Raw genomic sequence first — 115343 nt, 5'->3', positions numbered from 1 at the left:
TTCCAACGGATGGTTCCACTCTCAGAGGTGACTCTCACGCGTTTCGCGGACCATTCCGAGGAGGACTCCGATGCACAATCAGAAGGTGAACGGACTCGAGCTCCCGTTTTCGAGCCGATCGGCCGGTCAATTGCGCCGGTTGAGTGGTGGTGTCGACGGTGGTGGTGTGGTCGTGTCCGACTCGCGACGCCGACCGATCGGCTGGTCGCCGGGGCTCGAGCGCCGAGCCCCAGTTACTCCCCGTCGTCGTCAGCCCCGTGGACGCTCTCCCTGTGGATCAGTCCGGGCGCGATCGAGCAGCCGCAGGGCTCGACGGCACCGGTATGGGGACCGGTCGACGTGAGCCCCGTAATCGGCTGGCCGCAGCAGGGACACGAGAGGGGTGGCACCGCCGTCCCGTCTCCGTCGCTCCCTCCGGCGTCGTCACGACACATCGCGATTACACCTCGCGGTCCGAAGCAGCGTCGAGACTCGTTCAGTCGTGCGATTCTGTCGGTGTGCGGGATGTTTATATCCCGGTAGAATGTACGGAATCATGGCGTCCGAATCCTTACGCGGGTTTGGAAGCCACGTCTCGGGTGTTGGTTCCACCCGGGGCATTTCGATACAGCCCCCGTCGGAGACCGGCTTCCGATTTTCAGTTCGACGTAAACTCACTTATATCTACTTCTAATAGTCTGCAACGAGAATGGTTCGATCACCCGCTCGAGTCAGATCGCGAGCGATCGCCTTCACGCCACCGCTCGAAAGGTAACTGATTCCGGTTACAAACTCGTAGCCGAACGGTATCCGGTTGACGAAAACATATCACTGATTCCGTCGTATCCCGCGTGTAGGATGAGCGTCCAAGAACTCGAGCCTGAGGCCGACTGGAACCGATTGTATATCGACGGCGAGTGGCGCGACGCCGCGAGCGGTGACACGATTTCAGTGGCAAACCCGGCGAAACAGGAAGTGTTTACAGAGGTCCCGGCCGCGACCGAAGACGACGTCGACGCCGCCTACGAGGCGGCCGAGGCCGCACAACCGGCGTGGGAGGCGACTCCCCGCGAGGAGCGCAACGAGATCGTCCAGAACCTGCTCGCGGAACTCAACGACAGCTTCGAGGAGATCGCCGGCCTGCTCGCGACCGAAGCCGGCGCGCCGGCCTACCGCGCGATGGGCGAGTTCGCGACCGCGACCGGCGACGTGGAGATGGCGCTGGAGCTCGAAGCCCCCGAAGAGGAGGTCCGACCCTCGTCCTCGATCGAAGACAAGGACAACCACGTCGTCTACGAGCCGGTGGGCGTCGTCGGCGTCATCTCGCCGTGGAACTTCCCGCTGCACCTCTCCCTGCGAGCGGTCGCCCCCGCCATCGCGCTGGGCAACACCGTCGTCCTGAAGCCCGCGACGGACACCCCGATTACGGGCGGGCTACTCATCGCGAAGCTCTGCGAGGCCGCCGGCGTCCCCGACGGCGTCGTCAACGTCGTCACCGGCCGCGGCTCGGACATCGGCGACCGGATGTCGACCCATCCGATCCCGCGCGTAGTCTCCTTTACCGGCTCGACGGCCGTCGGCAAGCGCGTCGCCGAAAACGCCGCCGGAAGCCTCGCGCTGCCGGCCCTCGAGCTCGGCGGCAACGCCCCGTTCGTCGTCACCGACGAGGCCGACGTCGAGAAAGCGGCTCGCGCCGGTGCGTTCGGCTCCTTCTTCCATCAGGGGCAGGTCTGCATCTCGATCAACCGCCATCTGGTCCACGAAGACCGCTACGACGAGTACGTCGACCTGCTGGTCGACCACGCCGAGTCGCTCGTCGTCGGGGACCCCTCCGAGAACGAGGACGTGACGTTCGGCCCGGTACAGAACGAGACCCAGCGCGACGACCTGCTCGAGTTCATCGAGGGGACCCGCGAGGCGGGCGCGACGGTCGAAACGGGCGGCGAGGCCGACGGCCTGTTCGTCGAACCGACCGTCATCTCGGAGTGCACCAACGACATGCCGACGGCGTGTAACGAACACTTCGGCCCCGTCGCGCCGGTCATTCCGTTCTCCGACGACGAAGAAGCCATCGAGCTGGCCAACGACACCGAGTACGGCCTCTCGGCGTCGGTCTTCTGCGAGGACGCCGAACGCGCCCGCGACCTCGCAGACCGGATCGACGCGGGGATGGTTCACATCAACGACCAGCCGATCAACGAGGACCACAACGCGCCCTTCGGCGGCGTCAAGCAGTCAGGCCTCGGCCGGTACCACGGTGAGTGGATCGTTCGGGAGCTCACCGAGCCCAAGTGGATCTCCGTTCAGGGCGAGGAACGGGACTACTTCGTCTTCGAGTAACACGGACGATCGCGAACGGGGCTACGATGGGCGGATTCACGCCCGTTGTGCTCGACTCGGATCCGTTATCGGCCCCGCTCTTCGAGACGCAACGTGTACTCCCCGCTCCCGCTGTTTGCGTGTACCTGCAGGCCGAATTCCTCGTCGCCCTCGAGCGAGAGCGTGATCGATTCGCTCGTGCTGGCTCCCGTCGACGACTCGTCGTGGCTCCACCTGTCGGGCGAACTGCCGTCCGTGGTCGCGTAGAGGTCGAAGTCGCCGCCGTCCGGCCCCTCGAGCGAGAGCGTGATCGAACAGGGGTCGTCGGTGTTCAGGGAGTAGCTGTATCTGTCGCTCTCGCCCCACCAGCCGCTGCCGTCGAGGGTCCCGCTCGCGCTCGCGGTAACGGTTTCGTCGCCGCACTCGCCGTTCGAGTCCTCCTCGCCGGTTCCGCCGTCAGTATCATCGGGCGACCCGGTCGTGACCGCTCGAGCCGCGTCGACCCGCCCGTAGCCCTGTTCGTCGCTCGACAGACCGACGTCGACCGCCGTTTCTCGGAGGCGATCCCGGAGCGCCGTCCGCGAGAGGTCGGGATCGGCCGAGAGTGCGAGCCCGGCCACGCCGGACACCACCGGCGCCGCCATCGAGGTCCCCGACATGCGGGCGTAGTCGTCGCCGGTGACGCTCGAGACGAGCCGGGTACCCGGGGCGGCCAGTTCGATCTCCGGACCGGTGTTGGAGAAGGAGGCGATCGAGTCATCGCCCTCGACGGCCGAGACGGCGACGACGCTGTCCTCGGCCGCCGGCGAGTAGACGCGGTCGTTCCCGTCGTTGCCGGCTGCACCGACGAGCAACGCTCCTCGGTCGGCCGCGTACTCGCAGGCGGCGGTCAGCGTCTCGTACGAGCCGTCGACGCCCAGAGAGAGGTTGATGATATCCGCGCCGGCGTCGGCCGACCACTGAATCCCGTCGGCGATATCCGAGAGCGAGCCCACGCCGTTTTCGTCGAGCGCACGGACCGAGAGGAGCGAGCAGTCGCTGATACCCGCGTGACCCGTGCCGTCGTTCGTCCCGCCGGCGGCGATGCCACCGACGTGGGTGCCGTGATCCGCGCCGGCGGCCGGATACGGGTCGCCGTCGCGGTCGACGAAATCCTCGCCGACTCGATCGTCCACGATTCCCTCGAGCGCGGGATGGTCGTACTGGATTCCCTGATCGACGACGGAGATGACGACGTCCCCGCTCCCGTGCGTGGTCTCCCAGGCGGTCTCGCAGTCGATCTGCTGGGGGGCGTGCTGATACTCGTAGTAAGGGTCGTCGGGCTCGAGGAACGACTGAACGGAGACGTTCGGTTCCGCGTACTCGACGGCGGGCGAACTGGTGATGGCGTCGATGAACTCGTCGCGAGCGGCGGCGGGCGCATCCGACGGGAACGAAACGACTGCGTAGCGAATCGTGTCGTTCGTGTGAACCACGTCGGCGTTTCCGGGAACGGCGGCGCGCGCCTCGCCGGCCACGTCCGAGGCCGACGAAGAGATACCGACGATGATCTCGTCGTCTTTCGGACCCGGCTCGCGATCGGGCGTTGCGGTCGTGACACCGGACGCGCCGATCACCCCGCCGAGGGCGATCGACCCGACACCGGAAAGGATCGATCGGCGGTCGTGCGTGCGGCCGGCGGCGTCCTCCGGCGGACTGTTCTGTGTCATAGGACGACAGTCATCACTGTCTGAAATTAGTAAACTCTTATCGAACTAGCGGTGATTTATTTTCGAATATGCCGACGATATAGTAACAGAACGAAAAAATGTATCCGAATAGTGTGTGAATATGTGAAGCCGGCCGGTTACGGCATCCGGCCGACCCTCGAGAAACCCGAAACTGGTTTCCCGAGCTGAGACGACGGGATGTCGAATGATCCCCGTCGGTGACCTCGAGCAGCGATGCGATCAGCGTGTCCGAGGTGATTGACCTATCGGCCTCGCTCCTCGACGCTCACCGTGTAGGAGCCGCTGCCGCTGTATCGGTCGACGAGGATGCCGAACTCCTCGTCGCCGTCGAGCTCGACCTCGATCGATTCGCTCGAGTCGCTGTCGACCGAGCGCTCGTCGTAGTCCCACGTCGTCGGCGTCCGGCCGTCGAGGGTCAGGTAGAGGTCGAAGTCCGCGTTGCTCGGGCCCTCGAGGCTGAGGGTAGCGCTGCAGGGATCCGCCGTTTTGAGCGTGTAGGTGTAGCTGTCACTCGGGTTGCCGAACCAGCCGCCGCTGAGCTGGCCGTCGCCGCTGGCCGTGTTCACTTCGTCACCGCACTCGCCGGGGTCGGGATCCGGATCTGGGTCGGGATCCGGATCGGGGTCGGGATCCGGATCGGGGTCGGGGTCCGTACCGGGATCGGTGGTGACGGCGTTGGCGGCGTCGACGCGACCGTTCCCTTGCTCGGTGTCGTCCAGACCGATGTCGACGGCCGTCTCGTTGAGGTGGGTTCGCAGCTCTGCGTTCGAGAGCTCGGGCCAGGCCGACAGCGTGAGTCCGGCCACGCCGGCGACGACCGGCGATGCCATCGAGGTGCCGGAGAAGGTGTCGTATTCGTCCCAGGGGATCGACGAGAGGACGTTGCTACCGGGTGCGGCCAGTTCGATCTCCGGACCGACGTTCGAGTAGCTCGCCAGCGACTCGTTTTCGTCGAGCGCGGAGACGGCCAGGACGGTTTCGTAGGCTGCCGGGTACGAGACTGGTGCGCCCCTGTTGTTGCCGGCGGCCGCGACGAGCAGCGATCCCTGGTTTTGCGCGTACTCGCAGGCCTGTTGCATCGTGTCGGTCGCACCGCCGCCACCGAGAGACATGTTGATGATGTCGGCTCCCTGATCGGCCGCCCACTGCACTGCATCGGCGATGTCGGTGAGCGAACCGCCCCCGCCGCTGCTCAGCGCCCGGGCCGAGATCAGCGAACAGTTCGAGATGCCGGCGTGTCCCGTGCCGTTATCGGTACCGCCGGCCGCGATACCGCCGACGTGGGTGCCGTGGTTCTCGCTCCCGTCTACCGGGTACGGATCGTCGTCATCGTCGACGAAGTCCCGCCCGCCGTTCGAGATGTCGTCGACCATGTTCCCCTCGAGATTGGGGTGATCGTACTGGATCCCCTGGTCGACGACCGCGATCGTCACGCTCGGATCGCCGAGCGTCTCGTCCCAGGCTGCCTCGCAGTTGACCTGCTGTGGCGCGTACTGCTCACCGTATCGCGGGTCGTCGGGCGCGTACAGCGGCGACGCGCTCCCTTGCGTGTCAACCGTCTGGCCGTCGTCCCCCGATCCGAGCGGTTCGGCCTCGAGGGCGTGGTAGGTAACGTTGTCCTCCGTGTACTGTACCTCGTTGACGTCCATGAGGTTCCGCTTGACGTTCTCTTTGGCCTGTATAGAGGCTTCGTCGGCCAACTTTACCGACGCGTAGCCGAGCGTTTCGTTCGTGTGGACGATAGTCGCGTTGCTCGGGAGTTTCGCCTCGACTGCTGCTTCGATGTTCGAAACGTCGGAATCGACACCGACGATCATTTCGTCTTTCTTCGGTCCCGGCTCACGCCCCGGCGTTGCGGACGTAACGCCGCCGAAACCGACCAGCGCACCGAACGCGCCGGCCGCTTCGAGGAGGGACCGTCGGTTCAGTTGCGTGCGTTTATTATCGGACATGATGCAGGTGAATGGTACCGGTTCGCATATTAAAATATTTCCAAACGGAATCAAATTTGAAATAAGCTAGATACATCATCTAAAAAATAACGATCAGGCGCTATTACTGATAGCAGATACCATGATCTAGTCTCGCACACAATAATAGATAATAAACGCAATAAGTATTTATTTGTTCCCTGTTATAACAGTGATTTTTTAATCTTCAGCCCTGATGCGGCTCGATATCGATCGATACTCGGATCGGTTCGATGGCGACTCCCGGCGACGCTGGCGTTTCGTCACACCTATCTCCGGGCGCGGGAAAGAGCGGGCATCTGACTATGTTCGACCGCGTTCGTTCCCGTCTCGCTCCGGATACCGCACGCGAGCCGGCAGTGGGTCTGTTCGTCGACGGACCGAACGTCTTCCGCGACGAGTTCGACGTCGACCTCGACGACCTCCGCGACGTAACTCGCGAGCACGGGCGCGTCGGGGTCATCCGACTCTATCTCGACGAACACGCCACGCCGGGGCTCATTCAGGCCGCCGAGGCCCGCGGCTTCGAAGTGATCGTCACCAGCGGCGACGTCGACGTCAAACTCGCCGTCGACGCGACAGCGCTCGCCGGCGACGGAACCATCGACCGCCTCGCGATCGCGTCACGAGACACCGACTTCAAACCCGTTCTCGAGTACGCGGGCACCGTCGGCGTCGAAACGGTCGCGATCGCACCGGGTTCGCACGGCCGTTCCGACGCGCTCCAGAACGCGGCCGACGACGCGGTGACCCTCGAGCCCTGAGGAAGTCCGGGGAACTCAACCGCTGTAGGAACTTTCGCCGACCACTTCGAGGAGCTCGCCGCGACCGCTCGCGGTGGTCTCGTCGAACTCGGTCACGCGGACTCGAACCTGCTTTTCGACGGTCTCTGCGCCGGCACCGTCGACGACGAGCTCCGTATCGCCGATGTATACCGTCCCGCTGGTACCGTTCGATTCGGCCACGAAGACGTCGATCTCGCTTCCGACTTCGAGGGACGGTCTATTCGCCCGGAACTGCCAGCCTTTGAGATAGGTTTCGAAGAAACTCATACGCGTGCCACCTCTTCGCTCTCGCGATCGATAACGTACTCGCGGCCGAAGCCGGTGAGCGCCGCGAGGACGAACACTGCCACTAACAACCAGCCCTGGAAGACGAACGGCACGACGTCGATGGGCGTCACGACCATCGACTGCTCGAACCAGTCGTACTCGCCGGGGAGGTTCTGCATCGCGCTGAAGCCGGCGAGCACGCCGCCCGACCACGGGAAGATGTATCCCAGTGCGGCGGTCTGGCCGTCCAGAATGTTCGCGCGTCGGTACCCGTTCAGATTGAACCGCTCGCCGATCTTCGAGATGTAGGGGCCGATCGCGACCTCGGCGGCCGTGTTGATCGTGATGATCGCGTTGATCAGTGCCGCCGACCCGACCATCGTCAACTCGGCGTTGCGAACGTTCGTCGCGAGGTTCTCGATAGACCACTCGAGTAGCACCTGGAACGCACCGCCCCGAATCATGATCTGGGCGGCGCCGATGATCAGGAGGACGAGAATCGAGAGTTCCAGGAAGCCGGAGACGCCGGTCATGAGGCTCCCGGTGACGCCGACCGAGTCCGGGTTATCGACGACGGTGAGGATCGGGAGGGACTCGAGCGGTTCCGCGAGCGGCGCGTCGCTGGGCGCGTTGAACATGACCATATCGCCGAGACTCGCGAGGCCGAAGACGAGGTTGAACGCGATGGCGATGACGATCCCCCACGAGATCGCTTCGACGATGTGACGGCCGGCGATCGCCGCGCCGATCACGGCCAGCATCGAGACGATGTGAATCAGGCCGATCGCCTCGCTGCCCTCGAGGAAGATCGCCTGCGCTTCGGCGGAGACGTCGAGGCCGGTCATCGCTCCGCCGGCGGCGACGTAGCCGAGGAAGGCGACGATCGCGGCGACGATGACGTACTTGAACCGCGAGGCGACGACGCCGCCGATGTCGGCGTCCTGGGTGACGGCGCTGACGATCGTCGTGTCGCTGACGGGCGCGAGGTTGTCGCCGAAGATCGCCCCCGAGAGGATCGCACCGAACAGCAAGACCGGGTTCGCACCGAGCAACACGCCGGCCGGGAAGAACAGGCCGACGAAGGCGACGGTCGCGCCGTATCCGGTTCCGATCCCCGTGGTGAACACCGCCGCGAGGACGAACGTAATCGCGGGGAACAGCGCCGCGCCGACGCCGACGGTGTCGGCCAGCCAGACGAGCCCGCCCACGAAACCGCCGTCCTGTAACAGCTGGGCGAACATACCGGCCCAGAGCCACGCGACGATCGCCGTCACCGCGACGGGCTGGGTCATCCCTTCGAAGATCGTGTTGGCGTAGGACTGCCAGTTCCCCCGGACGAAGAACATCCCGGCGATGAGTCCGATGAGAATGCCGACGATGAGCCCGCCGGTATCCCCGATCCGCCAGAGAGCGGTCTGAACGATGGCCCAGACGATGAAGATCCCGATCGGAAGCGCGCTCATCCCGCGGCCGCCGTAGAACTCGACTCTCGGCCCGTCGTCGTCCGGTTGTTCGAACTGATCGGTCGGATCCGTCCCGGTATCACTCATACTCGATCACTCGTGTGGTACACGACTGTGCTAACTATATTCGCCATGATAACTATTTCTGACAGTACCGGATTTCTGGATATCGTCGATTGCTATCTATCCTTCGTCCAGTACGGACGGCCCCTATCATTTACCCGTCGGTTTCGACCGACTGCGGGCCGGTCAGTGGATGCCACCCCTCGAGCCGAACCCGACGGCCGACGCTCGAGGGATCCGCCGGCGCACGGCCGGAAGTCGGTGACTTTTCGGACGCGGCCCGCCCAGTCCCACGCATGATCGACGATCGGCCGGTGCTCGACGACCACCTCCACCTCGATCCGGACAACAATCGGGGTATCGACGCCGTCCGCGACTTCGCCCGCGTCGGCGGCACCCACTTGCTCGTGGTGAACAAGCCCTCCTGGCACCTCGGCGTCGAGGCCGAGACCGGCGAGGACTTCCGAGCGGTCTTCGACCGAACCATCGAAATCGTCGACGAGGCCTCGAGCGAACTCGAGGGCCGAGCGTGGCCCGTCCTCGGCGTCCACCCGGGATTGATCTCGCGGCTGGTAGACGACCGCGGCTTCGCGCCCGAGGACGCCCGCGATCTCATGCAGGCGGGGATCGACGTCGCCGCGGAGTACGTCGATGCGGGCGAGGCGCTGGCGCTGAAGTCCGGTCGCCCCCACTACGAGGTCGACGAGGACGTCTGGGCGGCCTCGAACGCGGTCATGCGCCGCGCGTTCGAACACGGGGCCGACCTCGAGTGCGCCGTCCAGCTCCACGCCGAGGCCAGCGAGGACATGACCGACGTGGCCGAGTGGGCCGAGGACGCCGGGATGCAACCTCACCGCGTCGTCAAACACTACGCGAGCGGCCGCCTCGAGGGACCGACCCCGAGCGTGATGGCCGATAAAGAGCGCCTCGAGACGGCCGCCGAGCGGGGCGAGCCGTTCCTGATGGAGACCGACTACATCGACGATCCAGACCGGCCGGGCGCGGTGCTGGGCCCCAAGACGGTCCCCCGGCGGGTCCGGTGGTTGCTCGAGAACGGTCACGACGAGGCGGTCCGGATCGCACACGTCGAGACGCCGATGGCGGTCTACGGCATCGATACGGAAGCGACGCTCGCGGGAAGCGAGTAAGCAGCGATTACGTTCGACCGAATCGGACGGAACCGGAGAGACACGGACGGACCTGCGCCGAACATGGCTGTAGGCGGCGTTGTGGAGTTCGTCCGTCCGGGCGATACAGTCACGTGAAGCAGTCAATGTAGAGAAAGGCATTTCAAGCGGCCGGTGTAGGTGTCTGTATGAGCAATCCCCCGACCGAGTTCTACTCGGAGGAACGCTGGCAGAACTGGATCGATCGCATCAAAGACGAAGACATCGATCCGGAAGACGAATCGTCGGCGCGACTCCTGTTGAACCTGCAGGACGACACGGCGATCGCGATCGCGAAGATCGTCGCCGCCTACGACGACGGGGAACTCGACCAGGAGGACGCACTCGAGGAGATCAACGACGTCCGCGAGATCGTTCTCAGCGAGATCGACATCGAGGACGAGGAGAAGCTGATTCTCGTCGACGGCGTGCAGACGAGCCTCGTCTGCGTCTTCTTCGCGGCGGAGGAGTACGTCGCGAACGGCCCGGCCGAGGAGGGCAGCGTCGGCGACTACCTCAGCGCCGCGGCCGACGCCGAAGCCGAGGAAGATCTCGACGCCGCCCTCGGCTACGCGGCGCAGGCCGGGACACTGGTTATCGACGGACAGGAACTCGATATGAGCGTCGCCGAGGACCTCGAGTACGGACTTGTCACCGAGTGGATCAACGGGCTCGATAGCCTCCAGAGCGCGATGAGCGACCCCGAAGTCGTCGAAGAAGACGAGTAGTCGGTCGACGCCGTCGAGTAGCGGTCGGACGTTCGATAGCCACCAAACGTTTAACCGACGGTGACTATCCTCGCGTATGTCACGGTGGGCAGACGAGCGTGCGGTGACCGTCCAGATCGGGGCGGTGCTCCTGCTCGCCATCGTGTTTTCCGCGCTCGCGCTCTACCAGGTCAACGCCGTTCCCGCCGAGAATCAGGCGATCGAGAGCGAGCACAATCAGCAGGTCCACGACGAGCTGCAGGAGCTGCGAAACGCGATCCGAAACGTCGGCACGAGCGGCGGTTCGGAGTCGGTCTCGGTCACGCTCGGTACCAGCTACCCGACCCGGACCTTTCTGACGAACCCGACGGATCCGAGGGGGACGCTTCGGACGAGTGAGACCGGAACCGTCCGTATCGACAATGCTGCTGTCGACGACACCGACGGATCGTACACGGGGAATCCGGACGGCCTTCTGGGGACGGCCCACGAAACGCGGACGGTCCAGTACGAACCGTCCTACAACGAGTACCGCACTGCTCCGACGACTCGACTCGAGCACGGCTTCGCGTTCAACGATTTCAGCGACGCCACGGTCGCGCTCACCGAGCAGCCGCTGATCGACGGTGATCGGATCACGATCGTCCTCGTCGAGGGCAACCTGTCGACGTCCTCGAGCGGCGCGACGACCGTCGATACCAGGGTACTGAGCGGCCCGACTGATCCGATCGATCTCGAGCCCGACGGCGACAATATCACGATCACGGTTCCGACGGCGTCGCCGACCGCGTGGAACGAGACGATCGGGACCGAACTCGGATCGGGTTCAGGTCAGGCGAAGGCGAAAGTCACGGACTACTCCGGCGGAGCGTTGACCATCGAACTCGCGGCCGACTCGGACTACGAACTCCAGATGGCTCGAGTCGGCGTCGGCGATGCAAGTGCCTCCGAGAGCGATCCCTTCGACGTTCAAGACGCAAGCAGCGATTCGACGAGCGGCCCGGCCTATACCGTCAACTGGCAGGACCCATCGTCGGAGCCGGGTGCTGACGGCGATAACTGTGATTCTGAGTCCTGTGTCGTTACGGACGATACAACGTTGACGATGGAAACAAGCGGAACTGCTGCCGGCGCTAGCGTCGATTATGCAGTCAGTGATCGTACTGTCGGCACCCTCTCGAGATACACCGGAACGACTGCGAACGACGGGACGGATACGACGAGGTTCGAAATCGATCCGAATGCCGATAACGGCGAAAGAGTCACCGTGTACACCTCGAGCGGGACGGACGACGATTCGATCGAGTTGGAGGTAAACCGGGAACCGTTCTTCGACGTCTCGGTTACCGGGACGAACGAGCCGGTCGTGGAAGAGAACGATCTCGAGGTCACGGCGACCGTCGACAACACCGGTGGGGAAAGCGGCGACCAAACCGTCGAGTTCGAACTCGAGGACGAAAGCGGGGCGACCGTTTTCACCGACACTGCATCTGTCCAGCTCGACTCCGGTGAAAGCGATACGCGGACGTTCCAGTGGGGAACCGCGTCGGGTGATGCTGGCGAATACACGGCAGTCGTCACCAGTGAGAACGATACCGCGACACGGGACGGACTACGAGTCGTCACTGAGATTGCCGATATCGATATCACGGACGTGACTGGTCTCGAGGACGGAACGGACGCAGACGCGTACGAAGCGGATATCACCGTCGAAGAAACGAACACCGTCGAGACCGAGAACCTCAGCGTCGACCTCGTTATCAGAAATGCAGACAACGACGTGGTATACGATGAGACAATCTCGAGTGCGGAGATATCCGATGAAACGACGACTGTCAGCTTCGGGGATATCGGAACGCTCGAAGCCGGCGAGTACACCTATACGGCGACGGCTGACGCGGACAACGCAAACGCGGTACAGTTTGAAGATAGCTTTTCGGTGACGGAAGTTGTTGGACCGACGATTGATCAGTTTGACGCTGAAACGAGATCCGGTTCAGGAAACACTGGAATTCGAGTTAGTTGGGAAGCCTCAGCAGGTGATGCTCCACTCGAAACCGTCGAACTCCGGGTTGAAGATGATAGCGGTGTGGTCGACACTCGAACATACGACGTCAGTGGCGATCAAACTGCGCGTGAAAACAATGTGGATTTCGAAGGTCTCAACGGCGGTGAGCAGTACGATGTGGTTTTGACCGTTACTGATCAGAACGACAAGACAGTATCTCAAACGGAACAGCAAACAGCCGGCTAACCTGCCATCGAACCGTCGAGAGGCCCTATCACGTTCCATCACGCTGATTACGACGATCGTCGAAACTCCGAACGACAATATGATGTATGATCACCTATATTGACGATACATGACTGCAGTCGGTATTGACGCCATCGAAATCTGGACCGGGAACCTCAAACTCGATCTGCCCGGCACGTTCGCTCCCGAGAAGGGCGAAGACCCCGAAAAGTACACGAAAGGACTCGGCCTCAACGCCAGTTCCTTCCCCGACAGTTACGAGGACATCGTCACGATGGGGGCGAACGCCGCCCACCGGCTGATGGAACGCAAAGGCCTCGAGCCCGACGATATCGGCCGCATCGACGTCGCGACCGAGAGCGCGTTCGATAACTCCAAGCCGGTTTCGACGTACGTCGCTGGCTGCCTCGAGCAGGTCTACGAGGGGGACTTCCACCACGCGAACAAGGGCGAGCGGAAGTTCGCCTGCATCGCGGGAACCCAGAGCCTGGACGACGCCTACAACTGGATCCGCGCGGGACGTAACCGCGGTCGCTCCGCACTGGTTATCGCGACCGACACGGCCCTGTACACACGCGGCGACGACGGCGAGGCGACACAGGGAGCCGGTGCCGTCGCGATGCTCATCAGCGAGGATCCGAACCTCGTCGAACTCTCCGCCGAGCAGGGGTACGGCTCGGCCGACGAGACGGACTTCCTCAAACCCAACCAGCAGTTCCCGTCCGTCGACGGCAAACGCTCCGTGCAGGTCTATCTCGCGCGGATGCGCGAGGCCCTCGAGGACTACGAGAGCGTCGCGGGCGAGGTCCACGAGGAGGACTTCGTCTACGCACCGTTCCACACGCCGTTCCCCGGCATGGTCCGGAAGGCGGCCCTGCTGGCCTACCGTCACGTCATCCGCGACACGGAAATCGAGGACGAGCTCGCCGACGAAATCGGTCGCCAGCCCCGTCCCGAGGCGTTCGACTCCGACGAGGACTACCACGAGGCGCTCCGCGAATACATGGACCTGCTCAAGGAGACCGACCGCTACGCCGAGTGGTACGACACGACGATCGACCCGACGCTGACGATCGCCCGCGAGGTCGGCAACTGGTACACCGGCTCCGTCCACGTCGCCCGCGCGAGCGCGCTCAAACACGCTCTCGAGAACGATCGCGAGATGATCGGGAAGAAGCTGCTTATCGGCTCCTACGGCAGCGGTGCGCAGGCGGAGATCCACTTCGAGACGGTGCAGGACGATTGGGAGGCGGAAATCGAGGCCCTGAACGTCGACGAGCAACTCGCCGATCGCTACGAGATGGCCTGGGAGGACTACGAGGAGATTCACGACGCCCACAACCACGAGATGGACGTCGACGTTGAGGAGTTCACGACCCCCAGCGAGGAGTTCGTCTTCGACGGCTGGGGCCGCATGGGTGAGCGGAAGTACCGATACGTCGAGTAGTGGGGTCGCGGCGGTTTTTTGGTGGAGATTTTTGCGAGCGAGCGCGGAGCGCGAGCGAGGAAAAAGGTCCGTCGGTGTGGGTGAGCGGAAGTACCGATACGTCGAGTAGCGGGGCCGCGGCGGTTTTTTGGTGTCTTCGCGAGTAGAACGAGCGAAGGACTGGCGAGAGTGAAGCTCTCGCAAGGGAGATTGTTGCGAGCGAGCGCCGAGCGCGAGCGAGGAAAACGGCTCGTCGGTATCGGACGTACCGATGCGTCGACTAAGTCACAGACCGGGGCCCGTAGTCGCTCGCGTTTTTCGGGTCGTTCCGCGGGCGTGTCAGACCCCGATTCTCACCAGCGTTCAGAGGACTAATCCGTCGGGACGTTGGAGCCAGACGTATGGCAGACCGTCCGGAGCCGCCCGCGTGGGTCGTCGAGCAGCCCGTCCTGACCGGCCTCGCACTGATCAGCATCGTTCTCGGGCTCCTCATCGTCCTGCCGTACCTGCAGTACGTCCTCTTCGGAATCGTCCTCGCGTACATTCTCCTGCCGGTCCAACACCGACTCGAGGCGTACGTCAGGCCGATGATCGCCGCGTTCGTCACCGTTATCATCGCGGTTATCGTCATCGTGCTACCGCTTCTGTATATTCTCTACGTCGCGTTCGAGCAGTCGTCCCTGCTTGTGACCGCGGTCCGGAACGGTGACGTCGATCTCGAATCGATCGAACGGGCTCTCGCCGAGAGCGGCTATTCGGTCGATCTCACGAGCCTCTACGGATCGTATCAGGACGGGATCACGAGGGGGCTTCGCGGGTTCGCGACCAGTGCGTTCGACGTCGTCGGCGGGCTGCCGGGGATCATGATCGGCTTGACGATCACGCTGTTCGTCTGCTTCGCGCTGTTGCGCGACGGGGATCGGCTGATGGCGTGGTTGTATCGGGTCGTCCCGATCGACGACGGGATCCAGCGCGAGCTCTTCGCCGAACTGGATCAGCTCATGCAAGCGTCGGTCATCAGCAACGTCCTCGTCGCGGCGATTCAGGCGGTGTTGCTCGGCGCGGGGCTCGCAGTGCTCGGAATCCCCGCCGTCGTCTTGCTTACCGTGCTGACGTTCGTCCTCACGCTCCTCCCGCTGGTGGGCGCGTTCGGCGTCTGGCTCCCCGTTTCGATCTATCTCGTCGCGATCGGGCGTCCAATCGGGGCCGCAGCGCTCGCGGTCTATGGCTTCCTCGTCACGATTTCGGACACCTATCTGCGGCCCGCGCTCATCGGCCGAACGAGCGCGCTCAACTCCGCGATCATCGTCGTCGGCATCTTCGGGGGACTCCTCACCTTCGGCGCTGTCGGCCTGTTCATCGGCCCGGTCGTCCTCGGCGGTGCGAAAGTCGTGCTCGATATCTTCGCTCGAGAACGGGTCGGTGACGTAGAGACCGGGGCCACGACCGAGGCGACGGCGGCCAGCGCCGCGGACGCGGGCGAGAAGTCGGAGCCGACCGGTGACGTAACGGCGTCCGGCGAGAGCACTACGGACGTCGACTCCGGCTCCTGATCGGACGCTATCGATCGTTTTTCCAATCGCCCGGTTCCGTGCCGTGAATCTCCCCTTTCGCTTTCCGACGGCCCGGCCACAGTGCGATGACGATCACGCAGGCGAAGAAGAGTCCGAAGAGTACGGCCACGATGCCACCGTGGATCCCCGGCAGTTCGGCGGCTTCGGTCCACTGTTGCTCCGGCGTGAACAGCGTGACTTTGAACGCCCAGCCGATCCCGGCCACTCCGAACAACAGTCCGTACACTCGTCGTATTCGTCTGGACAGCGCCTCTCGAGTGGATACCTTGAACGTCGGATTGCGGAGGTCGTCGCTCAGTTCCTCGCGCCACGCCGGATGTTCGACGCCGGTGGGTTCCAGCGCGTTCGCGAACACGTTTTCCTGGACGAAGCGGACGCGTGCGCGCCAGTGGTCGTAGAACCGGTAACGGCGCACTTCGTAGAAGAGGAAGATCGAGAGGACGAATATTCCGATGAGGAGCAGGAACGCCGGCATGTTGCGACTCGAGAAGACGAGCGAGAGCAGCGCGGCCAGCAGCGTGATCGCCCAGTCGGTCGTCCGGTCGATCCGATTCTGGGCGCTGTTGGCCTGACTGACCTCGCCGCGGTAAAAGTGTGGGAGGACGCCGAGCAGGGAGTCAGTGTCTGTTGCGACCGTTGCCCCGATTTCTTGATCCTCACGATCGAGCGGACCGTCTCGCCCGTCGCGTTCGTCGGCCATGTGGCCGTTCGACACCACCGGTCCGCATAGTGCTCCGTGTGGCGACTGCAGGGGCCGTCCCGATTTCGTCCGCGAGCGAACACCGGCCAACCACTCCGAAACGAGTGCGTTCATTACCCCCTGCCCATTAGACGTCAGTATCGTGTCTCGGATCGATCGCGGTAGCCGGCGCGGGTGGGGAGCGAACGGATGGATCGATCGAGACCACTGCTAATCATGCACGGATCACACGCAACGGGGAGTCCGTACGCTCCTCATACGGCGGAAGATCGCACGGCGATGCTCGATGCCGTCGGCGCGGCGACGGTCGACGATCTCTTCGACATCCCGTCGGACGTCCAGTTCGAGGGGAGTTTCGACATCGACGCGCGAACGGAACGAGAGACTCGACGACTGGTACGCTCGATTCTGGGTCGCAACGACGACCAGACCGAGCTACTCGGCCGCGGCCACTACGGATACTATATCCCGTCGCTGGTCGATCACCTCGCGGACCGCTCGGAGTTCCTCACGTCCTACACCCAGTACCAACCCGAGATCTCCCAGGGATTTCTGCAGGCCCTCTTCGAGTACCAGTCGCTGCTGGTCGAGCTGACCGGCCTCGAGGTCGCGAACTGTTCGATGTACGACGCCGCGACGGCGCTGGGCGAGGCCGCGACGCTGGCGGATCGGGTCCGCGACACCACGGGCCACCGCGTGCTCGTCCCCGACCTCCTGCGCGAGGAACGGCGGAGTACGCTGGCAAACTACGTTGCCGGAACCGATCTCGCAGTCGAGACCTATCCGGTCGACGACGGGAACGTGGATCTCGCAGGGCTCGAGGCGGCCGTCGACGAGGAGGTCGTCATGATCTACGCCGAGAACCCCACGGTTCGCGGGACGATCGAGGAGCACCTCGGCGCTGTCGGCGACATCGCCGACGATACCGACGCCCTCTTTGCGCTCGGCTCGGACCCGGTCGCCCTGTCGTTGCTCGAGCGGCCCGCGGACGTCGGTGTCGACGTCGTCGTCGGCGACGCGAGCGTCCTCGGTCTGCCGACGAGCTACGGGATGGGACTCGGCCTCTTCGCGACGCGCGAGGACTACCTCCGGCAGGTCCCCGGCCGACTGGTCGGGGCGAGCGAGGACGCGACCGATCGCCGGGCGTTCACGCTCACCCTCCAGACGCGCGAACAGCACATCAGACGGGAGCGCGCGACGAGTAACATCTGTACGAATCAGGCCTGGGTCGCGCTTCGAACCGCGATGCACGCCGCCGTTCTCGGCCCGAGCGGAATGGTCGACTTGGCGGAACGGGACGTCCGGCGAGCGCGGGATCTCGCGGAACGTCTCGACGACATCGTCGGCGTCAGCGCGCCGGTTCACGACCGATACCACCTCCGAGAGTTCGTCGCGCGCGTCGATCAACCGGCACGGGCCGTCGCCGACGACCTCGAGGACCTCGGCTTCGCGGTTCACGTCGTCGGCGATCACGAGATTCAGGTCTGCGTCGCCGGCGTGTCCGGCGATCGGCTCGATCGGTTCGCCGAGGCGCTCGAGGAGGTGGCGCGATGACCGACGACCCCGACGCCGCACAGTCGCGCTACGATCAGGCCCGATACGTCGAGGACGGCGAGTACGAGCCGCTGCTCTCGGAGAAGGATCAGACGCGGGTCGAGATCGGCGCTGCCAGTGATGCGGGAGACGACGACGGCACCTCGCCGCTCCCCGACGATCTGACGCGTGACGCGCTGGAGTTACCCGAACTCTCCGAACCGGAAGTCGCTCGTCACTACACGCGGCTCTCCCAGATGATCTACGGGATCGACAGCGGCCCGTACCCGCTGGGGTCGTGTACGATGAAGTACAACCCCAAGTTCACCGAGGACGTGGCCGCGCTCCCGTCGGCTGCCGTCCACCCCGACCGGTCGGAGGGGTCCGTTCAGGGCACCCTCGAGCTCCTGTATCGATTACAGGACTACCTCGCCCGAATCGGCGGGATGGACGCGGTGACACTGCAGCCGCCCGCGGGAGCAGCGGGCGAGTTCGTGGGTATTCGCGTCGCCGCGGCCTACCACGAGCACAACGGCGAGGGCCACCGCGACGAGGTCATCGTCCCCGAGAGCGCCCACGGGACCAACTTCGCGACTGCGGCGCTGGGCGGCTACGACGTCGTCTCCCTTCCGAGCGACGACGAGGGGCGGGTCGATCTCGACGCGCTCGAGGCCGCGCTGGGGGAGCAGACGGCAGCGCTCATGCTGACCAACCCGAACACGCTCGGGTTGTTCGAACGCGACATCGCGGAGATCGCCGAGATGGTCCACGACGTGGGCGGATTACTCTATTACGACGGGGCGAACCTGAACGCCCTGCTCGGCCGTGCCCGGCCGGGCGACATGGGCTTCGACGTGATGCACTACAACGTCCACAAGACGTTCGCGACGCCCCACGGCGGTGGCGGGCCCGGTGCGGGGCCGGTCGGCGTGGTCGAGAAGCTGGCACCGTTCCTGCCCGCACCTCGCGTTCGCGAACGCGAGGGGACGTCGAAGGCGGACGAACCCGTTTACGAACGCTTCGACCCCGAGCACACCATCGGCAAGGTCCACGGATTCGACGGTAACTGGCTGGTGTTGGTCAAAGCGTTCGCCTACATCGCACGCCTCGGCGACGCCGGCCTGTCGGACGCGAGCGCCTCCGCGGTGCTCAACGCGAACTACCTCGCGGAGCAGATCGAGTACGACGTGCCGTACGGTCCCTTCCACCACGAGTTCGTCGCCAGCGCCGGCGAGCAGGACGCGGCCGACGTGGCCAAGCGGATGCTCGACTACGGCGTCCACCCGCCGACGACCAAGTGGCCCGAGATCGTCCCAGAAGCCCTGATGACCGAACCGACCGAAGTCGAGAGCAAGGACACGCTCGACAGACTCGCCGCCGCGTTCAACGCCGTCGCCGCCGAGGACGACGATACACTCGCAGACGCACCCGAACGCACTACCGCACGCCGGATCGATCAGACGAGCGCCGCGCGGACGCCGCGGCTGTCGTGGCAGGCGCTCGAGGACGAGTCCTGACGGGAGTCTCCGACCCATGGTGTTTCGAGCCGGCGGGGAGAGACCGACGGACTATCGCTGCTCGATGCACTCGCTGGCCACTTCGACGCTTTCGGGCGTCACCCTGACCGTCCCATCGAAAAGCGCACAGGTATCGGCGTGCCAGGCGAGCTGGCCGCGCCAATCCTCACCTGAGACGGTTACTTCGTGACGCCCCTCCGTGCCTGCGATCACCTCGAACGCTCGGGCGACACCGCTATCGATTCGATCGGACGCGTCTTCGTACATCGTTCCCTCCTCGTCGCTGACCGTAATCCGAACCGTGATCTGGTCGGCGCGATCGTTTTGTACGGTGAGGTCGAGCCGACTACGCTTCGTGGTACCGAACGCTCCCGCACAGCCGGCCAGCGCGGTAGTCGCTGTCCCCGCGAGGAAGTAACGACGATTCATACCGCCTAGCGAGTAACACGCTACTTGAAACCCGTTCCTTCACCGCTACGGACGGCTCTCTCGTTCCGCACTCGTTCGAGGGAGATCGTCGGGACGTCGATGCAGATTCCGAATCGCCATTCCGTGAAAAGGGTCGATATCGGGGCTGGACGCCGGGTTTACGCGGTACTCGAGTCGACGGCGGTTCCGTTGTCGCCGATGCGGACGAATCCGTAATCGCAGTCCGGGCAGTGCCACTTGATCTTCTCGCCGAGGTGGAGCGTCGTGCTGGCGGCGCGGTAGAACGTCTTTTCGCCCCCGCAGTTGGGACACTCGTGGACGAGTTCCATAGCCATGCGCGGCCGTAGAGTGCGAAGCGATTTTAACATATTGGTTTCTGCGGCAGGCGGATCCGCGACCGAATCGCTGGCAACGGTCTGCGTTCCGGGTGACAGGGAAGTTAAGTATGCTCCCGCCGTCCCCCCATCCATGTCGATCTATACCGGCCGCGGCGACGACGGAGACACGGACCTCCGGGACATGACTCGCGTTTCGAAGGCGAGCCCACGGATCGAGGCTTACGGAACGGTCGACGAACTCAACGCCCTGATCGGAACCGTCCGACCGACTGACCACGACGACATTAACGAGCGGCTCTCGGCGATTCAGAACCACCTCCACGTCGTGCAAGCGGACTTCGCGAACCCCGATCCCGACGAGGACGACCCGGCGATCCGTCCCGAACACGTCGACGCCGTCGAGGACTGGATCGACGAGTACGACGAGGAACTCGAGCCCCTGACCTCGTTTATTCTCCCGACGGGCAGTGAACACGGAGCGGCGCTCCACCACTGCCGGACGGTCTGCCGGCGGGCGGAACGCCGAGCGGTCGCACTGGCCGCAGAGGAGCAGATCAACGAGGACGCAGTCCAGTACCTCAATCGGCTCTCGGACGGGCTATTTACGTTTGCCCGCGTCGTCAACGCTCGAGACGGCGAACCGGAGGAAGCACCCGATTACTAGGCCCGGACAGCCACCGACCCCAGTTCGTTCAAGTAGTTCGCCGGGAGCGGAGACTCCGCAGTGACCGTATCGAACCGGATATAACCCCATCCTCGTCGCGTATCGTCCCCGAGACTGCGAGGGGACTTACGCGTTCTCTGTTGGGGGCGGGAGTTCGACGGCGACGGGTTCGTGGCCCGTCTCCAGTCGGTGGTCGGTTCCGATTCGCATCGCTTCGTCACGACCCTCAGCCGATCGCTCGTACGAACAGCCGTCGCACTCCACGAGGAACCGCTTCGTTTCTCCGCGAACGGGGGCCGTCTCTTTCGTTGCCATAGCCCCCTTTCACTGACCGACCGCTTGAATCACACCCCAAACAAAATTGGATCGACGCTCGGTTCCGACCGACGTGACGGGGAACTGGTGGCTTCGAGCGTGGAAAACGAGGGTTTCACGACGATTCGATAGAAGCGACGCACAGCGGTAGCCAGTTTACAGTCCGATATTCAGCGCGTAACCCCAGGTCTCGCCCGCGAGAACCAACACGAGCAAGGAGGCGCCCAGCAGTTCGACGTTCTTGAGGAAGTGAGTCATCTCGTTTTGCTGTTGCTCCTCCGGGACTGCCCAGAAGTCGTGCATGAACGGCGTGACGGCGAGGAAGAACACCGCCAGCATCCCCGCGGCGATCACGGGGTAGACGCCGAGGACGATGCCGAGGCCGCCGAGGACGAGCATGACTCCCGACGCCACGACGCCGAACCGCGCCGCTGGGATGCCCTTCGATTCCGCGTAGCCGGCCAGCATGTCCGTCTGCATGAAGTGGTTCACTCCCTGAAAGACGAGGAGTCCGCCGAAGAGCAACCGACCGACGAGCAGCAGTACCGCACCGACTCCGCTCTCGAACGCCATCAGTTGCCCACCTCCGTTCTCGAGGCCGTTGTATGTCGTCCGTGAATCTCCTGGAATCGATCCGTCACCGCGAACCGCTTCTGTGGTTGCATTACGTTATCTGGTTCGTTCCCGTACCGGTTATATTCTCGCTAACGGGAGTGTTACCGGGTGAAACGCCGGTTATTTGCGGAATTCGGATGTCGCGTGTGATCACGAAGCACGGGAATATTCGATCGATGGGCCGCCATAGCGACCGGTCTTCGCTCGCTCTTGTTGTGGGGAGGCGGCATCCGGTGGTCGGACCCCGACGGAAGCCGCCCGTTTCGCGGACCGTCCGATTCTGTCGTCTACGAAAGGACTATATTCGCTGGATGCCTCTCTACGGAAGAGAATCAGATGAACAAACACTTCACAGACAGCCGCTACTACCTCGCCCGCGCCGCGGAACACGCCCGCCTCGGCGTTACTGACGCACTCGAGGCACCGACGACTCGCGTTCGAGCACTCTTCGGACGCGACGACCCGGATCCGGAACCCAGCCGGCTCGAGGGCGCGGTGGCAGACGCGACCGCACTCGAGCGCCGGGCGGTGGCGCACACCCGCGGAGCCGTCGATTCGGTGCAGAAGCGGCTCGTGGCTGGCCGCTCGAGCGAGTCCGACGGCGATCGGTGAAAGGAAGTCTTAAGTCGAACGCACAGGTAGCACCTCGTGCGGGTTGGTGATCTAGTCCGGTTATGATACCTCCTTCACACGGAGGAAGTCGGCAGTTCAAATCTGCCCCAACCCACTACTTCTGTCGCGAGCAAACCCGCGAGCAACAGGATCGTCACGTTGGGCAGATTTGAATCAGGGAGTGGAGCGGAGCGGAACGACCGTGGTTCAAATCTGCCCCAACCCACTTTTGCCGACACAACGACGAGGAGCCTAGCGACGAGTCCGTGTCGGCAAAAATAGTCAGTAGTTTGAACTAGACGAGTTGCAGCGGCCGAACGAAGTGAGAGCGACCGTCTCGACGTGGTTCAAATCTGCCCCAACCCACTACTGTTGTCACGAGGGGCGGGTTCGTAACGGGGAACAGATTTGAACTGGACGAGACGCGCGTAGTGGAGTGAAGAAGTCCGGCGAGACAACGATGCCGTATCACCACCTCCTGTGGTCATAGCAATCAAACGGCCTTGGGATGAATCGATAGGGAAACCGTACGCAATCATCACCGACCGGAGATCGCTCTGCCGTCACTCTCAACTTTTATCCGAGTAGGGACTGTACCGTGACCTGACAGAGAACGATTTCGGACGATCGGATTCCACCGCAGGCGACTGTGATTCGAATTCGAAGTGATCGTTCGAACGGCAACGCGCTGGAACGGCCCTCAAGGCGAGGCACTACCATATGTTCGGTAGAGAGTTAGGTTCAATTCCTAATTCCAGCTTGGACCGGATCGTCGCTCCGAGAGTGTGGATTGCCTGTATCTTATAGCAACCACGGTCCCTCCTATCACCTGAGTAGTGGTTCGAAATCGATTGCTCTTCGCTCGAGGACTCGAATACCTATCAGGCGAGGGCCTCAGCTATCGGCCCCTCGAAACCGGCATCGAAACCGACGTGCAGATACTACCCACAGGAGATCGGAGCGGGGAGGTTTAAGCCGACTGGGGTGGTAGCACCCAACATGGCATACCAGCTGCAGTGTGACAGCTGCGATTTCGACCGCAGGCACACGGACTGGGCCGACGCGAACAGGGATGCCAGCGACCACGAGGCCGAGTACGGCGATCACTGGGTGAGCATCGTCGATCTGCAGGAGGCCTGAGTACGACCGTTCGTGTCGAGCGGGACGTCTCGAGGCCGTCCTCAGCGCGCGAACAGCCTCGTGATCCCGAGCGGCGACCGCTTACGGCGACTCGAGATCGGTCCGGTCGCCGAGATGTGCCGCCACGATAGCGGTGTGAACCGTTCGGCTGTCCGCGTCCTGAATCGTCGCGGCAGCCTGAAATCGCTCGCGGGCACGCGTCACCGTCCGCGGATCGGCGGCGAGATGTGCGAGAACGAACGCGTCGTCGTCGACTCGCCGAGCGGCGTCGAAATCCGCCTCGTCGTAGCGGTCTGCGAACGCCGTGACGAGGTCCGAAACGAGTTGATCGGTCGCCTCGGCGCCGGGATCGCCCGCTGGAACCCCGGAGTCGGACGTCTCGAAGTAAGTGTCGTACTCGACGACGCCGGCCTCTTCGTAGAGGAAGTCCGCGAGCGAGTCGTAGACGTCCTCCGAGAGGTAGACGCCGAACAGTTTGTATCGATCAGGGCTGGTCATTGCGGGAGGGTTCGTGGTACTACGCTCCTACGGAGCCTCTCGAATATAATAAATCTGGGCGCATCGGTACCGATAGTCACTCCACAGCGGCCGGACACCGATCGAATCCGATTTCGGATCGCGGGTTCCACTGACGGCATGACCGGTCTTCCGTCTCGACCCGTTCGATCCAGCTCTTCGCGCGCTTCTCGGTGACGCCGGCGGCCTCGGCGACGGTATCGCTGTTCGCCCGGGCGAGGTCGTCGAGCGACGTAATATCCGCATCCGTGAGGCGCTTGCGAGACATCCTATCGAGCCCGTCGACGAACTCGAGCGGGAGGGACGTCGGGTCGGCGTCGGACACCAGTTGTTCGCGCCCTTGCTCGAGTTCGTCGCGTCGGTCACCGAGTCCGGGGTCAGTCTCCCCGCGCCCCGAGCCGGATATCGCGGTGACGAGTTCGAACGGCGCGCTGGTCGCTCTCTCGACCAGCTTCAGCTGCTGGCGCTGCAGTGCCAACCCCCCGGACAGTGCGCCGACGGCAATCCGCCGCTGGGCTTCGACCCCGTGCTGGACGGTTCGGGTTCCGGATTCGAGCGCCGCTCGCTGGCCGGCGAACAGTGCCGAAACCGGTGTGGGTCGATGACGTCCGTCCATCGCTGTGAGTTCGTCCGGTGCTGTCTCTTCGGCCGCGACACGGTCGGACTCGATCTCACGGTTACAGACCGTCGTTCTCTCGTGCTCACTGCCCGTGTCGGCGGACCGACGATCGATATCGCGGTCATCGGTGGCGATTCGGCGATCGGCCGTTTCGACGCCGTTCCCGACGTCGGTGCGTTGACCCTCGATGGTGTCGGGATCGATGTCGGGACCCAGCGCCCGATCGATCGTCGTCGCTGATTCGTGATCCACGCTCGAGTCTCCTTCGTCGGGTGCGACGCTCGCTTCGCCGCCCGTCCTCGCGTCGACAGTGACCGTCTCGGATTCGCCCGGTTCCTCGAGTGGCTCGATATCGGTCCCCGTGTGTAGTTCGTCCGCCAGATTAGCGTCCTCAGACGAACGCCGTTCGTCGGCGTCCACTCCGTCGCTGACGTCCTCGAGTGACGTGCTGTCGATGCGTCCGATCGACTCGTCGCTCGAGGTCGATGACCCGTTCTCAGTCGTCTTCCGCTCGTCTCCGGTCTCTTCGGGCGATGTGGCTTCATCGGGTGTGTTCCCTTCGGGAGTCCGGGTGTGGTCCATCGAGTCGGTCAGTTCCCCCGCCGTCTCTTCGGGCCGCGGTCCCATCTCGAGAGTAACGTCGTCACCCATCTCGAGGTCATCACTCGTGCTGGTTCCGTCGAGCGCGGAGGACCCTTCGGGGTGTTCCAGCGCCCCGGAACCGACGGTTTCGTCGGTTTACTCGCAGCCTGATCGGCCTCTCGGTTTTCGGGTTCGGGTGAATCGTCGCCGACTTTCGCGCGAATAGAGTCGGTTTCCGTACCGCCTTCGTCGGCTTCCGCTGCCGGGTGGCGCTTTTCGGACGGCTCCGGTTCGTCGGCACTGTCCGTCTCTCTATCCGCGTCCACTGCTGTGAACGGCTCCGTCTCGTCGCGGCTTCGCCTCGCATCGAACCCTACATCGAACGTCTCGGGACTGGGGTCTCGTTCGCCGATTGCGGCCCGCATGGCCGCGACGTCGAGGTCAGACTCGAGCCGGACCGTATCGTCGGACACCGTTTCGATCGCGTCCTCGTGAATCACCAGCGTCTCGTCGTGTGTTCGTTTCCAGCCGAGAGCCGCCTTGACCGACGCGATCACTCCGGGGTTCGGTTCGACGCTGACGGTATCACCCCGCGTTTCAATGATCCGACCGAATACCTCTCCGGTCTCGTTCTCGACCGGTTTTCCGACGTCCGCGTTCGAAAATCGTCCACTCACACCGGAGGGTGCGCCGGTACGGGCCAAGCCAGTGGTGCCTGCACCCGCGCCACCGGTTCGTAGCAAACGGCCGAGATTTCGACTGCTCTCGCTCGGGCGCCCGGTAGCCCGGCGACGGGCTCGTCTCCTGTCGAGCTGTCGTAATATCTGAATCGATCGTTCCCTATCGCCCGTGAGACGGCCTATCGAACTACATCGATAATGATAAAACGGTGATGTATAAAGCGTTTTAGCGCTGAATCCTGTACGGGAGATCGTGGCTTCTCGAGTGCCGAATCCGTTCCGCTGGCTCCTGCTGTCGATCGGGTATCTGCTCGCGCGGGTCGGTCTCATCGACTCGGACCGCGCCGAGCGGACCACCGACCTCGCCTGGCCGCGGATCGTGACCGGCATCGCCCGGATGTCCAAGTCCGCGGCGGACGTGGCGATGGTCGGGATCGCCCTCGGTCCGGCAGCGATCGCTGGGGTGGGCTTCGCGACGCCCTTCTGGGCGATCGCGTTCGGTATCGGCGGCGGGATCGCCGGGGCGACGATCAGTCTGGTCTCCCAGCGATACAGCGTCCGGGCGACCGAGGAGCTGTCGCGTGCGGTGACGACCAGTGCGCTCGTCGTCGTCGCGGTCACCGTTCCGCTCGCGGTCCTCTACTGGACCGTTCCCGAACGACTGATCTCGCTCGTCGGGAACGACGGAACGTCGCTCGCGTACGGCGGGGACTACCTTCGAGTCGTCGCCCTCGGCGTTCCCTTCGCCGCGCTGAACCTGATCGGAAGCCGAACCCTCGTCGGTGCCGACGACGCGTGGACACCCATGGTACTCCGAGCGGGGGGCGCCGTCGTCAATATCGCCGTCAACGCCGTCTTGCTGTTCGTCCTCGAGTGGGGCGTGGTCGGTGCGGCGATCGGAACGGTACTGGCGAACGTCCTGGTACTGACGGCGTTCGTCACCGGGTTCGCGTTCGGGCGGTTACCCCTGATCGGCGAGTTTCCGGTTCGCGTCCGCTTCGCTCGGCCGTACACGACCCTCGAGGACGTCCGGAACGTGATCGATATCGGGACGCCGCTGGTGTTTACGAACGTCGCTCGGCGGGCCGCCCAGTTTCCGATGCTCGCCATCGTCGCGCTGTTCGGTCCGAACGTAGTGGCCGCATACGTCATCGCGCGGCGCGTTCGGGATCTGATGGATACGCCCGGCTGGGGGTTTTCGCTCGCGTCCAGTAGTCTGGTGGGACAGGAACTCGGAACCGGCGACGAAGGGGACGCTGACACGTACGGCTACGAAGTGCTCTGGTTCGGGACCGCCGTGTATCTCTTCGCTGCGACCGTCGTGCTCGTCTTCGCCGGACAGGTCGGAAGCCTCTTCGTCGACGATCCGTCTGTCCGGCCGCTCGTGACGACGTTCATTGTCGTCGCCTGCGCGAGCGTCGTCTTCCGCGGCGTGAGCGGCGGCGCGACCGGACCGCTCCGCGCGAGCGGCGACACGCGCTGGCCGTTCTACGGCCAGCTACTCGGGCTATACGTGTTCGCACTCCCCGTCGCTGCGCTCGGTGCGATCGCGGTCCCGGTACCGTTCCTCGAGGCGGTCACGCCCCTCGGAATCGGTGCGCTCTACGCGGCACTGATCCTCGAGACGCTCGTTCCTGCCGCCGTCACGTACTACCGGTTCGCCGCCGGCCACTGGAAGGTCATCAGTCGCGGCTATCGACCCGACCCCGCACCCGGCGATTAAACCGTCGTCTCACAACGATCGGTAGGGAAATCGTCACGGGTAGACTCCGAACCGAATCCGCTAGCCGTCGATATCCGAGAGCGAAAACACAGCACACATATCCAAATATTACAGTACTCTCTGAGCAGACATGTCCTGATAACTAGCGAATTACTATCGATCAGTTCCAGAGAGACGCTCGTCGCTTGCTGGCGGTATTTCTCACAGCGGATGTGAGGAAGCGGGCCGATATTCGCTTCGAAAGATCGAACCCGACAAAATCACTGTCTCGCTTGAACCCGTCCGTGACCGATCCGCTCGACGAACGCTATTAGCCCGATTAATGCGGCGAGCAGTCGCATGTCACCGAATTCGATTTCGGACACGGACGAGATGTCCTTCGAACGGTCGCCGCTCTGTATTACTATCACTTCCCAAATACGAGGCGATTTACGTACTATTGTGGATAGGAAATGGGAGACGGTGGGTGGCGAGAACGACCTTCGTCGACCCGGTCGCCCTCCGGGCCGGAACCGACCGGTCGAACAGGGGGACGAGTCACAATCGCGCCGGCTAGATCTGCTCGACGTACGTGTACGAATCGGCGAGCGCTTCGGCGTCCTCCCGAAGCAGGGCGACGACGAGACAGTCGACGTACTCTTCGAAGTACTCCACGAGGTCGGCGATCCGGTTCGAGTCGATCGCCTCGAGCGAATCCAGCAGCATGAACGGGACGACCTTGTAGACGTCGTGGACCAGATACCCGGCAAGCGCGAAGACCAGTCCCGTGACCTCCCGTTCGCTCTCCGAGAGGTGGTCGACGGTGTCCTCGTAGGTTCGCCCGTCCTCGGTCGTCCGAACGATGTGCAGGTCGAACGCGGTCCGCGAAACCTTTCGACGCCCCTCGCGGACCGTCGTCTCGCGACGTTCGATCCAGATCCGATCGATGTTCCGGTACTCGAGGATCGAGAGGATCGAGTCCATGTGTTCGTTGAAGGCATCGACGGCATTCTCCTCGATCCGGTCGACGCGGGTTCTGAGATCGGTCAGCTCGTCCTCGACGGTTTCACGCCGCCCGGCGAGTTCGTCCCGTTCCTCGATCTGCCCCTCGATTTCGTCGATCCGGGCCTGTACCTCGTCGCGTTCCGCCTCGAGGTTCTCCCGTTCGAGTTCGAGTCGGTTCTGCTCGCGGTGGGTCTCGATGACATCGCCGTATTCCGCGTTTTCGAACGTTTCGGCGTCCGATTCGAGGTCGTCGACGCGAGCCTGCTGGTCTTCGAGGTCAGCCTCGAGGTCCTCGATCCGCTGGGCCCGTCGCTCGAGTTCGTCGTCGATCGCCTCGAGTCGCGTCTCGATCTCCCCGCGTTTCTGGGACCGCTCGCGGAGCTCCTTCCGCCGAGTCGCGAGCTCGTCGATCCGTTCCTGTAGCTCGCTTCGTTCGTCGAGTTTCCGTTGCCGGAGCGATCGCAATCGATCGATCGTCGTCTCGACCCGTTCGCGATCGACCTGGGAGCCACACGTCCAGCAAATCACGTCGTCGGAGTCCGCGAGGAGTTGCTCGGTGATGTCGTCGTCGGTCTCGCCGTCGGACTCGACCGTCTCCTCGAGATCGAGTTCGAACCCGTCCTCGGCGAGTCGCTCCTCGTTGAACCGGATCACGCTCTGGAGCTCGCTGACGGTCGTATCGAGCGACCGCTTCCGGGCGCGAAGCTCCTGTACTCGGCCTTCGAGCCGGTCCGGCGACTCCTGCTCGTCGCCGAACGCCTCGAGCTCTTGCTCGAGCTCGTCGCGTTCCCCCTCCAGTTCGGTGTAGCTCTCCCGCTCGGTCTCGAGGTCGTACTCGATGGATTCGAGCTCGGTGCGGGCTTCCTGGAGGTCGGCGAACGCCGATTCGATCTCGTCTTTGCGGGCGCGACTCGCCTCGACGTCGAGATCGAACGCCTCGAGTTCGGTTTCAAGGGCGTCGATCCGCTCGGTTTTCGTCTCGATCTCGTCTTCGAGCGCGACGCGATCCTCCTCGAGATCGGGGAGTTCGGTATCGAGCCGTGCGAGCTCCTCGAGGCGGTCGTCTAACTCCCGCTTTTCGGCCTCGAGGCTGCTGATTTCGGCCTCGATCTCGTCCGTATCGATGGGGCGCATGATGAGTTCGCGGAGATCGTCGCCGGCCCTGACGGCCCGGCGCGCCTCGTTCGACTCGAGCAGGAACGCGAAGAGATCCGCGAGCTCCGGGTTCTCGAGGTACGGATCGCCGTCGAAGACGACCTCACCGTTGCGTCGCTCGAGGGATCGCGTATACCGTTCGTCGTCGAACGTCAATTCGACGGAACCGGTGTCCGCGTCGCCTTTCAGCGACGACCGTCGGCTTCCCAGCGCCGCCATGATGGTCTGGAGAAACGACGTCCGGTTCGTCGCGTTTCGGCCAGTCAGGACGTTCACGCCGGGCTCGAGCCGAACCTCGGTGCTGTCGATGCCCCCGATATTCTCCGCCTGAACGGTGATCGACGAGGTGACTGACTCTTGAGATGACACGACGGTCCCTTCATGCCGCTCAAATAAATGTTGTTTGGTTACAGCCGGCTTCCGCGACTGAATCACGTTGCGTCGCTCTCGTCACAATCGCAGCCCCGCTGTTCGAGCAGGTCGGCGACCGGATAGTCGGCCCCACAGTTCCCACAGATCGCGCGGACGTCGACGAACACGTCGTACTCTCGGTCCGCGATCTCGCCTGCGTTGCTCAGCTCTTCGAGTGTAGACTCTGTGATGACTTGGGTGCGTCCGCCGAGTCGCTGGACGGTCTCTTTCTTTCGGTCGATGCGGTCTCCGGTGTCTTCCTCGGGGAGGGAGGCATCGCGAACGTTCGTGAGATACGTGTAAATAGTCTGGTGGGTAACGAAGTCCGAACGGACGTCGTCGATGTCGACCCCGGAGCGCTCGAGCTCGCGACGTTTCCGGACTGCATCGGACCGCGACACGTCGTCGTCCGTCAATATTCGGTAGAGGGATTCGATATCGGTTTCGAGGACGGACGTTCCCGCGTCGCGAACGGCCGCGCGAAGGACGGCCTGATTGAACGCGGTCGCGAGGTCGCGAAGGCTCGTTCGCTCCGTCTCGTCACCGATCCACTCCGCTTCCAGTCGAGGACCCCACTCCTCGAGTCCGTACTGGTCCATCACGCGCTCGACCTTGGTTCGTCGCCCGCCACTCGAATCGTCTGTCATACTGGTTGTCACTGATGCCCGTCGTACAAATGTTGTGGTTGACGCCACTTTCGGCGGGGGGATCGGAACGCAGACACCGTGACGACCGGATTACTCGGAACCGGTTCTCTACAGGTCCGGTTGTCTGTTCTCGACCACTGACGTCCGTCTCGAGACGTAGTCGGGAGGAATCGGGTCCGTTATTTCGACGAATCATCTCCGTTTCGCAGTGATGAACCGAGGCAGCTCGTCACAGCGGCCCGACCGATTTCGAATACTAGTCCGGCAGCAATACATTCACACAGATGCTATAATATTTATCCTTCGACGTCACGGATGTCCTCCGCTGGCTCGGCTGTCGTTGTCCCCGGTGGAGAGCACGAGCGAATACCGTCGGGAGGGCTCGGCGCTCGACAGTTTCTATGACATAACTATGCTTGTAAACCATCAGGAGCCCCATTGCGGTTGGCGGGTCGCGGTCGGCCCGCGGGGAGTGGCCCGTCGGCGGAGCGAGGGCGGAGCAGGGACCGATGTGAGAAAGCGGTCACGCACGAACGGATTCTACAGAACACGCAGTGAAAGGCCGGTCAGAAGTTCCCGGCGATCCGCTGTCGGAAGCACCTCGCCACCGGCTATCAGTGCCTTTCTCGAGCAGACCGGCGCACGTTCTCGTACCAATAGGTCGGTGAACGGCGGAAAAGGGATACGTTCCGACGACGGCGACTCGTCCGATCGCGCTTGACAGACAAGCCGATCAAAACCCGTCGATTGCGCGGTTCGGTCACGTACGGTCGAACGTCGCTCAGTCGCTGCGGGAGAGCCGTCCGACCGGTGACCACGTCCGCGAGACCGCACACTCACTCGAGGGCGACCGGCTCACCCCGCTCGGCGGACTCGTGGAGCGCTTCGATGATCCGCATGTCCTGCAGGCCGTGTCGCCCGTCGGGATATATCTCCTCGTCGCCCAGCACTCGGTCGGCGAAGTAGTCGAACTCCTCTTCCATCTCGCGTTCGGCGTCGAAACTGTCGTGCTCGACCGTGACGGAGACGTCTCCCCGCGAGCAGTGCAGCGAGCACTCCCCGTGGAAGGCGGGCCGAAGTTCGATCTGCCCCTCCGTCCCCGTAATCTTCAGGTGGGTGTCCTCGTGGGCGTTCTGACTCGCGGTCGAAATCATCTGAACGTCGTCCTCGAAGACGAACAGCGACGAAGCGCGTTCGTCGGCCACGTCGGCGAAGGCCTCGTGGGTCGAGGCCATTTCGGACTGGACGCTCACGGGCTCGCGCCGGAGCAGGTACCGGGCCGTGTTGATCGAGTAAATGCCCAGATCCATGACCGAAGTCCCGTACCCGCTCAGGTCGGGGTCGAGCCGCCACTGGTCCGGATCGGGGATCATCTCGAGGAGGGGCTGACTGTTGTGCCCGTAGACGGACACCGGGTCGCCGACGAAGCCGTCCGCGATCAGTTCGCGCGCTCGCTGAACGGCCGGATCGGTCTGCATGCGATAGGCGATCATCAGGGGCACGTCCGCCGCCTCGCAGCGCTCGACCATCGTCTCGGCGCGGTCGACGGTCGCCTCCATCGGTTTCTCGCAGAGAACCGCCTTGTCCAGCTCGGCGGCGCTCTCGACGTACTCGAGGTGATAGGCGTTGGGCGTCCCGACGTAGACGGCGTCGTACTCGTCGCTGGCCGCGCCGTCGTGGAACTCGTCGTAACCGATTCCGCGTGCGACGTCGTTCTCGTCGGCGAGTCGCGCCGCCTTCTCGGTCGAGCTACTGACGAGAACGGACACCTCGCCCAGGTCCGACGACTCGATAGCCGGCAGTGCGACGTCGATCGTCCACCAGCCCAGGCCGATCAGGGCGTATCGTACGGTCCCGCTTTCGGTCGTCTGCCACGTCCGTTCCTCGTAGCCGTCGAGCCACTCTCGCATGGCCTGGGTTACCTCCCGATTTGATAAAAAACGACCGATGGCCGCGGAGACCACAGCTAGCACACGGAACGTCCGGCGGACGGGACTCGCTACCACCGGCTCTACATCGATGGGGAACCGGTCACACGGTCCGCACCGGAACGGGAACGGACCGGGCACGGGCCGGTACTCGCCGCCGCCCCGTCGAACGGCCGTCGGATCGGGAGAGTAACCCTAATGTGTCGGGCCGGGGTCGACTGTCGCATGGTCGAGTACCAGCACAGCCCGGTGACCGTGGCCGACAAACGAGCCGTCGTCGTGGGCGGGACGAGCGGGATCGGACAGGCGATCGCCCTCGGCTTCGCCGAAGAGGGGGCCGACGTCATCGCGACGAGCCGGGACGAAACGAAGGTCGACGAGACGGCATCGGAGATCGAAGCCCGAGGCGTCGAAACGACGCGAATCACCTGCGACGTGACCGAGCCCGATTCGCTCGAGCGCGTCCGCGAAACGGCCGTCGAGGAACTCGGCGGCATCGATACCGTCGTCGCGTCGCAAGGGGCGGTTTCCCGGGCGTCGGTCCGGAATATCTCCGACGACGAGTGGGACTTCGTCACCGACGTCGCGCTCGATGGGGTCCGTCGCGTGACACAGACGTTCGCTCCGGCGATGGAGGCCGGCGGCTCGATCGTCAACATCTCGTCCATCGCGGCCCGACTCGCGATGGCTGACCTCCCGGCATATACCGCTGCCAAGGGAGGCGTCGACGCCTTCACTCGCGCATCGTCGACGGAACTCGCTCCGGATATCAGGGTCAACGCGATCGCGCCCGGATTCGTTATCACGCCTCAGAACGCGGAGACGTACGCCGAGGGAACCGAGAAGCGCGACCGCATCGATCACAGAACCCCGCTCGGTCGCGTCGCGGAACGCGAGGAGATCGTCGGCGCGGCGATCTTCCTCGCCAGTGACGCCGCCTCCTTCGTAACCGGCGAAGTCGTCACTGTCGACGGCGGCTTCGCCGACAGTGCGTTCTGAGCGGATCAGCGCTCGTGAAGGGGCTCGGCGGCGGTAACCGGACGGCTCGACTCGTGATCGCGGTACCTGCGGTCTCCCGTCTCGAAATACGGGCATCATATTATAACTCAAAATTATATATTCTGCGTTCCTTGCTCGGTAGTCTCAGTTCGTAGCGGTGTCCGTTGGCGAAGGTCTCCAGGCGCGACTTCATCGAATAGCATTTAAGACATATGTGGAATCAGAGAGATACCTATTTCTATCTCTCTGAAGACAGATATTGTAGCGACCTGACTCCCTCAGTTAGCGGCTCGAAGTTGCTCCTCTGCAGACGGCTGTTGATCGCGTGTAGCTTGCCCCTCTGCTGAAATGGATTTCATACTATAGTTCCGATTGCCTCTCGGAAACGGATCGCTACGAATATCGAATTCGTCGAAAGAGTCCGCGTATGCCTCGATTTCGTTCCGACTGGCTCGGTAGTATCGGCCAGTGGTACCGGAGTCGTCGACCGTGATTTCGATTTCAGAACGAATGCGGGATTCGGAGAGCCACCGGCGAACGGCCGTGAATCGAACTCGCGTCCCAACTCCGGGAAGTCCTTCTCGAGCGATTGCGACTATTGGTGTCGAGATCTCTATTTATACTTGAAACTGATACTTTGGCGTTCAATGCGGCCAAATCCAGTTAGGCTAACTGATTAGTCTAACCGAAAAGTCCAGTACAGAACGGATCGATAGACGATGCATTCCATCCGCCCGGGATGGGAGCAGTGCTGCTGCCACTCCGTCGCTGACACGGAGTACCGTATGCTTCGTAATCAGGCACACCGACCGCTAAAGCCCTCTTCGGGTCCGTGATTGCCTTTCCGTGACCGCGATCTTCGTTCGCCGTCGCCTATCGAAGCCAGTCGCGTCCGATTGCAGTATCGTTCCGGCTCAATCGAGTTCAGTTGCCGGAATCTCCTGGTATTCGTCCGCGATTCCGGACGCGTCTTCGGGAAGCAAGGCGACGACGAGGTACGGGACGTAGTCCGCAAAGTACTCGATGAGCTCGGCGATGCGCTCCGAGTCGATCGCTTCCAGCGAATCCAGCAACATAAACGGCACCTCTTCGTACACCTCGTGGACTAGATAGCCGGCGAGCCCGACGACCAACCCGATCACTTCGCGCTCGCTTTCGCTCAGGTTGTCCACGGAATCCTCGTAAACCGTTCCGGTCTCCGACTCACGAACGATGTGGAGATCGAAGGTCGAACCCTCGTTGCGGTCGTTCCGGCGCTCTCCTTTCCGCTCGATCCAGACCCGCGATATGTTCCGATAATCGAGCAGCTCTAGCACTTCCGCCATGTGCTCGTTGAACTGCGACACCGATTGCGACTCGAGGTCGTCCACTCGACCGCGCTCCTCGCGTAACTCCCGGCGGATCTCGTCCAGTCGGTCTCGAAGCCGCGATTTATCCGGTAGCGACTCTATCTCCTCGATTTCGTCAGTGACCGTCTCCAGCTGTTCCTGCTTTTGTCCCCGTTCGTACTGGAGGTCGCTGATTTCCTCGTAGGTCTCGAGGAGATCGTTGTTCCGGAGGTCTTCCGTGATCGCGACCTCCTGTTCGAGTTCGGTGATCGTCTCACGCAGCTCGGAAATCCGTTCCTCGAGCGTTTCGCGTCGCGCTCGCTTCGACTCGAGTTTCGCTTCGACGTTTTCGAGCTCTCGTGTGAGACGGTCTCGCGTGTCGATCGCTTCCCGAACGGCGTCCTCCTCTGCGGTCAATTCGTCGATTCGATCCGTCAGATCACCGAGTTCGGTCTGCTTTTCGGAAACGACACCCCGGAGGTTGTCCAACTGCTCTTCTATCGTTCCGCGTTTGGCAGTACTGCCACAGGTCCAGCAGGTGATCTCCTGCTCGTCCGACGGGGCGAGTTCCGCGACCGGATCCGCGGTGTCGGTCGTCGAGGCGGGACCGTCCGACCCGCTGTCCGAGAGCACGGTCTCGTTGAAATCGACGATCGACGAGAGATCCGCGATCGTATTTTCGAGGTCTCGTTTTCGAGACCGCAGCGTTCGTACTTCGTCTTGCACTCGTTCGAGGTCCGCCTGAGTATGCTCCGGAACTTCCTCTCGCTCGGCGCGGAGTTCGGCCGGTCGGTCGCGGAGGGCGTCGAGTTCGGCTTCCACCAGTTCGAGCTCGTCTTCCACCTCGCTTACGTCCTGGCGACGGTCGTCGAGTCGATCGACCAGGGCTTCGGCTTCTTCGGCCATTTCGGCGTTCGCCTCGAACTCGGCCGCGGCTTCTCGAGCCGCGTCGATTCGCTCGTCGATCGCCTCGAGTTCGGTCTCGAGGGTCTGTCGTCGTTCCTCGAGCGTCGGTAATCGCTTCGACTGCGCCTCGACGGTTTCGAGTTCGTCGGCTATCTCCTCGCGTTCCGTTTGGAGGGTTCGGATTCGTCGTTCGATGGTCTCCGTATCGACCGGTCGCATGATAATATCGCGGAGGTCGTCCCCTCGTTCGACCGCCAGTCGTGCGGGATTGTTCTGGAGTAAGGAAACGAACGGATCGACGAGGTCGCTGTCAGTCTCGTACGGATCGCCGCTCACTTCGATCCCGGTGTCCGTTCGTTCGAACCGTCGAGTATAGGTGGTGTCGTCCAGTTTCAAGACGACCTCGCCTTCCGCAGTGTCGCTCTTTAACGTCGCAGCGGTCCCGCCGAGGACACCGTTGATCGCTTGCAATAGACTGGTCCGGTTCGTCGCGTTTCGTCCAGTGAGAAGCGTTTCCCCCTTTCGAATGGTGAGCGAACAGGTTCCGATACCGCCGATATTTGTCACTGTGATCCGAGTCGCATCGGTAACTGTCGTCTCATCCGTTCCCGCACCCGTCGTTGACATCATTGCTCATAATGGCGACGGACTATTTAAAATCGATGGCTACAATCCGTCGTTTTAGTATGATGTATCATGATATCAACCGGTCCCGGACCGTATTAGATGTATCTAATACGACAAACGCCAACTAACTCAGGACTCGTTTACGTCTCTGACGGCCGTTTAACGGCTCCTGTGGGATTACTGGGTCGAACTCGTTTCATCCGCTATCGTATTATGTATCCGAGTGACAGGAACACGAACCTTCAGTTAGCAGCTCCGATAGCCGGTACGTTTGGCCGCAATCCGAACAGGTTATTCGTATTAATACGGATATGTCCGGGTCGGATACTGTGACGTGGCCGGAACTGATGAGTCGTGACACGGTCTGGTCGACGACTCGGGCACATCGCGTTCGTGCCCATTCGATCGTGTCCCTCGAGTCATCGGGAGTGATTCGACTCGATCGACTCGTTTCGATCTCGAGACACTCGTTGAGATGAGCCCGGATCGTCGGATGCGTGACCCAATCCGATTCGATCACCTCGATGTCGACCCCGCGTTGCTCGAGACGGGTTCGGACGCGAACTTCGCGGTCGGCAGGAACTCCATCGCCCGTGAGGGTCTCGTATACGACTGCCAGTGCATCGTCGGGGCTGACGGCACCGTACGCGACGTCCGTGAAGTCGAGTCCGGCCCGCTCGATCGCCGTTTCGAGCATTCGTCGGTTGACGTACTCTGCGAGATCGCGGAGACTCGCGCCGTGATCGAACCGTCGCTCTCGGAGTTCCCCGTTCAATCCGTCGAGATCGTACTTCCGGCGCTTTCGCCCGACCTTACACGAGCAGCGGTGATCCATCGATTCAGTCATCGCGATGCACCTCGCCCCGGGACCGGTCTACCGGTTCTGCCATGTCTGTGAGAGCGATCGGCCGCCGACGTCAAATACATTGCTTTCCGACCGTACGGTTGGAAAGTAGCGTCCGACTCCCGGTTCGTCTCGCTCGCCGTCTTCGTTCGACCTGGAATCCTCTCGTACCGGCTGCACGCCTCACAGTGAACACGAGCGAACGATATTGGCCAGAGAGACGGAGTTCGGTAGACAGTCACTTCTCGTTTTCCGTCCGGAGTTCGATGAGTTCGCTGACAGTGAACGGTGGCCTCCCGCGACGCGGAACGGAGGACTCGGGGGAGGCTTCGAGAGCGGTCACTCGAGTGCGTACCGCATGCGGAGTTCGAGTTCGTTCGTGGCTTCCATCACCATTTCGGCGTATCCGGTGTGAACGTGCTCTTGCGTGAAGTGTTCGGCCGGCCCGGTGATACTGATCGCGCCGATCTGGTCCGTATCCGGACTTTCGATGGCGGCGGCGATCGACTGAATCCCCTCGAGTCGTTCCCCGGTACTCGTCGCGTATCCCTGGTCGCGGATCAGTTCGATATCGGATCGGAGTTCGTCGGCCTCCGTGATCGTATTCTCCGTTTCACCCGGCAATCCGGTCTCCGCGATGATCCGGTCGATCGTCTCGTCGGGGAGGTTCGCTAGAATGGCCTTCCCCGCCGCGTTCTGGTGGATCGGGTATCGATTGCCGAGCGGTACCGGTTTCCGCAGTCCGTACCGATCGTTTTCGATGAAGACGAAGACGCCGTGGACGTCGTCGCGGAGAATGAACGAAACCATCTGATCGCTCTCGTCGGCCAACTCGTCGATCACCGACCGGACAGCCCGACAGAACTTGTCCTGATCGCGGAGGTGACCGCCGAGCGTGAGCAGTTTGAGCCCCAGCCGATACCGTCCGTCTTTGTTGACGACGTATCCGTGTTTCTCGAGCGTTTTGAGATGCTTGTGAACGGCACTCTTCGACATGTCGAGCGTCGTTGCGAGCTCCGTTACGCCGATCTCCTCCGCTCGATGGATCGCTTCGATGATGGCGAACACCGTTTGATCGGATTTCACGTACCCGTCCGATCTCGTTTCCGTAGACATACGGTGTGATAACACCACCCTCGGTGATTAATCATTCGTATCGTCGAACGACGGTTCCCGGTGACGGCTGCTCCGAGTCCCGATTCATCACTGTTCGCTCTGAGAGAACGATTCGCGTTTCGTTCTCTGAGGGCGAACGGGATGTCGAGAGCGAACTGGACACCGCAGGTAGGGACGGGAGTACGAGACGACATCCCAGTCACCGAGCGACGACGGTGTCGATCCGGTTCGTGATCGACGCCGTTTGACAGACGCAGAGCACCCCTTCATCGGGGACTCTGATAGCTGGCGACTCCCCCAGAAATCTCCACTAGACGTCGACTCGCTTAGAAATTCGAGAACTTATCGCGCCGGTACAGGTCCATTTCCGACACGACGTTCGGCGGTTCTTGCTGGGCAGCGAAGGCGACTGCATCGCCGATCGCGTCCGGCTCGGTTACTTCGTTCGGTTCGTATCGATCTTCGGAAACCTGGTCCCGGTATTCCTTTCCGAACTCCGTTCGGACTTCGGAGGGGTTGATGACAGTCACCCCGATCTCGTCCGCGCCGAGCGATCCCGCCAGACTGTGTGCGAAGCCTCGCGTCCACCACTTCGTCGCCGCATAGATCGGCGCTCCCGGCCGAGGGTATTGACCGGCGAAACTCGCGACGAACACCGCGATGCCGGACGTCTCGCGGAGGTGGGGAATCGCCGCTTGCGTGACGAAAAACATCCCGTCCACGTTCACTCCCATGACGGTCCGATACTGCTCGGCGGGCATCGTTTCGACCGTCACGTCGCTTCCGGTGGCGATCCCCGCGTTATTGACCAGCACGTCCAGTTGGCCGAACGTGTCGACGGTCCGTTCGACCGCGTCCCGGACCGCGTCGCTGTCAGTGACGTCGGTGGGGAGGACGAGCGCGGTTTGCTCGGTTTCCGCTTCGATCCGCTCCGCGATTGACTCGAGTTTCGACTCCCGTCGGGCGACCAACGCGACGTCTGCGCCCTGTACCGCGAGGGCCTCCGCCGTCGCCTCTCCGATTCCGGAACTCGCGCCCGTGATAAACGCCGTTTTTTCGGCTAGGGGTCGTTTTGTGCTCATAGATCACAATGAACACAGACTGGTATAAGTATTACTCGAGCCGGAGGGCGGTCACCGGTCGGGTTCGGTTACCTGACCGGAGTCGCCGGGTGACCGGTGGGAACGATCGAGAGCGTTCGGATGGATCGAGACGGTGAATGTCGGTGTCGAGGCCGACGGCGTCGCGACTGTCGTCGACCTGGTCAATCCCCGGACTTCGTACTCGTGGGGCTGGTCTCCCACCACCCGGCTCGATTGAGGGTGAACAGGAGGCCGGCCGAGAGCGCCATGCCGGTCAGAGCGAACGTCGCGAGGACGACGAAGAACGTCGCCGTCGAGAACCCGCCGAGGACGAACCCGCCGATCGCGATGCTCGCCGCGCCGAGTCCGAACTCGCCGAGGTAGGTGTAGCCGTAGGAGAGGCCGCGCGTGTTGGCGGGCGTGTGGACTGCGACCGCCTCCTGATAGAACGGCTGAATCGCGAAGAGGAAGAAGCCGAGGACGGCACAGAGTGCGATAACGGGGAGAAGACCCATCGAGGTAACCGGAATGAACGTGAGCGCGAGGACGCAGAGGACGGCGAAGATCGCCATCAGTCCCCGTTCGGCGGACACGCGATTCGTGAGTTTGCCACCGGCGTACTGGCCACCCATTCCGATGACGAGCAGGCCGACGTAGATGTAATCGCCGGGTTCGATCCCCTCGAGTCCGGCCGAGAGCGTCACGTCGTCCATGGCGGGGAGGCCGTGGAGAATTTCCGGGAGGTACGTGAGCATTCCTCGGTAGAAGAGCCCTTCGAAGGTGACGATGACGAAGACGGCGGCGAACGCGCTCGCGAACAGCACTCGCGAGTTGGAGATGAACTCGGAAAGCGAGAGAGCGTCGTCCGTGCTAACGTCGGCGTCGGCTTCGGCTGCGACCGGGTCGAAGTCGGCCTGGAGACCGTAGACGGCCGCAATGAGACCCGGAATCGCGAGGAGTGCGGCGACGAGCTGCCACTGGTCGAGGACGAACAGGAGCGTCGCTGCGGCGAACGGGCCGAGGGCGATGCCGGCGTTGCCGGCGATGCCGTGCCACGCGAAGACGGTACCTCGCTCCTCGACGCCGGTGCTGATCAGTGCGAGCCCTGCCGGGTGGTAGACGCTCGCTGCGATCCCCCAGCAGACCAGCCCGACCGCGACGGTGTAAATCGACGTCGAGAGCGCGAGCAGGAGGAACGCACCGCTCATCCCGGCGAGACAGAGCAAGATGAGGCGCTTCGGACCGAACCTGTCGGCGAGGATCCCGCCGGGGAGCGCGCCGAGCCCGAACGGGGCGTATCCCAGCGCGACGATGACGCCGATCAGTGCGACGGACACGTCGAATTCCGCGAGCCAGACGACCAGAAAGATCGGAATCGACGTTTCGAACCAGTGGACGAGCGAGTGGCCTGCCATCGTGAAGCTGGCGATCGCCCGATCGTTTGTGTCAAGTCCCATGATGTGTAGAGTGTCTTTCGTCGAATACCACTCCACCCGGTTACTTATCGATTGTGAACTCGACGACGCTCATCGGAGCGAATAGCGCCCGTAAATTCAAAACAGTTGTTTCTCTGTCGGAAAATATACGAAGCTTTGGTGAATAGTTGAACAAAATCCATACCCTTCCCTCTTCCCGACCGGTTCTGCAGGGGAGCTCCGATCGCTTCCGCGGCGTCATGCAAATGTATATAATCCGTTCTGGTCTGTTATATCATATCGTGCCAGACACTACCACTCCAGCCGTTGCAGGTATCGGTACCGTTCCGAACGGGACGCATTCGGTCCCGGAGCGAGATCTCGCGTTGCGTGTCGTTCGAGACGCCCTCGAGGACGCGTCGCTCGAGCTCTCGACCGTCGACGGGCTCTACATGCCCGCGCCGCGCCCGTGGACGCCACAGGGGTTCTTTTCGACCTATCTGTTGCACGTGCTCGGACTCGAGGTCGATCGCTCGCTCGAGGTCTCGACTGGCGGGACGAGCGGCGGGAACGCGTTTCACTCCGCGGTGTCGGATATCCGCGACGGGACGGTCGAGACCGCGCTCGTGCTGGCGGTGGAACGGAACTCGATCGTCGAGACGACGGGGCCGTACTTCGACTACATCCTGAAGTCGTTCGACGCGGAGTTCGAATCGCCGATCGGCATGACCGTTCCGGCGGCGTACGCACAGAGCATGCAGCGGTACGCGTACGAGTACGGGATCGATCGCGGCGATCTCGCCGATATCGTCGTCAAAAACCGCGAAAACGGGGCCGCCAATCCGAACGGACTCTTCGACGAGAGTCCGTCGCGGGACGACGTACTCGACGCACGGTTGATCGCGGACCCGATCCGACTGTTCGACTGTCCGGCCCCCTGTGACGGTGCGGCCGCGATACTACTCACGGCGGACGACGTCGACGAATCGTCATCGCCGCAGATAGCCGTGGACGGAACCGGCTACCACCACACGGCGAGTCACTTCCTGATGAGTCGGGAGACGTCGATCACGGAACTGCCGGCCGTCAGACGCGCCGCGAACACGGCGACCGATCGCGCCGGCGTTTCGATCGCCGATATCGACGTTTTCGAACCGTACGCGCCGTTTCCGCACATCGAAGCGATCGTGACGGAAGAGCTCGGCCTCGCCGAACGCGGCCGCGGTGTCGACGCCTGTCTCGAGGACCACACTGCACCGGACGGGCCGTTTCCGATAAGCCCGTCGGGCGGCTGTCTCGGGCGGGGCCATCCGCCGATGGTGACGCCGCTGCTGAATTACGTCGAGGCCGTGAAACAGCTCCGCGGGACGGCGTCGACACAGGTTCCCGACGCGGGGCGCGTCCTCACGACGGCGGAACACGGCCACGTCAACGGCGTCACCGCGACCGTGTTCGCGACGGAGGTGTGATCGATGGAGCCCTACACGCGACCGTTCTGGGAGTCCCTTCGGGACGGCACGGTCCTGATTCACGCCTGCGAGAGCTGCGACGAGCGGTTCTTTCCCCCGAGTCCGATCTGTCCGCACTGTCACTCGACGGACGTCGACTGGGCGGAGACGACGGGGCGAGGGACGCTCTACTCGTTCACGCGAACCCACGCGACCGCGACGGCGTTCGACGACGAGCTCGTGATCGGCCTCGTCGAACTCGCGGACGGGCCCAAACTACTCGCGCCGATCGACGCGTCGTACGACGCCCTCGAGATCGGCGACGACGTCCGTATCGAGGCCGCGGAGTACGACGTCGAGCACGATCGCGGCTGGCTCGAGGGGTATCCGTTCTTCGCGGCGCGCCCGCTCGACTGAGACCGCGCTGGCCTCGGTCGGTCGAATCCGATGAGAAGGTGGTAGTCGCTAGTCTTCGACGGCGTTGATGGTTTCCGTCGTCGATCGCTGGCTCAGCCGCCCGCGGATCGGTTTCTGGAGTTGGATGCCCATCAGAACGAAGATGACAGCGACGCAGCCGAGACGGATCGTGGTGCCCGGGTAGACCATCGCGAGGACCCCGAGGACGAAGAAGACGCCTCTGAGCGGGTACTCGACGAACAGACTCTCGCGCAAGAACGTCCCGTAGTAGTTGAGGCCGTGAGAGATTCCCAGTGCGCCGGCCAGTGCGATCATGCCGGAGAAGAACGTCTCGACGCCGAAGCCGCCGACGACGATCTCCGGATTGTAGATGAACGCGAACGGCAGGACGTAGATCGGTGCGGAGATCTTCAGGGCCTCGGCGGCCGTCCGCCAGAAGTTACTCTCGGCGATCCCCGTCGCAACGACGACGGCGATCGCGATCGGGGGCGTCAGCCCGGAGAGAATCGCGGCGTACAGCACGAAGAAGTGCGCCGCGAGGTCGGGGACGAAGAACTGCTGGATCAGTGCCGGCGCGATCAGGGCCGCGACGATGACGTACGCGGCGACCGTCGGCATCCCCATTCCGAGGACGATCGAGATGACCATCGCGAGGACGACCGCAGTCAACATGACGCCGCCGGAGAGGTCGAGCAGCGCCAGCGAGAGGATTCCCGGAATGCCCGACGCGGTGAAGACGTCGACGACACCGTTGATGGCGGCGATGATGATCGCGATCGGTGCGAGGATCATCGCTCCCTCTCTGAAGCCGTTCGCCGCGTCGCCGAGTAGACTGACGAACTCGGCCACGAGGTCACCGCCACCCACGGCCGTCTGGATCAGCGGGAACCCGAATCCGGTGACGAACATCGCGATGATGGTGTACAGCGCGGCCGTGAGCACCGTGTACTGGAGGACGCCGAGGATGTAAATCAGGAGGGCGAACGGAATTCCGAACCGGAGACACTGGATAACGAACTCCTTCTGGGACATCTGCTCCTCGAACTGGCTCTCGACGTCGATCTTGGTCGCCTGACCTCGGAGCTGTCCGATGCCCTTGTAGTGGACGGCGAAGGTGACGGACCCGTAGAATATCATCGCGGGAATGATACCTGCGATGATCACCTCGACGTACGTGATACCGAGCAACGACGCCATGACGAACGCCGCGGCGCCCATGATCGGCGGCATGATTTGCCCCCCCGTCGAGGCGACGGATTCGATCCCGCCTGCCGTCTCCCCCTTCATTCCCGTCTCCTTCATGAGCGGAATCGTGAATGATCCGGTGATCGCCGTGTTCGCCGCCTGGCTACCGGTGATCGACCCGATGATGATGCTCGAGGTCACGGCGGAGAGGGCGACGCCCGATCTGACGTAGTTGGCCGATCGGAGTCCGATCCGCATGATGAGGTCGAACGCCCCGAAGCCGCGCATCAGCCCTGCGTATAGCAGGAATAGGGCGACCCACGTCGCGATAATCCGAGAGATCGAGCCGTAGACCCCCTGAAAGTCGAGCACCATGATGCTCATCATGCGGCTAACGCTGAATCCGGCGTGGCCCAGGATTCCCGGAACGTAGTTACCGAAGAGCCCGTACAGTATCACGCCCACGATCACGGCCAGAAACGTGATTCCGTAGGCTCGGTACGACAGGTACAGGATGACGAGGAAGAACGCGATCGCGATCGCGTACTCGTAGCCGAACGCCGTACCGACGCGAACACGCAGCAACTCCCTGTAGTTCAGGATCAAGTACACCGTCGTTCCGGCGGTGATGATCGCGGAGAGAGTCAGGCCGGCTAACGCCAGTTTGTCATCGTCTTCGTACGCTTCGATGAGTTCGTTTCCGAGATAGACGAGCATGACCGACCCGATAAACGTGACCGTGAATAGAATCCGCTGGATTCCCTGTGTGAACGCGAAGTACAGGATCCACAACCAGGTCAAGATAGCGAGTCCGGTAACGACGTCGTTGGCGATCTCTATTCGGTCCTTGTCTGCTGTTGAATAAACCATATATGGCGGTGACGGATTCTGCAGGTGTTATTCGTCGCCGCGAGTCCAGCTGTCGTCCCAGACGTCGTTCTCTTCGTACCAGTCAGCGGCACCTGGGTGAATCGGGATCTCGTCCGTGTGAGTCAGTGCGAACGTGAAGTTCGACGGGTCAGACCAGTCGAGGATCGTCGGGTTCGCCTCCTGCATCGACTCGTAGTTGTTGTGGCAGATCTCCATCAGGTCGTAGACGGCGTCCGCGGAGATGTCCGGACTGAAGTAGTACGGGTAGGTCTCCGTCCACGTGTGCTTCGGGAAGTCGCCCTCTACGTCCTGCTCCCAGCCGCCGATCTCGTCGACTTCCTCGTAGCCCGCGCCGGCGAAGTCCTGGGCCGCTTGCACGTACTCGTCGGTCATTTCGATGGGTCTGACGTCGACGCGCGAGTCGATCTCCGACGCCCACGAGGGCAGTTGGGTGTAGTTCGAGGTGTACACGATGAACGCCTCGGCTCGGCCCTCGGAGAGTGCGCTGGCCGCTTGACTCGTCTCCACGTTGACGACGTTCTCGGAGAGGCCCTCCCAGAGACCGGCCTCGCCGTACATCTCTTCCGTCATCGCGCGCAGTCCCCAGCTGGCGGGGAGACAGTAGACGTTCCTCCCGGCGAGGTCGTCGGTCGTCTGGATGTCGCTGTCTTCCAGGGCCATCCAGTAGAGGTTGAGCGAGAGGTGACCGAACCCGAGCTGCGGGAATTCGGAGACCGGATCTTCCGAGAACGGGCCCGTCTCGGTGAGGGCCTGATTCATGATGTAGTTCCCGGCGGAGTAGGAGTTGAGCTCCCCGTCAGCGTACAGTCGGATGGACTGCGGGTCGCCGCCCGCGTCCTGCGTAATGAAGTTCAGGTAGTCCGATTGCTGACTCACTACCCGCTGAATCGCCTGTGAGTTACCGTACGTTGATGACCCGGACGACGACGAGCCGACCGTCAGATCGACCTGTTCTTGACCGTCGCCCCCACCACCGAGGCACCCCGCAAGCGAAAGCGTCCCGAATCCAGCCGTTGCTTTCAAGACGCTTCTGCGTGTTTGCCTATCGTTATCAAACATCGTTATACATGATATAGCCACCTATATTTAAACTTTTCCCAGAGCGCTCCCTCGTGTTCCGGTTGCACTTAAATAGTCCGTGGAAAATAGTGCATAGATACTATTCGATACTGAATAATATTCTCCAATATAGATACCCGGACGAACGTCATAGTACTCGGTTCGTAACTCGTCCGCATTCGGTATCGCGCCCGAAAGTGAAATTAAAACGATATTTCCGCAGTAGAGCTTTGTACCCCGAAGGGTACGAATGAGTATCGCCATGAACTGGAGCCAGCGAACGGCAGTGAGAACGGACCATCCGCGGACGGTGCCGAACCGATGACGACTGCAGAATCGCACGCGTTCCTCGAGCGTCACGACGCGGCGTTTCTCGACGATCTCCGATCGCTGCTCTCCCAGCCGTCGATCAGCGCGACCGGAGAGGGGATCGACGACTGCGCGGCGATGGTCCGCCAGTCGTGTCTCGAGTACGGCTTTGACGACGCGGAGATCGTCGAAACGCCCGGTCGGCCGGCCGTTATCGCTCACGCGGCCGCCGATATCGAACCGGCGGAGTCGGGACGGACGGTATTGCTCTACGGCCACTACGACGTCCAGCCGGCGACCGCCTCCGAATGGCGGTCGCCCCCGTTCGAACCGACCGTTCGCGAGGGACCGGACGGAACCGATCGCCTCTACGCTCGCGGCGCCGGCGACAACAAGGGACAGTGGTTCGCGCACCTCTGTGCCGTTCGCGCGCTCCGCGAGACGTCGGGGCTCCCGACCGACGTGACCCTCGTGATCGAGGGCGAGGAAGAGAGCGGTAGCGAACACCTCGAGTGGCTGGTTCGGGAGCATCGCGACGAACTCGGCGCGGACGTCGCGATCGTTGCCGACGGCCCCATCGACGAATCGGGCCGACCGCACGTGCTGCTCGGCTCGCGAGGGTTGCTCTACGTCGACATCGAGGCGACGGGAGCGAATCGCGACCTTCATTCGGGGAACTTCGGCGGGCCGATTCCCAACCCGGCGACGGCCGTCGTCGACCTGCTCTCGTCGCTCCGGACCGACGACGGTCGGATCGCACTCGAGGGGTTTCACGACGACGTGCGGGCCCTCACCGATCGCGATCGCGAGGTACTCGAGGCGATTCCCGTCGACGAGGAGGCGGTGAAAGCGGACCTCGGGCTCTCGGCGCTCGCGACCGACCCGGGCGAGAGCTACACCGAACGACTGCTCTGTCGCCCCAATTTGAACGTCGCCGGCCTCGACGCCGGCTACGACGGAGAGGGGATGAAGACCGTGTTACCGTCGCGCGCTCGAGCGAAGATCGACTTCCGCCTGGTCGCCGACCAGGATCCGGACGAGGTTTTCGAATCCCTTTCGCGTCACGCCGAGGAGCAGGTACCGCCGGGAATCGACGTGACGCTTTCTCGCGTGGCCGCGATGGCTCCCCAGCGGACGCCGGCGGACAGTCCGGTCGTCGAGCCGATGATGCGGGCCGTCCGCGAAGCGTGGCACGAGGAGCCGATTCTCAAACCCTCGCTGGGCGGCTCCGTGCCGACGTACGTCTTCGCCGACGAGCTCGACGTCCCGTGTCTGGTCGTTCCCTACGCCAACGCCGACGAGAACAACCACGCGCCGGACGAAAACATCGAACTCTCCTGTTTCCGCGCCGGCGCGCGGACCACCGTCGAACTGCTCGCGGCGTACGCCGACGCGTCCCTCGAGTGAGTTCGGACGCGGACGATCAGAGGTTCGACCGGCCGAGACCGCCGTCGATGGGGACGGTGATGCCGTTTATGTACGCCGTTTCGGGCGAGCAGAGGAACGCGACCGTGTTGCCGAGTTCCATCGGCCGACCGATCCGCTCGAGGGGGTTCGAGCTCCCCTTGGCCGCGAGCCCCTCCTCGTAGGAGTCGACCTCCCCTCGCTCGATCGCCTGCTCGATCAGTTCGCTGGTGCGTTCGGTCTCGATCGGGCCGGGGAGCACGCTATTGAAGCGGACCTCGGGCGCGAGCTCTCGCGACAGCGTCTTCTCGAGGCCGATGACACCCATTCGGACCGAGTTCGAGAGCACGAGCGAGTCGATGGCTTCCTTCACGCTCCGGGACGTGATGTGGACGACGTTCCCGCCGTCACCGGCGCGCAACTCGTCGGCCGCCTCCCGAACCAGCCGGACGACGCTCATCACGAGCAGGTCGTACGCCTCGTACCAGTCCTCGTCGGTCGTCTCGAGGAACGGGCCGCTCGGGGGCCCGCCCGCCGACGTCACGAGGTGATCGATGCCGCCGAACTCCTCGGCCGTGACCGAGACGAGGTCGGAGACGTCGTCGGGGTCGGTGAGATCGCCCGTCTGCGTGACGACGCGACCGCCGGCGACGGCCGCGATCTCCTCCCGGGCCGCCTCGAGCCGGTCTTCGTCGCGGCCGTTGATCACGACGTTCGCTCCCTCCCGTGCGAGCGCCTTCGCGGAGGCCTTTCCGAGGCCGCTGCTGGAGGCCGTTACGAGTGCCGCATCGCCGTCTAGTTGCAAGTCCATCGTGGTGTGATGTCATTCCACATGACCATATCTGCTGCGGTCGGCCTCCCGGCGCAACGCCTTGTGAGGAGATACCAATACTTTAGTCGAGACCCGATAATCCGTCCGTATGGACACGACGCCAGACCTCGACCAGTTCACCTCTCGTCGATCGACAGTGTACGCCACCCGCGGCGTGGTCGCGACGAGCCAACCCCTCGCAGCGGAGGCGGGCGTTGCGACGCTGCGGGACGGCGGCAACGCCTTCGACGCGGCGGTCGCCACCGCCGCGGCGTTGAACGTCGTCGAGCCCACGTCGACCGGGCTGGGCGGCGACGTCTTCGCCCTCTACAAAACCGCCGACGGCGAGGTCGGCGCGCTTCGAAGCTGCGGTGGCGCCCCAGCGGATGCCTCCCTCGAGGCGATCCGCGAACGGGTCGCCGACGAGGAGGAAGTCGATCCCGACGACGCCCGAATGCCCGAGTACGGGCCGCTCACCGTTACCGTCCCGGGAACGGCCCGCGGCTGGGAGCGCACCGTCGAGGAGCTCGGCGAGCTGAGCCTCGCGCGAGCGCTCGAGCCGGCGATCGAGTACGCGACGGAGGGGTTCCCGGTCTCGGAGATCATCGCCCAGCAGTGGGCCGAGGCGGCCGACGTCCTCCGCGGGGACAACGCCCGGGCTGCGTATCTTCCCGGTGGCAGCGCTCCGGGAGTGGGCGAGCGCGTTCGCCTCACCTCGCTGGGCGAAACGATGCAACGCATCGCCGACGAGGGCGCTGACGTCGTCTACGAGGGCGACATCGCGGACGACATCGTCGAGGAGGTTCGATCTCGAGGCGGGTTCCTCTCGCACGACGATCTCGCGTCGTTCGAGCCCGAGTTCGTCGATCCCGTCAGTACGACCTACGGCGGCGCGGAGATCTACGAACTCCCGCCGAACAATCAGGGTCCCGTGGCGCTCGAGGCGCTCAACATCGCCGAAGCGCTGGGCGCTGGCGATCACCCGGCCGGCTCGCCGGAACGGATTCACCTCGCCGCCGAGGCGGCGAAGCGAGCCCTGACCGACGGCCTTCACCACGTCACCGATCCCGAGTTCGAGGACGTTCCGCCGCTCGTGTCGAAGTCGTACGCGGCCGATCGCGCCGCGGAAATCGGCTCGGAAGCGACGACCGACGTCGACGTCGGCTTCCCGAACGACCGCGCGGAGGGGGCCGATACCGTGCTGTTGTCGGTCGCCGACGAGGAAGGGAACGTCGTCTCGTACATCAACTCGCGGTTCAAGGACTTCGGCAGCGGCGTCGTCGCCGGCGACACCGGTATCGCCCTCCAGAACCGCGGCAGTTCGTTCTCGCTCGATCCGGATCATCCGAACCGCTTCGAGCCCGGAAAGCGGCCGTTCCACACGCTGATACCCGGAATCGCCCGCTTCGACGAGGACGACTGGGCCGCCTTCGGAGTGATGGCCGGCTACATGCAACCGCAGGGACACCTCCAGGTGCTGATGAACCTCCTCGACGACGGGATGTCGATTCAGGAGGCCCTCGACGAGCCGCGCTGGCGGTATCAGGTCGACGGCCAGCTGGCCGTCGAGGGCCGGTTCGACGGCACCGCGCTGACGAAACTCGCCCGCCGCGGCCACGAGGTTCGCGTGATGAAGCCGCCACACTTCGGCGGCGGTCAGATCGCCCGCAACGAGGACGGAGTCCTCTCCGGGGGGACCGATCCGCGAAAGGACGGCGCGGCGATCGGCTTCTGAATTCCGCACGGATCGCGGCCGCGTCGACCCGCCCACCGGCGGAAACTATATCCCCCTCGCCGGGTCACGTTCGGTGAGAATGCAACCATTAGCGGACATTACCGTGATCGACGCGACGCAGGCGCTCGTCGGTCCGTTCGCGGGCCAGACGCTCGGCGACCTCGGGGCGGACGTGATCAAGATCGAACGGCCGGGCCACGGCGATCTCACGCGGACGTACTCGCCGCAGTACGGCGAGGAGCTCTCCGCGTACTTCGTCAGCACCAACCGGAACAAGCGCAGCGTCAGTCTGGATCTCACGACGGCGGAGGGGCAGGCGATCCTGCGGGACCTGGTCGAGGAGGCGGACGTCTTCATCCAGAACTTCTCGCCCGGAAACGAGGAGCGCTTCGGTGCCGAGTACGAGACGCTCTCGGAAATCAACGACGAGCTGGTCTACTGTGACATCTCCGGCTACGGGCCGGACAGCCCCTACGCCGATCGGAAGTCCTTCGACATCATTCTCCAGGGCGAATCGGGGATGATGAGCGTCACCGGCACCGAGGACCAGCCCGCCCGGATCGGCGTCTCGATCTGCGATCTGGCGGGCGCGATGACGTCGATCTACTCGATCCTCACGGCGCTGTACCACCGCGAGCGAACCGGCGAGGGCGAGTACATCGACGTGTCGCTACTGGACGCCAGCTTTCAGTTCCTCGGCTACCACGTCTCGAACTACTTCGCGACGGGCGAGAATCCAAAGCGGATGGGAACCCGCCATCCCAGCCTCATGCCGTACCAGGCGTTCGAGACGGTCGACTCCCACATCGTCGTCGGCGTCGTGAGCGAACACATCTGGCCCAAGTTCTGTCGAGCGATCGACCGCGAGGAGTGGATCGACGACGAGCGCTACGCGACCTTCTCCGATCGCGTCGAAAACAGGGACGAACTCGATCCCGTCCTCGACGACATGTTCGCGGAGCGGACGACCGACGAGTGGCTGTCGATCCTCCAGGCCGAGGACGTCCCCTGCACGCCCGTTCAGGACGTCGAGACGCTCGTCGACGATCCCCACATCGAGACGCGCGACATGATCGCCGAGATGGACCACCCCGATCTCGGGACGTTCAAGTCGCCGGCCAACCCGGTCAACTTCGGCTCGCTCGAGACCGATGCGGAGGGGCCGCCGCCGCGCCTCGGCGAACACACCGACGAGGTGCTGACGGAGCTCGGCTACGACGCGGACGAGCTCGAGCGGTTACAGGCGGAGGATGTCATCTAGGAAGGGTGACCGCCCGTCGCGGCGGGTCGACCGATCGAATGGCACCGGGAGAGCGGCTAGACGATCGTGACCGGCGAATCGGCGTTGAGAATGACGTCCTGAGTGACGCTTCCGAACACCGCTTTTCCGACCGGTGATCGCTTTCGGCCGGGAATGATGATGGTATCGGCGTCGACCGACTCCGCGAAGTCGACGATCTCTTCGCCGGGATCTCCGTGACGGCGCTCGACGCCGACGTCCACGCCGGCCGCGGCGAGGTGGTCGCGAGCGGTCGCCACGGAGTCCGGGTAACTGTCCTCGTCGTAGAGGTCTTCCGACCGAACGTTGCCGCCGTCGTCGACCGCCTTGAACTCCTTGAAGACGTTTATTATCGACACCGAAACCTCGTCGAGATCGGCGGCGAGACCGGACTCGTCGCCGAGGTCCGTCACGAACTCCGCTGCAGTTATCGCTCGCGTCTCGTCCTCGTCGATCGGGATAACGATCTTGTACATGACCTTCAGTGAGGGTTCTTGTTCCAGCCATATAGTCGTACTCGCAGGCGCGCCGAGTAATGACGGACAAATCGCTCAGGGATCCGATTCCGACTCGTCGGGGACGTCCGGCGGACCGCGTGCGGCCCGGTACACCTCGAGCTGATCGAGGAGCCGCTGGTCCCGTTCGGCCGTCACTCGGTCGAGATCGGCGTCCGACCAATCGTAGACGCCACGGTCGGTCTTCACGCCGTGTCGACCCGCCTCGACGAGTTCGGTGAGGACCGGTGCCGGTTCCCGTTGCCGGTCGATCTCTCCGAGCAGTTCCGTGAGCACCTTGTGGTGGACGTCGAGTCCGGAGTGGTCGCCCTTCTCGAGCACGCCCAGCGTCGGCAGCCGGAAGCCGAACGTCCCCTTGACCGCGCGGTCGATGTCCTCGGCGCTGGCGACGCCCGACTCGAGCAGCGCCCACGCCTCGCGAGCCATCGCCGACTGGATTCGGTTGGCGATGAATCCCGGGATATCACGTTCGACGACGACCGGGTCCTTGCCGATGGACTCGAGGAACGCGGTCGCGGTGTCGACCGCCTCGTCGGTCGTTCGGTCCCCGTAGACGACCTCGACGACGGGGACGATGTGAGCGGGGTGGAACCAGTGCATCCCGCAGAAGCGCTCGGGGTGGGAGAGCGACGACGCGAGTTCGGTGATCGACAGCGACGACGTGTTCGTCGCGATGGTCGCGGTCGTCGGTGCCTCGCGTTCGAGGTCTTCGTAGACGGCCGCTTTCACCTCGCGGTCCTCGGTCACCGCTTCGACGATCAGCGGCGCGTCTCCGACGGCCGCTGCCAGATCGGTCGCGTACGCGACGCGGTCGCGGACGGCCGAGACGTCCGTCGTATCTCCGACGCCGCGGTCGACGAGCGTCCCGACGGTCGATCGGATCTCCGCTTCCGCCTCCGCCAGCGCGTCCTCGTCGATGTCGAACAACGTGACGGGCTGGCCGCCGACCGCGCTCGCCACGGCGATGTTGCGTCCCATCGTTCCGGCACCGATGATCGCGGGACGTGGCGCTCCCTCCCCACTCTCCGACGGCTGGTCGTCCATGGTCCACCCTCTCGGGGCCGTCCATTAATGCTTTCGTGGTGGCCCGTCTGGAATACGATAGATGAGTTACCAGAATTACCTCGAGGGCGGGAAGCTGATCCTGACCGTCCCGACGACGGGCGGCGTGCAGGGAAAGGAGGCGAACCCGAACCTGCCGGAACAGCCCGACGAGATCGCCGAGGCGGCCCGGGAGTGTGAAAAACTCGGCGCGGCGATCGTTCACCTGCACGGCCGGGACGAACACGGCGAGCGCGACGCGGGTCGGCTCCAGGAGATCAACGACGCCGTTCGCGAGCGCTGCGACGATATCATCATCCAGAACACGACCGGCGGGACGGGGATCCCGCTCGAGCAGCGAGCCGCGGGGATCCGGACGGATCCGCTCCCGGAGATGGCGTCGCTCGACATGGGGCCGATGAACCGGTATCAGCACATCACCTCGGAGAACACGCGCCACATGATCGACACGCTGGCCGCGGAGATGCAGGAGAAGGGGATCAAACCCGAGATGGAGGTGTTCAACAACGGCCACATGAACGAGGTCCACCGCCTCATCGACAAGGGGCTGCTCGAGGAGCCGTACTACATCAACATCATCTTCGGACCGGGGACATTGACGCCGCCGACGCCGGAGAACATGGTCAACATGGTGAACAACCTCCCGGAGAACTCGATCTTCAACGTGCTCGCGATCGGCCCGCACCAGCTCCCGCTGACGACGATGGGGATCGTGATGGGCGGCCACGTTCGCATCGGCATGGAGGACAACCTCTACTACCGTCGCGGCGAACCCGCCGAGAGCAACGCCCAGCTCGTCGAGCGGACGGTCCGCATCGCCGACGAACTCGACCGGGAACTCGCCACGCCTGCGGAGGCGCGCGAACTGCTCGGGATTCCGTCCCGGTGATCGCGACCCCCGACTGAAGATCTGTTCCGCCGGCGTCGACCTCCGATCACTCGGATTCGGCGTCGCGGTAGAACTCGCAGTCTCGCTCGTGGTTCAACTCGTGGCGGTCGTTGCAGACGTCCGCGCGCATCGGGGAGACGAACTCCTCGACGACGTCACAGTAGGCTCGTTCGGTCTCGAACTCGCGATCGCCGGCCGACTCACGGTACGACAGGTAGGGGCAGGTCATGTCTCCACCCAGACGCCCGATCTACGAATAGCTACTGGTGGGACGGAATCGGAGAGCGTTTATCCCAGTTCGCGTCCCATACGGTACCATGCAACGGGACCACGACTCGAGCTACGACTGCGCGTTCCTCGACGACGCGGTCACTGACGGCCGCGTCGCACACGGAGCGAGCGTCCGCGAACAGTACGCGACCGACGAGAGCCCGCACGCCGGACGAGTACCGGACGCCGTCGTCTGGCCGGCGTCGACCGACGAGGTCGCGGCCGTCCTGGCGGCGGCGAACGACCGCGGAGTGCCGGTCACGCCGCGATCGGGCGGGTCCGGCCTCGAGGGCAATGCCATCCCCTCGGCCGGCGGTATCGTCCTCAGCACGGCCGAAATGGGGGGCATCGAGGTGTCGCCGGACGACATGCAGGTGACGGTCGGCGCGGGCGTCGTCTACGACGACCTGAACGAGCGACTGGCCTCCCACGGGCTGCGGTTCGCGCCCGGTATTTCGAGCGGCGACGCGGCGACGATCGGCGGGATGGTCGCGACGAACGCGAGCGGATTCAACGCGGTCCGCTACGGCGAGACGCGCGACCACGTCCGTCGCCTCGAGGTGGTCACCGCCGACGGGCGCGTCGTCGACTGCGGGAGGGACGTCGTCAAGACGTCAGCGGGCTACAGCCTGAAGGACCTCTTCGTCGGGAGCGAGGGGACGCTCGGCGTCGTCACCGAGGTGACGCTCGGTCTCGTGGGGATCCCAGAGTACCGGCGGGCCGCGCTGGTGACGTTTCCCTCGCGCGTCGACGCGTCCGGCGCGGTCGCGGACGCGATCGGCTCGGCGCTGGTCCCGGGTGCGATCGAGTTCATCGACACCACGGCGATCAAGATGCTGAACGCGTATCACGACGACGTCTCCTTCGAGGAGCGACCGACGCTGATCATCGAGTTGCACGCGAACAACAGCGGGATCGAAGAGGACCTCGCGTTCGCGAAGGCGATCTGCGAGGATCACGGGATGCTCTCGTGGGAGGCGGCCGGCGAGGAGAACCTCGACGATATCTGGCAGGCTCGCCGCGACAAGTACCCGGCGACGCAGAGCTACCGAGAGGGGTTAGAGGTCGCGCTGGTCGGCGACGTGGTCGTGCCGATCTCGCGCTACCCCGACATCGTAGAGGAGGTCTCGCGGGTCAGCGAGGAACTGGACCTGCTGACCTCCTGCGTCGGTCACGCCGGGGACGGGAACCTCCACTTCACGTCGCTCGTCGATCCCGACGACGAGGAGATGGTCGAACGGGCACACGAGTTGAACGAGCGCGTCGTCCGGAAGGCGATCGCGCTCGGCGGGACCGCGACCGGCGAACACGGCGTCGGTATCGGGAAGCGACAGTTCATGGACGAGGAACACGGCCAGGCGATCGACCTCATGCGATCGGTCAAGGAGACGTTCGATCCGAACGGAATCCTGAACCCCGGGAAGGTGCTCCCCGACGCGTAGCATATCGGTTCCCGGTCCAGTCTCAGTTCCTCCGCGCGACGACCTCCGTTCGAAGCGACTCGCGATCGCGTCTCGCCCATAAGTTAATATGACGACTCCGAAAAGTGAGATGTGATACCATGTACTCCGACTTCGCGGCGCGGTTAGCGTCCAGCATCTGGCCAGACTTCGGCGACACGCCGGCTCGATCGACGGAGACGCCCGAGATCACCGGCCTGTCGACGGTCGTCGTCGACGGCAACTTCCCGTGGACGATTGTCCGCCTCGAGACGGACGCCGGCGTAACTGGCATCGGCGAAGCCTACCCGTCGCCGGGCGTCCACGAGGTGATCACGGACTACTTCGAGCCGGTCCTCGTCGGCGAGAACCCGCTCGACGTCGAGCGGCTGTATCACCTCATGCGGGAGAGCCTCTCGGGACGGGGGTCACAGCAGGGGATCGGCACGATCGCGATCAGCGGCATCGAACTCGCGCTCTGGGACGCCGCCGGCAAGATCCTCGAGCAACCGGTCTACCAGCTCCTCGGCGGCAAGACCCGCGAGGAGGTCCGGATGTACGCGGACTGCCACGCGGGCGAGGGGATGGTCGAATCGGCGCTCAACGACCAGCCAGACGAGACCTACGAGGCCGACGCCTACGCCCGCGCCGCTCGAGCGGCGGTCGACGACGGCTACGAGATCGTCAAGTTCGACCTCGACGTGCCGTCGGGCCGAGACATCGACACGCTCGCGCGCCACTTCGACCGCCCGGAGATCGAGCACAAGCGCGGGCTGGTCGAGGCCGTGACCGACGAGGTCGGCGACGAGGCGGAGGTCGCGGTCGACCTCCACTGGAACTTCAGCGTGGAGGCGACCGAAAAGCTGTGCAAGGCGCTCGAGCCGTACGACCTCGCGTGGATCGAGGACCCGCTCCCGCCGGAGAACGCGGACGCGCTGGCGACGCTCAACCGGAGCGTCGAGCAGCCGCTGCTCACCGGCGAGAACCGCTACGGTCGTCACGGCTTCCGCGATCTCGTCGAGGAGGAAGCCGTCTCGTTCGTCGCACCCGACATCCCGAAGACCGGCGGCATCGCGGAGACCAAGAAGATCGCCGAGCTGGCCGACACCTACTACCTGACGATGAGCCCGCACAACATCGGGAGCCCCGTCGCGACGATGGCCGGGGTCCACGTGGGCGCGACGGTTCCGAACTTCCTCGCGCTCGAGTTCCACGCCCGCGACGTGCCGTGGTGGGACGACCTCGTCGCCCGCGACGAACCGCTGATTCGGGACGGGTACATCGAGGTTCCGGACGAGCCGGGACTCGGGATCGAACTCGACTGGGACGTCGTCGACGAACATCGGAAAGCGTAGTCGTCGGGCGCTGAGTGCTCGAGTACTGCCCGCTCCGTCCACTCGACGGCGGTGTCTCGATCGGATATCGCGATGATCGGTGCGTGAAAAGCGAGTCGGCCGCTGGACGATGCCGTGCCGCGAGCGTTCAGGCGTCGGGCCAGCGCTCGATGTAGACGGCCTTGTCCGTGTAGAAGTGGATCATGTCCTCGCCCTGCGCGTGGAGGTCGCCGAAGAACGAGTCCTTCCAGCCGCCGAAGTGGAAGAACGCCATCGGCGCGGAGGTGCCGACGTTGACGCCGAGGTTCCCGATCTCGCCCTCGTGTCGGAACTTCCGCGCGTCCGCGCCGCTGCCGGTGAACAGGCTCGCGGCGTTCCCGTACTGGCTCTCGTTCATGCGGTCGATCGCCTCGTCGACGTTCGCGACCGACGCGAGACCGAGCACCGGCCCGAAGATCTCCTCCCGGGAGATGACCATATCCGACGTGACGTCGCCGAAGACCGTCGCGCCGAGGAAGTTGCCGTCCTCGTAGCCGTCGACGGTGACGTCCCGGCCGTCGAGCAGGAGTTCCGCACCCTCCTCGATGCCGGTCTGGATGAAGTTGCGGACCGTCTGCTCGTGGTCGGCGCTGATGAGCGCCCCGATGTCGGTCTCCTCGTCGAGACCGTAGCCGACGACTTGCGCGGCGGCTTCCTCGACGACGAGGTCGCTGAACTCGTCGTACACCGATTCCTCGACGAGAACGATATCGTTAGCGAGACACCGCTCGCCCCCGCAGGCGGTCGCCGACGAGACCGTCTTCTCGGCGGCGAACTCGAGGTCGGCGGTCTCCGTGACGATGATGTGGTTCTTCGCGCCGCCCTGGGCCTGAACGCGCTTGCCGTTTTTCGCCGCGCGCTCGTAGACGAGCTTCGCGATGGGCGTACTGCCGACGAAGGACGCCCCTTCGACGCCGTCGTGGTCGAGCAGGGCGTTGACGGTGTCGGGACCGCCGTTGACGAGCTGGAGAACGCCGTCGGGGAACCCCGCCTCGCCGATGAGTTCGAACAGCCGCTGAGCGACGAGCGGGTTCTGCTCGCTCGGTTTGAGGATGAAGCTGTTCCCGGTCGCGACCGCGTAGGGCAGGAACCACAGCGGGATCATCCCCGGGAAGTTGAACGGCGTGATCGCGGTGAAGACGCCGAGGGGCTTCCGAACCGCGCTCTCGTCGATCTCGGGGGCGGCGTTCAGCAGCGAGCCGCTCTGCATCATCGACGGGATGCCGCAGGCGACCTCCACGTTCTCGATCCCGCGGCGCAGTTCGCCGCGGGCCTCCGCGAGGGTCTTGCCGTGATCCTCGACGAGGAGTTCCGCGAGCTCCTCCTGGTGCTCCTCGAGCAGCGTTTTCAGCCGGAACAGCGGCTGAATCCGTTCCTCGACGGGACGGGCCGACCAGTCCTCGAACGCCTCGTTTCCGGTCCGGACGATTTCGTCGATGTCCGCGGCGGAACTGAACGGGACCGTCGCCAGTTCCTCGCCCGTCGCCGGATTGACGCTGGTCAGTTCCTCGTCGCCCGAGGCGTCTCGCCAGTCGCCGTTCACGTAGTTGCGTACCGTCTTGCTCTCGCCGATCGACGCTAATTCGACCATAGGGGTGCTACCGTGACCGGCGAAATAAAATCTTCGGTCGTTCAGGATATTATTCGAACGAAGGGCGAGAAATACACATCTGCTTCAACAGTTGGAAATAATTTCTGGACTATAGACTTGAAAACATCATCCACCACCAAAGATTAATGAATTAGTACTCCATACCCCTGTGAAAGGATGGCAGAGAAGACACCAGCGTCTGACGATCGGACCGAGGTAGAGCGACTCGACAAGGAGTACGTGTTCGGGACGTGGTCGTTCCAGAGCGAAGTCGATCCGACGGAAGTCGTCGGCGGAGAGGGCGTCCGGTTCACGGACGGATCCGGAAACGAGTTCATCGACTTCTCGGGCCAACTCATGTGTTCGAACCTCGGGCACTCGGCCGACGCCGTCGCAGACGCGATCGCCGAGCAGGCCCGCGAGGGAGCGTACTTCGCGCCCGGGTTCGCGACGGAAGCGCGCGCCCGTCTGGGCGAGAAACTCGCCGAAGTAACGCCGGGAGACCTCTCGCGGACGTTCTTCTCGACCAGCGGCACCGAAGCCGTCGAGGCGGCGATCAAGATCGCCCGGATGTACACGGGCAAGCAGAAGATCGTCTCGCGGTACCGCTCCTACCACGGCGCGACGGCCGGTTCGATCAGCGTCACCGGCGACCCCCGTCGACTGAAGGCCGAGCCCGGCGTTCCGGGCGCGATCAAAGCGCCCGACCCGTACGCCTACGGCTCGACGCTCGAGCCGATGGAGAGCCTCGAGTACATCGACGAGATGCTGATGCTCGAGGGCGACACGGTCGCGGCGATCCTCGTCGAACCGATCGTCGGCTCGAACGGAATCCTGGTCCCGCCGGAGGAGTACCTACCGCGACTGAAGGAGATCGCCCACGAGCACGGCGCGCTCCTGATCTGTGACGAAGTGATGGCCGGCTTCGGCCGCACCGGGGAGTGGTTCGGCTGCGACGTCTTCGACGTCACGCCCGACATCATGACGATGGCGAAGGGACTCTCGGGCGCGTACGCGCCGCTCGGGGCCACCGTCGTCACGGACGAGATCGCCGAGCACTTCGAGGACGAGATGTTCTGCCACGGCCACACCTATTCGGGTCACCCCGTGGCCTGCGCGGCCGGCCTCGCGGCCATCGAGACCTACGAGGAGGAGAACCTCATCGACCACGCCAGCGAGGTCGGCGACTACCTCGGCGACCGCCTCGAGGAGTTGGCCGAAGCCCACCCGAGCGTCGGCGAGACGCGCGGCGTCGGGCTCTTCCGCGGGATCGAGCTGACGAGGGACCCGGACGAGCGGGTTCCCTTCGGCGAACGCGAGGACAAGATCTCGACGGGATCGACCGTCGTGGACGAGGTCGCCGCGGCCGCCGGCGAGGACGGCGTCTACGTCGCGAACATGATCAACACGCTCATCATCGCACCGCCGCTGCCGATCACCGAATCCGACATCGACGAGGCCGTCGCGGCCCTCGATTCCGCCCTCGAGGTCTCCGACGCCGCGATGGACCGCTGACGAGGAGGCGGGCGTCGGTCGCCAGCGAACGCGGCGACCCCGACTCCCCCGACCAAAACGACTGTATCCTGTCACAACATACCACGACCAATGCTCGACGAACCAATCGACTCCGAGACCGACGCTGACGCGAACATCCCACACTGGTACGATCCGTCGTCGCCGGCGATGACGATCACCGGCGGCGACGGCACGCGCGTCGTCGACGACGAGGGAACGGAATACCTCGACTTCGTTTCGCAGCTGTACTGCGTCAACGCTGGCCACGGAAATCAGGCGATCGTGGACGCGATGACCGACCAGCTACAGGAGATCCAGTACGTGTCGTCGGCGAAGCAGACCTCGGCGCGAACCGAGCTGAGCGACGCCCTCGCCGCGGTCGCCCCCGACTCCCTGTCGAACGTGTCGTTCTCCGTCTCGGGGAGCGAGGCGAACGAACTCGCGATGACGATCGCCCGCGACTACGCGGACGCGCCGAAGGTGCTGTCGCGCTGGCGATCCTATCACGGCTCCACCTACGGTGCGGGGAGCATGACCGGCGATCCGCAAACGCGCGAACCGCTCGAGGCCCACGCGTCGACGACGGGCGCAGTGAAATTCCTGCCGCCGATGTCCTACGACTCGCCGTTCGACGCGGACACGCCCGCGGAACTCGCCGAGGCCGCGGCCGACCACCTCGAGTTCGTCATCAGAAACGAGGGGCCCGACACGATCGCCGCGATCCTGACCGAGCCGATCGCCGGCTCGAGCGGCGCGTACACGGCACCGCCGGGCTACTTCGAGCGGGTCCGGGAGCTCTGCGACGAGTACGATATCCTGCTGATCGTCGACGAAGTGATCACCGGCTTCGGCCGCTGCGGAGACTGGTTCGGCGTCCAGACGGAGGGCGTCGAACCCGACATGCTGACCTTCGCGAAGGGAGTCACGAGCGCGTACGCACCGCTCGCGGGCGCGATGATGCGACCGGAGATCGCGGACCACGTCCGATCGGGCGGCTTCGACCTCGGACAGACGTTCGGCGGCCACCCAGTGGGGTGTGCCGCCGGCGTCGCCGCGCTCGAGGAGTACGCCGACGGACTGATCGAAAACGTCCGAACCACGGAATCCGCGTTCGCCGAGGGGCTCTCGGCGCTCGAGCGCGACCACGACGTCGTCGCCGACGCGAGGGGGAGGGGCTTCCTCCGCGCCGTCGAATTCGCCGATCCGGAGACCGGCGAGCCGTTCCACGACCCGCGGGTCGACGACGGAGACAACCCGGTACGGGACGTGATCGCCGAGGCGAGCGACCGGGGCGTGCTGTTCGGCGCCGGTCGCCCGGCGACACAGATCATGCTCGCGCCCCCGCTGTGTACCACCACCGACGAAATCGAAACCGCGATCGACACGCTCGGTTCGGCGATCGACGCCGTCTTCTGAGCGAATCGGTTCGGGGGAGGAGAGTACGGAATCTTATTACCCCGAAGTCAGTAGGAATTGCCATGAACCACACCGACGCCACACCGGATCTCGACGAAAACGACCTCGACATCATCCGCGAGCTCGAGCGAAACGACGAGAAGAACCTCGAGGAGCTCGCCGACGAACTCGACCTCTCGAAGTCGGCGATCCACTACCGGCTGAACCAGTTGAAAGAAAGCGGCGTGATTCGGAACATCTCCGCGGACGTCGACCCCCGCGCGCTCGGCATGTCGATGGTCATCATCACCGAGGTGTACGTCTCCCACGAGAGCGGCTACGCCGACGAGATCGGCGACGACCTGGCCGACCTCCCCGGCGTGCAACAGGTGTTCTACACGATGGGGGACGTCGACTTCATGGTCGTGTCTCGCGTCCAGAACCACGACCAGATGAACGAGCTGATCGACGAGATCGTCGCCCTCGAGGGCGTCAACGAGACGTCGTCCCGATTCGTGATGCGTGAACTCAAGAACGGCAATCGGATCCTGGAGACCATGTCCGAGGGGATGGTCGATCGGGTACTCGAGACCGAGTGATCGGCTGTCCGTCTACGCTGACAGGCCTCCGTCGGAGCCCGTCGCGTTCGCCTTCCGACTGCGCTCGACCGGTTGTCTTTTTCTACTTCGCGTGTGAGTTGCTGCGTATGACAGACACACTGTTTCTCACCAGTGAAGAAGTCGACGGGCTCGCAACGCCCGCCGAATACGTCGCCGTCGTCCGCGACGGCTACCGCCAGCGCGGCGAGGGCGCACCGGCCCTGCCGCGACAGACGTTCCGCCGGGAGAACCCCGACGGGAAGCTGACGAACTACTCGACCATCCTGCCCGAGACGGGCGCGATGGGCGGCTACATGTACACGTCCGGCTTTTCGGGGCCGAACGCGTGGTTCGTGACGCCGCTGTTCGACGCCGAGAGCGGCGAGCCCCTCGCGCTCATCGACGGGGCGAGCATGAACCCGTTCAAGACCGGAGCGACCGGTGCCGTCGCCGTCGACGCGCTGGCCCGGGACGACGCGACCACGCTCGCCGTCATCGGCAGCGGCGCGCAGGCGCGCGGTCAACTCCACGCGACGGCGACCGTCCGCGACCTCGAGCAGGTCCGCGTCTTCTCGCCGACGCCCGAAAACCGGGAGACGTTCGCCGCGGAGTTCGACGACCACCTCGAGGCGTCCGTCGACGCGGTCGACTCGAGCGCGGCCGCCGTCTCGGGCGCGGACATCGTGATCACGGCGACGAAGGCGTCCGATCCGGTCTTCGACGGCGAGGACCTCGAGCCCGGCGCGCACGTGACGGCGATGGGCCAGTACACCCCCGGCCGGCGCGAACTCGATACGACGACCATCGAGCGAGCGACGTACGTTCCCGACCTCCGCGAGCGCGTGACGCAGGACGCCGGGTCGTTCCTGGCCGCTCTCGAGGCGGGCGTCGTCGACGAGGACCACGTCCACGCCGAACTCGGCGAGGTCGTGGCGGGGACCGAGCCCGGCCGGACGAGCGACGACGAGATCACGGTCTTCGACAGCGGCGGCACGGGTATCGAGACGGTTGCTGCCGCCTACATGCTCTACGAAAAGGCGCGTGAGGAGGGGCTCGGGACGGAGTTCCCCATCGCACCCGCCAGCGAGGCGCTGACCGGTCGGCTTCCCTGAAAGCGTCGCGACAGCTGTGTTCCCCGTTCTCGTCGCCGATCGACCCCGAGCGGCGCGTCAGCCGTCTTCGGGGACGAACACCGGAACCGCGATCTCCGAGTCGTCGACGTCGCGGAACTCGACCGCGACGCGCGTTCCGATCTCGACGGCCGACGGATCGGCGTCGACGTTCGTCATCAGCCGCGGTCCCTCCTCGAGTTCCACGTACGCGAGGACGAGCGGGAGGTCGTCCTCCGGCCACCCGCTCATCGTTCGGGCGGTCGAGTACGAGTACACCTCGCCGCGGCCCGACGACTCGCGCCACTCGACGTCCTCGCTGAAGCAGTCGGGGCATAGCGAACGCGGATAGTGGTACACGAATCCGCACTCTTGACACTCGCGGACGAGGAGCTCGCCCTGCGCGGCGGCCGTCCAGTACCGTTCCGTCTCCGGAGTCACGTCGGGGACGGGACGCGGGTCCCAGCTCATCGGTCTTCCCTCCCCAGAACGACGGTCGCCGCGCCGTGGCGAGTGCCGATGCTCCCGCCCGTTCCGTGGGCGAGTGCGACGTCGGCGTCGACTTGCACCTCTGGATTCGTCTCCCGCCGGAGCTGGCGAACCGCCTCGATGACCTTCGTCATGCCGCCGCGGTTCGCGGGGTGGTTCGAACACAGGCCGCCGCCGTCGGTGTTGAACGGGAGGTCGCCGTCGGGCGCGCGCAGCGTTCCGCCCTCGACGAACGATCCGCCCTCGCCTTTCTCGCAGAAGCCGAGGTCCTCGATGGCCTCGAGCACCGTGATCGTGAACGAGTCGTAGATCGACGCGTAGTCGACGTCGTCGGGACCGAGCCCGGCCTCGTCGAAAGCGCGCGAGCCGGAGCGGTCCGCGGCGGTCTTCGCGAGGTCGATCCGGCCCGCGTCGTGGTGACCGATCGATTCGCCGAACCCGAGGAGTTCGACGCACTCTCGGCCCAGGTCCGACCGGACGTCCTCGGAGACGACGACCAGCGCACCGCCGCCGTCCGAGATGACACAGCAGTCGAGGAGGTGGAGCGGGTCGGCGACCACCCGGGACTCGACGACGCCCTCGACGGTCACCGGCTCCTGATACATCGCCTGCTCGTTGTACTGAGCGTGGTGTGAAGCGGCAGCGCGGATCTCCGCGAGCTGTTCGCTCGTCGTCCCGTGCTCGTGCATGTGCCGCCGTGCGGCCATGCCGTACATGGTCACGTTCGTGGCCCCGTAGATCCGCTCGAAACTGTCCTGGACGGTTCGCAGGCCGCGAACCCCGGACCCCGTCGCCTGCCCGCGCGATCTGGGTCGACCGGCGAGCGTGACGAGCGCGACGTCGCACCGGCCGTCGCGAATCGCGCTCGCGGCGTGCCCGACGTGGCTGACGTACGACGACCCGCCGAAGTCCGTCGTATCGGCGTACGACGGCTCGAGTCCGAGATAGTCGGCCATGATCAGCGGCGGCAGTCCCGAGTCGTACTCCGGGACGCCGGCCGTGAAGTAGCCGTCCACGTCGCCCTTTTCGAGTGTCGCGTCCTCGAGTGCGCCCTTCGCGACCTCCGCGTGCAGCTGCATCGTCGACTTGTCCGGTGCCTCTCTCGTGGGGTGTTCGAACGCCCCGGCGATGTACACTGGCTCTGTTCCTGCCATTAGGCATCAATTCACAAGCGACCCCGTAAGCGTTGGTGGTTCGCCGCACGGGTCGACGACGGTTCGCAGTGACCGATTCCCGCCGCTTTTCGACGGTCATCGGCGCGTCAGCCGGAAAGAGGGGCCGCGCCGATTCAGTAGAACGTCTCGTCGTTCTTCGCCTTCCTGACGAGGAGGTCGCAGGGGAGGGTCTCCGCGAGTTTGTTCGTGTCCTCGTGGCGGCTCGCCACCTCGGTCAGTTTCTCTAGGATGACGTCGGCCCCGACCTCGTCGGCCTTCTCGAGGGGCCCCGTCGGCCAGTTGCCGCCGAGTCGAGCGCCGGTGTCGATGTCCTCGACGCTCGCGACGCCGTTTTCGACCATCTTGGCGGCCTCGTTGACGATCGGTGCCCACACCAACAGCGTGTCGAACCCCTGTCCGGCGTCCACCGAAATCTGGGGCTCGTCGCGCTCGTCGTACTCGTAGTACCCCGCGTCGGCCTTTCGGCCGTACCGGCCCTTGTCGTAGAGCTGGTGGAGGATCGGGCAGACGTCCGTGTCGTAGGACATCGGGCGGTCGTCCTCGAGGTGATCCTGTTCGCCCTCGACGCGGAGCTGAATACCCCCGGTGAAGTCGGCGAGCTCGAACGGCCCCATCGGGAACCCTTCTTTGTATTTCATCGCCGAGTCGATCTCCTCGAAGGAGTGTTCGCCCCGATAGGCCATCCACGCCGGGCCTTCGCCGTAGGGCCGCATGAGCCGGTTGACGATGAACGAGGGAACGTCGACCTTGCAGCGGATCGGCGTCTTGCCGAACGAGTCGACGAGCGACTCCGCGGTATCGGCCACGCCGTCGGGCGTGTGCTCGGTCATGATGACCTCCACGAGTTCCATCAGCATCGGCGGGTTGAACCAGTGCGTCCCGATGACCCGTTCGGGGTTGTTGGTCGACTCGGCGAGTTCGGTGATGTTGAGCCCCGACGTGTTCGTCGCGAGGATGGCGTCGTCGGGGGCCGCCGCGTCGAGATCCGCGAAGATGTCCTGCTTGACCGCCTGCCGTTCGACCGCCGCTTCGGTGACGAACTCCGCGTCCTCGACCGCCTCGTCGAACTCCGTCGTGAAGGAAAGCCGCTCGAGGGCCGCCTCTGTCTCCCGCTCGGTCGCGTCGTCGTTCTCGACGGCCTTCCCGTAGGACCACTCGATCTCCTCTTCCGCCTCCTCGAGTTGCGACTCGTCGATGTCGGTGACGGACGTCTCGTACCCCGCGAGGGCTGCGACGGCGCCGATGCCGCGTCCCATCTGTCCCGCACCGACAACTGCGACCGTTTCGATATCGTCGATAGTCACGACCATGTCTCCAACATTTCTCGAGTCTCTACATAAATCTCGGTGACAGTACCGCCTCGATATCGATCCGGACGATCCGGCGACGGCGAGTTCTCGAGCCGCGATGCGGCGCGACCTGCCCCAGCGACCCGCGGTTTGATTAGCCGTGGCTCCCCATAGCGGTGTATGTCATCAGCCGACATACGCGAAGTGACGACGGAGAGCGAGCGCCGGGCGGCGTTTCCGATCCTCGTCCAGCTCCGCGATCACCTCGACGTCGAGTCCTATCTCGCCCTGTTCGAGGAGATGCGCGAGGAGGGGTACCGACTGTTCGCGCGCTACGTCGACGGCGAGCCGGTGGCGGTCGCCGGCGTGAAAATCGCGACGAACTTCTACCTCGGCCGGCACGTCTACGTCTACGACCTCGTGACCGACGAAGACCGACGGTCGGAGGGCCACGGCGAACGCCTCCTCTCGTTCGTTCACGAGTGGGCCGCCGAGAACGACTGCGAGGCGGTCGAACTCGAGTCGGGGCAGTGGCGCGAGGACGCCCATCGATTCTACACGGAGAAGATGGGCTACGAGGAGTACTGTACCTCGTTCGTTCACCACCTCTCGTGACTGCTTCGATCTGGCTTGCGGAAATCACCCCCCTCAACGGTCGTCTACCAGCGACAGCTGATTACCGGGACTGCGAGCGGTCCGTCGCCGCGGGAGATTCGGGAGCCACGCTCGAGAGGAGGAGTCCGAGGACGGTCAGCGCGGTCGCGTAGGCGAATGCGGTCAGGTAGCCGCCGGTCCAGTCGATGAGCGCGCCGGTGATCAAGGGTGCCGAAAACGCCCCCGCAATGCCCGCCGACGTGACGAACGCGAGCGCAGTCCCCGAGATACTCGTCTCGACGACCTCCTGAACGTAGCTGTAGACGACCCCGAACGTGAGCTGGATGACGAAGCCGGCGGCGACCAGCGCCGCGACGATGACGGCGAGTCGCCGCGTCCACCCGATGAGGACGACCAGCGGCACCGAGACGAGAAACGACGCCTGAAGCAGCGGAACGCGGCGCTGACCGAGGAGGCGATCCGAAATGAGGCCACCGCCGGCCCGGGACAGCACGCCCATCGCGGGAAAGATTGCGGTCAACAGCCCGCTGAGTCCCGCCGAGAGGGCGAACTCGTTCCCGAGATACGTGGGCATCCAGCTGTTCATGAACAGGTAGTAGGAGTAGGCGGCGAACGCCATCGCGGAGCCGTACCACACGACTCGATGGCCCAGCACCGACGTGAAATTCGACCGCATCGACGCGGTGTTCGTCACGGGATCGACCTCGAGGCGGCGGACCGACAGCGAAATCACGCCGATCACGAGGCCGGCGACGGCGCTCATCACGAGGAAATTCGCGGGCCAGCCGGCTCGCGCCGTGACGATCGGCCCGAAGAGTTGCCCGAGCGCGAATCCGGCCGGGGCACTCGTGACGTAGACCCCGATCGCGGTCCCTCGATTGGCACCGGAGACGGCACCCCCGATCAGATTCGTCGACGCCGTCCAGATCACGCCCACCGCGACGCCCGCTAGCAGCCGCGACGCCAGCAACGGGTAGAACGTTCCTCGACGACCGGCCCACCAGCTCCAGACCCCCGCGGCGATGAGCACCGCGGTTCCGACCACGATCATACGATACTCTCCCAGTCTGTCGATCCAGACGCCGAGCGCGAAGTTCGTGAGCGCCCACGTCCCCGGGACCGCGCTCACGAGCCAGACAGCAACGGCCGGCGTCACCGCGAGGTCGTCGGCGACCTGCGAGAGGACGCTCGCGGGTGCCATCACGTAGTAGTGAGCCGCTGCTGTCAGCAGCCACGTTCCAAGGAGACAGCCGACGAACGCTCGTTCGGCGATCAGTACCCGACCGGCGGCACGCAGCCGACCCTCCGTCACACTCATATCGAGACATCAAATTCGGGGGAGTTAAAGATTCGAATTTCCCCGGCGCGGAGACGATTCAACGGTCCCGCGAGACGATGCGTCTCAATCGACGATATCCGCGAACCGCTGTAACTGCTCGCGCTGATCGGCCGCCGTGAATCGCGTGACGAACGTCTCTACGCCGGCGTCGGCGTAGCGCTCGAGGTGGTCCGCGACGACCGACGGCGGCCCGAACGCCCCGCGGCCCCGAATGTCGTCGTCGCTCAGTTCGCCCCAGGAGGGGTAGTACCGGTCGAGGAAGTCCCGCGCTTGCTCGATCGCCTCGGCCTCGGTCTCCGCGATCACCACGTCCTGGTAGTAGGCCGCGTCGAAGCCCGCGGCGTCGCGGCCGGCGTCGTCGACGATCTCGCGCGCCCGATCGAGACCGCCCTCGTACATCTCGGGCGACATCCCGATGGGGAGCCAGCCGTCGCCGCGGTCGGCGATGCGGTCCCGTATCTGACGCGGAAAGCCGTCTCGGGGGTCGAACGTCGCCGATGCGATGTAGACCGGCGGTGACCCCCCGGACGGACGGATCCCGATATCGGCGTCGGTCAGGTCGAAGAACTCGCCGTCCGCGGAGACGGGGTCGTCGCCCCAGAGCCCCTCGAGGATCTCGAGCCCCTCGTCGAGCAACGCCCCCCGCCGCTCGTAGGGGACGTCGAGCTGTTCGTGTTCAGTCTTGACGCCGTCTCCGACGCCGACACCGACGCCGAGCGCGAGGCGGCCGCCGCTTACCTGATCGACCGTCGCCGTCTGGTGGGCGACGTGAACCGGGTGCCGGAGCTGCGGGAGATAGACGGCCGTACCGAGGGTGACCGACTCCGTCGCGCTCGCGACCGCCGCCAGCGTCGAAAGGGGTTCGAGCCGGGGCTTCGCCAGCACGCTGTCGCCGGCCCAGACGCCGTCGAAACCGAGCGATTCGGCCCGGCGAGCGAGGCCGATGACTTCCGACTGGACGCGGGCGGTCTGCTCGAGGGAGTCGTCGGCGGACAGTACGACGCCGCGGGTCGGCAACACGAACCCGTGTGATACCATACCACCCGTTTTCGACGCATCGCCGTAACCCTTTGCGCTCGAGCGGCGCATCACCGCGATGCAAACGCATTTGGAACTCGTTCGATATGTGATACCGTACCGATGGCACCAACGATCACGCGCATCGAATCGATCGAGTTCGGCTACGACCTCCCGGAAGTCGGCTACGCGCCGAACGGGTTCAGCATCGTCTACGACCCCGATTCGACGACCGAACGGAAACTGTTCGCCCTGCGAGTCCACACCGACGAGGGCACCACCGGCGAGTACGTCGGCGGGAACTCGCCCGGCGCGGCCCAGCTCAACATGATCGCCGACTACCTGATCGGGAAGAACCCCCTCGAGCGCGAGCGCCACTGGAGCGCGTTCAAGCGCGCGCTTCGAAAGTACGACTGGATGGGGATGGGACCGATCGACATCGCGCTCTGGGACTTCGCCGGCAACTACCGCGACGCGCCGATCCACGAACTGCTCGGCAGCTATCGCGACTCCTTCCCCGCCTACGCCTCGACGTACCAGGGCGACCGAAACGGCGGCCTCGACTCGCCCGACTCCTACGCCGACTTCGCCGAGGACTGTCTCGAGCTGGGGTATCAGGGGTTCAAGATTCACGACTGGGGCGGCGACTGGACGGACCCCGAGGAGACCGCCGCGGTCGTTCGCGAGGTCGGCCGCCGCGTCGGCGACGAGATGGACCTCATGCTCGACCCCGCCTGCAACCCGGCCACCTTCGCCGACGCGCTGAAGATCGGGAAGGCCTGCGACGAGGCCGACTTCCTCTGGTACGAGGATCCCTACCGCGACGGCGGCGTCTCCCAGCACTCCCACCGGAAGCTCCGCGAGATGCTCGACACCCCGATCCTCCAGACCGAGCACGTTCGCGGGCTCGAGCCCCACACGGATTTCGTCGCGACGGAGTCGACCGATTTCGTCCGGGCGGATCCCGAGTACGACGGCGGGATCACCGGCGCGATGAAGATCGCCCACATGGCGGAAGGGTTCGGACTCGACGTGGAGTACCACGCGCCGGGGCCTGCACAGCGTCACTGCCTCGCCGCGACGCGCAACAGCAACTACTACGAAGTGGCGCTCGTCCACCCGATCTGTCCGAACACCCAGCCGCCGGTGTACGCGGACGACTACTCGGACATGCTGGACACCGTCGACGCGGACGGCCGCGTGCAGGTACCCGACGGATCGGGACTCGGCGTCGAGTACGACTGGGACGAGATCGAGGCCCGCGAGATCGGGCGACGAGTGTACGAGTGATCGACGATGCCCGAAGACATCCGATACGAGACGGACGGCGGTATCGCGACGATAACGATCGATCGCCCCGACGTACACAACGCGTTTCGCCGGGAAACGATCCTCGAGCTCAACGAGGCGCTGCGCGAGGCGGCCGGGGACGACGGCGTCTACGTCGTCGTCCTGACCGGGGCCGAGGGCGGCTTCTGTGCCGGGGCCGACGTCACGGAGATGCCCGACTGGAGCGAGGAGATGACCGAGGAGGAGTACGCGGGCTACCTCTGGGCGGTCCAGAACGTCGTTCGGCAGCTCCGCGGAATGGAGAAGCCGTCGGTCGCCGCGGTCGGCGGCCCCGCGGTCGGTGCGGGCTGTGACTTCGCGCTGGCGTGTGACCTGCGCGTCATCGGGCCCGACGGGTTCCTCCGCGAGGGGTTCGTCCGCGTCGGCCTCGTCCCCGGCGACGGCGGCTCGTGGCTCCTGCCCCGCCTCATCGGCGAGTCGAAGGCCAAGGAGTACCTCCTCACCGGCAACGACATCACGCCGGAGGACGCCGTCGACCTCGGCCTCGCGGTCGACGTCGCCGACGACCCCGTCGAACGCGCGACCGAGTTAGCAGATGACCTCCTCGAGCTCCCCGCGCTGGCCGTTCGACGGACGAACGCGCTCGTCGATCCGGAGCAATCGTTCGAGGAGTACTGCGAGCGGGCGATCGCGTACCAGTGGGAGTGCGTCAACGACCCCGAACACGCGGAAGCGATCGCGGCGTTCGGCGAGGGCCGCGAGCCCGAGTTCGAGCGCGACTACTCCTGACTCGCCTCAGGCGAGATCCCGCAGCCCCTCCTGCTTCAGGCTCGCCGCGATCTGATTCTTCTGGACCTCGTCGGTCCCGGCGGCGAGCCGGCGGCCCCGCGCGAGCCGGTAGAGGTACTCGAGGGGATGGCCCCGCTGGTAGCCGTTCGCGCCGTGGACCTGCAAGGCCTCGCTGACGACGCGCTCGACCATCTCGCTGGCCTGGAGTTTGGCCATCGAGGCATCGCGACGGTCGGGGATCCGCCCCTGCTCGTGAGCCCGCGCCGCCGCCCGATGGGTGAGCGCCCGCGAGGATTCGAGCGCCGTCGCGGCGTCGGCCAGCTTCCACTCGATGCCCTGAAAGTCGCCGATCGGCTGGTCGAACTGCTCGCGCTGGTCGGCGTAGTCGAGGGCCTTCTCGAGGGCACAGCTGGCGTAGGCGTTCGCGAGCGTCGCGCTTCCCAGCCGCTCCCAGTTGAGCGCTCGGAGCTGGTTCTTGAAGCCGTCCGGGCCGCGCGTGACGACGTTCTCCTCGGGCACGGTCACGTCCTCCATCACGAAGTGGGTCTGGTGGTGGCCCGCCATGTTCTCGTAGTGCTGCTGGATCTCGACGCCGTCCCAGTCGAACTCGACGACGACCGAGCCCAGCCCCTCGGGGAACTTCGTCCAGACGAGTACTGCGCTCGAGTGTTCGACGTTGCTCACCCACGTCTTCTCGCCGTCGAGGACCAGCTCCGAGTCGGTCTCCTCGATCCGCGTTCCCATCGATCCGACGTCGGAGCCGGCTTCCGGCTCGGAGATGCCGATCGCGATGCTGTCCTCGCCGGCGAGGACCGGCGGCAGGTACCGCTCCTTGGCGTCGTCGGTCCCGAACAGTTCGATGGCGCGCGGCGCGACGAGCGTCTGATTGTAGAGGAACTCCGCGGTATCGGGACAGACGCGGCCGACGGCCTCGATGGCGAGGATGGCGTCGAGTTCTGTCATCCCCCCGCCGCCGTACTCCTCGTCGAAGTTGACGCCGAGAAAGCCCCGGTCGGCCAGCAGTCGCACGTTCTCCCACGGCGGTTCGGCGCCCCAGTCGAACGCCCGCTCGGCGAACTCGCGGTCCGCGATGTCTTCCAGCGACGAGACGAGCAGCTCCTGCTCCGGGTCGAGCGAGATCATGTGTCATGGTATCGCGGCGTCCGATATCAATGTACGCCAACCGGACTCGTTGCCCCGACGCGACATCGCAGGGGAGACTCGCCTGCCGATACCGCCTCGAAGTGCCTCAACACCAATTCTTATGTGCGGATTTCGCCATTCATTCCGTAGTTCAGCACAGCTATGAGCAAACTCACGTCCATGCACGACGCCGTCAGCGACGGCGTCTCCGACGGTGATAGCGTCTATCTCGCGGGGTTCACCCACCTCATCCCGTTCGCTGCGGGTCACGAGATAATCAGACAGGAGAAACGCGACCTCGAGCTGATCAGGGCCACGCCGGACCTGATCTACGACCAGCTGATCGCCGCCGGCTGTGCGCGAAAGGCGACGTTCTCGTGGGCCGGCAACCCGGGGGTGGGCAGCTTACCGGCGTTCCGCCGGGCGGCCGAGGACGGGATTCCGACCGAACTCGAGCTCGAGGAGTACACGCACTTCGGGCTGATCGCCGCCCTCGACGCGGGCGCGTCCAACCTGCCCTTCGCCCCGCTGCGGGGGTTCATCGGCTCGGACCTGCCCGAGCACAACGACAACATCGCTCGCGTGGAGAGCCCGTTCGACGACGACTACGTCTACGCCGTCGCGCCGATCGAGCCGGACGTGGCGGTCGTCCGGGCCCAGCGGGCCGACGAGTCCGGGAACGCACACCTCTGGGGGATCCAGGGGGAGGTGAAGATCGCCGGGCTGGCCGCCGATACGGTGATCCTCTCGGTGGAAGAGCTCTGCTCCGAGGAGACGATCCGCAGCGATCCGAACCGGACGGTCATCACGAGCGACGACGTCGATCACGTCGTCCACGACCCCTACGGGTCGCATCCGTCGTACGCGCAGGGCTACTACGGGCGGGACAACGAGGCGTACATCGAGTGGGCCGAGATCGCGAGCGACGTCGACCGCGTCGAAGCGTGGCTCGACGAGTGGGTCTACGGCGTCGAGAACCGCCGCGAGTACGTCGAAAAGCTGGGCGTCGACAGGCTGCTCGACCTGCAGCCGGATCACTCGTACGCGACGCCCGTCGATATGGGGGCGTACCGATGATCGATCGACTGTGCAGCGGACGGGTGACGTCCGGGCGCTCGAGCGTTCCGGAGAACGGCAGCGCCGACCGATCGAACGAACCCGAATCCACGGAGGCACTCCAATGAACTACACGAAGAGCGAACTGATGGTGGTCGCGGCCGCGAGGGAACTCGAGAACGACGATTCGGTGCTGGTCGGGATCGGCAAGCCGAATCTGGCGTGTAACGTCGCCAAGCGAACGCACGCGCCGGATCTGCAAATGGTCTACGAGTCGGGGACGATCGGCTCGAACCCGTCGTCGCCGCCGCTCTCGATCGGCGATCCGGTGCTCGCGTCGGGGGCGGTCTCGATCGAACCGATGCGGAACAACTTCAACTACCAGCTGCAGGCCGGCCGTCTCGACGTCGGCTTCCTCGGCGGTGCCCAGATCGACAAGAACGGCAACATCAACTCGACGGTCATCGGCGACTACGACGACCCGGACGTTCGACTGCCGGGCAGCGGCGGGGCCTGCGAGATCGCGTGCCACGTCGGCCGCACGCTGATGATCACGCCGCACTCGGCGCGGCGGTTCCCCGAGGAAGTCGACTTCATCACGAGTCCGGGCTACGTCGACGGCCGCGAGGGCCGCAAGGAACTCGGCCTCTCCGGCGGGCCGGAGGCTGTCATCACCGACCTCGCCGTCTGCCGGTTCGACGAGCGCGGGGAGATGTACGTCGCCGCGCTTCACCCGAACGCGACGCGCGAGGAGGTGCGAGCCGAGACCGGGTGGGAGATCGAGTTCGCCGACGATCTGGAGACGACGCCGGAGCCGAAAGAAGAGGAACTCAGGCTGATCCGCGAGGATCTCGATCCGGACGAGATGTACACCGATCAGGCCGAGTGAGCGCTCCTTTCGTTTTGCGAGCGAGCGGCGACTCCGGCGAGCGTCACGTTACGGCCGAAGCGTGATCTTGATCCCCTCGCGCTGTCGGGTCGCCTCGAAAGCGTCCTCGTAGTCTTCGAGGGGGTACGACGGGCCCAGCGCCGGCGAGAGGTCGGTATCGCCTGCGATCGCGATCGCGCGCCGCCAGCTCGAGTCCCGCCGGCCGTAGACCGTCGTGATCGAGACGCCGCGTCGAACGAGGCGAGTGAGGTCGACGGGCACCGTCTCCGCGCCGTGGAAGATGCCGATCTGAACGATTTCGCCGCCCCGGCGGGTCGAGGACGCCGCCAGCGAGAACGCGTCCGGGTGGCCGGCCGCCTCGATGAAGACGTCGACGTCTTCCTCGAGTCCGTCTTCGACGTCGTCGGTGACGACCGTCCGAGTCGCGCCGAGTTGCCTGGCGAGCGGGAGGCGATCCCCGCGGTCAGCGTCGGTCCCGGCGACGGTGATCGAACTCGCCCCGCCCGCGACTGCGGCGACGAGCGCGCCGATCCCGACCGGTCCCGGCCCGGTGATCGCGACGCTGTCGCCGGGCTCGAAGCCGGATCGCTCGATCCCGCGGACGGCGAGTCCGAGGAGCTCGAGGAAGACGCCCTCGTCCGCGCTCAGCGAGCCGATCGGATAGATCGTCTCGCGGGGGACGACGGCGTACTCCGCGAGCGCGCCGTCGAGCTCGGTATCGAGCCCGAGGATGCGCCGGTCCGGACAGATCGCGAACGAGCCCGAGCGACAGCACCGACAGTGCCCGCAGCCGACGATCGGTTCCACCGCGACGCGCTCGCCCGTCGCGACGCCGTCGACGTCGGGCCCGATCGCGTCGACCGTGCCGGCGAACTCGTGCCCGAACAGCTGGGGTAACGCGTCGGCGTAGTGGCGTTTGCTCTCGTGCCAGTCGTAGATCAGTGCCTCCGCGCCGCCGTCGATCCCGACCGACTCGACGCGAATTCGGACCTCCCCGGGTCCCGGTTCGGGGACGGGAACCGACTCGAGGGCCATTCCGGGTTCGGGCGTCGTCTTCACTAGCGCGGTCATTCGGTCCGTCGCGTTCGGTGTCACGTTCGGAGCGACGCGGCCGACGGGCATATAGCTCACGCGGGTCGGCGTCGACCGGGGAGAACCGGTCTCGGCAGTGACTCGGTCCCGTCGTTCCAGTCAGCGATCGGGCCTCACAGTCTCAGTCGGTAACCGGCCGTCACAGCCCCGTGATAATCGTATACGCGGCGGTGAACAGCGCGAACCACAGCACTGTCCGGAAGAACAGCTTGCTGTAGATGTCCTTGCCGGGCATCAGCTCGTGGAACTGCTCCTCGGCGGCGAGGAGCTGGCCGACGGGACCCGATCGGTCGTCACTCATACCATCACTCTCGATCGGTCACGCCTCGAGCGTTTCGATGAGTTCGACGACGTAGCCCTCGGGGTCGGCCACGAACGCGATCCGGACTCCCTTGTCCGCGAGGGTTCGCGGCTCGTCGACCACCTCGCCGTCGTAGTCGTCGACGAGCTCGTCGACGTTCCCGTCCACGTCGCCGACGCCGACGGCGAGGTGATCGATCCCGGCCGGCTCCGGGTTCCGCTCGGTGTCGTCGTGTTTGAACTGGATTTCCGCGTCGCTCTCCCCGCCGACGTACGTGTTCGTCACGCCGTCGAGGTCGAACTCGCGGGTGCGCTCGAGCCCGAGCCCGTCGCAGTAAAAGGATAGTTGCGTCTCGATGTCGTCGACCCAGACGGCCGTGTGCAGAACGTCCATGCTACATATCACCAATGATCAGGATAAAAACGTACCGTTGCCGCCCGGGGACTCGAGCGAGCGCGTCGACGGTCGGTTGGCTCTCGTTGTGAGACAGAGCGTACCGGCGGTCGGGAGCCGCTGATGCGTACGGAGCGTGCCGGCGTTCGGAGAATCGCTTTCGCGATACGGAGCGCGCCGGATCGGTCGAGCGGAGACAGTTTCTCCTAAAGCTTTACACTGCCACCCGACACACCCCTTTCTATGAAGGTCAACGAGGCGATTATCGACTGTCTGACCGAGAACGATATCGGCACCCTGTTCGGCATTCCCGGCAAGCAGTCGCTGCCGCTGAACGAATCGATCAGCGAGCGCGACGACATCCGGTTCGTCATGGCTCGCCACGAGACCGCCGTCTCCCACCAGGCGTGGGGGTACGCGGAGACGAGCGGCGAAATGGCGGGGACGGTCGTCATCCCCGGCCCGGGCGATATGAACGCCATGAACGGGCTGAAGAACGCGCTGAACGACTGTACGCCGCTCGTCCACATCGCGGTCGAGACCGAACCGGAGATCCGCGGCGGCGACGGGATCCACGAGACGCCCCCCGACACCTACGATAACGTCGTCAAGGAGAACGTCACCGTCGAGACGCCACAGAGCACCGTCGCCGAACTCCAGCGGGCGATCGACGCCGCGCGGACCGCCCCGAAAGGGCCCGTCCGGGTCGGGATTCCGAAGAACTTCCTCAAGATGGACGTCTCGCTCGCCGAACGCGGCGAGGTCGAGCCCCAGTCGTTCAGCGGCGTTCCCGAGGGGAAAGTCGACGCCGCGGCGGACCTCCTCGCGGACGCGTCGACCCCGATCATCGTCGCCGGCGGCGGCGTTCGAGCGGGCGAGGCCAGCGACGAACTGAAAGCGGTCGCCGAGCGACTCGAGGCACCCGTCGTCCTCACGTACAAGGGGAAGGCGGTCTTCCCCGACGATCACGAGCTCATGGGCGGCGTGCTCTGTGGCGGCACCGGGACGGCCGTCAAGGAGCTGATCGCCGACGCCGACGCCGCGCTCGGGGTCGGCACCGACTTCGACGCGGTCTCACTGCACAATTGGTCGATCGAGATTCCCGAGGACCTGGTCCACGTCACCCTCGGCGCGGACGACATCGGGACCGGCTACGATCCGGCAGTGGGAATCGTCGCGGACGCGGCCCGAACGCTCGAGGCCCTCGACGACGCGCTGGCCGGGCGAACGATCGCCGGCGGGAACGGCGTCGAACGCGCTCGCGAAACCCGGGACGCGGTCGACGCTCGCCTCGAGGAGCTGCGAGCGGTGACGGAGGCCCCGTTGACGTCGGTCAAGGCGCTGGACGCGATCCGCGAGGGGACGCCCCGCGACGCGGTCGTCGCGGTCGACGCGGGCGGGTTCAGGCTCTGGGCGCTCCTGATGTTCCCGACGTACGATCCTCGGGACTACGTCAATCCGGGCTCGTGGGCGACGATGGGATCGGGACTGCCCTCGGCGATCGGGGCGAAGCTGGCTAACCCCGACCAGGACGTCGTGGCACTCACCGGCGACGGCGGACTGTTGATGTGTCTCCACGAGTTGCACACGCTGGCCGACGAGGAGATCGACGTGACGGTCGTCGTCCTCAACAACAGCGACTACGCGATCATCAGCGAGGAGGCCGGCCGGAGCTACCGGATGGACGAAGGCGAGTACGGCTGGGACGAGACGCCGGTATCGTACACGACCGTCGCCGAGGGGCTCGGCCTCGACGTCGAACGGGCGGAAACGCCAGACGAGGTCGAAGCGACCGTCGCCGACGCGATCGCGAGCGACGGGCCGACCCTCGTGGAAATCCCGACCGACCCCTACGAACCGCAGTCCGGCGTCTGGATGAACGAATGACCCACCGATCCGGTGCCGAGTGACCGTCCGCGCTGAACTCGGCTACGGCGAACGGTCGACGGCTGATCGACTTGGTCCGCCGATTACTCGCGGTCGGCGACGCTTCCGTCGTACGTCTCGCGGATCCGTTCGCCGCTCTCGATGAGCGTCGTCATGTCCTTGCCCGCGATCAGGTAGTCGAATCCTCGCTCGACGCGGTCCGCGACGTCGCCCTCGCGGACGGTGAGCGTGCCGACGGGGACGTCGGCGCTCCCGCCCGCGTCGATGACGCTGGCCATGGCGTCGTTCAACGCGGGGGCGTCCCACTCGGCGAAGACCCCGAGCGCCGCAGAGAGGTCGGCCGGACCGACGAACAGCGCGTCGATCCCCTCCGTTGCCGCGATGTCGCCCGCGTGGTCGACGCCGGTCGGCGTCTCGATCTGCGCGATCGTGAGCAGCGATCGATGTCCTTCCTCGACGTACTCGACGAAATCCTGTCCGTAGCCGGCCGCACGCCCCGACGCGACGCCGCGGTCGCCCTCCGGCGGGTACCTCGTCGCGCGGACCAGTTCCTCGGCGGCCTCCGGCGTATCTATCATCGGCACCATGAGTCCGTCCACGCCGATATCGAGGACTCGCTTGATCCGAACCGGGTCGTTCCAGGCCGGCCGAACGATCACGGCGAGCTCGCCGGGGGCGGCCGCCGCCGCTCGCGTCAGCTCCGCGACGGTCTCGAGGCTCAGCTCGCTATGTTCGGTGTCGACGAGGACGAAGTCGAACCCCGCCCTCGCCGCCGCTTCCACGACGGCCGGATGGCCGATCGAAATCCACGTCCCGAGCGCGTCGCCGTCGCGGAACCGGGCCCGGAAGTCGCGGTCGCTCGAGCGGTCCGTCATCGCTGCTCCCTCGTTTTGGCCCGCTGACCGTCCGGTACCGTCGTACTCGTTCGGTAGGGCAGCAATCGCAGACCTGGGGTCCGATCGCTCTCGTGCGGAATTCGCTCCATGGGTCCGCGGTTCCGAGGGGAGTAGCAAAAAGTTGTGGGTCGGAGTGACACGCGGCGATCGAATTCGACCTGTGTGCCGTGACTGGCAGACGGCTTACCGCATGCATACACGTCACGTTTGTTAGTAGTTCCCGAAGACATTTCTCGCCCGATGACATCCACCGTGGTATGAAGCCGCTAGGCGATCTCACCGTCGTCGACCTCACGCAGTCAGTCGCCGGTCCAGTCAGTACGCAACTGCTCGCCGAGATGGGCGCGACCGTTCTCAAGGTCGAACCGCCGTCCGGAGACAACTTCCGCAACCTCATGAACGGAAACATCTTCGTCCCGTTCAATCACGGCAAACAGAGCCTCTGCGTCGACATGAAAACCGAGGACGGACTCGCGGTCGTCACGGAACTCGCCGACGAAGCCGACGTGATCGTCGAGAGCTTTCGACCCGGCGTCCTCGAGCAGTACGATCTGGACTACGAGTCGGTCACGGAACGGAACGAGGACGTCGTCTACTGTTCGCTGTCGGGCTTCGGCCGAACCGGCCCCTACCGGTCGTATCCCGGCTACGATCCGTGTATTCAGGCGATCTCCGGGCTGATGGCGATCAACGGCTACGCCGACCGGCCGCCGGCCCGCATCCGCGCCAGCCTCATCGACTGCGGGACCGGTGCGAACGCCGCGTTCGCGATCCTCGCCGCCGTCCGCAACCGCGATCGCGGCGGCGACGGCACCCACATCGACATCTCGCTGTTCGACGTGGCCGTCTCGTGGATGTCCTACTGGATCACGAACTACGACCAGTCGGGCGCACTGCCCGAGCGCGCCGGCGGAAAGGGGATCGGCAGCGCGCCCAACGGCGTCTTCCCGACGGGCGACGGCCACATCTACGTCGCGACCCTCTCGGAGGGGATGTACGAGCGCCTCTGTACGGTCCTCGACCGACAAGATTTGCTCGAGGACGACCGGTTCGAAACGATCGACGATCGCATGAATCACCGCGAGACCCTCCGCGACGAACTGATTCCGGAATTCGAGGCGTACACCTCGACGGAGCTCGAGGGGAAACTCCTCGATGCGGGGATTCCGGCCGGAGCGGTCCGGACCGTCGCGGATCTCGTCGACGACAACGAACACGTCGACGCGCGATCGATGCTCGTCGACACCTACAATCCCGAAGTCGACGAAGACGTCGTCACCGCAGGGCTTCCGTTCCGGTTCAGCACCGGTATCCACGACGGCGGGTTCTCCTCGCGACCGCCGGAGAAGGGCGAACACACGGAGACCATCCTCGAGGCCCTGTCGTACTCGACGGACGAGATCGAGCGACTACACGAAACCGGCGCGGTCATCTCGAGTTCGTAGGCCGCTGACGGGCGGCGTTTCAGGGCTCGGGACTCAGCGCTCGGGGATCCGGAACGCCAGAACGATCATGCCGCTCGCCAGGAGGGCCAGGAGCACGAACACCTCGTCGAAGTAGCCGAAATCTGCAGCAGCACCGAACAGCGCCGGGCTCGTCGCGCCGATCGTAAACGCGACGGATCGCAGCACGCCGAATCCGGTTCCGCGGACGTCTTCGGGCAGGGAGCGAAGTAACGACGGCTCGACGACCGTCGCGAACCCGAGCAGCGTGCTCACGAGCGCCGTTACGACGACGAGGCTCCAGAGACTGCTGGCGAAGGGAAGCGCGACGAGGCCGATGGTCGGGCCGGTCGCGACGATCGTCAGGGAACGTCGGATGCCGAACCGATCGTACGCCGCGCCGGCGAGCGGTTTGATGAGTATTCCGAGCGCGAAGAACGCGCCGAACAGGAGGCTCGCGACGGTCGTCGAGAGCTCCTTTTCGTCGACGAGATACGTCGGGTAGAAGCTCGTAAACGCCTGCCAGACGAGGAGGCCGAGGACGAGCACTGCCGTCGCGTACACGACGGACGGCTTGCGGAACTCCGTGCCGAGCGTTCGGAGCGTATCGACGCCGAATCCCTCGTCTTCGTCGGACGAGTCCGGAGGGCGCGTCGGGACGATCATCCAGAGGGCGACGGCGGAGAGGAGGAACAGCGGTACCGCGAAGCCGAACCCGTACTGCCAGAGGGTGATCGCCGCGATCACGCTGGCGATCGGCGGGAGGACCGACTGGCCGGCGTCCTGTGACGCGGCCGTCACGCCGTTGGCAGCACCGAGCCGGTCGGAGTAGAGCCGCGGGAGAACAGTATATCGGCCGACCGCGTACAGCGCGGTGCCGAACCCGAACAGCGCCGTCGCGGCGAAGAGGACGGTCGAAGAGCGAGCGGTGACGACGAGCGTCAGCGTGATCGCGGAGATAACCGCGCTCGCCGAAAGCGTGACCCGCTCTCCGAAGCGATCGGCGAGGATCCCGCCCGGAAATTGGCCCAGCGCGTACGCGAGGAAAAGCGTCGTCAACAGGAGGCCGGCAGTCGTCAGATCGATACCGTAGGCGGAACGCAAGTACGGAAGCATCACCGGGTAGATCATCCGGACGCCGATCGAGAGGAACCAGCCGCCGGCGACCGCAGTGAGCACTTTGCCTCGTCCCCCGCTCCAGAGATCGACCGCGCCGCTCTTGGCCGCGGAAAGCCGCTCCGAGGGAGTCGTCTCCACGAGAAATCGATACCGCGGTAGCGATGATAAGGATTCTGTTCCGTCGATACGAGGCGTCGATCGGTCGACCGCGCGGTGAGCCGCGAAGACAGTCGCTCGGTCCGCCACGCGGCCGGTCGCCGGTCCATCACCCGGGCCCGCGATCGCGCCGTGTGACCGGCCGTCCCCTCCGCTTCGGACTCCCCCGTCCGAAGGTTGATGCGACCGCCGCCCATGTGGTACGTGATGACATTCGAACTCGAGCGACTGGGCGTTCACCGATCCGTCGACGCGATCTTTCCGCCGGCAGAACTCGTCGGGTATCTCTCCGATCTCCCCGTCGACGTCTCGGTCGTCGACGAAGCGGGAATCGCGGACTGTGACGCGATCGTCACGCGCAACTACTTCGAATCCGTACTCGACGTCGAGTGGATCCACTCGACGCAGGCGGGCATCGATCGGTTCCCGCTCGAGGCCCTCGCCGAGGAGGGCGTCGCCCTCACCAACAGCACGGGCATTCACGGACGCACGGTCGGCGAGACCGTCGCGGGCTACCTGCTGGCGTTCGCCCGCCGGCTCCACGACCAGATCGCCAGCGCGACGGAGCGGCGCTGGGAGCGCCCGGAGTGGGACGAAGCGTTCACGCTGCCCGGCACCACGGCCTGTATCGTCGGTACCGGAACGCTCGGTCGCGGCGTCGCCGACATCGTGGGCGCGCTCGGCGTCGAGCCGGTCGGCGTCCGGCGCTCCGACGACACCCTCCCCGAATTCGATCGCATGTACGCCGTCGACGACCTTCACGAGGCGATCGCCGACGCGGAGTTCGTGATCGTCACCGTTCCGCTGACCGACGCGACGCGGGGCCTGTTCGACGCGGCGGCGTTCGAGGCGATGCGCGACGACGCCTACTTCGTCAACGTCGCGCGCGGTGCGGTCGTCGACGAACCGGCACTCGTCGAGGCCCTGGCGGCCGGCGACATCGCCGGCGCCGCGCTCGACGTCTTCGAGACCGAGCCGCTGCCAGAGGACTCCCCGCTGTGGACCATGGACGACGTGATCGTCACGCCGCACGCGGCCGCCTACACCCGCGACTACTACCGCGACGTGGGCGACATCGTCCGCGACAACGTCGGCCGCCTCGAGCGCGGGGAGGCGCTGTCGAACCAGGTCGTTTGATCCGACCGGACGATCGATTTCGGCCGCTGGTGGATCGATCAGCCGATATCGGATAACTGCGACCCGATCAGCCGGAGCAGTCCCGCTCGAGCCAGCGAGCCGATCGGACCCGGTAACGGGGGAAACGTTTAGCTGGTATGGTGGATACTAACAGGCATGGATTTCGAGCTGTCGGACGAACAGCGGCTGATCCGGTCACAGGTACGGGAACTCTGTGACGAGTTCGGCGACGAGTACTGGCGCGAATGCGACCTGAACCACGAGTATCCCGACGAGTTCTTCGAGGCCTTCGCGGCCGACGGCTGGTGTGGTATCACGATCCCCGAGGAGTACGGCGGCCAGGGATACGGCGTGCAGGAGGCGTCGCTGGTCCAGCAGGAGATCGCGCGCTCGGGGGCGGGGATGGCGGGCACCTCGATCACCGCCCACCACACGTTCAGTACGGAACCGCTCGTGGCGTTCGCGGACGACGACCACAAGGAACGGTACCTCCCGAAGATCGCCGAGGGGTCGGTACAGGTCTGTACGGGCGTGACCGAACCCAACGCGGGGACGGACACCTCCCGAATCGAGACGACCGCCCGGCGTGAGGGCGACGAGTACGCCGTCAACGGGCAGAAAATCTGGACGTCGAAAGCGCAGGAGGCGGACGTGATCATGCTGCTCGTTCGAACCGAGCCCCGAGCGGAAAGCGACCGGTTCGGCGGCCTCACGCTCTTCTTTACTGACTTCGACCGCGACGCGGACGGCGTCGACGTCGCTGAGATCCCGAAAGCGGGGCGGGGAGCATCCGACTCGAACGAGGTGTGGTTCGACGACTTCCGCATCCCCGCGGAGGATCGAATCGGCGAGGAAGGCGAGGGGTTCCGCTATCTCCTCCGGTTCGCGAACACCGAGCGGATCGCGCTCGCTTCGAACGCCGTCGGCGTGGGACAGGCGGCGATCGAGAAAGCGGCCGCCTACGCCGACGACCGGGTCGTCTTCGGCAACCCGATCGGCTCCTATCAGGCCGTCCAACATCCGCTCGCGGATTCGTGGGCGAAACTCGAGCAGGACGAACTGATGGTCCGCAAAGCGGCGTGGCTGTACGACGCCGACCGCGACTGCGGTGCCGAGGCGAACGCGGTCAAGCTCCGCGCGAGCGAAGACGCGCTCGAGGCGTGTGAGCGCGCGGTCCGTGCTCACGGGGGGATGGGATACGCGAGCGAGTACGACGTCGAGCGCTACTGGCGGGAGACCATGATCAACGTCATCGCGCCGATCTCCAACGAGATGGTGAAGAACTACATCGCCGAGCACGTCCTCGGGCTGCCGAAGTCGTACTGATCATCGGTTTCGCCGCGGAATCGCTCTCACCGCGGTCGCTTTCGCTGTCGAAAGGAGGGTCAGTTTGCCGGAAAATTCACACTCATTGTACCCAATCGAGAGGATACACCCATGTCCAGGTCGATGCGAGAGGCACGATGAGATGGGAGTACAGGCACACGGTCCTCACGCTCTGTACGTTCGCGTTCTTCGCGACGATGGTCGCCCGGCTCGCCGTCAGTCCGGTCGTCCCCGCCATCACCGACGACTTCCGGATCGGGAACACCGTCATCGGGATCGCGCTCACGGGGATGTGGATGGCCTACGCGCTGATGCAGTTTCCGAGCGGAATCCTCGCGGATCGGTTCGGTGAGCGATCGATCGTTCTGATTTCCGTCGGCGGGACGACAGTGATGAGTCTCCTCCTCGCAGTGTCGCCGTTCTACGCGCTGTTCGTACTCGCCCTGATCGTTCTCGGCGGTGTCGCCGGACTGCATTACAGCGCGGCGACGACGCTTCTCGATCGGACCTACGAGAATCTCGGGTTCGCCATCGGCGTTCACACGATCGGCTCGTCCGCCGCGGGATTGATCGCACCGGTCGCCGTCGCGTGGATCAGCGTCCGGTACGGCTGGCGTCCCGCCGTCGCGTTCGGCGCGGTGATCGCTGCGCCGATCTTTCTGTTGTTCCTCTGGCGCGTCCGCCCGATCGAGCCACACCGTCCGGATCAGCCCCTCCGGGAGCGGTTGGAACTCGGTGAGGTCACGGCGATTCTCGGGAAGCCCGAGATCGCGTTCACCGTCGTCATCGCGTCGGTCGGTGCGTTCGTCTGGCAGGGAACGGCCTCGTTCCTGCCGACGTTTCTCGTCGAACACCGCGGCCAATCGCCGACGACTGCCGGCGTCGTCTTCTCCGCATACTTCGTCGTGCAGTCGATCGTCAAACCCGGTATCGGCGCGATGTCGGATCGGTTCGGCCGCGACGTGACGACCTTCGGCTGCATGGTCGCCAGCGTCGCCGGGCTCGCCCTGTTCGTTGCCGTTCCCGGGGTCGTCGGTATCGTCGGCGGCGTCGTACTGATCGCCAACGGACTGAGCTGGGCAGTCGCCGTGGAGCCTCGCTTCATGGACAACATGACCGACCAGGAGCGAGGTGCCGGCTTCGGGCTCGTTCGGACGACGTATCTCTCGGTCGCGTCGCTGGGTTCGGTCGCGGTCGGATTCTTCGCCGACACCTACGGCTGGGCCACGTCCTTCGGCATGTTGATGCTCCTGCTGTCGTTCGTTGCCGTCTTACTGGCCGTCAACTGGGCGTTCGGTCTCGAATACTGACCGTCTACCCCATCGATTCGCTCTCTCTTTCCTCCGATAATCCCGGCACGCCTCTCGAGGCTCCACCGGCTCGAGATTTCGACCCCGATACCGACGATCACTCTGAGATGTTGTCCGGCAGTGTCGAACCCGCTTCGCCGCTCGAGCGAGGGGTGATCTTATGCCTATTGCTCACAAGAGACATATACGATGGCGTCACCAAACGCGGATCCCGAACCGGAGTTCGTCTACGACACTGACCGAGTACGCGACTTCGTCGACACGGTCAAAGAAACGGCGAACGAACACGACGAGATCCCGGCGCTGCTCGAGGCGCTGGCTGAACCCTTCGAAGCGCTCCTGGCGGACGATGACTGGCTCGACGAGCGGTATCAACGGCTTCCAGCCGACGACGAAGAGGACAGCGGCAATATGGGCGACGATATCGCGCAGTGGCTGTTGTACCGGGAGGGAAACAAACTGTCGTTGTTCACCCTCGTCCTGCCCCCGGGCGCGTCGACGCCGGTGCACGATCATCTCGCGTGGGGACTCGTCGGAATCTACGGGGGGACCCAGCGGGAAGATTTCTATCGCCGCGTCGACGACGGGACCACTGACGAGGGCGAGGCGGACCTGGAGCGGATTCGGACGGATCGCATGGAACGGGGCGATTATTACGAACTCATTCCGCCGAACAACGACATTCACTCGGTGGAGACGACGTCGGCCGAACCCAGCGTGAGCGTCCACCTGCTCGGAGCGGACGTCGGCTGCATCGAACGGCACGCGTTCGACGCCGACGATGGGACGGTCGAGCTCTTCCACTCGGGGTACACGAACGTCGCGTGCGACGACGTACTGGACACGCCGACGGTCGGTCACGGACATCACGACGCGAACGACCACCGGCACGACCACGCTCATGAATGAGGTGTGACTGGGATGGAGGACTACCTCTGTACCACTATCGTCACGAACCGTAACTGGTCGGATAGTAAGACTACCAGCTGATGCTCCGTCTTTTCGAACGCAGATGATGCCTCGGGTAGACGGCCTGCGTGTGCGTGCGATCGGTCTCATAACTACTCCGTGGTTCCGTGCGAGCTGTGTGATTAGTCTATGTAGTTAGGCTGTTCGGTTAGGCTATTCGAATAGCCGTTCATCGTCGCTGTATTGGTCGGCGAAGGGAAGGTATCCGAACGGCTCTCTGACGTGATTTCGTACGCAACACTACCGATCCATCATTCTAAGAAGCCCATTTAGTTAGTCTATGTAGCTAGTCTACTCGATTAGACCTTCTAGTAGACATACTTGTGTGAGGAACAAAAGCTCGCGGCCCCCGCCCTATTAATCAGGCCGTTTAGTTAGGCTGTTCGAATAGGCCATGTGAGATAGCTACCCAATTGTACTTCCCAGCCAAACTGATCGAATAGTCTGCTGAGATAGTCCGAAGATGTGAGCGAACTATCCGCGTCGACTGCTCGCGTGCCCTCCCAGTCCGATCCGTCTCCCAACTACAGGTTCGGTTTTCTACTAACACTATTCAGTTAGGCTAACTAGAAAGCCTATTCGACTCGTTATTTCTCTATGCGAGGTGAGAACCGTGCTCGAGCAGCTTACCCCCCACAGCGACACGAATACCGAAGCAGGCGGTTAGCCTATTCGGTTAGGCTAACTGATTTTCCTACCCAATACGTGTGGTGAAGTATTATATTCGGGAAGGCTAACCCATACGCATGCTCACGTACACGACGTACTCGGAGGCCGGCGGCGTCGGCAAGTCGACGATCGGCGCGGCGTTGCTCGAGTCCCACTCGAACCACGGGCTCGACGTTCTCGCGATCGATATGGACCAACAGAACGGGTCGCTCACCTACCTCCTCGATATCGATGCACCCCGTGACGACAGTCAAGCGGATAACATCGTTCGCCACCTGATCGATCGACCGAAAGGGTCACTCGAGGATCTCATTTACGAAACGGAGTACGGCTTCGACCTCATCCCCAGTCACAACATGCTCGAGAGCCTCGAAGACCTCCTCAATCGCGCACAGCAGATGGCCGACGATCTCGGCGAGGGTGACGACTTCGACCCGTACGACCGCCTCCGGCAGGTGCTCCTCGAGTCCGGCGTCCCACAGGAGTACGACGTCCTCGTCGTCGATCCGCCGGCGACGGCGGGCCCGCATCTCTACAACGCCGTCTCGGCCACCCGAAGTCTGGTGATCCCGGTCGAGCCGACCGGCAAGGGAATGCAAAGCGTTCTCGGGTTGGAGGAGCTGGTCGACGGGCTTCAGGAGCGACTGGAGGCCGAAATCGGTGTCCTCTCGGCCGTTCCGAACGGTATCGGTAGGACGTCCGACCAGGACAGATATCTGACCGAAATTCGCGATCGGGGCTATCCCGCGCCGGTCGCGATCCGCGAGCGATCATCGCTCTTCGAGGGCTGCTGGGATCAGCAGTGTACACCGCGATACTACGTCGAGGAACACCGCGACCGACGACGCGATCACGAGAGCGAAACCCTCGACAAAATCGACCGGCTGGCGACCGAAATCGAGGAGGTGAGTGAGCAATGAAGAAGGGATCCGGTAGCGATCCGTTCGCGGATGCACGAGACGAGGCCGATGACGCGGACGAAGCGTCTCAGTCCGGCGACGGATCGGATACTGAGCCGCCTCGCTCTGATACCGAGGACGGAACGACTCGAGGGGAGACTGCCGACGACGGTGGTCAAACCGCTAACAGTGAAGAGCAGTCGGCCGAGGCGATCGTCGGGGAGCCGCCACAGGACGGCGCTACCGATAGCGGCGTTCCGTGGGTCTACGTCCGAGATACCGTCAAACAGGACCGCGAAATGGTCCAGTTCTATCTCCGGGATTTCGTGCTCGAAGCGGAGGACGAGTTCGTCGATGCAGTGGGTGACGAACTCGGAACCGACGTGTCGAAGACCGACGTCCGGGAGGCAGCCTACGAAGCGGCGATGCACAACGTCGACGAAGTCGTCGACCGACTCGAGGCGTGGGGGTTCGAATCGGTCGACTGATCGACCGTCTCCGGTCTCGAATCGGACGCAGCGGGAAAGGCGCTACTGGCGAGGGAGACCGGAACGGGTAGAGAACGGCTCGATCCGGTCGAAGATCCGTTTTTCGAGCGGCACCTCCGGTCGTAGTCTCAGTGAGTCGCCGAGATCGTTGTTACCACGACCCGACGAGTGATTTGGAGGGCTTCGAACCAGTTCCTGCTCACCGATTCGTCGAACCACGCATCACAGTCCCGCTGAGCCCCTGAAGTCTCACCCAGCCGGATCAACGTTCCATATAGCCATATTCGGTTTATTTGTGCGCTGCGAGCGTGCTACCGGTATTTACTCTCGGATTCCACGGATTAGTCGCAGAGGAGAACACGCTCGATCAGCTCGATAATCGAGTACAGCTCTCTCGAAGTCTGCCTTCCAGGAATCCCGACCGATGGAATCCAGCGGAAACTCGGCTCTCGAGGCTGATAGACCGTGACAGCCGAATCGACATGATCGCTGCCCCACTCGAGGAGTTCCTCCGATCGAAATCGAAGGGCGGTGAGGAAAATAGGACCTCCCGGCGGAATCTCGAGCACTGTGGGCGACTCCCTCGCGGCTCGAGGCAGAATCCCGATCGGGGAAACGGTCGACAACCCGAACGACCGAAGGTTCTGATGGTACGCTCGCGACCCCCAGGGTCTCGCGCCGGAAACGGGTCAGCCTATCACGTACCGGCCAGATCAATATCGGCTGGTGCGTTCGTGAGTAGGTTCTCGAGGCGACCACGCACAGTTACCGCTGCGACGGAACCGTTCCCGGAAACGATGGGCGTCGATCCGGGATCAGCAGGCCCGGTCCGACGAACACCGGCTGTTGACCCCCGGCATGTCGATATACGCGCCCGCGATACTACCGGCGGGAAGGGACAGGATGCGATCAACGGGTTCCCGAACGCTCGTCGCCGTCCTGTGCTGCACCCGTATCTGCGGGGCGAAATCATTGCCGATACGGAAGCGGATCGCTGTACTTGCTCTGTGGACTGGGGTCGCCTTTGCGGTCGGACGATGGCCGTCCGGGATGCGAAACTGGTCCGATCGCTTACTGACGGCCCAGGCCATAAACCATATGGGGCGATACAAAGAATTGTTCCAGCTCACTGCCGATGACTGGCCAGTCTTTCCGGCGTTTCACCTTCCGACGCTTTTCGAAACGCTTCGAACCGGACTACGGGTCAATAGGGCGGTCGCCGGACGAGAGAGACGTTCGTCGACGACCACACTGGTCAACTCGAAATCTCCGGTGCCCGTTTTGAGTACGGACTGTTGTCTCCTCCATCGATACTGATGACGCTCGTCGGATCCGGCGTCGATTCTGTGCGGATGCAGGTCGATGGAAAACACGCCTCGCGTCACACGGTGGACGGCGTGGCGCTGGTGACGTACTGTCTCGACGAAGGACTTCCCGCAGCTGCCGGTCTCTTGGACAACAACGAAGCGGTCGTTCGAACGACCCATTCTCATATCGAAGCGAAAGAGATGCGACGTGGGTTCTCTCTGGTTCTGACGCTAAGAGCGGTGTGGCCAGCGAATAAGGCGGCCATCTGATAGATGAGTGCTGATATATAGAATGAAAGCGAATCTCTAACATGGCTCGGCACATCCTCGTTCCGGTCGACAATTCGGACGAGTCGACGAAAGCGCTCGAATACGCCGTCGATGAGTACCCCGACGAACGGATCACTGTGCTCCACGTCGTTCAGTTCGATCGCGCCTCGCTGTACGGCGACGAAGGATTCCTCTACAGTGACGAATATCGCGAGCAGATTCGCAAGCGAGGGACGGACATCCTCGAGAGAGCGAGCGAAACCGCCGCTGAACGCGGGGTCGAGGTCGACACTGCGCTCGAAACGGGGAATCCAGCGCGGACGATCACCGCGTATGTCGCGGAGCATGACGTGGACCACGTCGTTCTCGGGAGTCACGGCCGTACCGGGCCAGCGCGCGTTCTTCTCGGCAGTGTCGCTGAGGCCGTGACGCGGCGCTCGCCAGTCCCGGTGACGGTGGTCCGGTGACTCGTCTCTGCGCCGTCTCGAGAGTCAGTGATCGGCGGCCTCCGGCGTAAGCGAGACGCAGACCCTCGTTCCACGACGTGTGTGGCTGGGCCTGCAAGGGGAGGAAGCACCTCTACCCGTACGGGAGCTGCTTCCCCTTCTCGAGGATAGTGGGGTCTCGTCACGTCACAGACCGGATGTTTTACACTATTCGTTAGCAATTCACGTGATATGCCACGGTACTACGAGGATTTGGAGATCGGTGAGACCTACGAAACCGGCGGATACACGGTCACCAAAGAGGAGATCATCGAGTTCGCCGAGCAGTTCGATCCGCAGCCGTTCCATCTCGACGAGGAGGCCGCCCGGGATTCGATGTTCGGTGAATTGGTCGCCAGCGGCCTCCATACACTCTGTTTGTCCGTCCGGTTGTTCGTCACGGAGATCGTCAACGGCGAGGTCGATATCGCGAACATGGGCGGCCTCGGGATGGACGACCTGCGCTGGCACGAGCCCGTTCGCCCCGGTGAGACGCTTCGGGTCCGGGTCGAGGTCGTCGGAAAGACGCCGTCGACGAGCCGATCCGATCGCGGTTACGTCGATTTCCGTCGCAGCGTCGTCAACGATGCCGATGAAGAGGTCATGTCGATCCTCTCGCACAATATCGTCCGCCGAACAGACGCGGCGGACTAAGGCCACCCAGTCCCGTCATTGCGCTGCTACGACCGAATTGCCGCGATCTGAGTCATCCCGAGTGAGCGCGTATCCGTTCCTCGTGTGAGATCACAGCACCATCGCTGAGAAGCGCCCAACGGTATATGTGGGTGGCTCGGAATGAGTGTGGTATGGGAACGTATGACTGTCTCGAGTACGCTGTAGACGAGGGCGTCGTCCGAATCGCACTGGATCGCCCCGAGGCCCTGAACGCATTGAATCCGCAGTTACTGCGCGAACTCGAGGACGCGATCGAACGCGCCGAGGCCGCCGATGAGGGTCGAGTCGTCGTCCTGAGCGGCAACGGCAGAGCCTTCTCCTCGGGCTACGACATCAGCGAGGCTGAGGCCGACAAACCGATCGACGACCGCATCCTCGACCAGCGGACTCACCTCGAAGCGATCTTCTCGTCGCGGCTCCCGGTCATCGCGGCGGTCGACGGGACTGCAATCGCCGGCGGGTGCAACCTCGCGATCTGCTGTGACCTCACCTTCGCGACGGAGCCCTCCGAGTTCGGCTATCCCGACATGCACTTCGGCGAACCCCCGCCGAAGTTCGTGCTGCCGTTCGTGACGGATTCCCTGAAAGACGCGCGGGAACTGCTCTATTCGGGGAAAACTATCGACGCAGCGACCGCCGCCGAGATGGGGTTGGTCAATCGTGTCGTCGCCGAAGGCGAACTGGACGCGACCGTCGATGCGGAAGTAAACGAGATCAAAAAGACACCGAGTACGGCCGTTGCGATCGCGAAAGACATGCTCAACGGCGTACAGGAGACCCAGGGGTTCAGACGGTACGGCCGCGTCGACGAGTACGTCGGCGCTCTCACCATGGAGTCCTCGGCTGCGGAACGGTTTCGCGAAATTCGGGACGAGGAGGGGCTGCAGGCCGCCCTCGAGTGGATGCACGAGACCGACAAACCGTGAGCGGCGAGGGCACCACAGACGTCCGTTACCAGCGTTCCGTGTTCTGACACCGTCCTCTGCTCTCCCGTAAACGAAGCGGCTTGGACGGAAAATTCGACCAGTATCGAACCTCGTAGTCGCGCATTCTTCGACGGTGTTCGAATTTCGCACCTCGCCGTATCGTACGACTACGTCCGAGGTCGGTGGAGCGGCCACTCGAAGCTCTCGATCACCGAACCGTTCTGCGCCTGATCAGGTAACGGCGGCCGCCAGTTCCGGTGGGAGGTCCGGGATCTCCGCCTTCCGCTCGTCGGAGAGGTACATCATCCACTCCACCTTCCGCAGCAAGTCCGCCGTGGAGAACTCGTCCGATTCCCGGTCGTAATCGTCGAGCAGCAGGTGCGTATTGTTTCGGAATCGGACGCCGGAGACGTCGCCCGCGACGCCGTCGACGTAGAACGCGAATTTGGCGTTCCCCGCAGCTGGAATTATCGGCTGTTTGACTTGCCAGTCGCCCGGAAAATAGCTGTTCCTCGAGAATCGCATCGCTTGGGTGTACGTTCGGCCGCGGTCGTCGGAGACGGTGAAATCCTCCCACGGGTGCAGGGAGAGATCGTAATCGACGAGGTTCGTGAATTCGAACGCGAAGAACGGTCCGTCGAATTCGCTCGGCCGTCTCACGGCCGGGTCCGACGACGTCACCCACTCGTATCCGACGAGCTCCGCCCTGAAGAGGTCACACTCGGCGACGATAGTCGTCGGAGGCGTGGATTCGAATGCGCTGATGGTTCCGGTGTACGCCCGATCCGAGATTTCGTTCCCGTCTGCGTAGGTCGCGACGAGGTCTTCGGCGGCCATCTCTCCGACTAATCGCTGCAGCGTTTCCCCATCTATCAACTTGATGTTGAAATCGTCGGCGATGACGTCGGCCTGATTGGTGAATCCGCTCGTCGTGATGATGACGACTTCGTCGACGTTCTCCCGCTGCTTTAGCGAGGCGTATTTTTGTAGCTCGGGCCCGGAGACGGAATTGCTATCCCGATATCGCTTCGTCTGGATGAGGCTCTTCTTCGGATACGGGAACGCTTTCGTGGCGATAACGTCGATCCCTTTGTCGCCCGATTGGGTCGTCACCTCGGTGGACCACCCGCGGCGAGACCAGAGATCAGCGATGAACCGCTCGAACTCGTGACCGTCCAACTGCTGGAGGGTCTGCAGAATAGAAGACATCGCGGCTCCCGTATCCATAACGCTGTGAGCATCGTCGTCACGGTAGCAAAAGATTTCGCATACCGGCTGCTGTACCGGCAGACCTCGAAACGTCGTCCGACCAGTTCAGGTACTATTATATATTCGTATTACATATATATTCGACATGATAGCGCCGAGTTGCCAGCAGTCCTGCTGGACCGCGCTCGACGCGGGTGAGACATCCGTGTCCGGCAGTGTCTTCCGGGGTGACCTCGATGACTGATCCCGATAGGAGTCGGATCGGACTCTTCGTCGGTATTTTGCTCGTCGCTGCCGTGGCACTCGTCATCATCGCAGCCAGTGTGGACGTGAGCCCGATTGCACTCGCACCGGCCTACATGTTCTCACCGATGGTCGCTGGCCTCGCAGTCTGCCTCTCTCGGGATATCCCACTGTCGGACGTCGGGCTTCGACGGGGCCGGCTCCGATGGCTCGCCATAGCTGCCGTGCTCGCGCTGCCGCTCATCGGTCTGACCCTCGCGTTCGCCCTCGCAGTCCCCGGGGTAGACTTCGATCCGACCGCCACCCCGGTTCCGGGCCTCGAGCTACCGTCGGGCCTCCTTGGCGTCGCGGTAGCGGCCGGCCTTGCGCTCGTCCTCGGGGCCACGATCAATGCGATCTTCGCGTTCGGCGAGGAGTTCGGCTGGCGCGGCTACCTCCTGTGGGAACTCGCACCGTGGGGGTTCTGGAAGGCGTCGTTCGCGATCGGTGCCCTGTGGGGCATCTGGCATACGCCCGTGATCGTCGCCGGATACAACTACCCCTCGTTCCCCTATATCGGTGTTCTCGCCATGACGATCGCGTGTCTCTCCTTTTCACCGGTCTACACCTACGTCGTCGTCCGTGCCAAGTCCGTGCTCGCCGCAGCGCTTCTCCACGGTGTGTTCAACGGGTCGGCCGGTCTCGTCGTCGTGTACGCGACCGCGGACGAGGCGGTTCTGGAGGAACTGGTCGCAAGTCCCGTGGGTGCTGCCGGCGTGCTCGCGTTCGGCGCTGCTGCGATTGCCATCGCCGTTCTCGATACGCCGACCCTGTCTCGGAAATCGCTCTCCGGATACCGTGCGTAGGTAGCGGTGTGGAGCAGTAGGTCGCCGGACACGGATTTCTATCGGAGGTTACAATCATCGCTCGGGAATTCGATGCCATCGATTCAGGAAGGTGAATTTATTATTCTCAGATTAATAGTTACTCATATATCATGTTCCCCCTACACCCCGAGAGCCCGATCAAACGACGACTAGTCGAACCCGTCCTCGCCGTGCTCGCGATCCTCTTGACGGCCGGGACAATCAACGAATCCGCGATTCTTTACGAAACCGCTCTCGGACGCCTGTGGTATCCGGCAGTGATACTCGTTCCCGGCCTCCTCTCTCTTTCCGTTCTGGTCGGTGGGGTGGCACACGGAATCCGACTCGGCTTCGCAGTTCTCGGTTCCGGTGATCGGATCCGGCCCGGTGACGCGGCGCTGACTCGGATCCTCGCCTCGTTCGTCCTCGGAGCCCTCGCCGTGTACACCCTGTTGTGGGTCGTTGCGACCCTGTACGTCCACCATCTGGCGGAAACGGGCGGTGTTTCCCCAACGATCTTCGTGCTGATGTTTGGAGGGGTTCTCGGTGCTCTCGTCTTGGTACGGGCCGTATTCTTTCAGTTGTTCCCGGAGGGGCCACTGTCCCGGCTGAACGGCCTATTCGTCGAGTGATCCGTTCCGTCGAGGCGACGGACACGTCGCGGACGACTGGCCCGCCCAGCAAAACGGTGAGGATCCACTCGCCATCGTCGTCGAGCGACACGGAGGAGTACGGCTTCGTATTGAGGACGTTCATCGGTGTCCGAACACATCGAACCACGAAATCAGCTGTGAAGACGACGGTGGAACGGGGTGTCGAATTGCCGGGTATCACGACAACGCCGAGGGAGATTGTACCGGCGAATCCCGATGAGCCTGTACGGATCTCATCGTCGCCGACCACCGATGCGCACCGACAGCTCCGACCGGGAGCGTCCGTCCGACCCCAACGGGTGCTACTCGCGGTAGAAACCGTTATATTAAGTGAAAATGTATTCGAACGTAGTCAACCGCCGTTGTCGCTCTCTGCAGTTCGTTCGTCGACGGAGTTGGTTGGAGCGAACATATGACAGTTCACATTCAGGAGGTCAGACCAGACGAACTGGCGGACGCCGTCGAATCGGGTGGGGTGACCCTCGTCCTCGGTGCACCCGGTATCGGAACGTCACGGCACCTGCAATCGCTGGGTCAGTTAGTCGAACGACTGCCCGAGGTCACCGCCGTCGACGATCGGGAACTCGTGATCGTCGAGGATTTCGTATCCGCAGTGTTCGACCTCGACGACAGAACGCTGGCAGCCTACACGTACGAGTACGGCGATAAGTCGCTGTTTACCAGATCGGGGGGTGCAGTGATCATCACCCGTCCACGGAGTTTCGACTGGCTCTGTCGGAGCGACCACGGGGTCTCCGAGAGATTCATCGAAAAGGTCGACACCGTTTTGTCGGTCCGAACGCCGCCGGTTGGTGCCACGGCCGCAATCGACGAGGTCCGACAGCGCATCACTCGACGGAGTCCGTCCGGACTACGAGACGACGAGCGAGCGGCCGTACTGGAGTGGGCCAGGTATCCGCCATACTACTTCGAGGGCCCAGAGGTTCAGCAACACCTGGGATGGTACGATGCGACAGTCACGCCGGCAGCGTTTCTCTCCCTCTCGAAATACGACGGCTCGGACGTACTGCTGCCCGGCGACGTCAGGCGAGCGTTCGGAGACTGTAACGTCTCGGTCGGGCCGTTCGGCGAGGCGTTTGCGGACGTCGTCTCGCCGCTCGTCCCGAGCGGTGGCCTCCCGAGTCGAACCCCTACCGAACGATCGCCTGCGGTCCTCGCCGCGGTCGCGCTCGTCGCCGTCGGAGTGGCAGACGACGCAGACTGGTTCGAGCCCCTCGCGCGGTATCGGACACCCCCCACGACCGCCGAGGCACTGGAGATCGCTCTGGATCTCCCGCCCGGAACGATCGATCACCTCCGCGTGTTCGCCGCCGATCCGGCGCGAGCACTGATCCGCGACCGACTCGCCGAGGACGACGACGAAGAGTCGGTGATCGATGCCGCGCGTGACGTGATGGGGCAGGCAGTGGACGCGCTCAGCTCGGAAGGTCCATCGTTCGAAACGATGTCGGTGGGACCCGAAGAGTACGGCTCCTCGCCACTCGTCGGCTCCTGGCACTGGGACGGCCCGCAAGCGTTACACGATGCCGCAGTCGAGCGCGAGCTTCCGGACCCGATTCGTGAGCTCGAGGGCACCGACGACGAGACGAATCGGGACTGGAGATCGCTCGTCGACGGAGACGAACTCCTCGAGGCGCTCGACGGGGGACTGGTCGTCCTCTCCGGTCCCAGGGCGAGCGGGAAACGCCGACTGGCCGCGTCCCTCGCCTCGGAGCTCGACGACTGGGGAACGACCGTCACACTTCCCGATCTCTCTCGTCCCGACCACATCCGGACGGGGATCGAGGCGACGCCGAACGCGATCGTCGTCGCAACGTACGGTGCCGAGCCGGCGGCCGTCAACGGCGACGACGGCGTTCGGGCACTCCCCGAGTGGATCGGCGACGGGAGTTGTGCGGGCGCGGTGCTCATCTGTGACGACACCAACCGCGAGCGGCTCGAGGACGTCGCCGATCGGGCGGGCTGTGACGAATTGACGGCCTGGACCGACCGCGTCGAGTTTTCGCTGGCAGATCCGACCGTCGATATCGACCGAGACCCGGCGACCGTCGCTCGCGACCTGCTCGATGCGATCGGGTGGAACGAGATCCGGTCGCCGTCTCGTCGGTCGGTCGACGTCGAGTCGGTCACGGATCAGAGCCCGCTGGCTGCGATCGCGGCCGTTCCCGATCACGCCCTGGACGGCGAGTTCGTCGGGACCGTCGTCGCCGAGGCCGTCGACGTCATCTCGACGACGCACGGGCCGGCCGCGGCCGAGCAGTGGCTCTCGTTCATCGACGACCTCGTGACCGACGTCGGGCGAAATCGAACCGCCGACTCGGACGAGTCCCTCCTGTACCGGGGCGAGGTCTACGAGACTGCGATCGCAGCCGTCGCACGGGCGAACCCGAGGACTGACGAGTGGGTCCACGCGGTCGCGCGCGGCGTTCTCGAGGTCACGAACGAAACAGCCGCTCCGTTCGCCGGTCGGGAATCCGTCGGCGGCGACCTGGAACCGTTTGCGACAGCGTTCGCGGCCGCACTGGCACGGCTCGCTCAGCCGCCGGACGGGTCGGCCGTGAACCACGGGGCGGTCGGGTGCGTCGACGAAGCCCTCCACGCATCGATCGTAGACGACGGGTGGCAGTTCCCGCTCCACTTCGTCTACGGGGCCGCGGTCGGCCAGATCGTCCGACGAGCCGACGATCCGAAGGCGGCCAACGGCGGCATCTCCACCATCGTTTCCCGCGTTCGCCAGTACGCGATGAGTGCCAACGATCACCACACGGCGAGCGCCCTCGGGAACAGTTTCGGGTCCATGCTCGGTGCAGTCGCAGGCGTCGAGCGGTCGACCGAGGAGTTGTCGGTCTGGGTCCACGATATCGAGTCCAGAGCCAGGGAGGCAGTTCAGGACGTCACTGATCGGCACAGTCGGCGGACGCTGCTCACAGAGCTCTACGTCGCAGGGCTCGGGCTGTGGGTCTTCGAGCACGGCTGTCCGGACGAGGCGTTCGGTCCCCTCCTCGAGGCCGTCGGCCAGAGCGTACGCCACACAGCGACAGCAGTAGAACTCGACGGCGATCCCGAGACGTACGTCCTCGAGGCGTACGGCCACACGGTTCGAGTCGTCGTCCAGTCGGGTGAGCTCGACCGAGCGGAACCGTTCTTCGCCGAGTGTCACCGGCTCGCTGATGCGATCGCCGGTTCCGACGGATTCGAAAACGAGCGAGACGGCCGAGCGGCTCTCCACGCGACGGGACTCGCCGCCTTCGGCGACGTCGAGTTGGACTCTCCCGACGCGGTCGGTCAGTACCCCTACGGTCGCGACACGATCGCGTTCGAGGACTCCCTCGGCTTCGAGGACTGGATGGAACTGTACGAGGAGTCCGTGACTCGGGGAGTCGGGTCCGATGCGTCCACCGCGGAGACGACGCAGTATCTGACGGAGGTCTACCGCGGGGCGCTGTCTACCCACGTACGGGGCTTCGATCCCGATTCGGACGAGTGGCCCGATTCGAACGACGGAGTGACACCACGAGGGGAGCGCACCTGGTACGGCGGGCTCACGGACCTGATCGAAACGCGAGCCACGACGACCGATGCGGTCGACGATCCGATTCAGTTCCTCGCAGAGGTCTACGGCGGAGCCGCCGTCGAGTGGGCAGCTGACGGGGAATCGAGTCGCACGCAGGAGTGGATCACGGTGCTCGTCCGGTCGTTTCGGACCAGTCGCGAGTCCATCGACGGGCGCGACGAGACGGACTGGTTCGACGCGTTCGCGTCGATCGATGCCGAGATTTTGGCGGCAGTGTTGACCCGGACGGACGTCGGCGAACGGACACACGAAGGGGTGGTCGATGCAGTGCTGTCCCAGATCCGGGCGGCTGCGACAGCCCAGGACAATCCACCGCATCCGGTCGTGTACGTGGCCTCGGTGTTTGGCGGTGCACTCGCACTCGCCGCCGACGCCCGGTCCGAGGAAGTTCGGTTCGGGGTGACCGAGGTCCTGGCGGCCCTGGACGGGGAGTGTTCGCTCGACTGGGTCGGCCTCGAGCGGGCAGACATCTTCGAGCGGATCTATGCCGAGGCGCTCTCACAGGTCGGTCGAACCCACACCGACGTTTCGGAAACGGAGGAGTGGTTCGACCTCGTTAGTGCCGGGATCGAAGCGGCCGCGACGAGGGAAGTGCCGGACCGTCCGGCCGAATTCGTCACCGGCGTGTACGCTCGAGCCCTCTTCGACGCAGCTCAGGACGGTGCCGACGAGTGGCGTCGGAAACTCGATTCGGAACTCCGTGAATTCACGAGGGGGCCGTCCGTGAACGAGCCGGCGACGTTCCTGGAAGGCCTCTACGCCGACGTAGTCGTCGAGGGCGCAAAGAGACACGGCCCCGGGATACGGATCGAAGCGTGCATTGAGGCCGTAGCCGAGTCTCTCCGGGCCGCGAGCGACGCGGGCCTGCTCCCGGACGATAACGCCCTGGAACGAACGGTTTCCCAAGCCGCCGACACGCTCTCGTCGGCCACCGTCAGGAATCCCGGCGATTTCGTGATCCGCATCGACCACGGTCTCCGAAAAACGGGCCACGAGTCTCTCGCGAACGACCTGTTCGACAACGGCGGTGACGACAAACCCGTTTCCGATGGCGAGTCGCCCTCGAATACTGACCGCGGGCTCGGCAGTACCTCACCGGAATCGGAGGATCGGTGAACGAATCCAGATGAGAAACGCATGCAGCGTGGTGTATCGCCGACGCGCCTCTTCGATGGCTGCCTGAATCGAGCGATACGTAACCGAGTGCGACGACGAACATCTGTACGGACGAGCGTCGATCGCCGAGGGGTTGCAGTCCATCGAGGCGTCCCACCCCGACGCAGTCCCGCTTCCCAGTTCGGAACTCCAGGGCCACATCGATGCCGCCGTCGACTTACCGCGTGAGTGAATCCGCGGTATCCTGCTCTCAAAACGTCTCGTCGTCACTGCGTTCGGAGTCGCGAGGCGAGTCAGTTCGTCGACCGACGACAGCCACCGTTCCGGAAGCCGACTCGCAGCGAACCGTGAGGAGACGCTTCGCACCGCTTGGAATCCGGTGTTGTCCGACGACGGGGCTTTCCACGGGACTGCACCGTCGAGTTGAGATAGTTGCCGGGGTGTGACCCGGGTGGCGAATCACCGCGCTCAGGGGCGTCTGCCCGACGGGACGTTCTCCCACCGCGATAGTTCCGTCGCAGGATACATCGACGGTTCGGTTTCGCGACTGGATCTCGAGATCCGAAGCGTTCGGGGCGAAAAGCGGTGTATTTCGGGTACTGGAGCCCGAGACAACGATACGAAACCCGCTCCGGATTTATGATGAATGATCACATACCGCCTACTCTTTTATAGTCGCTGGCTCAACCTATAATCCATGCGAGCAGCCGTACTCGAGGAACATGGTGAACCGCTTGCGGTCAAAGACGTCGACTATCCGGAGCCGAAGCCGGACCAGGTCATCGTCGAAACCGAGGCGTGTGGGATCTGCCGAAGCGACTGGCACGCCTGGCAGGGCGACTGGAGCTGGATCGGTGCCGGCGTCCCCGAGGGACAGGTTCTCGGTCACGAGCCCGCGGGCGTCGTCTCGGCGGTCGGCAGCGACGTCGAGACGCTCGAGGAGGGCGACCGCGTGGCGGTGCCGTTCCACCTCGGTGACGGGAGCTGTTCTCACTGCCGCGAAGGCCGGGCGAACAACTGCGAGACGGTGTTACCCCTCGGGCTATCGGAGTACGCACCGGGCGCGTTCGCGGAGGCGTTCCCCGTTCGCGAGGCCGATTTCAACTGCGTCAAACTCCCCGACGAGGTCGACTTCGCGGAGATGGCCGGCCTCGGCTGCCGGTTCATGACGGCCTATCACGCGCTTGCCGACCGGGCCAACCTCCGACCCGGCGACTGGGTCGCCGTCCACGGCTGTGGCGGGGTCGGTCTCTCGGCGATCCACATCGCGCAGGCGCTGGGCGCGCACCCCATCGCGATCGACGTCCTCGACAGCAAACTCGAGCGAGCCGAGGAACTCGGCGCGGTCGAGACGATCAACAGTACCGAGGTCGACAGCGCACCGCAGGCAGTGCAGTCGATCACCGGCGACGGTGCGGACGTCTCGATCGACGCGCTGGGCATCGCGGAAACCTGCCAGAACTCGGTCAACAGCCTGGGTACCCGCGGGAGCCACGTTCAGGTCGGTCTCACGACCGGCGAGGAACAGGGCCAGATCGAACTCCCCGTCGACATCATGACGATGCAGGAGATCGACTTCCACGGCTCCTTCGGGATGCCGCTGGTCCGCTACGAGGAGCTGTTCAACCTGATCGCGCAGGGCACCCTCGAGCCCAGCAAGATCATCGGCGAGACGCTCTCGCTCGAGGAGGCACCGGAGACGCTGGCCTCGATGGACGACTACGAGACGGTCGGCATTCCGGTTATTACGGAGTTCTAACCGGTGATCGTCGGACCGATAACCGATCGGTTCGGCGGCGGGAGTTACCGGCGGCGATCCGTACTGGGTCACGAACCCCGGGCGGGGCGGGAACCGCCCCGGGCGTGAGAGACATGAGCGTACTCGAAGCGGGGGCGAGTCCACGTCGAGCGATCCGGGCGTGAACGCACGCAATCGGCTGGTCAGCGCGTCGGTTGGGCCGAGCGCGTACCCGGCGGGGTTTTCTCCCCGCACGTCGGTCGATGCGCGTTTCGGCCATTGTTATGCGGCCGCTTGCACACCGGTAGCGTCTCCGAACCGCCCGCAGGTGGCGTATACTCCGCTCGTAGCCCGATGCTACGTCGTGATTGCTGGCACGTCGGAGGCATAACCGGTGTCTATACCGCGACCGCAAGCGGGATTCCAGCCGTGACGGACGGTCCCGTCTTCTCGATCCGGAACCGGGATCGAAAGCCGCGAACTGGATCGATTCGGGGTCGCGGCGGCGCGGTGCTTGCCTGCGACGCCTCCAGAGAGATGGCGCTGGACGGCGTTCGACGGCATATGTCTGATGGCGCTCCGTCACGCCCGATTCGGATCGGTATCGTCGGCCTGGGATACATCGGAACCACTGTCGGCGGTCAGTTTCACCGCCACCCGGACGCGACCGTCCGGGCGATCTGCGATCTCGACGCGGATCGACTCGAGTCTATCGGGGACGAATTCGACGTCCCCGACGACCGGCGCTACGCCGAGTATCCGGCGATGCTCGAGGACAGGGGCATCGACGCCGTCCTCGTCGGGACGCCCCACACCCTGCACTACGAGCAGGTCGTCGCCGCCCTCGATCGCGGCTGCCACGTCTACTGCGACAAGCCGTTGACGACGGACCTCGACCGGGCTCGCGATCTCACGGCGCGAGCCGAACGGAGCGATCCGACCGTCATGGTCGGCTACCAGCGACACTTGCAGACGGCCTTTCGGACGGCTCGCGAGCGGTTTACCGACCACGAACCGAGGTGGGTGACCGCCTCGATCACGCAGGACTGGATCGACGACTCGCGGGGGAGCTGGCGACTCGACCCGGAGCTGTCGGGCGGGGGATTCCTGTACGATACGGGGAGCCACGTCCTCGACGGCGTGCTCTGGACGACCGGGCTCGAGCCGGTGTCCGTCGCCGCGAGTATGGACTTCCACGACGACGAGAACCGCGTCGATAGCCGCGCCCACCTCGACGTGGCGTTCGCGAACGGTGCGACCGGAACGTTCTCGTTCCACGGCGACGCCCCGTCGGTCCGCGAGCACCTCCACCTCTGGGACGACGACGGCGCGGTCTACCTCGAGGGAACGCAGTGGGGACCGCGGGACGTCCGCGAGATCCGTGCCGATGCCGGAGAGTACGTCCCCTACGTCGATCCCCGCGGCGAGCAGTCCCGCGCCGACGCCTTCCTCGAGAGCGTCAGGGAGGGGAGCGAACCGCCGGCGACGGCTCGAGACGCGCTCCGAGTGACGGCACTGACCGAGGCGGCGTACGAAGCGGCGCTGTCGGGCGGGCGGGTCACTATCGACGGCCTCACCCCCGAGTTCGCGGAACGGGAATGAGCGGGGAGACGATACCGGCCGACAGTGGGGCTCTCCGCGTTGCTATCGAGCGGATCTCCGTTCGTGAAGCCCCTCGGTAAACAGTCGTCTACCGGCCCGACCCGGGAGTAAATACGCGTTTTCGTCGGAAAATCGACGAACCGGCGATCGGTGAGAAACCCGCCCCAGTCGTGCGATTAGACGGCTATTACTCGCAGTCTGGGCGGCACGGTTGGGCGTGAGTCGTCGGTGAGGCCCGAACGGTCTCCCACAGCGACCACGAGCCCGGTAAGAGCCCGATAGTCACTCGTCCCTTTCGGTTACAAGCCGGATAACTACAACCGATCGCGGGTACCGAACTGGTATGATCACCTGCACTAACTGCGAGACCGCCCAGTTCCTGCAGATCACCCAGAGCCGCGTCTACTTCGAGGACGGCGAGATGATAAACGAGATCTCCGAGACCTACGAGTGTACCCTCTGTGGCGCGACCGGCCGGTACGTCTACGACGACGATAGCGACGAGGAGACGATCACGGGCGACGTCGAACAGACGACGGAACGCCCGAAGTACGCCTGACAGCCGGCCCTCGTCGGAGGGCACAATCGTATCGATTTCGAGCGGGTCTCGGGCCAGGTGATTGGCAACAGTAAACACGACATCGGCATCCTCATCGTGGGCGTCTCGTTTTCCGCTCCGCTGCTCGATTTCGGTCCCGGTCACGCTATGACAACGCCGTTCGATCGTTCGGACCGGCGATCTGTCTCTCGCTTCCGTCGCCGATCCTACTGAAGAATGAACGGCCCTGCACCCGCGGTTCGTCGTGCGACGGTCGCCATCCGGATCGTAAACGATGTCAGAACGAGGAACGGAATCAGTGCGATCGAGAACGCAATCGCGACGAACATCAACAGCGGCGGAAGGCCCAACATCCAGATCTCCGGCACGAGATTGGCATTGATCGCGAGGATCGTCGACACGGTCGCGATGATCGACGGAAACGCACTGATCAAAAGCGTCCGCGAGAGCTCGGAGATTTCCCGGCTGTAGTACAGCGTTTTGAAGTATTCCCGTCCGGTCGCAAACAGCTCCAATGCTTGTAGCAAGTCCTCGAAGGGGTCCTCGCCGACGTCGGACTCGTCGTCCTCGAACCGAAACGCGAATTCGCGAACCTGGTCCATCATCGGACCGTAATCCGTCTCGAGTCCGAGCCAGAGGACGCCGAACTCGGCACCGCCGACGTGGTGGATCGACTCGTCGAGGTGATCGGCGGTCTCCGTGATGGACTCGGTGTACTCTCTGATATCGGTGGCCAACTCCTCGTCGGACCCCTCGGCGACGTCCTCCAATTGATGGGCGTGATCTCGAATGGTCTCCGCGACAACTTGGATGAACATCCGCGCGTTCGTCGGGTCTTCATCCGTTACCGTGACCCTATCTAACTCGCGTCGGAACTCTCGCATACCTTTGATACGCTCCTGCTGAGCGCTTATGTGGGTAATGTCGTAGGAGAGGACCGTCGAGTTGATCGAGACGACGATCGAAACTAGCAGGATGATCCCACTGAGGAACGTGTTGAGTATCGTCTGGACGGCCTGTGTCTCGGTGAGGAGGACGCTCATTTCGAACGTCCAGAGCATCCCGATCAGGATGATGCTGAGGAGCGTCATTGTCAGTAGCGCCCCGGTGACGGCGTATCGATTCCCTTCCAGAAGCAACCATCGACTGAGCCCGACACCGCGTCGACGGCTCGGAATGGGAAACCAACTTCTCAGATTGTCAAACCTGTCGGAAGCGCTCATATGTGGGGGAAGCTGAAGGTCAGTTGGAGGGTACCTGTCATGCCTTCCGTGGGGTTATCTCATAGTAACGGAAGTCGATGAGCCACTTAAGAAGACGGCCGGCCAATACTACCACGTTTAGGTAGTGTCGTCCGGCGGACGACGTTCGGGAGTCGATCGCGGCGTCGGCTACTGACAGCCAAACGTATGTCTAAAGTGACTGAAATCCGAGCGTCCGACGCGTAGGGTTCGGATACGAGTCCCCATCCCCGCCTGCTCGACGACATTGCCGACCGTAACGGCGAAGTCCGCTGGGGCCGTCGTTTCGCTCGAATACGTTCTATGTCGGACCAGCCTGTCCGCGGCGTCGATGTCGATCACGAAACACGGTGCGCTCACTACCGAACCGACCGAGACGTCGTCTCCTTCAAGTTCGATTGCTGCGAGCGGTACTACCCCTGCTTCCGGTGCCACGAGGAATCGACGACCCACGAGGCCGTCCCGTGGCCTCGAGCGCGGTTCGACGAGCCGTCCGTTCTCTGTGGCGTTTGCGGGACCGAACTCACCGTCCCCGGCTACCTCGAGGCCGACTATAGCTGTCCGGCCTGTGACGCCGCGTTCAATCCCGGCTGTGCGAACCACGCGGAGCTGTACTTCGAGACGACGGGTTCGAGCGGAGAGTGAGGGTCGGTCGAGAAACCGTTGGGCAGCATCGACCGAGGACAGTCAGTCGTCGGCGGGGGCCGGTTCCGCGTCGCCTGTCGGCGGGGAATCGCCGCCGAGCGCCCTTTCGACCCGGGGCGGGAGTTCGTTGACGATCGAGCGGCCGTCGCGTTCCCGCATGACCAGCCCGTCGTCCTCGAGCCCCGCGAGGTGATGTGACACCGTGCTCGGATCGCGCTCGAGTTCGTCCGCGAGCCGGCCGTTGTGCGCCCGGCCGAGCGCCGCGAGCGCCTCGAGCACGTCGCGTTTGGCCGGTTCCGCGAGCGCGGCCTGCAGTTCGGCGTCGGCTCCCTCGAGGAAGTAGCGGCGCTTCCCGGTGTGCTTGCTCGTGGTTATCAGGCCCTCCTCCTCGAGGATGCGGACGTGGTGGCGGACCGTCGAGAGGGGGACGCCGGTCTCGTCGCTGAGTTGCGAGAGGTACGAGCCCGGCTCGGCCTCGATCGTCTCGTAGAGCGCCCGGCGGCGGTCGTGCTCGAGCGGATCGGAATCGTCGTACTGGCTGTACCTGAACAGCGGCAGGAGCTTCCAGAGGTCCGTCCCGGCCCGTCGGAGCAGTCGCGTCTCGCGGAGGGTGTGCAGCCACCCGGCCGTCGCGGCGCTCCCGCCGCCGGCCGTCCCGGTCGCACCGGCACCGCTGGCCGCCGCACCGGAGGCGGTGATCGCCCCCAGCATCCCGACCAGTATCGCGTCCGTCGCCGTTTCGGTGCCGTCGGACGCTCCGTCGGCGTCGCCACCGCTGCCCGCGCTCGCGTTCTCGGCCGTGGCCGTTCCGTCGCTCGAGCCGCTCGGATTCGATTCACGCGTACCGAGCCCGGCCTCGAGAGCGGCATCGATCGTCGTTTCGTCGACTGTTTCCCCCGTTTCGTCGACGGTATCGGTCGTGGTGTCGACGGTATCGGTCGTGGTGTCGACGGTGCCGTCGACAGTGTCGGTCGTCGTATCGACGGTGTCGTCGACCGTCTCGGTCGTTTCGTCGACCCCATCGCCCGTCTCACCGGAGCCGTCCGAATCGTCGGTCTCGTTCTCGAGGGCGTCGGTCGTACTATCGGTCGCGTCCTCGACCGAATCGGTCGTCGTCCCCGAGGTATTCTCGACGGAGTCCGTCGTGGTATCGGTCGTGTCTTCGACGGTATCGGTCGTCGTCTCGGTGGTGTTCTCGAGCGCCTCCGTCGTCTCGTCGAGAGACCCGTCGACAGCGTCGGTCGTCGAGAGCGCGGTCGCACTCGGCAGTACGGACCCGGCACTCGAGGCACCGGCCGCGGTACCTGCACCCGCGCCGCCGACTAGCATCGCGACGACGAGACACGCGAGCAGGCGCGTCGCGATCGACGATTCCGATTGCATGCTACGCCGATTATGTGCGGTCGAGCGTAATACGTTTTGTCCGTTTCCTGACTGTCACGTCGCTCGATAGACGGGTGCTCGAGAGACCAGGGCGGTCGATCCAGCAAGGTATTTCCGCATCGGGCGGCCGAATTCGGGTATGGATCCGGCGCTTGGCCCGCCCGAGCGGATGGCCGAGAAACGCGACGAGCTGACGCCGATGATGGCGCAGTACCACGACCTCTGTGCGCGCTACGACGACGCGATCGTTCTGTTTCAGGTGGGGGATTTTTACGAGACGTTCTGCGGCGCGGCCGAACGCACCGCGCGCCTGCTCGAGATCGCCCTGACCAGCCGCGAGGACTCGACCGGCGAGTACCCGATGGCCGGCATCCCGATCGACAACGCCGAATCGTACATCGAGGAGCTACTCGAGGCGGGATATCGGGTCGCGGTAGCAGACCAGGTCGAGGAACCGGGTGAGACGTCGGGCGTCGTCGAGCGTGCGGTGACGCGCGTGATCACGCCGGGAACGCTCACGGAGGACGAACTGCTCGCGAGCGACGACAACAACTTCGTGGCCGCCCTCGCTCGCGAGCGCACGGCCGGCGCGGACGACGAACTCGCCCTGGCCCTGCTGGACGTCTCGACCGGGGACTTCCTCGCGACGAGTTCGACCTCGAGGGAGGCCATCGCGGACGAGGTGAGCCGGTTCGCTCCCGCGGAGGCCGTCGTCGGGCCGGCTGCGCCCGCCGACGTGCTCCCGGAAAACTGTATGGTCACGCCGTACGACGAAGGGGCGTTCGACCGCGAGGGGGCCGGGGAGAAGCTGTCGACGTACTTCCGCAATCCCGACGCGCTGCTCGCGAGCGACGCCGAGGTTCGGGCCTGCGGTGCGTTGCTCTCCTACGCGGAGTACGTCCGCGGCGGCGCACACGAAGGCGAGCGCGGCGACGCGAGGGACGCCGACGAAGACGCGGCCGCGAATTCGGGCGGGGACTCCCGCCTCGAGTATCTCACCCACCTCACGCGGTACGATCCCCGCGAGTACCTCCTGTTGGACGCCGTCGCCCTGCGGAGCCTCGAGCTGTTCGAACCCCGCGCCGTCCACGGCCGGGACGAGGCGACGCTCGTCGGCGTCCTCGACGAGACGGCGAGCGCGCTGGGCGGCCGGAAACTCCGCGACTGGCTCCGGCGGCCGCTGCTCGAGCCCGACCGGATCGAGGCGCGACTGGACGCCGTCGAGGAGCTCACGAGCGCGGTCCAGACCCGTGAACGACTGCACGACCTCCTGCGGAGCGTCTACGACCTCGAGCGACTGATCGGACGGATCTCCCGAGAACGGGCGAACGCGCGGGATCTCCGCTCGCTCCGGGACACCCTCGCGGTGGTGCCCGACGTTCGCGAGGAACTCGCCGACGCCGACTGCGACCGACTGCAGCGGCTCCACGACGATCTCGATCCCCTGACGGACGTCCGCAAGTTGCTCGAGGACGCGATCGATTCCGACCCCCCAATCGAGATCACCGAGGGGGACATCATCGCGGAGGGCTACGACGAGGATCTGGACGAACTCCGCCGGACCGCGCGAGCGGGTAAGCAGTGGATCGACGACCTCGAGGAGAGCGAAGCCGAGCGCACCGGGATCGGTTCGCTGAAAGTCGATTACAACTCGGTTCACGGCTACTACATCGAGGTGACGAATCCGAACCTCGACTCGGTGCCCGACGACTACCAGCGCCGCCAGACCCTGAAGAACTCGGAGCGGTTCGTCACGCCGGAGCTCAAGGAACGCGAAGACGAGATCGTCGGCGCGGAAGAGCGCGCGGACGAACGCGAGTACGAACTCTTCTGCGACGTGCGTCGCGACATCGCAGCGGAGGTCGAACGCGTACAAGGCCTCGCCGAGGCACTTGCGACCCTCGACGCCCTCGTCTCGCTGGCGACGGCCGCCGCCCAGTACGACTACTGTCGGCCCGAGATACGGGAGCGCGACGGGAGTCGGACCCTCGAGATCGAGGGCGGTCGCCACCCCGTCGTCGAGCGCACCCAGGAGTCGTTCGTCCCGAACGACGCCCGCTTCGCGAGCGATCGGCGGCTGGCGGTGATCACGGGGCCGAACATGTCGGGGAAGTCGACGTACATGCGACAGGTCGCCCAGATCGTCCTGCTGGCACAGGTCGGGAGTTTCGTTCCCGCCAGCGCCGCCCGAATCACGCCGGTCGATCGGATTTTCACCCGCGTCGGGGCGAGCGACGACATCGCGGGCGGCCGCTCGACGTTCATGGTCGAGATGGACGAACTCGCGACCATTCTACGGGAGGCCGACGAGCGCTCGCTCGTCCTGCTGGACGAAGTCGGGCGAGGCACGTCGACCGCCGACGGAATGGCCATCGCGCAGGCGATCACCGAACACCTCCACGACGAGGTCGGCGCGACGACGCTGTTCGCGACCCACCACCACCCGCTGACCGAACTCGCGGACGAGCTCGCGGCCGCGTTCACCCTCCACTTCGAGGTCGAGCAGGACGACGACGAAGTCGTCTTCCACCACGAGATCGCGCCCGGCGCGGCGACGGGGTCCTACGGCGTCGAGGTCGCAACCGCAGCCGGCGTCCCCGAGTCCGTCGTCGAGCGCTCGCGGGAACTGCTCGCAGACGCGGGTGAGGAGGCCCTCGAGTCGACCGGAGAGGGCGATCAGGGCCCCGACACCGACTCGAGTCCCGCTCCGACTCACGGCGCGGAGACAACCGGGACCGCGACAGCGGACGGCGGCGATATTCCCGCCGACGTGGCCGCGGAGCTCCGTGCGCTCGACCTCGCCCACCTCACGCCGGTCGAAGCGCTGACGGAACTCGATCGGTTGAAGCAGCTGCTCGAGGAGTGACGGCCGTCGCTCGTCGCCGACGAGGAATTCGCCGCCTGCCTCGAGATAGGTCTCGCCGACGGTCTCGCATTGCAGTCTCGTGGCGTTCTCGGACTCGGGAACCGTCCCCGGCCGGTCGCGACGGAGCGATAGTCCGCGTCCCGTACTCGAGTATGGCATTGATGGTCGGGCTGCAAGACCCGGCACAACGCACAACCGTCTCGGCCGCGGTATAGTTGTATGACATATCGAACGACGATCGGCTGGTCGCTCATCTCCTCGGGAATCGTCACGCTGTTGCTGGCGTATCTGCCCGGGAAGTCGTGGTGGTGGGGCGTTTTCCTCTTGCTCCTCGGAATCGTGGTCTTCACCGTGCGGCGGTAACGGATCGACATCCACGCTCGACGTCGCTGCTCGATCGGCCCGTCGACCGTCCGCGATTCGAGACCGGGGGTCGATCCGGCTGTAAGATTATTCTATCTCGATGGTGAAGACGCGTCTCGAGACGACAGACGGAGGCGATCGAAATGGGTGACCTCACGATCGACAGTCCGGCCTTCGATCACGGCGAACGGATCCCCGAGGAGTACGGCTACACCGAACGCAACGTCAACCCCCCGCTCGAGATCGGCGGCGTCCCAGACGACGCCGAGTCGCTCGCGTTGATCGTCGACGATCCCGACGCGAAGGAGCCCGCCGGCAAGGTGTGGGACCACTGGATCGTCTGGAACGTGCCGCCGGACACGGAGACGATTCCGGAGGACTGGGGGCCGGAGGAGGCGACCGAAGGGACGAACGATTACGGGGACCACGGCTACGGCGGCCCGAACCCGCCGGACAGGGAACACACGTATCGCTTCAACCTGTACGCGCTAGATACGACGCTCGAGCACGGTTCCGACGCCAGCGCGGCCGATATCGAGTCGGCGATCGATGGGCGCGTGCTCGATCGGGCGACGCTCGAGGGAACGTATCCAGCGTAGTATCGGGTCGTCGATCAGCGAAAAATCGTTCCGGCGATCTGTGAAATCGGAGACTGACCGCCGACTGGTCGCGACCGCTTACTCGGCCGGCGGCTCGAGCGCGACGAACTCGAGGCCGTGTTCCGTCAGCAGTCCGCTCGCGCGATCGGTTACCGACGGGGCAACGAGGACGCCGCGAACCGCGGCGTCGGCGTGGAGATCTCGCTCGAGGGCGTCGACGTACCGGCGGAGCTGGCTCACCGCGTCTGGGCCGACCCGACGCCGCTTCAGTTCGACGACGACCGCGCGGTCGGCCGCGTCCTCGCCGTAGATGTCGACGGCTCCCGCGGGAGTCTCCCGCTCGGTCGCCAGCGGCGTGAACCCGGCCTCGAGCAGGTCGGGCTCCTCGAGGATCCGCTGGCGGAGGTCCTCCTCGGTACCGACGAGGGCGAGGTCGTTCTCGTCGGACCCCGAGAACGCGGAGACCTGCAGGACGTCCTCGAACCGAACGCGGAGCCGTTCGTTCGGAGTCGAACGGACGCTTTCGAGCACGAGCGCGTCGTCCTCGCGGACGACCTCGTGGTCACAGCCCGGCGGTTGCCAGTTGACCGGCTGTTGGCCCTCGTCCGTGTGGACCAGCGCCGCACCGTCGGGCTTGAGCATCACGTGCCGATGCCCCGCCTCGAGCCGGCTCGAGGCTCGTCCATCGTAATCGACCGTGCAGCGACCGTAGGCGGTCACGATCGCGCCGCGATCGAGCCCGCGTGCGATCAGGTCGCAGGCGGCCGCCGGCGTCGGTCCCTGGAGGGTTTCCGTTCGCTGGCTGCCTTCTGAATCCGTCACTGGTTCGGGGTACGACGGGGACGGACAAAAGGGACGCGCTGTCGGGTGGATCTGCTGCGGTTCGCTCGCTGCCGCGCGGCGTGACGACAACGCAGAAGGTATATTTTCGTGCGTTTCTTCGATTCAGAGACAATGTCGAATATTCCGACCCGCCGGAGCTTCCTCGCGCTCACCGGCACCGCTGCCGCCGCGTCGCTCGCCGGGTGTTCCCGGTTCGGATCGACGGACCAGTCCGCCGACGGATCGGAGGACCCGGTGACGGTACAGATCACGGCGGCCGAAGAGGAGGTAACGAGTCTCAGAGAGGAGATCGAGGCCGATATCGAGAGCGGTGACCTCAGCCAGCAGGAGGGACAGCTGGAGTATCGAGAGCGGCGGCTCGAACTGGTCGAATCGGCGGCGACCTCGTTCGAGGAATCGGTATCGGACAGCGAGTTCACGATCGAGGAATCCGAGACGGCGTACGGACTTTTCCTCGTCGCCGGCTCCGCCGACGCGATCCTGTCGGAACTCCGGAACGGCTCCGTCGGTGGGGTTTATCCCGGCGATCAATACGAGCAGCGCGTTCAACAGCAACAACAGCAAGCCCAACGGCGCGAGCAACAGCGCGCACTCCTCGAACAACAACAGCAAGCGGCGGACAACGAAACGACGAACGAGACGAACGAGACGGACGGGTAGCTCGAGAGCGACGTCGTCTCCGGCCGGTCTCATTCTCGCTGCCGGATCCTTATCGTTCGACGGAGAAGGGACTCTCGCGCTCGGTCCAGTTCCAGCCGGGGAGTCGCTCCTGGAAGCCGGCGGCGAGGGCCGCCTCGCAGTCGTCGACACCCGCGTTCTCGTCGGCGTCGCCGTGCACGCGAACGTCCGCGTAGTGGAAGGTCGCTTCGCCGAGGGTTCGTAGCGGCTGGCTACCGGCGATCGTCGCGGCCAGTTCGCGGCCGAGGATCTCGTCGACCACGAACCCCGGATAGTCCCCGTCCACGTCGAGGTCCCTGAGTATCGCGACCATCGCGGCGACGTTGACCGCCAGATCGCCGTCCGCGAAGACGGCGTCGACCTCCTCGTGATACTGTTCGTCGGTGACCGGGTCCACATCGGTGTCGAAGACATCGCCGAGATCGGCGCGAACGTCGTTGATCAAGGGGACGACGGTATCCGCTCGGTTCGCTACCCAATCGCGTTCCTCGGCGACTCGAGTCGGTGTCAGACGCATCTGTCGGCCGTGACTACTGTCCCTGTGGCCCTTATTTTTGCGAAGGCTTTTATACCACGCAAAGAATAGCGTCGAGTAAGCGGGTTCTCCCTGGAATTGTCCCGCACGGACCAGGATAACCGATCCGGGAGCATGTTCGTCACGGCACGGAGTCGGATACAATGATTCGGAAGGCGAACCGGAGTCCGAGCGTTGTCCCGCGCGGACGACGAGACGCGCTACTCGCTCCGGAACGGCAGCGACCACCCGACACCCGTCGCGTCGATACCGGTCGACCGTCTCCACCCTCCGACTCCCGTCCTGACGTCGTGTCCGATCCCGGACGACGAGTTCACGCAAGCCACATTGGCGACCTATGAGCACTGTAGAGCAGCAACTCGACGATCTCGAAGCACAGATCACGAGCGAGTTACCGAGCGATATCTCGGTCTCCTCGGTGAAGTACGAAGGCCCCGAACTGGTGGTCTACACGCGCGACCCGAAGAAGTTCGCCCAGCAGGGCGACCTCATTCGGCAGCTCGCGAGCAAGCTCCGCAAGCGGATCACCGTTCGCCCAGACCCCAGCGTCCTCTCGCGGCCCGAGCAGGCCCGCGAGGAGATCATGGACGTCATCCCCGGCGATGCGGGGGTCACCGACCTCGACTTCCACGCCGACACCGGCGAGGTCGTCATCGAGGCCGAAAAGCCGGGCATGGTCATCGGCCGCCACGGGTCGACGCTCCGCGAAATCACGAAGACCGTCGGCTGGACGCCCGAAGTCGTCCGCACGCCGCCGATCGAATCATCGACCGTCTCGAACGTTCGCAGCTTCCTCAAACAGGAACGCGACGAACGTCGGGACATCCTCGAGAAGGTCGGCCGACAGATCCACCGCGAGGAGATGTCCGACGACGAGTACGTCCGCATCACCACGCTGGGGTGCTGTCGCGAGGTCGGACGGGCCTCGTTCATCCTCTCGACCCCCGAGACGCGGATCCTCATCGACTGCGGTGACAAACCCGGCGCAGAGGGCGAAGTGCCCTACCTCCACGCGCCCGAGGCGCTCGGGGCCGGCCCGCAGACCATCGACGCGGTCGTCCTCACCCACGCCCACCTCGACCACTCCGCGCTGATCCCGCTCCTGTTCAAGTACGGCTACGACGGCCCGATCTACTGTACCGAGCCCACGCGGGACCTGATGGGCCTGCTGACGCTCGACTACCTCGACGTCGCGGCCAAGGAAGGCCGGAGCCCGCCCTACGAGAGCGAGCAGGTTCGGGAGGCGATCAAACACTGCATCCCCCTCGAGTACGGCGACGTCACGGACATCGCGCCGGACGTCAAACTCACCTTCCACAACGCGGGCCACATCCTCGGCTCGGCCGTCTCGCACTTCCACATTGGCGACGGCCTCTACAACGTGGCCTTCTCCGGCGACATTCACTACGACGACACCCGCCTGTTCAACGGCGCGGTCAACGACTTCCCGCGCGTCGAGACGCTCGTCCTCGAGTCGACCTACGGCGGTCGCAACGACTACCAGACCGACCAGTCCGACTCCGAGCGCAATTTGAAGGAGGTCATCACGGAGACCTACGAGAAGGACGGCAAGGTCGTCATTCCCGCCTTCGCGGTCGGCCGATCCCAGGAGATCATGCTCGTCCTCGAGGAGGCGATGCGCAGCGGCGACATCCCCACGATGCCGGTTCACCTCGACGGCATGATCTGGGAGGCGACGGCGATCCACACCACCTATCCCGAGTACCTCAGGGACGACCTGCGGGACCGCATCTTCCACGAGGACGAGAACCCGTTCCTCGCCGAGCAGTTCAACCACATCGACGGCGGCGAGGAAGAACGCCAGGACGTCGCCGACGGCGAGCCCTGCATCATCCTCTCGACCTCGGGGATGGTCACCGGCGGCCCGATCATGTCCTGGCTGGGCCACATCGGCCCCGATCCGGACTCGACGCTCGTCTTCGTCGGCTACCAGGCACAGGGAACGCTGGGCCGACGCATCCAGAACGGCTGGGACGAGATCCCCACCAGCGAAGTCGGTGCCATGGGCAACGGCGGCGGCCGCGGCACCCTCTCGCTGAACATGGACGTCGAAACGGTCGACGGCTTCTCCGGCCACGCCGACCGCGCCGGCCTCGAGAACTTCGTCAAGACGATGAATCCGCGGCCCGAGAAGGTGCTGTGCGTCCACGGCGACGAGCGCTCCACGCAGGACCTCTCCTCCGCGCTCTACCACGACTTCGACATGCGCACCTTCGCGCCGAAGAACCTGGAGACGTTCCGCTTCCTCTAAAGAAAGCCCTCGCGATCGCTTGGCAGCGATCGCTCGCCCTTTCAATGTCCGCCAGGATCGCACTCGCGCGGCGCGCGGATCCGCGCGCCGCGCGGGC

General features: G+C 64.4%; 98 protein-coding genes, 1 tRNA gene and 1 pseudogene. 56 read left to right on the top strand and 44 right to left on the bottom strand.

Going from position 1 to position 115343, the window contains the following annotated elements:
- Nucleotides 1-233: 233 nt before the first annotated feature.
- Complete coding sequence (locus NDI89_RS11795) at nucleotides 234-434, bottom strand: hypothetical protein (protein WP_277521804.1); 201 nt, start codon at nucleotides 432-434, stop codon at nucleotides 234-236.
- Nucleotides 435-837: 403 nt separating this feature from the next.
- Between NDI89_RS11795 and NDI89_RS11790 the strand changes: the two genes are divergently transcribed.
- On the top strand, nucleotides 838-2319 hold the full coding sequence (locus tag NDI89_RS11790; RefSeq protein WP_277521803.1) for an aldehyde dehydrogenase family protein: 1482 nt from the start codon (nucleotides 838-840) through the stop codon (nucleotides 2317-2319).
- A 65-nt stretch (nucleotides 2320-2384) separates the two neighbouring features.
- On the opposite strand, the gene NDI89_RS11785 is transcribed toward NDI89_RS11790, so the two are convergent.
- Nucleotides 2385-4007, bottom strand: a complete 1623-nt coding sequence (locus NDI89_RS11785) for a S8 family serine peptidase (RefSeq protein WP_277521802.1) — start codon at nucleotides 4005-4007, stop codon at nucleotides 2385-2387.
- A gap of 263 nt (nucleotides 4008-4270) precedes the next feature.
- Nucleotides 4271-5980 carry a S8 family serine peptidase gene (locus NDI89_RS11780; RefSeq protein ID WP_277521801.1) on the bottom strand — a complete coding sequence of 570 codons (1710 nt, stop codon included), beginning with the start codon at nucleotides 5978-5980 and terminating at the stop codon, nucleotides 4271-4273.
- Between the two features lie 323 nt (nucleotides 5981-6303).
- On the opposite strand from NDI89_RS11780, the gene NDI89_RS11775 reads away from it, so the two are divergent.
- Entirely contained in the window at nucleotides 6304-6762 is a 459-nt protein-coding gene (locus NDI89_RS11775; protein WP_277521800.1) for an NYN domain-containing protein, read from the top strand.
- Nucleotides 6763-6777: 15 nt separating this feature from the next.
- Here the strand turns inward: NDI89_RS11775 and NDI89_RS11770 are convergent, their stop codons facing one another.
- Together NDI89_RS11770 and NDI89_RS11765 are read right to left on the bottom strand one after the other, a co-directional pair.
- On the bottom strand, nucleotides 6778-7050 hold the full coding sequence (locus NDI89_RS11770) for a DUF7513 family protein (RefSeq protein WP_277521798.1): 273 nt from the start codon (nucleotides 7048-7050) through the stop codon (nucleotides 6778-6780).
- Nucleotides 7047-8600, bottom strand: a complete 1554-nt coding sequence (locus NDI89_RS11765) for a Na+/H+ antiporter NhaC family protein (protein WP_277521796.1) — start codon at nucleotides 8598-8600, stop codon at nucleotides 7047-7049. Before NDI89_RS11765 ends, NDI89_RS11770 begins: the two co-directional genes overlap by 4 nt.
- A 272-nt stretch (nucleotides 8601-8872) precedes the next feature.
- Between NDI89_RS11765 and NDI89_RS11760 the strand changes: the two genes are divergently transcribed.
- The 5 genes from NDI89_RS11760 to NDI89_RS11740 all read left to right on the top strand — a co-directional run bounded on the left by NDI89_RS11760 (nucleotide 8873) and on the right by NDI89_RS11740 (nucleotide 15682).
- On the top strand, nucleotides 8873-9724 hold the full coding sequence (locus NDI89_RS11760) for a TatD family hydrolase (protein ID WP_277521795.1): 852 nt from the start codon (nucleotides 8873-8875) through the stop codon (nucleotides 9722-9724).
- A 167-nt stretch (nucleotides 9725-9891) separates the two neighbouring features.
- Complete coding sequence (locus NDI89_RS11755; RefSeq protein WP_277521794.1) at nucleotides 9892-10470, top strand: DUF2150 family protein; 579 nt, start codon at nucleotides 9892-9894, stop codon at nucleotides 10468-10470.
- 76 nt (nucleotides 10471-10546) lie between these two features.
- Entirely contained in the window at nucleotides 10547-12703 is a 2157-nt protein-coding gene (locus NDI89_RS11750; RefSeq protein WP_277521792.1) for a CARDB domain-containing protein, read from the top strand.
- A 109-nt stretch (nucleotides 12704-12812) separates the two neighbouring features.
- Nucleotides 12813-14150 (top strand): hydroxymethylglutaryl-CoA synthase, encoded by a 1338-nt coding sequence (gene hmgB, locus NDI89_RS11745; RefSeq protein ID WP_277521790.1) that lies wholly within the window; start codon nucleotides 12813-12815, stop codon nucleotides 14148-14150.
- Between the two features lie 380 nt (nucleotides 14151-14530).
- Nucleotides 14531-15682: an AI-2E family transporter gene (locus NDI89_RS11740; protein WP_277521788.1), complete on the top strand. Its 1152-nt coding sequence runs from the start codon at nucleotides 14531-14533 to the stop codon at nucleotides 15680-15682.
- A 7-nt stretch (nucleotides 15683-15689) separates the two neighbouring features.
- Here the strand turns inward: NDI89_RS11740 and NDI89_RS11735 are convergent, their stop codons facing one another.
- Entirely contained in the window at nucleotides 15690-16403 is a 714-nt protein-coding gene (locus NDI89_RS11735) for a DUF2270 domain-containing protein (RefSeq protein WP_277521786.1), read from the bottom strand.
- Nucleotides 16404-16619: 216 nt separating this feature from the next.
- On the opposite strand from NDI89_RS11735, the gene gcvPA reads away from it, so the two are divergent.
- Both gcvPA and gcvPB read left to right on the top strand, forming a co-directional pair.
- The gene (gcvPA, locus tag NDI89_RS11730; protein ID WP_277521784.1) at nucleotides 16620-17957 is read left to right on the top strand and encodes an aminomethyl-transferring glycine dehydrogenase subunit GcvPA; all 1338 of its coding nucleotides are present in this window, start codon (nucleotides 16620-16622) and stop codon (nucleotides 17955-17957) included.
- Nucleotides 17954-19453 carry an aminomethyl-transferring glycine dehydrogenase subunit GcvPB gene (gcvPB, locus tag NDI89_RS11725; protein WP_277521782.1) on the top strand — a complete coding sequence of 500 codons (1500 nt, stop codon included), beginning with the start codon at nucleotides 17954-17956 and terminating at the stop codon, nucleotides 19451-19453. The genes gcvPA and gcvPB overlap by 4 nt, the downstream gene beginning before the upstream one ends.
- Nucleotides 19454-19504: 51 nt before the next feature.
- On the opposite strand, the gene NDI89_RS11720 is transcribed toward gcvPB, so the two are convergent.
- Both NDI89_RS11720 and NDI89_RS11715 read right to left on the bottom strand, forming a co-directional pair.
- Nucleotides 19505-19882 (bottom strand): hypothetical protein, encoded by a 378-nt coding sequence (locus NDI89_RS11720; RefSeq protein ID WP_277521780.1) that lies wholly within the window; start codon nucleotides 19880-19882, stop codon nucleotides 19505-19507.
- Between the two features lie 158 nt (nucleotides 19883-20040).
- Nucleotides 20041-20217, bottom strand: a complete 177-nt coding sequence (locus NDI89_RS11715) for a DUF7838 family putative zinc beta-ribbon protein (RefSeq protein ID WP_277521778.1) — start codon at nucleotides 20215-20217, stop codon at nucleotides 20041-20043.
- 133 nt (nucleotides 20218-20350) lie between these two features.
- Here NDI89_RS11715 and NDI89_RS11710 point away from each other — a divergent pair, with 133 nt between their 5' ends.
- The gene (locus tag NDI89_RS11710) at nucleotides 20351-20884 is read left to right on the top strand and encodes a cob(I)yrinic acid a,c-diamide adenosyltransferase (RefSeq protein ID WP_277521776.1); all 534 of its coding nucleotides are present in this window, start codon (nucleotides 20351-20353) and stop codon (nucleotides 20882-20884) included.
- Nucleotides 20885-21010: 126 nt separating this feature from the next.
- On the opposite strand, the gene NDI89_RS11705 is transcribed toward NDI89_RS11710, so the two are convergent.
- Nucleotides 21011-21199 carry a hypothetical protein gene (locus NDI89_RS11705; RefSeq protein ID WP_277521774.1) on the bottom strand — a complete coding sequence of 63 codons (189 nt, stop codon included), beginning with the start codon at nucleotides 21197-21199 and terminating at the stop codon, nucleotides 21011-21013.
- 156 nt (nucleotides 21200-21355) lie between these two features.
- Nucleotides 21356-21772, bottom strand: coding sequence for a DoxX family protein (locus tag NDI89_RS11700; protein ID WP_277521772.1), 417 nt, complete (start codon nucleotides 21770-21772; stop codon nucleotides 21356-21358).
- 378 nt (nucleotides 21773-22150) lie between these two features.
- Here NDI89_RS11700 and NDI89_RS11695 point away from each other — a divergent pair, with 378 nt between their 5' ends.
- The 3 genes from NDI89_RS11695 (at nucleotide 22151) to NDI89_RS11685 (ending at nucleotide 23566) form a co-directional block, all read left to right on the top strand.
- On the top strand, nucleotides 22151-22426 hold the full coding sequence (locus NDI89_RS11695; RefSeq protein WP_277521770.1) for a DUF7553 family protein: 276 nt from the start codon (nucleotides 22151-22153) through the stop codon (nucleotides 22424-22426).
- 40 nt (nucleotides 22427-22466) lie between these two features.
- Nucleotides 22467-22541, top strand: a tRNA-Val gene (locus NDI89_RS11690).
- 884 nt (nucleotides 22542-23425) lie between these two features.
- Nucleotides 23426-23566: a hypothetical protein gene (locus tag NDI89_RS11685; protein ID WP_277521768.1), complete on the top strand. Its 141-nt coding sequence runs from the start codon at nucleotides 23426-23428 to the stop codon at nucleotides 23564-23566.
- An 81-nt stretch (nucleotides 23567-23647) separates the two neighbouring features.
- Here the strand turns inward: NDI89_RS11685 and NDI89_RS11680 are convergent, their stop codons facing one another.
- The 3 genes from NDI89_RS11680 to NDI89_RS11670 all read right to left on the bottom strand — a co-directional run bounded on the left by NDI89_RS11680 (nucleotide 23648) and on the right by NDI89_RS11670 (nucleotide 25960).
- Nucleotides 23648-24064, bottom strand: a complete 417-nt coding sequence (locus NDI89_RS11680) for a hypothetical protein (protein ID WP_277521767.1) — start codon at nucleotides 24062-24064, stop codon at nucleotides 23648-23650.
- Between the two features lie 76 nt (nucleotides 24065-24140).
- The gene (locus NDI89_RS11675) at nucleotides 24141-25352 is read right to left on the bottom strand and encodes a helix-hairpin-helix domain-containing protein (RefSeq protein ID WP_277521765.1); all 1212 of its coding nucleotides are present in this window, start codon (nucleotides 25350-25352) and stop codon (nucleotides 24141-24143) included.
- Nucleotides 25292-25960, bottom strand: a complete 669-nt coding sequence (locus NDI89_RS11670) for a hypothetical protein (RefSeq protein ID WP_277521763.1) — start codon at nucleotides 25958-25960, stop codon at nucleotides 25292-25294. Before NDI89_RS11670 ends, NDI89_RS11675 begins: the two co-directional genes overlap by 61 nt.
- A 268-nt stretch (nucleotides 25961-26228) precedes the next feature.
- Here NDI89_RS11670 and NDI89_RS11665 point away from each other — a divergent pair, with 268 nt between their 5' ends.
- Entirely contained in the window at nucleotides 26229-27686 is a 1458-nt protein-coding gene (locus NDI89_RS11665; protein WP_277521837.1) for an MATE family efflux transporter, read from the top strand.
- Between the two features lie 552 nt (nucleotides 27687-28238).
- Here the strand turns inward: NDI89_RS11665 and NDI89_RS11660 are convergent.
- The 3 genes from NDI89_RS11660 to gfo6 form a co-directional block, all read right to left on the bottom strand.
- A complete protein-coding gene (locus NDI89_RS11660) occupies nucleotides 28239-30194 on the bottom strand; it encodes an archaea-specific SMC-related protein (RefSeq protein ID WP_277521762.1) in 1956 nt (651 codons plus the stop codon).
- 62 nt (nucleotides 30195-30256) lie between these two features.
- Entirely contained in the window at nucleotides 30257-30883 is a 627-nt protein-coding gene (gene rdfA / locus NDI89_RS11655; RefSeq protein WP_277521761.1) for a rod-determining factor RdfA, read from the bottom strand.
- 836 nt (nucleotides 30884-31719) lie between these two features.
- A complete protein-coding gene (gene gfo6 / locus NDI89_RS11650; protein ID WP_277521760.1) occupies nucleotides 31720-32793 on the bottom strand; it encodes a D-xylose 1-dehydrogenase Gfo6 in 1074 nt (357 codons plus the stop codon).
- Between the two features lie 243 nt (nucleotides 32794-33036).
- On the opposite strand from gfo6, the gene NDI89_RS11645 reads away from it, so the two are divergent.
- A complete protein-coding gene (locus NDI89_RS11645) occupies nucleotides 33037-33810 on the top strand; it encodes an SDR family NAD(P)-dependent oxidoreductase (RefSeq protein ID WP_277521759.1) in 774 nt (257 codons plus the stop codon).
- Nucleotides 33811-34724: 914 nt separating this feature from the next.
- On the opposite strand, the gene NDI89_RS11640 is transcribed toward NDI89_RS11645, so the two are convergent.
- The 5 genes from NDI89_RS11640 to NDI89_RS11620 form a co-directional block, all read right to left on the bottom strand.
- The gene (locus NDI89_RS11640; protein WP_277521757.1) at nucleotides 34725-36674 is read right to left on the bottom strand and encodes an archaea-specific SMC-related protein; all 1950 of its coding nucleotides are present in this window, start codon (nucleotides 36672-36674) and stop codon (nucleotides 34725-34727) included.
- Between the two features lie 208 nt (nucleotides 36675-36882).
- Nucleotides 36883-37518 (bottom strand): rod-determining factor RdfA, encoded by a 636-nt coding sequence (rdfA, locus tag NDI89_RS11635; protein WP_277521755.1) that lies wholly within the window; start codon nucleotides 37516-37518, stop codon nucleotides 36883-36885.
- Nucleotides 37519-37854: 336 nt separating this feature from the next.
- A complete protein-coding gene (locus NDI89_RS11630; protein ID WP_277521754.1) occupies nucleotides 37855-38631 on the bottom strand; it encodes an IclR family transcriptional regulator in 777 nt (258 codons plus the stop codon).
- A gap of 326 nt (nucleotides 38632-38957) precedes the next feature.
- Complete coding sequence (locus tag NDI89_RS11625; protein ID WP_277521752.1) at nucleotides 38958-39713, bottom strand: SDR family oxidoreductase; 756 nt, start codon at nucleotides 39711-39713, stop codon at nucleotides 38958-38960.
- Between the two features lie 182 nt (nucleotides 39714-39895).
- Entirely contained in the window at nucleotides 39896-41170 is a 1275-nt protein-coding gene (locus tag NDI89_RS11620; RefSeq protein WP_277521751.1) for an MFS transporter, read from the bottom strand.
- Nucleotides 41171-41430: 260 nt separating this feature from the next.
- Here NDI89_RS11620 and NDI89_RS11615 point away from each other — a divergent pair, with 260 nt between their 5' ends.
- Both NDI89_RS11615 and NDI89_RS11610 read left to right on the top strand, forming a co-directional pair.
- On the top strand, nucleotides 41431-42597 hold the full coding sequence (locus NDI89_RS11615; protein WP_277521749.1) for a thiolase family protein: 1167 nt from the start codon (nucleotides 41431-41433) through the stop codon (nucleotides 42595-42597).
- A gap of 3 nt (nucleotides 42598-42600) precedes the next feature.
- Entirely contained in the window at nucleotides 42601-42993 is a 393-nt protein-coding gene (locus tag NDI89_RS11610) for a Zn-ribbon domain-containing OB-fold protein (protein ID WP_277521748.1), read from the top strand.
- Nucleotides 42994-43041: 48 nt separating this feature from the next.
- Here NDI89_RS11610 and NDI89_RS11605 read toward each other — a convergent pair whose 3' ends face one another.
- Nucleotides 43042-45048 carry a TRAP transporter permease gene (locus NDI89_RS11605; RefSeq protein ID WP_277521747.1) on the bottom strand — a complete coding sequence of 669 codons (2007 nt, stop codon included), beginning with the start codon at nucleotides 45046-45048 and terminating at the stop codon, nucleotides 43042-43044.
- A gap of 27 nt (nucleotides 45049-45075) precedes the next feature.
- A complete protein-coding gene (locus NDI89_RS11600; RefSeq protein ID WP_277521746.1) occupies nucleotides 45076-46128 on the bottom strand; it encodes a TAXI family TRAP transporter solute-binding subunit in 1053 nt (350 codons plus the stop codon).
- A gap of 321 nt (nucleotides 46129-46449) precedes the next feature.
- Between NDI89_RS11600 and NDI89_RS11595 the strand changes: the two genes are divergently transcribed.
- Nucleotides 46450-47844, top strand: coding sequence for a M20/M25/M40 family metallo-hydrolase (locus NDI89_RS11595; RefSeq protein WP_277521745.1), 1395 nt, complete (start codon nucleotides 46450-46452; stop codon nucleotides 47842-47844).
- 16 nt (nucleotides 47845-47860) lie between these two features.
- On the opposite strand, the gene NDI89_RS11590 is transcribed toward NDI89_RS11595, so the two are convergent.
- Nucleotides 47861-48652, bottom strand: coding sequence for an SDR family oxidoreductase (locus tag NDI89_RS11590; RefSeq protein WP_277521744.1), 792 nt, complete (start codon nucleotides 48650-48652; stop codon nucleotides 47861-47863).
- 109 nt (nucleotides 48653-48761) lie between these two features.
- Between NDI89_RS11590 and NDI89_RS11585 the strand changes: the two genes are divergently transcribed.
- Together NDI89_RS11585 and NDI89_RS11580 are read left to right on the top strand one after the other, a co-directional pair.
- Nucleotides 48762-50387, top strand: coding sequence for a gamma-glutamyltransferase family protein (locus NDI89_RS11585; protein WP_277521742.1), 1626 nt, complete (start codon nucleotides 48762-48764; stop codon nucleotides 50385-50387).
- A 79-nt stretch (nucleotides 50388-50466) separates the two neighbouring features.
- Nucleotides 50467-51648, top strand: a complete 1182-nt coding sequence (locus tag NDI89_RS11580) for a CaiB/BaiF CoA transferase family protein (protein ID WP_277521741.1) — start codon at nucleotides 50467-50469, stop codon at nucleotides 51646-51648.
- Between the two features lie 56 nt (nucleotides 51649-51704).
- Here the strand turns inward: NDI89_RS11580 and NDI89_RS11575 are convergent, their stop codons facing one another.
- Together NDI89_RS11575 and NDI89_RS11570 are read right to left on the bottom strand one after the other, a co-directional pair.
- On the bottom strand, nucleotides 51705-52142 hold the full coding sequence (locus tag NDI89_RS11575; protein ID WP_277521739.1) for a universal stress protein: 438 nt from the start codon (nucleotides 52140-52142) through the stop codon (nucleotides 51705-51707).
- Between the two features lie 75 nt (nucleotides 52143-52217).
- Entirely contained in the window at nucleotides 52218-53225 is a 1008-nt protein-coding gene (locus tag NDI89_RS11570) for a 3-hydroxyacyl-CoA dehydrogenase family protein (protein WP_277521738.1), read from the bottom strand.
- Between the two features lie 61 nt (nucleotides 53226-53286).
- Between NDI89_RS11570 and NDI89_RS11565 the strand changes: the two genes are divergently transcribed.
- Nucleotides 53287-54132 (top strand): beta-keto acid cleavage family enzyme, encoded by an 846-nt coding sequence (locus tag NDI89_RS11565; protein ID WP_277521736.1) that lies wholly within the window; start codon nucleotides 53287-53289, stop codon nucleotides 54130-54132.
- Nucleotides 54133-54178: 46 nt separating this feature from the next.
- Here the strand turns inward: NDI89_RS11565 and NDI89_RS11560 are convergent, their stop codons facing one another.
- The gene (locus tag NDI89_RS11560) at nucleotides 54179-54361 is read right to left on the bottom strand and encodes a hypothetical protein (RefSeq protein ID WP_277521734.1); all 183 of its coding nucleotides are present in this window, start codon (nucleotides 54359-54361) and stop codon (nucleotides 54179-54181) included.
- An 88-nt stretch (nucleotides 54362-54449) separates the two neighbouring features.
- Here NDI89_RS11560 and NDI89_RS11555 point away from each other — a divergent pair, with 88 nt between their 5' ends.
- Nucleotides 54450-55844: an FAD-binding oxidoreductase gene (locus NDI89_RS11555; RefSeq protein ID WP_277521732.1), complete on the top strand. Its 1395-nt coding sequence runs from the start codon at nucleotides 54450-54452 to the stop codon at nucleotides 55842-55844.
- 119 nt (nucleotides 55845-55963) lie between these two features.
- Entirely contained in the window at nucleotides 55964-57196 is a 1233-nt protein-coding gene (locus tag NDI89_RS11550) for a mandelate racemase/muconate lactonizing enzyme family protein (protein ID WP_277521731.1), read from the top strand.
- 127 nt (nucleotides 57197-57323) lie between these two features.
- On the opposite strand, the gene NDI89_RS11545 is transcribed toward NDI89_RS11550, so the two are convergent.
- A complete protein-coding gene (locus NDI89_RS11545) occupies nucleotides 57324-58805 on the bottom strand; it encodes a CoA-acylating methylmalonate-semialdehyde dehydrogenase (protein ID WP_277521729.1) in 1482 nt (493 codons plus the stop codon).
- 177 nt (nucleotides 58806-58982) lie between these two features.
- Here NDI89_RS11545 and NDI89_RS11540 point away from each other — a divergent pair, with 177 nt between their 5' ends.
- From NDI89_RS11540 to NDI89_RS11525, 4 genes are all read left to right on the top strand, one after another.
- Complete coding sequence (locus tag NDI89_RS11540; protein ID WP_277521728.1) at nucleotides 58983-60320, top strand: aminotransferase family protein; 1338 nt, start codon at nucleotides 58983-58985, stop codon at nucleotides 60318-60320.
- Between the two features lie 90 nt (nucleotides 60321-60410).
- Nucleotides 60411-61736: an aminotransferase family protein gene (locus NDI89_RS11535; protein WP_277521727.1), complete on the top strand. Its 1326-nt coding sequence runs from the start codon at nucleotides 60411-60413 to the stop codon at nucleotides 61734-61736.
- Between the two features lie 62 nt (nucleotides 61737-61798).
- Nucleotides 61799-62314 (top strand): Lrp/AsnC family transcriptional regulator, encoded by a 516-nt coding sequence (locus tag NDI89_RS11530; RefSeq protein ID WP_277521726.1) that lies wholly within the window; start codon nucleotides 61799-61801, stop codon nucleotides 62312-62314.
- Nucleotides 62315-62421: 107 nt separating this feature from the next.
- A complete protein-coding gene (locus tag NDI89_RS11525; protein WP_277521725.1) occupies nucleotides 62422-63426 on the top strand; it encodes an ornithine cyclodeaminase family protein in 1005 nt (334 codons plus the stop codon).
- 57 nt (nucleotides 63427-63483) lie between these two features.
- On the opposite strand, the gene NDI89_RS11520 is transcribed toward NDI89_RS11525, so the two are convergent.
- The 3 genes from NDI89_RS11520 to NDI89_RS11510 form a co-directional block, all read right to left on the bottom strand.
- Nucleotides 63484-63894 carry a Zn-ribbon domain-containing OB-fold protein gene (locus NDI89_RS11520; RefSeq protein WP_277521723.1) on the bottom strand — a complete coding sequence of 137 codons (411 nt, stop codon included), beginning with the start codon at nucleotides 63892-63894 and terminating at the stop codon, nucleotides 63484-63486.
- Nucleotides 63891-65066: a thiolase domain-containing protein gene (locus NDI89_RS11515; RefSeq protein ID WP_277521722.1), complete on the bottom strand. Its 1176-nt coding sequence runs from the start codon at nucleotides 65064-65066 to the stop codon at nucleotides 63891-63893. Before NDI89_RS11515 ends, NDI89_RS11520 begins: the two co-directional genes overlap by 4 nt.
- A gap of 134 nt (nucleotides 65067-65200) precedes the next feature.
- Nucleotides 65201-66397, bottom strand: a complete 1197-nt coding sequence (locus tag NDI89_RS11510; protein ID WP_277521721.1) for a 3-hydroxyacyl-CoA dehydrogenase — start codon at nucleotides 66395-66397, stop codon at nucleotides 65201-65203.
- Between the two features lie 159 nt (nucleotides 66398-66556).
- Between NDI89_RS11510 and NDI89_RS11505 the strand changes: the two genes are divergently transcribed.
- The gene (locus NDI89_RS11505; protein WP_277521720.1) at nucleotides 66557-66991 is read left to right on the top strand and encodes a GNAT family N-acetyltransferase; all 435 of its coding nucleotides are present in this window, start codon (nucleotides 66557-66559) and stop codon (nucleotides 66989-66991) included.
- Nucleotides 66992-67052: 61 nt separating this feature from the next.
- Here NDI89_RS11505 and NDI89_RS11500 read toward each other — a convergent pair whose 3' ends face one another.
- Together NDI89_RS11500 and NDI89_RS11495 are read right to left on the bottom strand one after the other, a co-directional pair.
- A complete protein-coding gene (locus tag NDI89_RS11500; protein ID WP_277521719.1) occupies nucleotides 67053-68309 on the bottom strand; it encodes an MFS transporter in 1257 nt (418 codons plus the stop codon).
- A gap of 84 nt (nucleotides 68310-68393) precedes the next feature.
- Nucleotides 68394-69368 carry an LLM class flavin-dependent oxidoreductase gene (locus NDI89_RS11495; RefSeq protein WP_277521718.1) on the bottom strand — a complete coding sequence of 325 codons (975 nt, stop codon included), beginning with the start codon at nucleotides 69366-69368 and terminating at the stop codon, nucleotides 68394-68396.
- Nucleotides 69369-69470: 102 nt separating this feature from the next.
- On the opposite strand from NDI89_RS11495, the gene NDI89_RS11490 reads away from it, so the two are divergent.
- On the top strand, nucleotides 69471-70637 hold the full coding sequence (locus NDI89_RS11490) for an enolase C-terminal domain-like protein (protein ID WP_277521717.1): 1167 nt from the start codon (nucleotides 69471-69473) through the stop codon (nucleotides 70635-70637).
- A 6-nt stretch (nucleotides 70638-70643) separates the two neighbouring features.
- A complete protein-coding gene (locus tag NDI89_RS11485) occupies nucleotides 70644-71426 on the top strand; it encodes an enoyl-CoA hydratase/isomerase family protein (RefSeq protein WP_277521715.1) in 783 nt (260 codons plus the stop codon).
- Between the two features lie 6 nt (nucleotides 71427-71432).
- On the opposite strand, the gene NDI89_RS11480 is transcribed toward NDI89_RS11485, so the two are convergent.
- A complete protein-coding gene (locus NDI89_RS11480) occupies nucleotides 71433-72569 on the bottom strand; it encodes an acyl-CoA dehydrogenase family protein (protein WP_277521714.1) in 1137 nt (378 codons plus the stop codon).
- A gap of 162 nt (nucleotides 72570-72731) precedes the next feature.
- Here NDI89_RS11480 and NDI89_RS11475 point away from each other — a divergent pair, with 162 nt between their 5' ends.
- Together NDI89_RS11475 and NDI89_RS11470 are read left to right on the top strand one after the other, a co-directional pair.
- Nucleotides 72732-73646 carry a CoA transferase subunit A gene (locus tag NDI89_RS11475; RefSeq protein WP_277521713.1) on the top strand — a complete coding sequence of 305 codons (915 nt, stop codon included), beginning with the start codon at nucleotides 72732-72734 and terminating at the stop codon, nucleotides 73644-73646.
- Between the two features lie 103 nt (nucleotides 73647-73749).
- Nucleotides 73750-74514: a CoA-transferase subunit beta gene (locus tag NDI89_RS11470; protein WP_277521712.1), complete on the top strand. Its 765-nt coding sequence runs from the start codon at nucleotides 73750-73752 to the stop codon at nucleotides 74512-74514.
- Between the two features lie 48 nt (nucleotides 74515-74562).
- Here NDI89_RS11470 and NDI89_RS11465 read toward each other — a convergent pair whose 3' ends face one another.
- The 3 genes from NDI89_RS11465 to NDI89_RS11455 form a co-directional block, all read right to left on the bottom strand.
- On the bottom strand, nucleotides 74563-75609 hold the full coding sequence (locus NDI89_RS11465; RefSeq protein WP_277521711.1) for a zinc-dependent alcohol dehydrogenase: 1047 nt from the start codon (nucleotides 75607-75609) through the stop codon (nucleotides 74563-74565).
- Between the two features lie 136 nt (nucleotides 75610-75745).
- Nucleotides 75746-75907, bottom strand: coding sequence for a hypothetical protein (locus NDI89_RS11460; RefSeq protein WP_277521710.1), 162 nt, complete (start codon nucleotides 75905-75907; stop codon nucleotides 75746-75748).
- Between the two features lie 18 nt (nucleotides 75908-75925).
- A complete protein-coding gene (locus tag NDI89_RS11455; protein WP_277521709.1) occupies nucleotides 75926-76300 on the bottom strand; it encodes a VOC family protein in 375 nt (124 codons plus the stop codon).
- A gap of 243 nt (nucleotides 76301-76543) precedes the next feature.
- Here NDI89_RS11455 and NDI89_RS11450 point away from each other — a divergent pair, with 243 nt between their 5' ends.
- A complete protein-coding gene (locus NDI89_RS11450) occupies nucleotides 76544-78187 on the top strand; it encodes a thiamine pyrophosphate-binding protein (protein ID WP_277521708.1) in 1644 nt (547 codons plus the stop codon).
- An 83-nt stretch (nucleotides 78188-78270) separates the two neighbouring features.
- On the opposite strand, the gene NDI89_RS11445 is transcribed toward NDI89_RS11450, so the two are convergent.
- Nucleotides 78271-79062 carry an HpcH/HpaI aldolase family protein gene (locus NDI89_RS11445; protein WP_277521707.1) on the bottom strand — a complete coding sequence of 264 codons (792 nt, stop codon included), beginning with the start codon at nucleotides 79060-79062 and terminating at the stop codon, nucleotides 78271-78273.
- A gap of 278 nt (nucleotides 79063-79340) precedes the next feature.
- Between NDI89_RS11445 and NDI89_RS11440 the strand changes: the two genes are divergently transcribed.
- A complete protein-coding gene (locus NDI89_RS11440) occupies nucleotides 79341-80528 on the top strand; it encodes a CaiB/BaiF CoA transferase family protein (RefSeq protein ID WP_277521706.1) in 1188 nt (395 codons plus the stop codon).
- Between the two features lie 33 nt (nucleotides 80529-80561).
- On the opposite strand, the gene NDI89_RS11435 is transcribed toward NDI89_RS11440, so the two are convergent.
- A complete protein-coding gene (locus NDI89_RS11435) occupies nucleotides 80562-81782 on the bottom strand; it encodes an MFS transporter (RefSeq protein ID WP_277521704.1) in 1221 nt (406 codons plus the stop codon).
- A 225-nt stretch (nucleotides 81783-82007) separates the two neighbouring features.
- Between NDI89_RS11435 and ddh the strand changes: the two genes are divergently transcribed.
- From ddh to NDI89_RS11385, 10 genes and pseudogenes are all read left to right on the top strand, one after another.
- Nucleotides 82008-82937 (top strand): D-2-hydroxyacid dehydrogenase, encoded by a 930-nt coding sequence (gene ddh / locus NDI89_RS11430; protein ID WP_277521703.1) that lies wholly within the window; start codon nucleotides 82008-82010, stop codon nucleotides 82935-82937.
- A gap of 156 nt (nucleotides 82938-83093) precedes the next feature.
- On the top strand, nucleotides 83094-84263 hold the full coding sequence (locus NDI89_RS11425; protein WP_277521702.1) for an acyl-CoA dehydrogenase family protein: 1170 nt from the start codon (nucleotides 83094-83096) through the stop codon (nucleotides 84261-84263).
- Between the two features lie 137 nt (nucleotides 84264-84400).
- On the top strand, nucleotides 84401-85573 hold the full coding sequence (locus NDI89_RS11420; protein WP_277521701.1) for an MFS transporter: 1173 nt from the start codon (nucleotides 84401-84403) through the stop codon (nucleotides 85571-85573).
- A gap of 189 nt (nucleotides 85574-85762) precedes the next feature.
- Complete coding sequence (locus NDI89_RS11415) at nucleotides 85763-86482, top strand: cysteine dioxygenase family protein (RefSeq protein WP_277521700.1); 720 nt, start codon at nucleotides 85763-85765, stop codon at nucleotides 86480-86482.
- An 806-nt stretch (nucleotides 86483-87288) separates the two neighbouring features.
- Nucleotides 87289-88131: a ParA family protein gene (locus NDI89_RS11410; protein ID WP_277521699.1), complete on the top strand. Its 843-nt coding sequence runs from the start codon at nucleotides 87289-87291 to the stop codon at nucleotides 88129-88131.
- Nucleotides 88128-88598 carry a DUF7970 domain-containing protein gene (locus tag NDI89_RS11405; RefSeq protein WP_277521698.1) on the top strand — a complete coding sequence of 157 codons (471 nt, stop codon included), beginning with the start codon at nucleotides 88128-88130 and terminating at the stop codon, nucleotides 88596-88598. The genes NDI89_RS11410 and NDI89_RS11405 overlap by 4 nt, the downstream gene beginning before the upstream one ends.
- Nucleotides 88599-89914: 1316 nt before the next feature.
- Nucleotides 89915-90175, top strand: a complete 261-nt coding sequence (locus NDI89_RS11400; protein ID WP_277521697.1) for a hypothetical protein — start codon at nucleotides 89915-89917, stop codon at nucleotides 90173-90175.
- Nucleotides 90176-90216: 41 nt separating this feature from the next.
- Entirely contained in the window at nucleotides 90217-90642 is a 426-nt protein-coding gene (locus NDI89_RS11395) for a universal stress protein (RefSeq protein ID WP_277521696.1), read from the top strand.
- A 207-nt stretch (nucleotides 90643-90849) separates the two neighbouring features.
- Nucleotides 90850-91314, top strand: a pseudogene (locus tag NDI89_RS11390) (MaoC family dehydratase); the annotation flags it as partial.
- A 152-nt stretch (nucleotides 91315-91466) separates the two neighbouring features.
- A complete protein-coding gene (locus NDI89_RS11385) occupies nucleotides 91467-92261 on the top strand; it encodes an enoyl-CoA hydratase/isomerase family protein (protein ID WP_277521694.1) in 795 nt (264 codons plus the stop codon).
- A 231-nt stretch (nucleotides 92262-92492) separates the two neighbouring features.
- Here NDI89_RS11385 and NDI89_RS11380 read toward each other — a convergent pair whose 3' ends face one another.
- Nucleotides 92493-93488, bottom strand: coding sequence for a restriction endonuclease (locus tag NDI89_RS11380; RefSeq protein ID WP_277521693.1), 996 nt, complete (start codon nucleotides 93486-93488; stop codon nucleotides 92493-92495).
- A 218-nt stretch (nucleotides 93489-93706) separates the two neighbouring features.
- Between NDI89_RS11380 and NDI89_RS11375 the strand changes: the two genes are divergently transcribed.
- From NDI89_RS11375 to NDI89_RS11350, 6 genes are all read left to right on the top strand, one after another.
- Entirely contained in the window at nucleotides 93707-94558 is an 852-nt protein-coding gene (locus NDI89_RS11375; protein WP_277521692.1) for a CPBP family intramembrane glutamic endopeptidase, read from the top strand.
- A 131-nt stretch (nucleotides 94559-94689) separates the two neighbouring features.
- Nucleotides 94690-95190: a hypothetical protein gene (locus NDI89_RS11370; RefSeq protein WP_277521691.1), complete on the top strand. Its 501-nt coding sequence runs from the start codon at nucleotides 94690-94692 to the stop codon at nucleotides 95188-95190.
- 433 nt (nucleotides 95191-95623) lie between these two features.
- A complete protein-coding gene (locus tag NDI89_RS11365) occupies nucleotides 95624-99922 on the top strand; it encodes a hypothetical protein (protein WP_277521690.1) in 4299 nt (1432 codons plus the stop codon).
- 697 nt (nucleotides 99923-100619) lie between these two features.
- The gene (locus NDI89_RS11360) at nucleotides 100620-101681 is read left to right on the top strand and encodes a zinc-dependent alcohol dehydrogenase family protein (protein ID WP_277521689.1); all 1062 of its coding nucleotides are present in this window, start codon (nucleotides 100620-100622) and stop codon (nucleotides 101679-101681) included.
- A 543-nt stretch (nucleotides 101682-102224) separates the two neighbouring features.
- Nucleotides 102225-103262, top strand: a complete 1038-nt coding sequence (locus tag NDI89_RS11355; protein ID WP_277521688.1) for a Gfo/Idh/MocA family protein — start codon at nucleotides 102225-102227, stop codon at nucleotides 103260-103262.
- 343 nt (nucleotides 103263-103605) lie between these two features.
- Nucleotides 103606-103821, top strand: a complete 216-nt coding sequence (locus NDI89_RS11350; protein ID WP_277521687.1) for a hypothetical protein — start codon at nucleotides 103606-103608, stop codon at nucleotides 103819-103821.
- Nucleotides 103822-104027: 206 nt separating this feature from the next.
- Here the strand turns inward: NDI89_RS11350 and NDI89_RS11345 are convergent, their stop codons facing one another.
- Nucleotides 104028-105044, bottom strand: a complete 1017-nt coding sequence (locus tag NDI89_RS11345) for a DUF7972 family membrane protein (protein WP_486641471.1) — start codon at nucleotides 105042-105044, stop codon at nucleotides 104028-104030.
- A 321-nt stretch (nucleotides 105045-105365) separates the two neighbouring features.
- Between NDI89_RS11345 and NDI89_RS11340 the strand changes: the two genes are divergently transcribed.
- On the top strand, nucleotides 105366-105707 hold the full coding sequence (locus NDI89_RS11340; RefSeq protein ID WP_277521685.1) for a CHY zinc finger protein: 342 nt from the start codon (nucleotides 105366-105368) through the stop codon (nucleotides 105705-105707).
- Nucleotides 105708-105749: 42 nt separating this feature from the next.
- Here NDI89_RS11340 and NDI89_RS11335 read toward each other — a convergent pair whose 3' ends face one another.
- On the bottom strand, nucleotides 105750-107090 hold the full coding sequence (locus tag NDI89_RS11335; protein WP_277521684.1) for a winged helix-turn-helix transcriptional regulator: 1341 nt from the start codon (nucleotides 107088-107090) through the stop codon (nucleotides 105750-105752).
- Nucleotides 107091-107229: 139 nt separating this feature from the next.
- On the opposite strand from NDI89_RS11335, the gene mutS reads away from it, so the two are divergent.
- From mutS to NDI89_RS11320, 3 genes are all read left to right on the top strand, one after another.
- Entirely contained in the window at nucleotides 107230-109956 is a 2727-nt protein-coding gene (mutS, locus tag NDI89_RS11330) for a DNA mismatch repair protein MutS (RefSeq protein ID WP_277521683.1), read from the top strand.
- A gap of 219 nt (nucleotides 109957-110175) precedes the next feature.
- The gene (locus NDI89_RS11325; RefSeq protein WP_277521682.1) at nucleotides 110176-110319 is read left to right on the top strand and encodes a hypothetical protein; all 144 of its coding nucleotides are present in this window, start codon (nucleotides 110176-110178) and stop codon (nucleotides 110317-110319) included.
- A gap of 143 nt (nucleotides 110320-110462) precedes the next feature.
- Nucleotides 110463-110918: a YbhB/YbcL family Raf kinase inhibitor-like protein gene (locus NDI89_RS11320; RefSeq protein ID WP_277521681.1), complete on the top strand. Its 456-nt coding sequence runs from the start codon at nucleotides 110463-110465 to the stop codon at nucleotides 110916-110918.
- 78 nt (nucleotides 110919-110996) lie between these two features.
- Here NDI89_RS11320 and nucS read toward each other — a convergent pair whose 3' ends face one another.
- Nucleotides 110997-111740: an endonuclease NucS gene (gene nucS, locus NDI89_RS11315; protein ID WP_277521679.1), complete on the bottom strand. Its 744-nt coding sequence runs from the start codon at nucleotides 111738-111740 to the stop codon at nucleotides 110997-110999.
- Nucleotides 111741-111872: 132 nt separating this feature from the next.
- Between nucS and NDI89_RS11310 the strand changes: the two genes are divergently transcribed.
- A complete protein-coding gene (locus NDI89_RS11310; protein WP_277521678.1) occupies nucleotides 111873-112421 on the top strand; it encodes a hypothetical protein in 549 nt (182 codons plus the stop codon).
- Between the two features lie 49 nt (nucleotides 112422-112470).
- On the opposite strand, the gene NDI89_RS11305 is transcribed toward NDI89_RS11310, so the two are convergent.
- On the bottom strand, nucleotides 112471-112956 hold the full coding sequence (locus tag NDI89_RS11305; RefSeq protein ID WP_277521677.1) for a DUF7984 family protein: 486 nt from the start codon (nucleotides 112954-112956) through the stop codon (nucleotides 112471-112473).
- 355 nt (nucleotides 112957-113311) lie between these two features.
- Here NDI89_RS11305 and NDI89_RS11300 point away from each other — a divergent pair, with 355 nt between their 5' ends.
- On the top strand, nucleotides 113312-115246 hold the full coding sequence (locus tag NDI89_RS11300; protein WP_277521676.1) for a beta-CASP ribonuclease aCPSF1: 1935 nt from the start codon (nucleotides 113312-113314) through the stop codon (nucleotides 115244-115246).
- Nucleotides 115247-115343 lie beyond the last annotated feature (97 nt).

This window comes from Natrinema salsiterrestre (assembly GCF_029502005.1).
Classification (GTDB): Archaea; Halobacteriota; Halobacteria; order Halobacteriales; family Natrialbaceae; genus Natrinema; species Natrinema salsiterrestre.
Note: the sequence above shows the minus strand (reverse complement) of the source record. Positions and strands in the feature narration are given on the sequence as shown.

Bases quoted from the DNA above. Each gene is read 5' to 3' on its own strand.
- NDI89_RS11795 (WP_277521804.1), bottom strand. From the start codon at position 434: ATGTGTCGTGACGACGCCGGAGGGAGCGACGGAGACGGGACGGCGGTG.
- NDI89_RS11790 (WP_277521803.1), top strand. From the start codon at position 838: ATGAGCGTCCAAGAACTCGAGCCTGAGGCCGACTGGAACCGATTGTAT.
- NDI89_RS11785 (WP_277521802.1), bottom strand. From the start codon at position 4,007: ATGACACAGAACAGTCCGCCGGAGGACGCCGCCGGCCGCACGCACGAC.
- NDI89_RS11780 (WP_277521801.1), bottom strand. From the start codon at position 5,980: ATGTCCGATAATAAACGCACGCAACTGAACCGACGGTCCCTCCTCGAA.
- NDI89_RS11775 (WP_277521800.1), top strand. From the start codon at position 6,304: ATGTTCGACCGCGTTCGTTCCCGTCTCGCTCCGGATACCGCACGCGAG.
- NDI89_RS11770 (WP_277521798.1), bottom strand. From the start codon at position 7,050: ATGAGTTTCTTCGAAACCTATCTCAAAGGCTGGCAGTTCCGGGCGAAT.
- NDI89_RS11765 (WP_277521796.1), bottom strand. From the start codon at position 8,600: ATGAGTGATACCGGGACGGATCCGACCGATCAGTTCGAACAACCGGAC.
- NDI89_RS11760 (WP_277521795.1), top strand. From the start codon at position 8,873: ATGATCGACGATCGGCCGGTGCTCGACGACCACCTCCACCTCGATCCG.
- NDI89_RS11755 (WP_277521794.1), top strand. From the start codon at position 9,892: ATGAGCAATCCCCCGACCGAGTTCTACTCGGAGGAACGCTGGCAGAAC.
- NDI89_RS11750 (WP_277521792.1), top strand. From the start codon at position 10,547: ATGTCACGGTGGGCAGACGAGCGTGCGGTGACCGTCCAGATCGGGGCG.
- hmgB (WP_277521790.1), top strand. From the start codon at position 12,813: ATGACTGCAGTCGGTATTGACGCCATCGAAATCTGGACCGGGAACCTC.
- NDI89_RS11740 (WP_277521788.1), top strand. From the start codon at position 14,531: ATGGCAGACCGTCCGGAGCCGCCCGCGTGGGTCGTCGAGCAGCCCGTC.
- NDI89_RS11735 (WP_277521786.1), bottom strand. From the start codon at position 16,403: ATGGCCGACGAACGCGACGGGCGAGACGGTCCGCTCGATCGTGAGGAT.
- gcvPA (WP_277521784.1), top strand. From the start codon at position 16,620: ATGCACGGATCACACGCAACGGGGAGTCCGTACGCTCCTCATACGGCG.
- gcvPB (WP_277521782.1), top strand. From the start codon at position 17,954: ATGACCGACGACCCCGACGCCGCACAGTCGCGCTACGATCAGGCCCGA.
- NDI89_RS11720 (WP_277521780.1), bottom strand. From the start codon at position 19,882: ATGAATCGTCGTTACTTCCTCGCGGGGACAGCGACTACCGCGCTGGCC.
- NDI89_RS11715 (WP_277521778.1), bottom strand. From the start codon at position 20,217: ATGGCTATGGAACTCGTCCACGAGTGTCCCAACTGCGGGGGCGAAAAG.
- NDI89_RS11710 (WP_277521776.1), top strand. From the start codon at position 20,351: ATGTCGATCTATACCGGCCGCGGCGACGACGGAGACACGGACCTCCGG.
- NDI89_RS11705 (WP_277521774.1), bottom strand. From the start codon at position 21,199: ATGGCAACGAAAGAGACGGCCCCCGTTCGCGGAGAAACGAAGCGGTTC.
- NDI89_RS11700 (WP_277521772.1), bottom strand. From the start codon at position 21,772: ATGGCGTTCGAGAGCGGAGTCGGTGCGGTACTGCTGCTCGTCGGTCGG.
- NDI89_RS11695 (WP_277521770.1), top strand. From the start codon at position 22,151: ATGAACAAACACTTCACAGACAGCCGCTACTACCTCGCCCGCGCCGCG.
- NDI89_RS11685 (WP_277521768.1), top strand. From the start codon at position 23,426: ATGGCATACCAGCTGCAGTGTGACAGCTGCGATTTCGACCGCAGGCAC.
- NDI89_RS11680 (WP_277521767.1), bottom strand. From the start codon at position 24,064: ATGACCAGCCCTGATCGATACAAACTGTTCGGCGTCTACCTCTCGGAG.
- NDI89_RS11675 (WP_277521765.1), bottom strand. From the start codon at position 25,352: ATGGGTGACGACGTTACTCTCGAGATGGGACCGCGGCCCGAAGAGACG.
- rdfA (WP_277521761.1), bottom strand. From the start codon at position 30,883: ATGACAGACGATTCGAGTGGCGGGCGACGAACCAAGGTCGAGCGCGTG.
- gfo6 (WP_277521760.1), bottom strand. From the start codon at position 32,793: ATGCGAGAGTGGCTCGACGGCTACGAGGAACGGACGTGGCAGACGACC.
- NDI89_RS11645 (WP_277521759.1), top strand. From the start codon at position 33,037: ATGGTCGAGTACCAGCACAGCCCGGTGACCGTGGCCGACAAACGAGCC.
- NDI89_RS11640 (WP_277521757.1), bottom strand. From the start codon at position 36,674: ATGATGTCAACGACGGGTGCGGGAACGGATGAGACGACAGTTACCGAT.
- rdfA (WP_277521755.1), bottom strand. From the start codon at position 37,518: ATGACTGAATCGATGGATCACCGCTGCTCGTGTAAGGTCGGGCGAAAG.
- NDI89_RS11630 (WP_277521754.1), bottom strand. From the start codon at position 38,631: ATGTCTACGGAAACGAGATCGGACGGGTACGTGAAATCCGATCAAACG.
- NDI89_RS11625 (WP_277521752.1), bottom strand. From the start codon at position 39,713: ATGAGCACAAAACGACCCCTAGCCGAAAAAACGGCGTTTATCACGGGC.
- NDI89_RS11620 (WP_277521751.1), bottom strand. From the start codon at position 41,170: ATGGGACTTGACACAAACGATCGGGCGATCGCCAGCTTCACGATGGCA.
- NDI89_RS11610 (WP_277521748.1), top strand. From the start codon at position 42,601: ATGGAGCCCTACACGCGACCGTTCTGGGAGTCCCTTCGGGACGGCACG.
- NDI89_RS11605 (WP_277521747.1), bottom strand. From the start codon at position 45,048: ATGGTTTATTCAACAGCAGACAAGGACCGAATAGAGATCGCCAACGAC.
- NDI89_RS11600 (WP_277521746.1), bottom strand. From the start codon at position 46,128: ATGTTTGATAACGATAGGCAAACACGCAGAAGCGTCTTGAAAGCAACG.
- NDI89_RS11595 (WP_277521745.1), top strand. From the start codon at position 46,450: ATGACGACTGCAGAATCGCACGCGTTCCTCGAGCGTCACGACGCGGCG.
- NDI89_RS11590 (WP_277521744.1), bottom strand. From the start codon at position 48,652: ATGGACTTGCAACTAGACGGCGATGCGGCACTCGTAACGGCCTCCAGC.
- NDI89_RS11585 (WP_277521742.1), top strand. From the start codon at position 48,762: ATGGACACGACGCCAGACCTCGACCAGTTCACCTCTCGTCGATCGACA.
- NDI89_RS11580 (WP_277521741.1), top strand. From the start codon at position 50,467: ATGCAACCATTAGCGGACATTACCGTGATCGACGCGACGCAGGCGCTC.
- NDI89_RS11575 (WP_277521739.1), bottom strand. From the start codon at position 52,142: ATGTACAAGATCGTTATCCCGATCGACGAGGACGAGACGCGAGCGATA.
- NDI89_RS11570 (WP_277521738.1), bottom strand. From the start codon at position 53,225: ATGGACGACCAGCCGTCGGAGAGTGGGGAGGGAGCGCCACGTCCCGCG.
- NDI89_RS11565 (WP_277521736.1), top strand. From the start codon at position 53,287: ATGAGTTACCAGAATTACCTCGAGGGCGGGAAGCTGATCCTGACCGTC.
- NDI89_RS11560 (WP_277521734.1), bottom strand. From the start codon at position 54,361: ATGACCTGCCCCTACCTGTCGTACCGTGAGTCGGCCGGCGATCGCGAG.
- NDI89_RS11555 (WP_277521732.1), top strand. From the start codon at position 54,450: ATGCAACGGGACCACGACTCGAGCTACGACTGCGCGTTCCTCGACGAC.
- NDI89_RS11550 (WP_277521731.1), top strand. From the start codon at position 55,964: ATGTACTCCGACTTCGCGGCGCGGTTAGCGTCCAGCATCTGGCCAGAC.
- NDI89_RS11545 (WP_277521729.1), bottom strand. From the start codon at position 58,805: ATGGTCGAATTAGCGTCGATCGGCGAGAGCAAGACGGTACGCAACTAC.
- NDI89_RS11540 (WP_277521728.1), top strand. From the start codon at position 58,983: ATGGCAGAGAAGACACCAGCGTCTGACGATCGGACCGAGGTAGAGCGA.
- NDI89_RS11535 (WP_277521727.1), top strand. From the start codon at position 60,411: ATGCTCGACGAACCAATCGACTCCGAGACCGACGCTGACGCGAACATC.
- NDI89_RS11530 (WP_277521726.1), top strand. From the start codon at position 61,799: ATGAACCACACCGACGCCACACCGGATCTCGACGAAAACGACCTCGAC.
- NDI89_RS11525 (WP_277521725.1), top strand. From the start codon at position 62,422: ATGACAGACACACTGTTTCTCACCAGTGAAGAAGTCGACGGGCTCGCA.
- NDI89_RS11520 (WP_277521723.1), bottom strand. From the start codon at position 63,894: ATGAGCTGGGACCCGCGTCCCGTCCCCGACGTGACTCCGGAGACGGAA.
- NDI89_RS11515 (WP_277521722.1), bottom strand. From the start codon at position 65,066: ATGGCAGGAACAGAGCCAGTGTACATCGCCGGGGCGTTCGAACACCCC.
- NDI89_RS11510 (WP_277521721.1), bottom strand. From the start codon at position 66,397: ATGGTCGTGACTATCGACGATATCGAAACGGTCGCAGTTGTCGGTGCG.
- NDI89_RS11505 (WP_277521720.1), top strand. From the start codon at position 66,557: ATGTCATCAGCCGACATACGCGAAGTGACGACGGAGAGCGAGCGCCGG.
- NDI89_RS11500 (WP_277521719.1), bottom strand. From the start codon at position 68,309: ATGAGTGTGACGGAGGGTCGGCTGCGTGCCGCCGGTCGGGTACTGATC.
- NDI89_RS11495 (WP_277521718.1), bottom strand. From the start codon at position 69,368: ATGGTATCACACGGGTTCGTGTTGCCGACCCGCGGCGTCGTACTGTCC.
- NDI89_RS11490 (WP_277521717.1), top strand. From the start codon at position 69,471: ATGGCACCAACGATCACGCGCATCGAATCGATCGAGTTCGGCTACGAC.
- NDI89_RS11485 (WP_277521715.1), top strand. From the start codon at position 70,644: ATGCCCGAAGACATCCGATACGAGACGGACGGCGGTATCGCGACGATA.
- NDI89_RS11480 (WP_277521714.1), bottom strand. From the start codon at position 72,569: ATGATCTCGCTCGACCCGGAGCAGGAGCTGCTCGTCTCGTCGCTGGAA.
- NDI89_RS11475 (WP_277521713.1), top strand. From the start codon at position 72,732: ATGAGCAAACTCACGTCCATGCACGACGCCGTCAGCGACGGCGTCTCC.
- NDI89_RS11470 (WP_277521712.1), top strand. From the start codon at position 73,750: ATGAACTACACGAAGAGCGAACTGATGGTGGTCGCGGCCGCGAGGGAA.
- NDI89_RS11460 (WP_277521710.1), bottom strand. From the start codon at position 75,907: ATGAGTGACGACCGATCGGGTCCCGTCGGCCAGCTCCTCGCCGCCGAG.
- NDI89_RS11455 (WP_277521709.1), bottom strand. From the start codon at position 76,300: ATGGACGTTCTGCACACGGCCGTCTGGGTCGACGACATCGAGACGCAA.
- NDI89_RS11450 (WP_277521708.1), top strand. From the start codon at position 76,544: ATGAAGGTCAACGAGGCGATTATCGACTGTCTGACCGAGAACGATATC.
- NDI89_RS11445 (WP_277521707.1), bottom strand. From the start codon at position 79,062: ATGACGGACCGCTCGAGCGACCGCGACTTCCGGGCCCGGTTCCGCGAC.
- NDI89_RS11440 (WP_277521706.1), top strand. From the start codon at position 79,341: ATGAAGCCGCTAGGCGATCTCACCGTCGTCGACCTCACGCAGTCAGTC.
- ddh (WP_277521703.1), top strand. From the start codon at position 82,008: ATGACATTCGAACTCGAGCGACTGGGCGTTCACCGATCCGTCGACGCG.
- NDI89_RS11425 (WP_277521702.1), top strand. From the start codon at position 83,094: ATGGATTTCGAGCTGTCGGACGAACAGCGGCTGATCCGGTCACAGGTA.
- NDI89_RS11420 (WP_277521701.1), top strand. From the start codon at position 84,401: ATGAGATGGGAGTACAGGCACACGGTCCTCACGCTCTGTACGTTCGCG.
- NDI89_RS11415 (WP_277521700.1), top strand. From the start codon at position 85,763: ATGGCGTCACCAAACGCGGATCCCGAACCGGAGTTCGTCTACGACACT.
- NDI89_RS11410 (WP_277521699.1), top strand. From the start codon at position 87,289: ATGCTCACGTACACGACGTACTCGGAGGCCGGCGGCGTCGGCAAGTCG.
- NDI89_RS11405 (WP_277521698.1), top strand. From the start codon at position 88,128: ATGAAGAAGGGATCCGGTAGCGATCCGTTCGCGGATGCACGAGACGAG.
- NDI89_RS11400 (WP_277521697.1), top strand. From the start codon at position 89,915: ATGACGCTCGTCGGATCCGGCGTCGATTCTGTGCGGATGCAGGTCGAT.
- NDI89_RS11395 (WP_277521696.1), top strand. From the start codon at position 90,217: ATGGCTCGGCACATCCTCGTTCCGGTCGACAATTCGGACGAGTCGACG.
- NDI89_RS11385 (WP_277521694.1), top strand. From the start codon at position 91,467: ATGGGAACGTATGACTGTCTCGAGTACGCTGTAGACGAGGGCGTCGTC.
- NDI89_RS11380 (WP_277521693.1), bottom strand. From the start codon at position 93,488: ATGGATACGGGAGCCGCGATGTCTTCTATTCTGCAGACCCTCCAGCAG.
- NDI89_RS11375 (WP_277521692.1), top strand. From the start codon at position 93,707: ATGACTGATCCCGATAGGAGTCGGATCGGACTCTTCGTCGGTATTTTG.
- NDI89_RS11370 (WP_277521691.1), top strand. From the start codon at position 94,690: ATGTTCCCCCTACACCCCGAGAGCCCGATCAAACGACGACTAGTCGAA.
- NDI89_RS11365 (WP_277521690.1), top strand. From the start codon at position 95,624: ATGACAGTTCACATTCAGGAGGTCAGACCAGACGAACTGGCGGACGCC.
- NDI89_RS11360 (WP_277521689.1), top strand. From the start codon at position 100,620: ATGCGAGCAGCCGTACTCGAGGAACATGGTGAACCGCTTGCGGTCAAA.
- NDI89_RS11355 (WP_277521688.1), top strand. From the start codon at position 102,225: ATGTCTGATGGCGCTCCGTCACGCCCGATTCGGATCGGTATCGTCGGC.
- NDI89_RS11350 (WP_277521687.1), top strand. From the start codon at position 103,606: ATGATCACCTGCACTAACTGCGAGACCGCCCAGTTCCTGCAGATCACC.
- NDI89_RS11345 (WP_486641471.1), bottom strand. From the start codon at position 105,044: ATGAGCGCTTCCGACAGGTTTGACAATCTGAGAAGTTGGTTTCCCATT.
- NDI89_RS11340 (WP_277521685.1), top strand. From the start codon at position 105,366: ATGTCGGACCAGCCTGTCCGCGGCGTCGATGTCGATCACGAAACACGG.
- NDI89_RS11335 (WP_277521684.1), bottom strand. From the start codon at position 107,090: ATGCAATCGGAATCGTCGATCGCGACGCGCCTGCTCGCGTGTCTCGTC.
- mutS (WP_277521683.1), top strand. From the start codon at position 107,230: ATGGATCCGGCGCTTGGCCCGCCCGAGCGGATGGCCGAGAAACGCGAC.
- NDI89_RS11325 (WP_277521682.1), top strand. From the start codon at position 110,176: ATGACATATCGAACGACGATCGGCTGGTCGCTCATCTCCTCGGGAATC.
- NDI89_RS11320 (WP_277521681.1), top strand. From the start codon at position 110,463: ATGGGTGACCTCACGATCGACAGTCCGGCCTTCGATCACGGCGAACGG.
- NDI89_RS11310 (WP_277521678.1), top strand. From the start codon at position 111,873: ATGTCGAATATTCCGACCCGCCGGAGCTTCCTCGCGCTCACCGGCACC.
- NDI89_RS11305 (WP_277521677.1), bottom strand. From the start codon at position 112,956: ATGCGTCTGACACCGACTCGAGTCGCCGAGGAACGCGATTGGGTAGCG.
- NDI89_RS11300 (WP_277521676.1), top strand. From the start codon at position 113,312: ATGAGCACTGTAGAGCAGCAACTCGACGATCTCGAAGCACAGATCACG.